This window comes from Pseudomonas sp. TWR2-1-1, assembly GCF_049897045.1.
Taxonomy (GTDB): domain Bacteria; phylum Pseudomonadota; class Gammaproteobacteria; order Pseudomonadales; family Pseudomonadaceae; genus Aquipseudomonas; species Aquipseudomonas versuta.
Map to the genome: position 1 here is coordinate 230,687 of NZ_JAFCVM010000004.1, position 113,080 is coordinate 343,766.

Annotated in this window: 104 protein-coding genes, 5 tRNA genes, 1 other RNA gene and 3 pseudogenes (2 of these 113 cut by a window edge); 63 read left to right on the forward strand and 50 right to left on the reverse strand. The window is 58.2% G+C overall.

The genetic code is table 11. From position 1 onward, the window contains the following. From bcsQ to ACP7BO_RS12210, 4 genes are all read right to left on the reverse strand, one after another. On the reverse strand, positions 1 to 900 hold the 5' portion of the coding sequence (bcsQ, locus tag ACP7BO_RS12195) for a cellulose biosynthesis protein BcsQ (protein ID WP_426210635.1). It extends 189 nt beyond the left edge of the window; 900 of the gene's 1,089 nt are visible here — the first part of the coding sequence; it begins with the start codon at positions 898 to 900; its stop codon lies off the left edge, out of view. 501 nt (positions 901 to 1,401) lie between these two features. Further along, positions 1,402 to 1,647, reverse strand: a complete 246-nt coding sequence (locus ACP7BO_RS12200; protein WP_073514974.1) for a hypothetical protein — start codon at positions 1,645 to 1,647, stop codon at positions 1,402 to 1,404. Positions 1,648 to 2,219: 572 nt separating this feature from the next. Continuing rightward, positions 2,220 to 3,494 carry a hypothetical protein gene (locus tag ACP7BO_RS12205; protein ID WP_426210637.1) on the reverse strand — a complete coding sequence of 425 codons (1,275 nt, stop codon included), beginning with the start codon at positions 3,492 to 3,494 and terminating at the stop codon, positions 2,220 to 2,222. A gap of 610 nt (positions 3,495 to 4,104) precedes the next feature. Then, positions 4,105 to 4,401: an ogr/Delta-like zinc finger family protein gene (locus ACP7BO_RS12210; protein WP_073510607.1), complete on the reverse strand. Its 297-nt coding sequence runs from the start codon at positions 4,399 to 4,401 to the stop codon at positions 4,105 to 4,107. 572 nt (positions 4,402 to 4,973) lie between these two features. On the opposite strand from ACP7BO_RS12210, the gene ACP7BO_RS12215 reads away from it, so the two are divergent. After that, entirely contained in the window at positions 4,974 to 5,384 is a 411-nt protein-coding gene (locus ACP7BO_RS12215) for a helix-turn-helix domain-containing protein (protein ID WP_426210640.1), read from the forward strand. A 121-nt stretch (positions 5,385 to 5,505) separates the two neighbouring features. On the opposite strand, the gene ACP7BO_RS12220 is transcribed toward ACP7BO_RS12215, so the two are convergent. From ACP7BO_RS12220 to ACP7BO_RS12230, 3 genes are all read right to left on the reverse strand, one after another. Then, on the reverse strand, positions 5,506 to 5,856 hold the full coding sequence (locus tag ACP7BO_RS12220; protein WP_397456306.1) for a putative holin: 351 nt from the start codon (positions 5,854 to 5,856) through the stop codon (positions 5,506 to 5,508). Positions 5,857 to 6,420: 564 nt separating this feature from the next. After that, positions 6,421 to 6,672: a helix-hairpin-helix domain-containing protein gene (locus ACP7BO_RS12225; RefSeq protein WP_397456305.1), complete on the reverse strand. Its 252-nt coding sequence runs from the start codon at positions 6,670 to 6,672 to the stop codon at positions 6,421 to 6,423. Between the two features lie 9 nt (positions 6,673 to 6,681). Continuing rightward, positions 6,682 to 7,308, reverse strand: a complete 627-nt coding sequence (locus ACP7BO_RS12230; protein ID WP_426210642.1) for a LysE family translocator — start codon at positions 7,306 to 7,308, stop codon at positions 6,682 to 6,684. Positions 7,309 to 7,736: 428 nt separating this feature from the next. Between ACP7BO_RS12230 and ACP7BO_RS12235 the strand changes: the two genes are divergently transcribed. After that, positions 7,737 to 8,174 carry a DUF3757 domain-containing protein gene (locus ACP7BO_RS12235; RefSeq protein ID WP_426210644.1) on the forward strand — a complete coding sequence of 146 codons (438 nt, stop codon included), beginning with the start codon at positions 7,737 to 7,739 and terminating at the stop codon, positions 8,172 to 8,174. Between the two features lie 212 nt (positions 8,175 to 8,386). On the opposite strand, the gene ACP7BO_RS12240 is transcribed toward ACP7BO_RS12235, so the two are convergent. From ACP7BO_RS12240 to ACP7BO_RS12250, 3 genes are all read right to left on the reverse strand, one after another. Then, the gene (locus ACP7BO_RS12240; protein WP_426210646.1) at positions 8,387 to 8,815 is read right to left on the reverse strand and encodes a MarR family winged helix-turn-helix transcriptional regulator; all 429 of its coding nucleotides are present in this window, start codon (positions 8,813 to 8,815) and stop codon (positions 8,387 to 8,389) included. After that, positions 8,812 to 9,237, reverse strand: a complete 426-nt coding sequence (locus tag ACP7BO_RS12245; protein ID WP_426210648.1) for an SRPBCC family protein — start codon at positions 9,235 to 9,237, stop codon at positions 8,812 to 8,814. Before ACP7BO_RS12245 ends, ACP7BO_RS12240 begins: the two co-directional genes overlap by 4 nt. Before the next feature lie 148 nt (positions 9,238 to 9,385). Continuing rightward, on the reverse strand, positions 9,386 to 10,783 hold the full coding sequence (locus tag ACP7BO_RS12250; RefSeq protein WP_426210650.1) for an MFS transporter: 1,398 nt from the start codon (positions 10,781 to 10,783) through the stop codon (positions 9,386 to 9,388). A 130-nt stretch (positions 10,784 to 10,913) separates the two neighbouring features. Between ACP7BO_RS12250 and ACP7BO_RS12255 the strand changes: the two genes are divergently transcribed. Further along, positions 10,914 to 11,768, forward strand: coding sequence for a LysR family transcriptional regulator (locus tag ACP7BO_RS12255; RefSeq protein ID WP_426210937.1), 855 nt, complete (start codon positions 10,914 to 10,916; stop codon positions 11,766 to 11,768). Positions 11,769 to 11,891: 123 nt separating this feature from the next. Then, positions 11,892 to 13,105 (forward strand): annotated as a pseudogene (locus ACP7BO_RS12260) (aldose 1-epimerase family protein). 195 nt (positions 13,106 to 13,300) lie between these two features. On the opposite strand, the gene ACP7BO_RS12265 reads toward ACP7BO_RS12260, so the two are convergent. Continuing rightward, entirely contained in the window at positions 13,301 to 13,744 is a 444-nt protein-coding gene (locus ACP7BO_RS12265) for a GNAT family N-acetyltransferase (protein WP_426210652.1), read from the reverse strand. A gap of 239 nt (positions 13,745 to 13,983) precedes the next feature. Between ACP7BO_RS12265 and ACP7BO_RS12270 the strand changes: the two genes are divergently transcribed. Then, entirely contained in the window at positions 13,984 to 14,601 is a 618-nt protein-coding gene (locus ACP7BO_RS12270; RefSeq protein ID WP_426210654.1) for a hypothetical protein, read from the forward strand. Positions 14,602 to 14,719: 118 nt separating this feature from the next. Here the strand turns inward: ACP7BO_RS12270 and ACP7BO_RS12275 are convergent, their stop codons facing one another. Then, positions 14,720 to 15,601 (reverse strand): EamA family transporter, encoded by an 882-nt coding sequence (locus ACP7BO_RS12275; RefSeq protein WP_426210656.1) that lies wholly within the window; start codon positions 15,599 to 15,601, stop codon positions 14,720 to 14,722. A gap of 116 nt (positions 15,602 to 15,717) precedes the next feature. Between ACP7BO_RS12275 and ACP7BO_RS12280 the strand changes: the two genes are divergently transcribed. The 4 genes from ACP7BO_RS12280 to ACP7BO_RS12295 all read left to right on the forward strand — a co-directional run bounded on the left by ACP7BO_RS12280 (position 15,718) and on the right by ACP7BO_RS12295 (position 20,304). Continuing rightward, a complete protein-coding gene (locus ACP7BO_RS12280) occupies positions 15,718 to 16,521 on the forward strand; it encodes a helix-turn-helix domain-containing protein (protein WP_426210658.1) in 804 nt (267 codons plus the stop codon). A 76-nt stretch (positions 16,522 to 16,597) separates the two neighbouring features. Continuing rightward, positions 16,598 to 17,194 (forward strand): NADPH-dependent FMN reductase, encoded by a 597-nt coding sequence (locus ACP7BO_RS12285; protein ID WP_426210660.1) that lies wholly within the window; start codon positions 16,598 to 16,600, stop codon positions 17,192 to 17,194. An 818-nt stretch (positions 17,195 to 18,012) separates the two neighbouring features. After that, positions 18,013 to 18,798, forward strand: coding sequence for a class I SAM-dependent methyltransferase (locus ACP7BO_RS12290; protein WP_426210662.1), 786 nt, complete (start codon positions 18,013 to 18,015; stop codon positions 18,796 to 18,798). A 435-nt stretch (positions 18,799 to 19,233) separates the two neighbouring features. After that, positions 19,234 to 20,304, forward strand: coding sequence for a 2OG-Fe(II) oxygenase family protein (locus ACP7BO_RS12295; RefSeq protein ID WP_426210664.1), 1,071 nt, complete (start codon positions 19,234 to 19,236; stop codon positions 20,302 to 20,304). A gap of 781 nt (positions 20,305 to 21,085) precedes the next feature. On the opposite strand, the gene ACP7BO_RS12300 is transcribed toward ACP7BO_RS12295, so the two are convergent. Beyond that, positions 21,086 to 21,162: transfer RNA gene (locus ACP7BO_RS12300), tRNA-Val, on the reverse strand. A 183-nt stretch (positions 21,163 to 21,345) separates the two neighbouring features. Between ACP7BO_RS12300 and ACP7BO_RS12305 the strand changes: the two genes are divergently transcribed. Continuing rightward, positions 21,346 to 22,629, forward strand: a complete 1,284-nt coding sequence (locus tag ACP7BO_RS12305) for an NAD(P)/FAD-dependent oxidoreductase (RefSeq protein ID WP_426210666.1) — start codon at positions 21,346 to 21,348, stop codon at positions 22,627 to 22,629. An 85-nt stretch (positions 22,630 to 22,714) separates the two neighbouring features. Here ACP7BO_RS12305 and ACP7BO_RS12310 read toward each other — a convergent pair whose 3' ends face one another. Beyond that, positions 22,715 to 23,395: a peptidase C39 family protein gene (locus tag ACP7BO_RS12310; RefSeq protein ID WP_060691496.1), complete on the reverse strand. Its 681-nt coding sequence runs from the start codon at positions 23,393 to 23,395 to the stop codon at positions 22,715 to 22,717. 224 nt (positions 23,396 to 23,619) lie between these two features. On the opposite strand from ACP7BO_RS12310, the gene ACP7BO_RS12315 reads away from it, so the two are divergent. After that, positions 23,620 to 23,787 (forward strand): hypothetical protein, encoded by a 168-nt coding sequence (locus tag ACP7BO_RS12315; protein WP_397456294.1) that lies wholly within the window; start codon positions 23,620 to 23,622, stop codon positions 23,785 to 23,787. A gap of 64 nt (positions 23,788 to 23,851) precedes the next feature. Here ACP7BO_RS12315 and ACP7BO_RS12320 read toward each other — a convergent pair whose 3' ends face one another. Continuing rightward, complete coding sequence (locus ACP7BO_RS12320) at positions 23,852 to 24,607, reverse strand: TerC family protein (protein WP_073510514.1); 756 nt, start codon at positions 24,605 to 24,607, stop codon at positions 23,852 to 23,854. 30 nt (positions 24,608 to 24,637) lie between these two features. Continuing rightward, positions 24,638 to 24,877, reverse strand: a complete 240-nt coding sequence (locus ACP7BO_RS12325) for a hypothetical protein (protein WP_426210669.1) — start codon at positions 24,875 to 24,877, stop codon at positions 24,638 to 24,640. 131 nt (positions 24,878 to 25,008) lie between these two features. On the opposite strand from ACP7BO_RS12325, the gene nhaR reads away from it, so the two are divergent. Further along, a complete protein-coding gene (gene nhaR / locus ACP7BO_RS12330) occupies positions 25,009 to 25,914 on the forward strand; it encodes a transcriptional activator NhaR (protein ID WP_397456290.1) in 906 nt (301 codons plus the stop codon). Here nhaR and ACP7BO_RS12335 read toward each other — a convergent pair. After that, the gene (locus ACP7BO_RS12335; protein WP_426210672.1) at positions 25,911 to 27,068 is read right to left on the reverse strand and encodes an MFS transporter; all 1,158 of its coding nucleotides are present in this window, start codon (positions 27,066 to 27,068) and stop codon (positions 25,911 to 25,913) included. The genes nhaR and ACP7BO_RS12335 overlap by 4 nt on opposite strands. 366 nt (positions 27,069 to 27,434) lie before the next feature. On the opposite strand from ACP7BO_RS12335, the gene sstT reads away from it, so the two are divergent. Beyond that, the gene (gene sstT / locus ACP7BO_RS12340) at positions 27,435 to 28,658 is read left to right on the forward strand and encodes a serine/threonine transporter SstT (RefSeq protein WP_426210674.1); all 1,224 of its coding nucleotides are present in this window, start codon (positions 27,435 to 27,437) and stop codon (positions 28,656 to 28,658) included. Positions 28,659 to 28,695: 37 nt separating this feature from the next. On the opposite strand, the gene ACP7BO_RS12345 is transcribed toward sstT, so the two are convergent. Next, a complete protein-coding gene (locus ACP7BO_RS12345; RefSeq protein ID WP_073510642.1) occupies positions 28,696 to 29,205 on the reverse strand; it encodes a DUF1993 domain-containing protein in 510 nt (169 codons plus the stop codon). Between the two features lie 135 nt (positions 29,206 to 29,340). After that, positions 29,341 to 29,850 (reverse strand): annotated as a pseudogene (locus tag ACP7BO_RS12350) (nucleotidyltransferase family protein); the annotation flags it as partial. A 412-nt stretch (positions 29,851 to 30,262) separates the two neighbouring features. On the opposite strand from ACP7BO_RS12350, the gene ACP7BO_RS12355 reads away from it, so the two are divergent. Both ACP7BO_RS12355 and ACP7BO_RS12360 read left to right on the forward strand, forming a co-directional pair. Further along, complete coding sequence (locus ACP7BO_RS12355; RefSeq protein WP_426210676.1) at positions 30,263 to 31,579, forward strand: MFS transporter; 1,317 nt, start codon at positions 30,263 to 30,265, stop codon at positions 31,577 to 31,579. 113 nt (positions 31,580 to 31,692) lie between these two features. Then, positions 31,693 to 32,364: a YceH family protein gene (locus tag ACP7BO_RS12360; RefSeq protein WP_426210678.1), complete on the forward strand. Its 672-nt coding sequence runs from the start codon at positions 31,693 to 31,695 to the stop codon at positions 32,362 to 32,364. Positions 32,365 to 32,403: 39 nt separating this feature from the next. Here the strand turns inward: ACP7BO_RS12360 and ACP7BO_RS12365 are convergent, their stop codons facing one another. Beyond that, positions 32,404 to 33,222: a shikimate 5-dehydrogenase gene (locus ACP7BO_RS12365; protein WP_426210680.1), complete on the reverse strand. Its 819-nt coding sequence runs from the start codon at positions 33,220 to 33,222 to the stop codon at positions 32,404 to 32,406. Positions 33,223 to 33,452: 230 nt separating this feature from the next. On the opposite strand from ACP7BO_RS12365, the gene ACP7BO_RS12370 reads away from it, so the two are divergent. The 3 genes from ACP7BO_RS12370 to ACP7BO_RS12380 all read left to right on the forward strand — a co-directional run bounded on the left by ACP7BO_RS12370 (position 33,453) and on the right by ACP7BO_RS12380 (position 34,460). Beyond that, complete coding sequence (locus ACP7BO_RS12370; protein WP_060691487.1) at positions 33,453 to 33,803, forward strand: hypothetical protein; 351 nt, start codon at positions 33,453 to 33,455, stop codon at positions 33,801 to 33,803. A gap of 166 nt (positions 33,804 to 33,969) precedes the next feature. Then, positions 33,970 to 34,164 (forward strand): hypothetical protein, encoded by a 195-nt coding sequence (locus ACP7BO_RS12375; RefSeq protein ID WP_060691486.1) that lies wholly within the window; start codon positions 33,970 to 33,972, stop codon positions 34,162 to 34,164. A gap of 101 nt (positions 34,165 to 34,265) precedes the next feature. Beyond that, positions 34,266 to 34,460, forward strand: coding sequence for a hypothetical protein (locus tag ACP7BO_RS12380; protein ID WP_426210682.1), 195 nt, complete (start codon positions 34,266 to 34,268; stop codon positions 34,458 to 34,460). Here the strand turns inward: ACP7BO_RS12380 and ACP7BO_RS12385 are convergent. After that, entirely contained in the window at positions 34,408 to 34,719 is a 312-nt protein-coding gene (locus ACP7BO_RS12385; protein ID WP_397456283.1) for an AzlD domain-containing protein, read from the reverse strand. The genes ACP7BO_RS12380 and ACP7BO_RS12385 overlap by 53 nt on opposite strands. Continuing rightward, a complete protein-coding gene (locus ACP7BO_RS12390; RefSeq protein ID WP_397456282.1) occupies positions 34,716 to 35,411 on the reverse strand; it encodes an AzlC family ABC transporter permease in 696 nt (231 codons plus the stop codon). The genes ACP7BO_RS12385 and ACP7BO_RS12390 overlap by 4 nt, the downstream gene beginning before the upstream one ends. Before the next feature lie 238 nt (positions 35,412 to 35,649). Here ACP7BO_RS12390 and ACP7BO_RS12395 point away from each other — a divergent pair, with 238 nt between their 5' ends. Next, positions 35,650 to 36,168 (forward strand): Dps family protein, encoded by a 519-nt coding sequence (locus ACP7BO_RS12395; protein WP_060691483.1) that lies wholly within the window; start codon positions 35,650 to 35,652, stop codon positions 36,166 to 36,168. Between the two features lie 126 nt (positions 36,169 to 36,294). On the opposite strand, the gene ACP7BO_RS12400 is transcribed toward ACP7BO_RS12395, so the two are convergent. After that, positions 36,295 to 37,236 carry a class I SAM-dependent methyltransferase gene (locus ACP7BO_RS12400; protein WP_426210685.1) on the reverse strand — a complete coding sequence of 314 codons (942 nt, stop codon included), beginning with the start codon at positions 37,234 to 37,236 and terminating at the stop codon, positions 36,295 to 36,297. Positions 37,237 to 37,564: 328 nt separating this feature from the next. Between ACP7BO_RS12400 and pbpG the strand changes: the two genes are divergently transcribed. Then, on the forward strand, positions 37,565 to 38,503 hold the full coding sequence (pbpG, locus tag ACP7BO_RS12405; protein ID WP_060691481.1) for a D-alanyl-D-alanine endopeptidase: 939 nt from the start codon (positions 37,565 to 37,567) through the stop codon (positions 38,501 to 38,503). Positions 38,504 to 38,799: 296 nt separating this feature from the next. Here the strand turns inward: pbpG and ACP7BO_RS12410 are convergent, their stop codons facing one another. The 8 genes from ACP7BO_RS12410 to gltX form a co-directional block, all read right to left on the reverse strand. Continuing rightward, on the reverse strand, positions 38,800 to 39,252 hold the full coding sequence (locus ACP7BO_RS12410) for an Hsp20 family protein (protein ID WP_397456280.1): 453 nt from the start codon (positions 39,250 to 39,252) through the stop codon (positions 38,800 to 38,802). A 122-nt stretch (positions 39,253 to 39,374) separates the two neighbouring features. Next, a complete protein-coding gene (locus tag ACP7BO_RS12415) occupies positions 39,375 to 40,334 on the reverse strand; it encodes a tRNA dihydrouridine synthase (protein WP_397456279.1) in 960 nt (319 codons plus the stop codon). A 73-nt stretch (positions 40,335 to 40,407) separates the two neighbouring features. Then, positions 40,408 to 40,842, reverse strand: coding sequence for an acyl-CoA thioesterase (locus tag ACP7BO_RS12420; RefSeq protein WP_060691478.1), 435 nt, complete (start codon positions 40,840 to 40,842; stop codon positions 40,408 to 40,410). 173 nt (positions 40,843 to 41,015) lie between these two features. Then, positions 41,016 to 41,091 (reverse strand) — tRNA-Glu (locus ACP7BO_RS12425). A 77-nt stretch (positions 41,092 to 41,168) separates the two neighbouring features. Then, a tRNA-Ala gene (locus ACP7BO_RS12430) sits at positions 41,169 to 41,244 on the reverse strand. A 50-nt stretch (positions 41,245 to 41,294) separates the two neighbouring features. Then, positions 41,295 to 41,370, reverse strand: a tRNA-Glu gene (locus ACP7BO_RS12435). A 77-nt stretch (positions 41,371 to 41,447) separates the two neighbouring features. Continuing rightward, a tRNA-Ala gene (locus ACP7BO_RS12440) sits at positions 41,448 to 41,523 on the reverse strand. 310 nt (positions 41,524 to 41,833) lie between these two features. Further along, positions 41,834 to 43,315: a glutamate--tRNA ligase gene (gene gltX / locus ACP7BO_RS12445; RefSeq protein ID WP_060691477.1), complete on the reverse strand. Its 1,482-nt coding sequence runs from the start codon at positions 43,313 to 43,315 to the stop codon at positions 41,834 to 41,836. A gap of 202 nt (positions 43,316 to 43,517) precedes the next feature. Here gltX and ACP7BO_RS12450 point away from each other — a divergent pair, with 202 nt between their 5' ends. The 11 genes from ACP7BO_RS12450 (at position 43,518) to ACP7BO_RS12500 (ending at position 53,234) form a co-directional block, all read left to right on the forward strand. After that, positions 43,518 to 44,468: a 2-hydroxyacid dehydrogenase gene (locus ACP7BO_RS12450; RefSeq protein WP_426210689.1), complete on the forward strand. Its 951-nt coding sequence runs from the start codon at positions 43,518 to 43,520 to the stop codon at positions 44,466 to 44,468. A 21-nt stretch (positions 44,469 to 44,489) separates the two neighbouring features. After that, complete coding sequence (locus ACP7BO_RS12455) at positions 44,490 to 45,815, forward strand: Nramp family divalent metal transporter (protein ID WP_397456275.1); 1,326 nt, start codon at positions 44,490 to 44,492, stop codon at positions 45,813 to 45,815. Positions 45,816 to 45,921: 106 nt separating this feature from the next. After that, on the forward strand, positions 45,922 to 46,866 hold the full coding sequence (locus ACP7BO_RS12460; protein ID WP_426210691.1) for a siderophore-interacting protein: 945 nt from the start codon (positions 45,922 to 45,924) through the stop codon (positions 46,864 to 46,866). Positions 46,867 to 47,084: 218 nt separating this feature from the next. After that, positions 47,085 to 48,293, forward strand: coding sequence for a PepSY-associated TM helix domain-containing protein (locus ACP7BO_RS12465; RefSeq protein WP_397456273.1), 1,209 nt, complete (start codon positions 47,085 to 47,087; stop codon positions 48,291 to 48,293). After that, the gene (locus ACP7BO_RS12470; RefSeq protein ID WP_397456271.1) at positions 48,290 to 48,832 is read left to right on the forward strand and encodes a thiamine pyrophosphate-binding protein; all 543 of its coding nucleotides are present in this window, start codon (positions 48,290 to 48,292) and stop codon (positions 48,830 to 48,832) included. The genes ACP7BO_RS12465 and ACP7BO_RS12470 overlap by 4 nt, the downstream gene beginning before the upstream one ends. A 26-nt stretch (positions 48,833 to 48,858) precedes the next feature. Next, a complete protein-coding gene (locus tag ACP7BO_RS12475) occupies positions 48,859 to 49,164 on the forward strand; it encodes a hypothetical protein (protein ID WP_397457209.1) in 306 nt (101 codons plus the stop codon). Continuing rightward, positions 49,161 to 49,715: a DUF6162 family protein gene (locus ACP7BO_RS12480; RefSeq protein ID WP_426210694.1), complete on the forward strand. Its 555-nt coding sequence runs from the start codon at positions 49,161 to 49,163 to the stop codon at positions 49,713 to 49,715. The genes ACP7BO_RS12475 and ACP7BO_RS12480 overlap by 4 nt, the downstream gene beginning before the upstream one ends. 26 nt (positions 49,716 to 49,741) lie before the next feature. Next, positions 49,742 to 50,674: a metal ABC transporter substrate-binding protein gene (locus ACP7BO_RS12485; protein WP_426210696.1), complete on the forward strand. Its 933-nt coding sequence runs from the start codon at positions 49,742 to 49,744 to the stop codon at positions 50,672 to 50,674. Beyond that, entirely contained in the window at positions 50,671 to 51,423 is a 753-nt protein-coding gene (locus ACP7BO_RS12490; protein ID WP_397456265.1) for a metal ABC transporter ATP-binding protein, read from the forward strand. Before ACP7BO_RS12485 ends, ACP7BO_RS12490 begins: the two co-directional genes overlap by 4 nt. Continuing rightward, positions 51,423 to 52,322, forward strand: a complete 900-nt coding sequence (locus tag ACP7BO_RS12495; protein WP_397456263.1) for a metal ABC transporter permease — start codon at positions 51,423 to 51,425, stop codon at positions 52,320 to 52,322. The genes ACP7BO_RS12490 and ACP7BO_RS12495 overlap by 1 nt, the downstream gene beginning before the upstream one ends. Then, positions 52,323 to 53,234 carry a metal ABC transporter solute-binding protein, Zn/Mn family gene (locus tag ACP7BO_RS12500; protein WP_426210698.1) on the forward strand — a complete coding sequence of 304 codons (912 nt, stop codon included), beginning with the start codon at positions 52,323 to 52,325 and terminating at the stop codon, positions 53,232 to 53,234. 121 nt (positions 53,235 to 53,355) lie between these two features. Here ACP7BO_RS12500 and cycA read toward each other — a convergent pair whose 3' ends face one another. The 3 genes from cycA to ACP7BO_RS12515 form a co-directional block, all read right to left on the reverse strand. Continuing rightward, positions 53,356 to 54,762 carry a D-serine/D-alanine/glycine transporter gene (gene cycA / locus ACP7BO_RS12505; protein ID WP_426210700.1) on the reverse strand — a complete coding sequence of 469 codons (1,407 nt, stop codon included), beginning with the start codon at positions 54,760 to 54,762 and terminating at the stop codon, positions 53,356 to 53,358. 329 nt (positions 54,763 to 55,091) lie between these two features. Then, complete coding sequence (locus tag ACP7BO_RS12510) at positions 55,092 to 56,417, reverse strand: ATP-binding protein (RefSeq protein ID WP_397456258.1); 1,326 nt, start codon at positions 56,415 to 56,417, stop codon at positions 55,092 to 55,094. Next, entirely contained in the window at positions 56,414 to 57,091 is a 678-nt protein-coding gene (locus ACP7BO_RS12515) for a response regulator (protein WP_003447260.1), read from the reverse strand. The genes ACP7BO_RS12510 and ACP7BO_RS12515 overlap by 4 nt, the downstream gene beginning before the upstream one ends. 163 nt (positions 57,092 to 57,254) lie before the next feature. Here ACP7BO_RS12515 and dsbD point away from each other — a divergent pair, with 163 nt between their 5' ends. From dsbD to ACP7BO_RS12535, 4 genes are all read left to right on the forward strand, one after another. After that, positions 57,255 to 58,994, forward strand: a complete 1,740-nt coding sequence (gene dsbD, locus ACP7BO_RS12520) for a protein-disulfide reductase DsbD (protein WP_426210703.1) — start codon at positions 57,255 to 57,257, stop codon at positions 58,992 to 58,994. Continuing rightward, complete coding sequence (locus ACP7BO_RS12525; protein ID WP_426210705.1) at positions 58,995 to 59,867, forward strand: prolipoprotein diacylglyceryl transferase family protein; 873 nt, start codon at positions 58,995 to 58,997, stop codon at positions 59,865 to 59,867. After that, on the forward strand, positions 59,846 to 60,622 hold the full coding sequence (gene dsbG / locus ACP7BO_RS12530; RefSeq protein WP_397456255.1) for a thiol:disulfide interchange protein DsbG: 777 nt from the start codon (positions 59,846 to 59,848) through the stop codon (positions 60,620 to 60,622). Before ACP7BO_RS12525 ends, dsbG begins: the two co-directional genes overlap by 22 nt. A gap of 282 nt (positions 60,623 to 60,904) precedes the next feature. Next, positions 60,905 to 61,453 carry an RNA polymerase factor sigma-70 gene (locus ACP7BO_RS12535; protein WP_060691460.1) on the forward strand — a complete coding sequence of 183 codons (549 nt, stop codon included), beginning with the start codon at positions 60,905 to 60,907 and terminating at the stop codon, positions 61,451 to 61,453. A gap of 143 nt (positions 61,454 to 61,596) precedes the next feature. Here ACP7BO_RS12535 and ACP7BO_RS12540 read toward each other — a convergent pair whose 3' ends face one another. Further along, entirely contained in the window at positions 61,597 to 62,316 is a 720-nt protein-coding gene (locus tag ACP7BO_RS12540; RefSeq protein WP_397456254.1) for a substrate-binding periplasmic protein, read from the reverse strand. Between the two features lie 279 nt (positions 62,317 to 62,595). Between ACP7BO_RS12540 and ACP7BO_RS12545 the strand changes: the two genes are divergently transcribed. Then, positions 62,596 to 63,138: an exonuclease domain-containing protein gene (locus ACP7BO_RS12545; protein WP_426210708.1), complete on the forward strand. Its 543-nt coding sequence runs from the start codon at positions 62,596 to 62,598 to the stop codon at positions 63,136 to 63,138. 79 nt (positions 63,139 to 63,217) lie between these two features. Next, positions 63,218 to 63,499 (forward strand): pyrimidine/purine nucleoside phosphorylase, encoded by a 282-nt coding sequence (locus ACP7BO_RS12550; RefSeq protein WP_060691457.1) that lies wholly within the window; start codon positions 63,218 to 63,220, stop codon positions 63,497 to 63,499. Positions 63,500 to 63,566: 67 nt separating this feature from the next. Here ACP7BO_RS12550 and ACP7BO_RS12555 read toward each other — a convergent pair whose 3' ends face one another. Continuing rightward, on the reverse strand, positions 63,567 to 65,342 hold the full coding sequence (locus ACP7BO_RS12555) for an ABC transporter transmembrane domain-containing protein (protein ID WP_426210710.1): 1,776 nt from the start codon (positions 65,340 to 65,342) through the stop codon (positions 63,567 to 63,569). Positions 65,343 to 65,571: 229 nt separating this feature from the next. On the opposite strand from ACP7BO_RS12555, the gene ACP7BO_RS12560 reads away from it, so the two are divergent. After that, positions 65,572 to 65,748: a PA1571 family protein gene (locus tag ACP7BO_RS12560; protein ID WP_060691456.1), complete on the forward strand. Its 177-nt coding sequence runs from the start codon at positions 65,572 to 65,574 to the stop codon at positions 65,746 to 65,748. A 146-nt stretch (positions 65,749 to 65,894) separates the two neighbouring features. On the opposite strand, the gene pdxB is transcribed toward ACP7BO_RS12560, so the two are convergent. Beyond that, the gene (gene pdxB / locus ACP7BO_RS12565) at positions 65,895 to 67,037 is read right to left on the reverse strand and encodes a 4-phosphoerythronate dehydrogenase PdxB (RefSeq protein ID WP_397456253.1); all 1,143 of its coding nucleotides are present in this window, start codon (positions 67,035 to 67,037) and stop codon (positions 65,895 to 65,897) included. Between the two features lie 164 nt (positions 67,038 to 67,201). Here pdxB and ACP7BO_RS12570 point away from each other — a divergent pair, with 164 nt between their 5' ends. After that, the gene (locus tag ACP7BO_RS12570; protein ID WP_426210712.1) at positions 67,202 to 68,596 is read left to right on the forward strand and encodes an MATE family efflux transporter; all 1,395 of its coding nucleotides are present in this window, start codon (positions 67,202 to 67,204) and stop codon (positions 68,594 to 68,596) included. Between the two features lie 396 nt (positions 68,597 to 68,992). On the opposite strand, the gene tusA is transcribed toward ACP7BO_RS12570, so the two are convergent. Together tusA and rlmM are read right to left on the reverse strand one after the other, a co-directional pair. Next, positions 68,993 to 69,241 carry a sulfurtransferase TusA gene (gene tusA / locus ACP7BO_RS12575; RefSeq protein ID WP_060691453.1) on the reverse strand — a complete coding sequence of 83 codons (249 nt, stop codon included), beginning with the start codon at positions 69,239 to 69,241 and terminating at the stop codon, positions 68,993 to 68,995. A gap of 14 nt (positions 69,242 to 69,255) precedes the next feature. Continuing rightward, positions 69,256 to 70,332: a 23S rRNA (cytidine(2498)-2'-O)-methyltransferase RlmM gene (gene rlmM, locus ACP7BO_RS12580; protein ID WP_426210715.1), complete on the reverse strand. Its 1,077-nt coding sequence runs from the start codon at positions 70,330 to 70,332 to the stop codon at positions 69,256 to 69,258. Between the two features lie 215 nt (positions 70,333 to 70,547). On the opposite strand from rlmM, the gene acnA reads away from it, so the two are divergent. The 3 genes from acnA (at position 70,548) to ACP7BO_RS12595 (ending at position 75,987) form a co-directional block, all read left to right on the forward strand. After that, positions 70,548 to 73,289, forward strand: coding sequence for an aconitate hydratase AcnA (gene acnA, locus ACP7BO_RS12585; RefSeq protein WP_426210717.1), 2,742 nt, complete (start codon positions 70,548 to 70,550; stop codon positions 73,287 to 73,289). 232 nt (positions 73,290 to 73,521) lie between these two features. After that, a complete protein-coding gene (locus tag ACP7BO_RS12590; RefSeq protein ID WP_426210719.1) occupies positions 73,522 to 74,313 on the forward strand; it encodes a CPBP family intramembrane glutamic endopeptidase in 792 nt (263 codons plus the stop codon). Positions 74,314 to 74,421: 108 nt separating this feature from the next. Beyond that, complete coding sequence (locus ACP7BO_RS12595; protein ID WP_426210721.1) at positions 74,422 to 75,987, forward strand: methyl-accepting chemotaxis protein; 1,566 nt, start codon at positions 74,422 to 74,424, stop codon at positions 75,985 to 75,987. 77 nt (positions 75,988 to 76,064) lie between these two features. Here the strand turns inward: ACP7BO_RS12595 and ACP7BO_RS12600 are convergent, their stop codons facing one another. Next, positions 76,065 to 76,757: an alpha/beta family hydrolase gene (locus tag ACP7BO_RS12600; RefSeq protein WP_426210723.1), complete on the reverse strand. Its 693-nt coding sequence runs from the start codon at positions 76,755 to 76,757 to the stop codon at positions 76,065 to 76,067. A gap of 73 nt (positions 76,758 to 76,830) precedes the next feature. On the opposite strand from ACP7BO_RS12600, the gene ccoN (ACP7BO_RS12605) reads away from it, so the two are divergent. From ccoN (ACP7BO_RS12605) to hemN, 14 genes are all read left to right on the forward strand, one after another. Next, positions 76,831 to 78,255: a cytochrome-c oxidase, cbb3-type subunit I gene (gene ccoN, locus ACP7BO_RS12605; protein ID WP_060691447.1), complete on the forward strand. Its 1,425-nt coding sequence runs from the start codon at positions 76,831 to 76,833 to the stop codon at positions 78,253 to 78,255. Positions 78,256 to 78,265: 10 nt separating this feature from the next. Continuing rightward, a complete protein-coding gene (ccoO, locus tag ACP7BO_RS12610) occupies positions 78,266 to 78,874 on the forward strand; it encodes a cytochrome-c oxidase, cbb3-type subunit II (protein ID WP_397456246.1) in 609 nt (202 codons plus the stop codon). 12 nt (positions 78,875 to 78,886) lie between these two features. After that, positions 78,887 to 79,078 carry a cbb3-type cytochrome oxidase subunit 3 gene (locus ACP7BO_RS12615; RefSeq protein WP_003447218.1) on the forward strand — a complete coding sequence of 64 codons (192 nt, stop codon included), beginning with the start codon at positions 78,887 to 78,889 and terminating at the stop codon, positions 79,076 to 79,078. Then, on the forward strand, positions 79,075 to 80,013 hold the full coding sequence (gene ccoP, locus ACP7BO_RS12620) for a cytochrome-c oxidase, cbb3-type subunit III (protein WP_397456244.1): 939 nt from the start codon (positions 79,075 to 79,077) through the stop codon (positions 80,011 to 80,013). The genes ACP7BO_RS12615 and ccoP (ACP7BO_RS12620) overlap by 4 nt, the downstream gene beginning before the upstream one ends. Positions 80,014 to 80,493: 480 nt before the next feature. After that, the gene (gene ccoN, locus ACP7BO_RS12625; RefSeq protein WP_060691444.1) at positions 80,494 to 81,936 is read left to right on the forward strand and encodes a cytochrome-c oxidase, cbb3-type subunit I; all 1,443 of its coding nucleotides are present in this window, start codon (positions 80,494 to 80,496) and stop codon (positions 81,934 to 81,936) included. Then, positions 81,936 to 82,544 (forward strand): cytochrome-c oxidase, cbb3-type subunit II, encoded by a 609-nt coding sequence (gene ccoO / locus ACP7BO_RS12630; protein WP_426210726.1) that lies wholly within the window; start codon positions 81,936 to 81,938, stop codon positions 82,542 to 82,544. The genes ccoN (ACP7BO_RS12625) and ccoO (ACP7BO_RS12630) overlap by 1 nt, the downstream gene beginning before the upstream one ends. Before the next feature lie 5 nt (positions 82,545 to 82,549). After that, positions 82,550 to 82,741 (forward strand): CcoQ/FixQ family Cbb3-type cytochrome c oxidase assembly chaperone, encoded by a 192-nt coding sequence (locus ACP7BO_RS12635; protein WP_003447209.1) that lies wholly within the window; start codon positions 82,550 to 82,552, stop codon positions 82,739 to 82,741. After that, positions 82,738 to 83,715: a cytochrome-c oxidase, cbb3-type subunit III gene (gene ccoP / locus ACP7BO_RS12640; protein ID WP_060691442.1), complete on the forward strand. Its 978-nt coding sequence runs from the start codon at positions 82,738 to 82,740 to the stop codon at positions 83,713 to 83,715. The genes ACP7BO_RS12635 and ccoP (ACP7BO_RS12640) overlap by 4 nt, the downstream gene beginning before the upstream one ends. 316 nt (positions 83,716 to 84,031) lie before the next feature. Then, the gene (ccoG, locus tag ACP7BO_RS12645; RefSeq protein WP_397456242.1) at positions 84,032 to 85,447 is read left to right on the forward strand and encodes a cytochrome c oxidase accessory protein CcoG; all 1,416 of its coding nucleotides are present in this window, start codon (positions 84,032 to 84,034) and stop codon (positions 85,445 to 85,447) included. Between the two features lie 16 nt (positions 85,448 to 85,463). Continuing rightward, entirely contained in the window at positions 85,464 to 86,006 is a 543-nt protein-coding gene (locus ACP7BO_RS12650; protein WP_060691440.1) for a FixH family protein, read from the forward strand. A gap of 82 nt (positions 86,007 to 86,088) precedes the next feature. Next, positions 86,089 to 88,539 carry a heavy metal translocating P-type ATPase gene (locus tag ACP7BO_RS12655; RefSeq protein ID WP_426210729.1) on the forward strand — a complete coding sequence of 817 codons (2,451 nt, stop codon included), beginning with the start codon at positions 86,089 to 86,091 and terminating at the stop codon, positions 88,537 to 88,539. Positions 88,540 to 88,559: 20 nt separating this feature from the next. After that, a complete protein-coding gene (gene ccoS / locus ACP7BO_RS12660) occupies positions 88,560 to 88,790 on the forward strand; it encodes a cbb3-type cytochrome oxidase assembly protein CcoS (RefSeq protein ID WP_397456239.1) in 231 nt (76 codons plus the stop codon). After that, positions 88,783 to 89,466, forward strand: a complete 684-nt coding sequence (locus tag ACP7BO_RS12665) for a sulfite exporter TauE/SafE family protein (protein ID WP_397456238.1) — start codon at positions 88,783 to 88,785, stop codon at positions 89,464 to 89,466. The genes ccoS and ACP7BO_RS12665 overlap by 8 nt, the downstream gene beginning before the upstream one ends. Before the next feature lie 268 nt (positions 89,467 to 89,734). Beyond that, on the forward strand, positions 89,735 to 91,117 hold the full coding sequence (gene hemN / locus ACP7BO_RS12670; protein ID WP_073509006.1) for an oxygen-independent coproporphyrinogen III oxidase: 1,383 nt from the start codon (positions 89,735 to 89,737) through the stop codon (positions 91,115 to 91,117). On the opposite strand, the gene ACP7BO_RS12675 is transcribed toward hemN, so the two are convergent. Then, positions 91,114 to 91,428, reverse strand: coding sequence for a hypothetical protein (locus tag ACP7BO_RS12675; RefSeq protein ID WP_397456235.1), 315 nt, complete (start codon positions 91,426 to 91,428; stop codon positions 91,114 to 91,116). The two genes, hemN and ACP7BO_RS12675, sit on opposite strands and share 4 nt — an antisense overlap. Positions 91,429 to 91,741: 313 nt before the next feature. Here ACP7BO_RS12675 and fnr point away from each other — a divergent pair, with 313 nt between their 5' ends. Together fnr and ACP7BO_RS12685 are read left to right on the forward strand one after the other, a co-directional pair. After that, positions 91,742 to 92,476 (forward strand): fumarate/nitrate reduction transcriptional regulator Fnr, encoded by a 735-nt coding sequence (gene fnr / locus ACP7BO_RS12680; RefSeq protein ID WP_060691435.1) that lies wholly within the window; start codon positions 91,742 to 91,744, stop codon positions 92,474 to 92,476. 50 nt (positions 92,477 to 92,526) lie between these two features. Continuing rightward, complete coding sequence (locus ACP7BO_RS12685; RefSeq protein WP_073509005.1) at positions 92,527 to 93,072, forward strand: adenine phosphoribosyltransferase; 546 nt, start codon at positions 92,527 to 92,529, stop codon at positions 93,070 to 93,072. Between the two features lie 33 nt (positions 93,073 to 93,105). Here ACP7BO_RS12685 and recR read toward each other — a convergent pair whose 3' ends face one another. The 8 genes from recR to ACP7BO_RS12725 all read right to left on the reverse strand — a co-directional run bounded on the left by recR (position 93,106) and on the right by ACP7BO_RS12725 (position 104,668). Continuing rightward, a complete protein-coding gene (gene recR, locus ACP7BO_RS12690; RefSeq protein WP_060691433.1) occupies positions 93,106 to 93,708 on the reverse strand; it encodes a recombination mediator RecR in 603 nt (200 codons plus the stop codon). Positions 93,709 to 93,867: 159 nt separating this feature from the next. Continuing rightward, entirely contained in the window at positions 93,868 to 94,206 is a 339-nt protein-coding gene (locus ACP7BO_RS12695; protein WP_060691432.1) for a YbaB/EbfC family nucleoid-associated protein, read from the reverse strand. 74 nt (positions 94,207 to 94,280) lie between these two features. Next, the gene (dnaX, locus tag ACP7BO_RS12700; protein ID WP_397456234.1) at positions 94,281 to 96,341 is read right to left on the reverse strand and encodes a DNA polymerase III subunit gamma/tau; all 2,061 of its coding nucleotides are present in this window, start codon (positions 96,339 to 96,341) and stop codon (positions 94,281 to 94,283) included. Between the two features lie 236 nt (positions 96,342 to 96,577). After that, positions 96,578 to 96,674, reverse strand: an RNA gene (gene ffs, locus ACP7BO_RS12705) — signal recognition particle sRNA small type. A 253-nt stretch (positions 96,675 to 96,927) separates the two neighbouring features. After that, a complete protein-coding gene (gene ligA / locus ACP7BO_RS12710; RefSeq protein ID WP_426210734.1) occupies positions 96,928 to 99,285 on the reverse strand; it encodes an NAD-dependent DNA ligase LigA in 2,358 nt (785 codons plus the stop codon). Between the two features lie 96 nt (positions 99,286 to 99,381). Further along, positions 99,382 to 100,260, reverse strand: coding sequence for a cell division protein ZipA (zipA, locus tag ACP7BO_RS12715; RefSeq protein ID WP_397456232.1), 879 nt, complete (start codon positions 100,258 to 100,260; stop codon positions 99,382 to 99,384). A gap of 257 nt (positions 100,261 to 100,517) precedes the next feature. Next, entirely contained in the window at positions 100,518 to 104,006 is a 3,489-nt protein-coding gene (smc, locus tag ACP7BO_RS12720; protein ID WP_426210736.1) for a chromosome segregation protein SMC, read from the reverse strand. 2 nt (positions 104,007 to 104,008) lie between these two features. Continuing rightward, positions 104,009 to 104,668: a GntR family transcriptional regulator gene (locus ACP7BO_RS12725; RefSeq protein WP_060691427.1), complete on the reverse strand. Its 660-nt coding sequence runs from the start codon at positions 104,666 to 104,668 to the stop codon at positions 104,009 to 104,011. A 224-nt stretch (positions 104,669 to 104,892) separates the two neighbouring features. Here ACP7BO_RS12725 and xdhA point away from each other — a divergent pair, with 224 nt between their 5' ends. The 4 genes from xdhA to guaD are packed head-to-tail and all read left to right on the forward strand — an operon-like array spanning position 104,893 to position 110,875. After that, positions 104,893 to 106,350: a xanthine dehydrogenase small subunit gene (gene xdhA, locus ACP7BO_RS12730; protein WP_426210739.1), complete on the forward strand. Its 1,458-nt coding sequence runs from the start codon at positions 104,893 to 104,895 to the stop codon at positions 106,348 to 106,350. Then, positions 106,343 to 108,718, forward strand: a complete 2,376-nt coding sequence (xdhB, locus tag ACP7BO_RS12735) for a xanthine dehydrogenase molybdopterin binding subunit (RefSeq protein ID WP_426210741.1) — start codon at positions 106,343 to 106,345, stop codon at positions 108,716 to 108,718. Before xdhA ends, xdhB begins: the two co-directional genes overlap by 8 nt. After that, entirely contained in the window at positions 108,711 to 109,568 is an 858-nt protein-coding gene (gene xdhC, locus ACP7BO_RS12740) for a xanthine dehydrogenase accessory protein XdhC (RefSeq protein ID WP_426210743.1), read from the forward strand. Before xdhB ends, xdhC begins: the two co-directional genes overlap by 8 nt. 8 nt (positions 109,569 to 109,576) lie before the next feature. Further along, complete coding sequence (guaD, locus tag ACP7BO_RS12745) at positions 109,577 to 110,875, forward strand: guanine deaminase (RefSeq protein WP_397456226.1); 1,299 nt, start codon at positions 109,577 to 109,579, stop codon at positions 110,873 to 110,875. 88 nt (positions 110,876 to 110,963) lie between these two features. On the opposite strand, the gene ACP7BO_RS12750 is transcribed toward guaD, so the two are convergent. After that, positions 110,964 to 111,731, reverse strand: coding sequence for a GntR family transcriptional regulator (locus ACP7BO_RS12750; protein WP_426210746.1), 768 nt, complete (start codon positions 111,729 to 111,731; stop codon positions 110,964 to 110,966). Between the two features lie 230 nt (positions 111,732 to 111,961). On the opposite strand from ACP7BO_RS12750, the pseudogene ACP7BO_RS12755 reads away from it, so the two are divergent. Next, a pseudogene (locus ACP7BO_RS12755) lies at positions 111,962 to 113,080 on the forward strand (benzoate/H(+) symporter BenE family transporter) (it continues 71 nt past the right edge of the window).

The following is a 113,080-nucleotide window of genomic DNA, read 5'->3' on the forward strand; positions in this document are numbered from 1 at the left end:
CACTTCGAGCATGTCCCGTGAAAACTCACGGTTGGCGTCGAACTGATTGACCACATAGTTGATGTGCGAATACGCCGGGCGAGCATTGGCGGCATCGAGCGCCCGGTCCATTTGATCAAGGGTTATAAAGCTGGCAGCGTCGGCGGTAGTGACCACAAGCACCTGATCGGCGACATCCAGAGCCTGCTCCAGATAAACCGAGCGCCCGCCGGGTGTGTCGAGAATCACCACATCCTGCTCATCCAGCGCCATGCGTGCCAATTGCCGGGCCAGCCAATGACGGTCGTCACGCAGGTTGCGTTCCAGTGCGCAGCGTTCATCCTCGCCGGGGACGCCGTAAGGCAACAACCGGACCTCGGCCAGCCCCTGCTGCCAGCCGTCGTTCCAGACTTTTTCCTGTAACCCTGCACTGCCGATTTGCGTGACACCGGCCTCCACCTTGAGGTGATGGTGCAAGGCATTTTGCGGATCCAGATCGATAGCCAGAGTGCGACCGCCACCCTGGTTCAGGCGGCTGGCCAGGGCTGCACAGAGTGTGGTCCTGCCAACGCCGCCTCTGGATGACACCAGCGCCACAATCCGGGCCCGGCATACGGGCGCCGGGGCAAGCGTCCCCTCTTCACTCGCTGGCCCTTGCTCTACCCCCGCAACCCTGGCCTGACGGGCCAAGGCTACTTCGGCGAGCAAGCTGCTCAACGCAGTAGCTGACGGTTGCTCTGGCGCTAGGGGTTCGCTTGCGGGTATAGGCCCGGCCACAAGAACTGGGGCAAGCGGTGCTTCAGGCTTGTCCAGGGTCAAGGGCGGGTCTTTGTAATTGAGCTCCGTTTCAAACTCGAGATAGCTGTCGGTACTGGCACCGAAGCGGCTGAAGAGCTTCGCTATGTCGTTTGTCTGATCCATGACTGATTTCTCGCAACCGTGATGAGTGGCTTCTGACTTGATCCCGCAGGTCAAAAAAATGCCGCTTAAAATGATAGCGTCAAAAATTTGTATAAATCTAGTGCCACCGATTATTTAATATTGTTCCGCGCCAAAAACGACAAAACTTTGACACCTCGAGCTTATTTTCTTTGGCGCCAAGGGTCGTTTACATTCAGCTAAAGCAGCCATTGCACCCTTATAAAACGGGCCTTGCGGACTCTTTTTCTGGGGCACGAGAAATAATGCCGGCAGCCGCCGGCAAGCCGGGACCGTCAGACACAGGCATCAGTTTTTTATGGGTTGTTCCGCAAGTACGGACGGTTTCGGCCTGTGGTTGGCTGCACGACTCAAACTGATTCCGGGCTGGAGAACAAACTCAGTCGCCAGTCATTTACTTGAGTGCGGCGTGGGCTCACAACGTGCGGGGCTTGAAATAAACCGGGCCCCGCAGCCGCTGTAAACTTGCAGCCATCAATGCCGCTACCCGCCAGGGGTGTCTATGTCAGCGTCATGATGAGGTTTGGGTTCAGGTTCTGATTTGAAATCCGGGCTGTATGGATTCTCTTCAGCTGCCGGGTTCGGCTTTGGTTTATTGGGCACTTTTTCCGGACCTGCCGGATCGAGCGCCGGACCCGAAGGATCCGGCGAACCGGAGTCGGGTTCCAGATTTTTCTTCGCGCTACCGGGAACTGTTGATCGCGGTTCTTCTGGTACGTCAGTACGCATGTTCACCTCCACATCTTTGGCTAGAACGGTATTACTCAAAAATTGGAGTTCTGCTGTATCTGATCGTGCAGCCGGATCGACGAGTGGGTCCCTACGCCGACAGGTCCTCTACCGCCATGCTGCGTGCGGTGGCCTGTACCGCCCGCTACTCTGCAGAGGCGGCGCACCGGGCAATCTTGCCGTCGGGGGTGGGTAATTGAACTAATGCAAACGAGTGAGTCCAATACCGTTCATGTCGATCGTTTTGCAACGTCCGGGAAATAGTGATGAGTAAGCAGGGGGAAGGATGAACAACAGCACAAAGCATGGCTGGACATGGGCCTACAGCAAGATTCGCGGCTTACAATGCTCGCCGCTGGCTTCGGTTTACAGGGCAACCCTGTATGTGATGCGAGGCGACACGGGGACCTTTCACAGCGATGTCAGCTGGCAAAAAATCCGTATCCGGCGCTAACCCTGACGAACATGCCTCAGTGGCGAGCCGCCGGCATAAAGACGCAGGGCGCAATGACGACCATTCGCTCATGACGGCAAATGATCGTCAACTCTTCGTCTTTACAGCAAAGCGCCCATCAAGCCTTATTCAGGTACAAATAGTTGTAATCGGGATTAAAGCTAAGCCGCAAGTTATGCTGCGTACCATAGATATCAATCACTTTAATGAGCATGCTGGTTTTATTCGGCGTTTCACGTGCGCCTGAACGGGTATCATAAAAATACGAGTTCTGACTCATCAGAAAATGCCCGATCACCACTTCACCTTCCCGCGCGTGGACGATGCGTGGCGCATAGGCTTCAAAGGCCATCGTCAATAGATCCGTTGCGTAATAATAGTAACCCTGCCACCCATAAAAGTTAGGCGGCTGACCCATTCGAATATGTGTTTCTCCGGGATAACACATATAAGTGTGGGCCGTTCGGGTGGCCGAGACATTACCTCGACATGCCCATATCACGTCCGCGCCTTTAACGGGATCAGGCCCGATGGGGTGAATGACGCTTTTGATCGGGACCTTGCGCCCAGTGGGCATCCGAATATTAAGGTGCTGTTCATAGGCACGATATTTCATGCCGTTGCGGGTCATTTCTGAAACCAGCGTATCTCTAAGATAGCCGGAACCATCGGACTTGCGGTCACCATAATTATCGTTTTGCAAGTTCGGGAAAGTGAGAGGATCTATTTCGAACGACGAGTTGAATTTCCCCAGTTTATCGCCCTCCCCCAGGTCTTCACCTATTTCACCGTAATTGCTTCGAAATACAGTGCCATCAGCATTACTGACACGCGCAGCAAATCGGCGCAACAACGATGCACCGGTTGAAATATAAAAATTCACGCACTGATAACCGTTGGGGCAAACCTCCATGGTCTCTGCCGCCGACAAAGATACAAAACCCGCATTTTCAAGTTCGTGTTTGATCTGTTCAGGCAATTTAACTTCCAGCTCTTCGGCGACATGAGCGCGCTGCTCAACCGCTTCAAACAACGCAGGTTGTTCCAGACGCAGTACTCTGATTGAATCAAGAAATCCTCGATCCCACGTATAGCCTTGATGGAGATGTGAGCTGGTCCACTCCCCGGTAAAACTATTATTAAAGTCGATAAGTTCTGCCGTGTTGTAGTCAATCAGGCGAATGTTATCCAGATCACTCTGCGGGATCTGAACATGATTGCCGTTGGCGTCCTTCGCAGCCAGGCGCACAGTAACCAGCAGTTGCTGGCGCTGGTTATTGAGCAGAGGATAACGATTATTTTGATAACTGGCATCGTTCCCGACATATACTCGGAAGTAGGAAAGCTGTTTCCAGTTGGAAGCCTGTGCAGGCGAGGCATTAACGATAGACATGATTCATCCTTTATTTAAATTTATCGTAATCGAGTTAAGTAAAGTGCTGGTGAGTCACAGCGGGCACTGTTCCGGGGCCCCGCAAAAGCAGGCATATCAAAAGCCCAGGGTATCCAACTGTGAAACTTGATCTATGTGCACATTACAAAACAAAGCGTATAGCGCCATGCCCGTCGCCAACAACATGCAAGGTCTGTAAACGGCGCTGCGACAAAAGTTATGCCCGTTTGATCAATTTCTCATTCAGCGCCAAGGGTTGCTGACGATACAATCCGGTGTACATAGCCCTGGCGCTACTGCTCTTCGTCCAGTAAGACATAACGTGCAACCACCACAGTACAAGGGGCACAATGTGTGGTGCCCTTTCGGACTTCGTTGCAGATCAGACTGGAACGAGCGCGTTGCAGCCTGTGAGGCCTGCGCACCTAAAATACTTATTGGAAACTAAGAAGAAGTGGTCGGGCAGGTGTGCCACCTCCAGCCCGGCCTGTGAATAGAGGATTAAGCCTTATACGTTCAGAACCCTCCCAAAGAAGCGCCATGAACCGTAGTGATTTAACTGAGCACGGAAAACTGCGTCTGATGCCGCAGCTTCCCATTTGCTGACAGGCTAAGATTTATTAGATGCATCCAGTTCGTTTTTTTTACTTGCTCTTTGGGTTGGGGCTTCGGTTTTCATTGCTGTGCGACGTAGTGCGCAGTCAGCGATGGGAAGCTGGACAGAAGGATTGGCCATGCCGCTGGGGCTCATTTCGTGGGTCATTTCAAACTCGGCCCTGACCGACCACCCGCACCCCTCAAACACACACTGTAGATAAGCGATTCGTAAAAAAATATGTCGACCTTCACTGGTCCGGATGCGCATCTTGTTAGAGCAATGGGGGCAAACCAATTTATAGGCGCTCATATTCAAAAATCCATATTGAAAAATAATTATTGATTGAGGGTGAAACTGTAGTCAAACAGTAAACTTTATAATAACCGACGTGTCGCGCACGACCTTCCGATTGACGAAGAGGGCCCTGAACTGAACTTCCAGAGCGGGCTTTCAATCTACAGGAAAGACTCGTCAATACCGCTAAATAGCTATTTAATGCCAGGTATCATCACTGGCTTATGACACAGCGCAAGAAACCCGAAAATAACAGTTACCCATCCGCACCCATCCATTCAACGCCTGCAGATATCATTGCCTTACACTCAGTATTTTTTAAGAATATTCTTATTGTAATTCCGACCGATTCAAATTCGCACATAGCAAAGGTTACTTTATTTCGCCCAGTGCAACTCGTCAGATTAATGCTCATAGACTATTAAACCTCTGCTTATAGCGTCCCTGCTATCCTTGTTATCTAAGCACTGATCAACCGTCTCAGCGATAGTGCTTATACAGCGCTTATGCTTGCTAAATGCCGTGTAGTCCTTAATGGTATCAAAGCTACATGCCCAATTGAGATTATGTCAAGGAAGGAGGCCCAAATGGGTATTGAAAATAGAATTAGATTAGCTATCGAGTTGAGTAACCTGTCGCTAAAGGATGCGGCGACGCTTTGTGAAATCCCCTATAGCTCACTACAAAACTGGGTCAATGGCGCACGTGATCCACGCTCCGATGCGTTGATATCCTTAGCGTCTCATTTGGGAGTATCGATTGACTGGTTACTCACCGGGCAAGGACCAGTACGACGTAATCACCCGCAAGAGAACACGGTGGTTGTACCGCGCTTAAGTCCTGCAGAGGACTCGCTAATTACGCTGTTCCGTTCTGTAAACGATGATGATCGGCTACATATAAAGAACACTCTCCTGGAACGTAAACGCCTGCGCGAAATGGAACAACGCATTAAAGATATAACCCTTCTACTGTCTAACTGCATCCACAATGATTAATACAGATGTCTACCTGCCATCGCGGCATCCCCGGTGCAGACCTGTCGACGCCTGGTAGTTGAATCGTTAAGTTTTGCCAGCAAAAAGAGCAACGGGCCTCGCGACTGATAAACAACATGTTTTACCGCCCCCCCCGCAGCCGCTTGATTAACTCAGGGAGGTCCGCTTGCTTGATCCATACATGCACTTTGATACTGATAGGAACCACAATCAGGGCGCAACCAAATGCCGCGCCTCCTGCCGTAAACACAGGTGCTATCTGCATGGCCATGGGCGCAAACAGATAACCGGCGCCGGCGGACAAAAAAAACGTTGTGACACGCTGCGAAATACTAGCGTTCCTTTTACTGCTCATAATCAGCCACGCCCCTAGAGAAGCGCCAATCATGACTTCGATATCGATCGCTGACATCGCACACCCTCCAAGTTCAGGACTTAGCTCTACCAGCTCCTTTAGCAACGACTCATTCATTATGAATTACTCCTGAGACAAGGTGCCTATGAGGCCACCTGAATCTCGTTATTCACGCACAGTCGCTGGATGGCCAAGTTCGAAACACTTAATCGTGGCGGGTTAAGTTTGCACTTGGGTTGGCGATGTAACTTATCATTCTGGTCCATTTGGGTACCTGCCCGTAACGCCATAACATCAATACTAAAAGGATGCTTTAAAGGCCGGACCGGAGCAATGCGGCGAAACTGTCAGAGCATCCACTACAAACCTGTGGCCGACATTGGGTAAACCCCATGCACGCACAAGGGGCTAAACAATCGTCTGTACGACTAAAGCCCCCACTCATGCGTAAAGCCGCCAGCTGCGGGCGGTACAAGCAAATCGATTCGAGGCTCAGCCTTCAGCAGATTTTAAAAAGATCACGCGCAGGGGTTAACAGGGCAGGACCAGATTTTGGCAACGCCATTCCTTTACAGATAAAGAGAAAACCTAAGACGGTAGAGGTGGAAACCGGGGAACACTTGCCTTCAATTCCCCGGCCGGCCTGTTAGTTCAACATGCCACTGACAAAACCCTTGCCTGTTACGCCGGGTTGCTTTCTGTTGAGGTCCTTGCAAGCTCTACAGCCGCAGTAATAGCCGCTCGCGCTTGAGGGCTATTTTTCCAGCAGGTCGACCCCAGTGCCGCCGATGCCTGGGCCAGGATGTCAGAAACACTCGCCTGGCCAAGTTCGGCCAGTGAATCGATGCCCATCTGCTCAAGCCGGGTAATAACAGTTGGCCCTACGCCCTTGAGTGCTAACAGAGCGGTTCTTTCTTCCAGTGAAAATGACATCGCACGTCCTTATTTCTGACTCAGCGCCGCTATGGATACACCTGAAGCAACGAATGTAAGCCCTGCCCCCACATTCAGGCCGTTAACAAGCCGGGGACGAGGACGTAACCATTGGGTCAGCGCAGTGGAAAATACGCCCATCAAGGAGAACCCGAGCGCGGTCAGTAAAGCGAACCAGGCGCCGTAGACGAACATTTGAGTGGTCACTGATCCGCGTAGCGGGTCAACGAATTGCGGGATGAATGCCAGCACAAAAAAACCCGGTTTGGGGTTCAGGGCAGCCGAGAGCAAACCCGTCACGAAAATACTGCTCAAGGGTTGCCGAGTTGCCGGCCGCAAACTGATGAGGCTACGCGAGCGCAGTACCTTGACACCAAGCCAGAGCAGATATCCTGCGCCAATAATCTTGACGATCCAGAACGCCACGGCCGACGTTTGCATGAGCAGAGTCAGGCCCAACGAAGCAGTAGCCACGTGGAAAAGAATTCCGGTGCCGGATGCCAATCCTGAAACGATTGCTGCTGTTCTGCCCTGACTGAGTCCCCGGCCGACGGCCAGCAGATTGTCGGGCCCGGGGGCGATCACCAGAAGCAGGCACGCCGCCGAATAAGCAAGCCAGATATCGATTGGAAACACGCTGTTTCTCCCTGAATCTCAATGAACCATCCTTGTCGGCCCAATATAAAACGCCCCCTTCGCGCTCTACAAGGTCAAGGCGGGCCAATGCCCGGAGCAGTCAAGAAACCTCTACTGCGTGCTTGAGGGCACCTTGACCCGCTAGCTGAGCCGTTACTGAAAACGGCCCGCAGGAGCTTAGAACCCCTGCCTCGTCAACTGAAGTGCTCCCCTGCAAGCCGGATTTCCAGGACCGCAATTGTACAGCCACGTTTCACACATACCGCAACTTACAAAGGCCCGGTACTGACTGTACTTTTATTTACGAGTACGGGTCATTGAAGTCTCAATACTCGCCCTCTCATTACTCACTTGTTCACGCGCTGCGGCACTGGCCCTATCCGCTAACAATACCAAAATAATGCTATCTACCTTCCAAGGAAAACACGATGAAAGTTCCCTTCATGTACATTATTACTGCCTCACTAATGGCAGTTTCTGCCACTTCCCAAGCCATCGAGAACTGCCCGAAAGTTTCAAATATTGAACAGGTTGGCCCTGGCATTTATCGCGCAACCGGGGAGCAAGGCGAGTGGTCCGGTGTCATTCAAGGTGTGGTGGCAAAAACAGCACCTGTACAATTTTTTGAAATGGCACTTGCCATACAGGACAGTGAACTGGCGCCTCAAGAATTCCAGTATTGCTCCTATAACGTTGGCGATCACGAGCGGCTCGACATGCGATTCCTGGCCAATAACGAAAAAGACTTCACCCTTAAAACCGAAGGCGACGCCTGGGTAAAAGAAGACGGTCCTTTCGGCCTTATCTACAGTGTGTGCGAGAAAACCATGGCCGAAAATTGCACACTCTCACTCATTCAAAAATGAGTTCCAGACAATTCATATTCCTGGAATGTGAAGCGCAGCTAGACAGTGGGGCCTCCTGATTTGGCCCCACTAACAGTCAGAGAAACACCGTCGAAGTAACAGAAACAGCCCCTCACTTGGCCGCATGGCTCGTGCCATCGAATGCAGGCTCAGCCTGTTTGCCTGGCTTTACCGACACCACCCTCACCTCCTCCAGCGTCACACCTCCCTTCTCAAGCGTTGCGTTTTAGAAAGAACTGTCTGTCGAATGCTTCAACAATCGGCATGGCAATACGCAACTGATGGTGGCCATTTTTGCTGAGGGTTATCAGGTTCGCACGCTGGTCTTGAGGATTAGTCCGCTTTTCCAGAAGACCATCTTTTTCCAGGCGGGCAACGATTTGCGATATGTGCATGCGATCCATACCGGTAAAGCTCGCGACCTCATGCTGAGTGACCTGCTGACTGTCTCGGGTTAGCCAACCACATGCCGCCAGAATGGCAAACTGCGGCTGGGTGAGCCCCAAAGGCTTAAGGCGTGCATTGAGTTGACGCTGCCAGTCCAGAAAATCGCGCCACAGTCGAAATCCTGGACTATCGCTTGGCCCCTCGTAGGCCGAACCACTCCAACCCGCCTCTACCGGCGTTTTACCAGCACTCACGCGGCGTTTACCTGTTTTTCACTTGATTGTTTTAGACCCTGCATCGTATCGGGCAACGATGCCTGAATGGACCGACCGACCAAGTATCGAAACAGAAAACTCAATGGGCCAGAGAACTCCACCCAGTGGGTTGCCACAGTGCCATCCTCTTTTGCCGCAAGGCGGTGCCCGAACACCATGCGACATAACGGCAAACGACTTTGCACTGAGAACGACGCGCCTTCGGTCACTTCGACAATCTGGATGCTGGCCTTAGGGCCGCCACTTGGCTTCAACCAGCCCTTGGCTCCCACTCTGAGCCCTTCAGGCAGGCTTGCACTAAGGACGTGCGGGTCCCAGTCGGCCCAGGTTGCGGCGTCCTGATAGAGCCGGAATACCTGCTCGGGCGTGGATCTGATCTCAATGGACTGTTTGATTTCCATGGCATGCGCCTTATGTCGTTGATTCGAGCATAATAGTAAATACATTTACAAAATAAGACTATACCTCCCATTCCATTGAGAGCAGCTTTCAAGTCTGTTTCACACGCGTTGCCATTGACCCGCAATCGCGCACCCGAGAACGCCAGCCTTATCTTTGCGGGGTCAAAATCTTCGGCCGGGCCTCAACAGGCCCGGGGCGAGGTGCCCGGATTCCGTACAGGCACACCACGCTGCCCAGCAGCAGGAGCGCCGCAGCGGTCATGATGCAAAGATGCATGCCTTGCATGAAGGCTTCAGGGTGAGTATCGCGTACCAAAAAACCGAACACCGCCACGCCCAACATCCCGCCGATCTGCCTCGCAGAGTTCAGGATTCCCGATGCGATACCGGAGCGGGTGGCATCCACGGATGACAGAGTGATGCTTGTCATGGTGGGCACCATAACGGCAATACCACTGGCAGCAATCAGCATTGGCACGACCAGCATCCAGTACGAGCCGTTTATGCTGACCGGCAACAGAAGCAGGTAGCCGGACGCGGCGATTAACATGCCGGCAATCATCAGTTTCTTTGCGCCGACACGGTTAAGCATGCGGCCTGCCAGGATATTCACGCCCATCAGAACAACAGTCATGGGCAAAAAAGCGAGGCCGGCCCATTGAGCCGACAAGTGCTGCTCTATTTGAAAGAAGAGACTAAAAACAAAGATCAAACCGTAGTAGGCAAAATTCACGACGACGCCGGCGGCTGATGCCGCAGAGAACGTAGCCGTTCGAAAAAGGGCCAATGGGAGCATTGGCTCCAGGCTCCGTGACTCCAGCCAGAGAAAGGCCAGCGTGGCAACAACGCAAAGCAGCGCCGCACCATATACCAGAGGGTGATGCCATCCTGACCGGGCCGCTTCGGTGAGGCTCACAGTCAAAGCCATCAACGCCACAATAGCCACCAGCTGGCCAGGCAGATCAATACTTCGACCATGAGTCGATAAGGTTGCCACCCCATGACGAAGAGTGAGCGCCAGGCCCACGATGCCGATCGGCAGGTTAATCAGGAAAATACTGCGCCAGCCTACATGTGTTACCAGCAGGCCGCCCAACACTGGCCCCGCGGCAAGCGCAATTCCTCCCGCCGCACCCCACCAGCCCACAGCGCGGTTTCTCTGCTCCGTATCCGCAAAAGCCTGACGCAGCATCGCCAGCGAATTGGGCACCAGCAATGCGGCGCCAACGCCCTGTACGACGCGTGCGGTCACGAGAAGCGGCAGCGAGCTGGCGATCCCACACCCGATTGATGCCAGCGTGAAGACTATCAACCCTGCAGTGAAGACTGGTTTTGCGCCGAAGCGGTCGCCCAATGCTCCCGTAGTGAGAAGCAGCGACGCGAACGCGAGCGTGTACGCATTGACCACCCATTGCAGGCCCGCCACATCAGTATCAAAGCGGCTTCGCAATGCATCCAGCGCGACGTTGACGACGCTGACATCGAGCAATACGACGACAAAGCCCAGCCCTGCGGCAGCGAGGGTGCCGCACTGATCGCGGCTCATGGACAAGCTCATAGGGAATAAACCTTAGCGGTTGAAGAAGTACCGATATTAGGCCCCCAGCCTTTGTGCGAATATTCCATATAACTGCAAGCCATCCTGGAGAAAATGCACAGATGTTTGCTGGGAAAATATTCGCCATTTCCTGGCTGTCGCCCGCAGCGGTACGTTGTCAGGGGCTGCTCGCATGCTGAAGGTCGATCACGCGACTGTGAGTCGACGCTTGAGTGCGCTGGAGGACCAGATGAAGACCCGCCTGGTCGAACGCCTCCCCAGGGCCTGCAAGCTCACCCCCGTTGGCCTGCGGGTGTTTGAACTGGCGCAGGCAATGGAAGAAGACGCGTACGCGATCGAGCGATTTCTGGATGCCAGCCGTTCACCGCTAAACGGTAAGGTCACGCTGAGCGCACCGCCTGTGCTGGTGGCCAATTTTCTGGTGAAGCATCTGGCAGACTTCCGGCTTGAACACCCCGGCATAAAGCTGTCTATTTCGGCCCAGGCGCGGCAGGTTTCTCTGAGTCGCAGGGAGGCTGATATTGCCCTGAGGCTGGTTCGGCCCGAGGAAGTCACCAGCGTGGTACGCAAGCTGGGGTGCATGCCATTCGAGCTTTACGCGAGCAGCGACTATCCGCAGCTGCACAATCCCTCTGCCTGGGAGTTCATTGCCTATGAAGCCGGATTAGCGGATTTGCCACAGCAGAAGTGGTTGATGAGCATTGCGAGGGGCAGACCCATTGCTTGCGAAATCAGCGATATCAATGGTCATCTGGCAGCAACGCAAGCAGGCGCCGGCGTGTCCGGTTTGCCGTGCTTCCTGGCAGATAACGATGCCACGCTGCAACGCGTCGCATACGAGGGTGAACAGTTCTCGCGAGAGATCTGGATGGCTGTTCATCGAGACCTGCGCCATTCGCCGCAAGTACGGGCAGTCATGGACTTTCTGCTGAAAATTGTGACGCAAAACGCCGCCTTCACCCTAAACGGTTAGAAAGCGGATACCCGGGTTGTCAGAAATGCTGCGGGTATATTCCGGATTTGCCTCGCTTTTTTAGCTTGCTGAAACGTTTCTTCAAGTTTATAAAAAGGCACAACTCCAATAAAGGCTGCTGCCATGACCCCGCTTAAACTCTTTGTTGCCCTCAGCGCCCTGTCCGCTGCCTCCCACGCCATGGCCTGGGATTACGTCCTGCTCGACACCGACAATCCCGCCCGGAACTGGCAGATCACCAGCCAGCAACTCGGCGTAAAAACCGACAAGCCCTTCAGCGTCACCCAGCGCACCCTGCACGGCGGTCGGCAGGAGGGTGTCAGCATCGTCGAAATCGATAACGGTACGATGAAACTCTCGGTGGTGCCGACTCGCGGAATGAACGTCTTGCAGGCCTCGGTCGGTGATGTGCGCCTGGGCTGGGACTCGCCGGTCAAGGAAGTGGTCAATCCGTCCTTCATCGAACTTAATGGCCGCGGTGGTCTGGGCTGGCTGGAAGGTTTCAATGAGCTGGTCGCCCGCTGCGGGTACGAATGGGTCGGGCACCCCGGCATCGACAACGGCGAACTGCTGACCCTGCATGGTCGGGCCGCCAACATTCCTGCGAACAAAGTCACCCTGCACATCGATGAAAAACCACCCTACGCCATCACCCTGCGCGGCGAACTGAAAGAGCAGGCGTTCAAGAAGGTCGACTTCTCCGTCGCGACCGAACTGGTTACCGAACCCGGCAGTGTAGTGTTCGCCCTCAACGACACCCTGACTAACAACGGCGACTATCCGAAGGAATACCAGGCGCTGTATCACAGTAACTTCAGCACCCCGTTCCTGGAGCAGGGCGCCCGTTTTGCCGCGCCGGTCAAACAGGTGTCGCCGTTCAACGACAAGGCCAAGGACGAACTGGCCGACTGGCAAACCTACCGCGCACCGACCAAGGACTACGACGAAACGGTTTACAACGTGGTGCCGTATGCCGATGCCAAGGGCGATACGTTGACCGTGTTGCACAACAAGGCCGGCAGCCTGGGGGTTTCGGTTGGTTTCAACACCCAGACACTGCCGGTGTTTTCCCTGTGGAAAAACACCGATACCCAAGGCCAGGGCTATGTCACGGGGCTGGAGCCGGGGACCAGTTTTCCTACAACCGTCGTTATCAGCGGCCACTGAATCTAGTACCGACAATAGGTCCGAAAGAACACAAGCAGTTCCGCATCCGCTACAGCTTGTTGGCGGATAAGGCGGCCGTGGATAAGGCCTTGAAGCAGGTGAGCGAGATTCAGGGCGGGCGGGAGACTGAGGTGCGGCAAACGCCGCTGGTTGATCTGACAAAGGGGTAACACCGGACTGATCCCGTCGGCTTGTTCAAGGCCCGCCAGCGTGCGCGCGACCTTGAGCAGTCGATGGGTTGCTCACAACGACAGCGTCAAACCCTCGCCGACGGAATCCAGCCTGGTCTTCGAACCGAGGATCTGCATTCCGGGCCCGGAAAGTCCGACGGTTTTACGTGAACGCCAACAACAGCGCGGGCAGAATCAAAGCCGCTTCTCCATCGGCTGAAAGACCAGCCCGGCGAACTCTCCCACCTCCCCTGTCAAAACGAATCCGTAGCTTTCGTAGGCTGCCACCGAAGACAGCGACGTCCTGACCGTCACCAGCTGACCCCTGGCCTGCTTCAGTGCCGCGTTCACCAGCCCCATGCCGATACCCCGCCGCTGCCAGCCCGGGGCGACGAACAGCATCGCCACGTGACACCCTTGCTTGAGCTCAATCAGCCCCACAATCACCCCGTCCGAAACGCAAACCAGCATCAGGTTATCGCCTTCCATACGTTCGGCAAACGCCTGCGCCGCTACCACCTTGGCGAAGGTATCTATGCCTTGCGCCGAAAGTGAGGGGGCAACTGCCAGCATGAATGCGTCCAGGCACATGGCGCTTGCGCGGGGCAGGTCGTCATGGGTGAGTTTGCGTATCTGCATATTTAGAAGCTCTCCTTGAGCGACGAATAACCGGGCCAACAAAGTATTCCATTTCTGCCACGCCATGGTGAATCAGTGGCTGCATCCAGTCTTGCGTTAGTCGGTGAGAACGATGCCCGGCCGTTACCTGTCGCTGGCAAGTTGCGCCATGACCCACAATTGGCGCATTACCCTGATGCACGGACCTAAGGTACTCTGCGCCTGATTATCGGCGACCCAAACACTCAATGGATGAAGTCATGGACAGGACGCTCTGTGTCGCGTTAAGCCTTTCGATTATTGCTTCGTCACTGACGGCGTGCACCACACCTTCAACAAAGGCGCCCGTCGGCGGACCGCAGGTGTATGGCTATACCCTGAATAAACCGCTCAGCGGCAATCAACTCAGCGCACTCAGCAATACCGGTTTCGAGACACTCACGGGGGCCAGGGAGTTTCAACGCGATGATGGGCACGGCGGTGAAATCAGCGTGTTACTGGATCGCCAGAATCGCCCTGGCGTGATCAACAAGAAGAGCCGCGTATTCACCCATGAAGGCGACTGCGAGTCCGAACTCAAGACGCAGATGAACGACCTGCAGCAGCGTATCGACAGCCACAACAGCACAACCGGTCAGTTGCAGGGAGGACGCTCTATCAGCCTCAGTCACGAAGCATGCCGCATCCGCCAAGGAGACCAGCCCGGACATTATCGTTATGCCCTGAGCGTGTCCAAAAGCAAGGAGCCCGCTACCTCCACATCAGGATTGGGAAACAAGGTCGACGATGCCTACACGGGAGCCTGGATGACAGTGCTCATGGTGGTGCTGGCGCCGTTCGTACTGATTGGCGCAGCCGTTAGCAAGGCGATCGATTGAACTGAGGCTGAATATTGAAAAGCTGCAGCAAAGCACGAGTGACACTGTCACTCGTGCCTTCCCCTGCCACCGGTTTGCTGCGGTCGTACCCTGTCAACTTCGTCGCACGTATTGCGTGTCAGAGGCCACGATGGCGTACCAGCATTGCAGGTCCCGGCCTTGAGCCCACGGCAAGCGCAAACAGAATCAATGCAATGGAGACCCAACCTGAGGCGCTGGGGCGTTGGCCGAGGATGAGAATGGAGCTGACGATGCCAAACACGGGAATCAGCAACGACAGCGGCGCTACCCGCGAGGCAGGGTACTCACGCAATAGCAGGTTCCACCCCCAGTAGCAGAAAAGTGTGGCGCCGTAGACCTGGAAGGCGAGTGACAATGTCGTAACCGCATTCAAATGCGCAGGCAACGCTATAAAGGGAGCCGGGCCATGCCACAGCCAAGTCATCAAAAATAGCGGAATCGGTGGAAACAGGCTGGCCCACACCACGAAGGCGAAAATCTGCTGCACCTTCGACACCTTGATCACGACATTACCAATGCTCCAGGCCACAGCGCTAAAGAGCACTAAGGCAAAACCGGTCATGGTGGCCTCACCCGGACTGTCCAACAGAATGCCAATCAGCCCTGCTGCAGCCAGCACAATGCCGAAAAACTGAGGCATTGACAGGCTTTCACGGAACAACAGTACACCCCAGCCTAGGGTGAAGAATGCGCTGAACTGGATCAGCAGCGAGGCACTGCCGGGCGGCACACCCAATGCGATACCCATGTTGATCAAGGCCCACATCGCTACGCCGAAGATCAATCCATAGGCTGCAACCCAGCGCAAGGCAACTTGCGGACGCTTCACGAAAAACACCCAGGGCAAGGCGGCCAGCGTGAAGCGAATCGCAGTCAACAGCAGGGGGTCCGTATCGGCAAGACCGAGCTTTGTAATGGGGAAGTTCAATCCCCAAACGGCCGTCACCAAGACGGCAAGCAACACGTGTTTTTTCTGCATGGTTGGGGTGTTTGTCCCTTAATGGTGTGTTTTGAATGCTCTGCACCAGGGGGAATATGCAAGAAACTGCAATGGCCCGCTTTCAGGCGCAGGCCAAATATCATTAAAATCAGGCCATGCACACAACAACGCTGGATCCCTACCAAAACATACCGCGCGATGCTGTCGTGAGCGCAACCGACTATGCAGACGGTGAGCTGTTCCCGTCGCACAGCCATCAGCGAGGACAATTCGCCTATGCCGCACGCGGTGTCATCACGATATTCACCGACGAAGGCAACTGGGTCGTTCCGCCTCTGCGCGGCATTTGGGTGCCGCCCGGGCGACCGCACGCCATGCACATGCGCGGCCCGGTCACGATGCTCAATACCTACATCCGCAAACAGGCTGCACAGCGCCTGGGGCTGCCGGCTCATTGCCAGGTATTCGATGTATCGCCGCTGCTGCGGCAATTGCTGGAGACGGCCATCGATATACCCGCGCGCTATGACAAAAATGGACGCGATGGCTACCTGATGGGTTTGTTGCTGCACGAAATTGCCGGGATGCCTGCGCTATCGCTCAATGCGCCGTTGCCGACTGACCCGCGTCTTGCTCGAGTGTGCCGCGATTTCCTGGCCAACCCTTCACTGGAGATCGGCATCGACGACATGGCGCATCGCACCGCAATGAGCCGCCGCACCTTTACCCGCCACTTTCGACTGCAAGCCGGCATCAGCTATATCGAATGGAGGCAACAAGCCTGCCTCCTCGCCGCTGTTGTTCGACTTGGAAACGGCCAGTCAGTTACGCAGGTCGCAATAGAGTTGGGGTATAGCAGCTCGAGTGCATTCGCAACTGTATTCAAGCGTGTACTGGGTGAAGTGCCCAGTCGCTATGTCGTAGAACAAAAGGTGTCTGCGTCCAGACTCGACCAGTAATACAGCGCATCATCATTACCTTTGCGAGTGCCGGTGCCTGGAAGATGTTGGCCGACTGCGTACCTGACCTTTTGCAATGGAGCATGCAGCTCAGCTCGTGCGAAAATTCATCCACTTACGAATCGCCAAGGGTGTGGAAATGGTGCGTTTACTTGCGGTCTCGGGAAGTCTGCGTGAGGCCTCCTCCAACTCGATTTTGCTGCGTGCGGCTGAACGTCTATGCCCCGCAGACGTAGTGGTCATGCATTATGACGGGATTGATGGGTTGCCTCACTTCAACCCGGATCTGCTCGAGAATCCCCCCGAGGCAGTGGCACAGTTATGCTCAATTATCGGGCAGGCGGACGGGCTATTGTTTTCATGCCCCGAGTACGCTCGAGGTATTCCTGGTTCATTCAAAAACATGCTCGACTGGCTCGTGAGCAGTGAAGAGTTCCCTGGCAAACCCGTCGCGCTGTTCAACGCATCGCCCAGGGCGAGTCACGCGCAAGCCGCTTTGCGGCTGGTCCTGGACACGATGTCCGCTCGCATCATCGAACAAGCGTCAATCACAGTGAACCTCTTGTCCAGCCGCTTGAGCGCCGAGAGCATTGCCACCGACCCGATGACGGGGCCATTAATTTTTAATGCGCTCGCAGCCTTTAAACGGCAAATCGAGGTTCAACACCTTTGACGCTCCTGCACAGGGCTCACCCGCTGGCTCGATAAAGCAAAGCAATAGGACAAGCGCATCTGCCTGCTAGCGAGCCTCAGTCCCGCCTGCTCTTGCATGAACCCACCCGGATATCGTTTCAAGGACGCCTGGGCGTAGGCATGCCGCCCTTCCATCAGGAATCTCAGCGTGGTCAGCCAGGGCCATTGGCTGGTGAGTTGCGTGTTGTAGGGCGTCGACCTCAGGAGTCCATGGGTTGCAGATCAAGACGGGCAAGGCGCTACGAGAGGCTGTGGCAGCAGAAATTCCCGCAGGAATATATATCCAGGCGCTGATTTGGCGTTCTGGGGTGGGGGTTTTGCAAAAGTTTTGCAAATCGCAGACAACAAAAAAGGGCCCACCTTTCGGTGAGCCCTTCTAGACCGCCCAAGAGAGCCCCGACGAGGAATGGGGCCCATCAAATAAATCCATATAAATCATGTAAATGAATCCTGGAATACTGTTGCTGCCGTAAATTTCAAGCAGCAGATTCAATACAACCTCAGTCAATGTGAAAGCACTTACCCCGTCCGCCCTATCAAAGCCTGCACAACGTCTTCTCCTTGCAAAAACATGATTTATCGATCACAAGAACAGTTCTTCACTTAGACCCAATGTCTAAAAAGTTATAGAAAATCCTCCACTCATGCACTTCAGCGGTATATCCAAGCTCCGCAGAAATATAACATTGCAAGTCTTCGACCGTGATCTACAGTGAGCCTCACCCTGCCTCTATGGAAGCCAACTACAGCTGCTCCAAAGTTCCAGGGTAATAACGCACCACAACGGAGAAACATGATATGGAAGTTTATGGCGAGTTTATATTCAATCAAAATCAACACGCTGAGCTTGATCGACTGAACCATATAACCATGGCATTTGACCCTATTACAAAAGAACATATAACCAACCTCAACCTTCCTTTAAACTCAAGATGCCTGGATATTGGCTCAGGCACAGGAAGCATCGCCTCATGGCTCTCAGCCGGTTCCCGGCAAAAAAACTTCGAGGTGCTTGCATTAGACCGAGACGGACAATTCTTACCCAAGCAAACATCTGCCGATAAAAATCTTACGATTCTAAAATCGGACATATGCACGACCCCATCTTTAGGTGAGTTTGATTTAATTCACGCACGCCTCGTGCTCATGCACCTTCGCGACCGATCAGAAGTATTGGAAAAACTTGTATCATGGTTGAAACCTGGTGGGTGGATCATTCTTTCTGAGCTTATTGACACCCACACGACAGACCCCCTCCCTTCAGCCTATAGCAAAACAATGAAAACCATGTGGGAAGTTTTACACAAAACCATTGGCACCGACTGTCATTGGGGCAACAGACTATCGGACGACTTAAAGACTCTTAACCTAAAGGAACTGGGCAGCTCATTACATTACCCACCCCTCAGTAATGGATCACCCATGCCTGCCTTTTGGCGCCTTACCTGGATGGAAATGAAACACCACTTATTAACTACAGGTGGTCTAAACATTGACACCTATACGCAAGCTATGGACACCCTCAACGCAGACGAGGTTACGGATTTACCTCCAGGTTTAATCACATGCTGGGGTCAGCGATAAATACCGACTGGGGGCTCTGTGCGCTTCAGGAATTTACGCCCGGACGTTTCATTTGAACAAGCAACTACCCTTTGGCTCTGCTAATCGCTTTGAGAAAGAATGCAGTGCCTGCATGAATTAAGTGAAGTACAAAAAACGCTTTTTTGTTACAACACGCTATAAAGCAGTGATCGAAGCCAGAGTTAAACATAGTTTGGTGCCTTCGCAGATAAAACCTGAGCAGGGGCAATACAACTGGAATTTTAACTACGAAAGACGTTTACCTAAACCGATAATGCACGATAGAAACCTACTCCCTAACGGGAATATGACGATGTACATGATCCAACAGTGCCAGGCCACTGTTCTGGTGAAGTTCCGTTGAGCGCAGTACCGCAGTCCAACGTCTCATTAATTGAGAGTACGTCCCTTCAAATGGATTAAGAGGGAATGATAATGACTGACTTACAAACTTTCGTTTTACCCGAATGCGTCACCGGTAACGCTGCCGATAAAGCGCTCGGACACGCATTGATCAAAGCATGGCAAACCGATGGAATCTTCCAGATTGCAAGTACACCTGATCAAGAGCTCGCTTTGCAAAGTGCTCTGCAAGCTAGCAAGCGTTTTTTCAAAATGCCTCATGCAGTCAAAGCAAGTTGCTTGAGCGATCTGAGTTATAGCGGGTATGTTTTTTCAGGCGAAGAAGTTACCGCCGGCGAACGGGACAACCCGGAAATATTCACAGTTTGTAAAGACCTGCCACACACCAGCGAACAGGTACAACAAGGCTGGCCTTGTCACGGTCCCGCACCATGGCCCGACGCTGACTACAAATCCAGTATGAAAAACTATATGAACGAGCTAGGCCTTGTGGGAGAAAAACTGCTGGAACTAGTTGCCTTGGGGCTTGAATTGCCGGACAGAAACTCCCTGACATCACTGACTAAAAACGGATGGCACCACATGCGTGTGCTTCGTTTCCCTGCCGAGTCCTCCAGTACATCCCGAGGGATTGGCGCCCATACAGACTATGGTCTGTTGGTCATCGCCAGCCAGGATGATGTAGGTGGTTTGTATATTCGCCCGCCGGTTGCAGGAGAAAAACGCAACCGAAACTGGTTGCAGACAGAAAGTTCTGCTGGTCAATTCGAGCATCAGGAGCCCTGGACATTTGTCAAACCAGTCCCCCGCGTGTTTACAGTCTTCCCCGGGGATATTCTGCAATTTCTAACTGATGGCCTGCTGCTTTCTACGCCCCATAAAGTCAAGCTGAACACCCGTGAGCGCTTTGCCTTCGCCTACTTCCACGAACCCCACTTCGAAGCTGTTGCCCGCCCGGTGCTAGGGAACGAAAGAGACACATCGATTCATTATGGTGAACACTTCACCAACATGTTCATGCGCTGCTACCCGGAACGGACTACTACAAAACGCATTCACCGCGAGAATCGGTTGGCCCATATCGAACGGCTAAAAGAGAACGTCTTGTCACCGCAACAACAATACCCTGACTCATCTGTCTAGGTATTACTTAGGACCCGATGCTGGGAGGTAACCCTGCGACATCGAAATAATGGACACCTCAATGTTTTAGGTGTCCACAAGAAGCCCTCTCACCAGATCCAGGTGAGAGGGCTTCTACAACGTTTGCTACATACCTACGCCTGGAGAAGCTAGAACTGAATTTCTCCCATGCGATCCACATGACCGTGGCAGCGCGATCAATCCTTGATCGCCATCGCCAGTGATCCCGATAATTCATTGAGCATGCGTTGGAGCAAACATGGCTCTATGGGCGCCATAAACCAAGCCGCTGGAGCTGGTGGCGTCGAGTTGGACATCTACCGCAGGTCAGCAGTCGCAGGGCGATCACGCAGGTGTGCTTATTTGGTTTTCTCATGGCAAGTCCTGGGTAATGGGCCTGGTCGCTGGCGGCCAGTCGCCGCTCATAACCGTTGGCCCGCCACACCCATGCGGTCCATGCGCTGCCAGCCATCAGGACAAGGCTGACCAGCAGCACCCCGCCCACTTCACCGCATCGAACCTCACACCAGCACCTTGAGCGCCTGGGCATACAGTGCCGCTCTGGCCACCATTGATACGCAGGGTAATCTTGTTGAACTGGCCTAGCCCCCTGGATGATCAGTCATGCCGCCGTGCTGCGACTTCTCCAGTACCTGGAGGCGAGGGCTGATTTGGCGTTCTGAGGTGGGGGTTTTGCAAAAGTTTTGCAAATCGAAGCCAACAAAAAAGGGCCCACCTTTCGGTGAGCCCTTCTAGACCGCCCAGCAGAGCGGATTTTGTTTGGTAGGCGCGATTGGACTCGAACCAACGACCCCCACCATGTCAAGGTGGTGCTCTAACCAACTGAGCTACGTGCCTGCTGTGGGGTCGCATTCTATAGATTTGCGGAGGGGTGTCAACACCTTTTTTGCAGCTAACTCTATGAATAGTCGAATTATTTGTATGAGCTGCAAAAAACCTGTTCGGCAGGTGGCTAGCCGGTGGATTTCAACTCAGGTAGCATCGCCCTACTCGTCAAATATATTAAACAGAGGCTGCAGAATGTCGAACACCCCCTACCCCCAGTCTTACTATGCAGCTTCTGCCAACCCGGCTCCCGAACGCCCCGCCCTGCAGGATGACATTGAGACAGACGTCTGCGTGATCGGCGCCGGCTATACCGGGCTGTCGAGCGCGCTGTTTTTGCTGGAGAGCGGGTTCAAGGTCACGGTACTGGAGGCCGCAAAGGTGGGTTTCGGCGCGTCAGGTCGCAATGGCGGGCAGATTGTTAATAGTTATAGCCGCGACATTGATGTCATCGAGCGCACGGTGGGGGCCAAGCAAGCGCAGCTGTTAGGGCAAATGGCATTTGAAGGCAGCAAGATCATCCGCGACCGGGTGGCCAGGTACCAAATACAGTGCGACCTGAAAGACGGCGGTGTGTTTGCAGCCATCACCGCCAAGCAGATGGGTCACCTGCAAGCCCAGAAGAAACTCTGGGAACGCTATGGCAATACGCAACTGGAGCTGCTGGATCAGCGCCGGATTCGTGAAGTGGTTGCCTGCGATCAGTATCTGGGCGGATTACTGGACATGAGTGGCGGTCATATTCACCCCCTCAACCTGGCGCTCGGCGAAGCCGCAGCTGTTGAGTCATTGGGCGGTACGATCTACGAGCAGTCTCCCGCCATCCGCATTGAACGCGGCGCCAACCCGGTGGTGCACACGCCACAAGGCAAGGTCCGCGCCAAATTCATCATCGTCGCAGGCAACGCATATTTAGGTAATTTGGTACCCGAGCTGGCAGCCAAGTCCATGCCATGCGGCACCCAGGTGATCACTACCGAGCCCTTGAGTGAGGAGCTGGCCAAGACCCTTCTGCCACAAGACTATTGCGTCGAAGACTGTAACTACCTGCTCGATTACTATCGACTGTCGGGCGACAAGCGCCTGATCTTCGGCGGTGGCGTGGTATATGGCGCCCGCGACCCGGCCAATATCGAGGCGATCATCCGCCCGAAAATGCTGAAAGCCTTCCCGCAACTCAAAGATGTGAAGATTGATTACGCATGGACCGGCAACTTCCTGCTGACACTGTCCCGCCTGCCTCAGGTCGGCCGTATCGGTGACAACATCTATTACTCGCAAGGTTGCAGCGGTCACGGGGTGACGTACACCCATCTGGCCGGCAAGGTACTGGCCGAGGCTCTGCGCGGTCAGGCTGAACGCTTTGATGCCTTCGCCGACCTGCCCCACTACCCTTTCCCGGGCGGGCAACTGCTGCGCACGCCGCTGACTGCCCTGGGTGCGTGGTATTACAGCCTGCGTGATAAATACGGCTTTTAATTGACCGTTTGCTACCGGGGATCTGGCTGGCCTGCATGCATGCTATTTGCCTGGTGCAGTGCAGGCCGGCCTGTCTCCCTGCCGGTTATTTGCCCGGGTTCTGCAGGGCCTTGATGGCCCTCGCTCCAGCCTGCTCCTGACCCGAGCGGGACAGGTCGTTGGCCGCTTTCAACCAGCGCGCCTTGTCGACGTTGGCCGGCAGTTGCTCGGGTGACAAAATCAACACCGCCCAGCCCCCGGCATCTTTCCAGGCCGACTCAAACTTGTTGAAGTCCATCAGCCGCCGGCGCTCCATACCCGCACGCAACAGCACGGTGCGCTTGGTGCGGTTATACCCCACGAGCATGGCATAGCGTGGTTCAGACCAGACGGTACCGTCGCTGAAACGCAGCATCACCGGATACCCCGCCGCCACCTGAGTCAATAACGCCGCAAGGGATGTGTCCAACGGGTACACCATCAACCCGTACTGCGCCGCCAGTTGCTCCATATTGTCTTGCAGCGATGCTTCGGCACCCGGCAGTTTCAACGGTTTGACCAACAGCCCCGGGGTGATTCTGATGCGTTGCTGGCCAAGCATGCTGGCCAGCACCTGCGGACCGCTCTGATTGGCGTTGCCGCGAAAAAAGGGTACGCCATTGAGCTCGACCCTTTCCGGCAGGTGACGAAGCTCGGGCGGCTCGACACTGGCACACCCCACCATTGCCAGCGCAAACACCGACAGCAGCCACAGCCGTACTGATTTCAATCCCGTCACTCCCTGCATATTCCCTCGCTTTGAATGGGCGCCAGACCTTGAGGCCCGACGTGGCCATCGATCATAGGGCGCGATTGGGCGAAGGTATAGCCTTAAGCCACAGCCTGGCTGTGCGGATAGAACAAATGAGTTGGTCCAGCACGACCTTTGGTCAATAGACTGCAACACTACCCGCGCTAGACTGTCAGTTGCTTAGTGTGTGTTTGTGCCCATTGTGGGCAAAGGAGGCACTGATGAGCCCTACATGGACCATTTTTCTGCTGATTACCGGCTGGCTGGCCGTTGCCGCCGCGATGCTTTGGGGACTGATGCGCATCAGCCGCCATCACCACCCGCAAGTACAGCCCAAGCTGCAAACCCCGCCTGAAAAACCAGTGGCTGGCGCTGTCAACGCCCACTAATCCCGGCACCAAAAAGGCCGTCCCCCCAAAACAGGGTGGACGGCCTTTACGTTGCAGCTTGTGATTACTTCAGCAAAGCAGCCTGGCGCTTCTCCCGGACCCGGCGCGCCACAATGTTAAGGGTTTCCACCGTGGCGGAGAACGCCATCGCGGCATAGACATAGCCCTTGGGTACATGAGCCCCAAAGCCTTCTGCGATCAGGGTCATACCGATCATGATCAGGAAGGCCAGCGCCAGCATCACCACGGTCGGGTTTTCATTGATGAACTTGGCCAGTGGCTCCGAAGCCAGCAACATCACCAGCACCGCCACTACGACTGCCACCACCATGATCGGCAAGTGCTCGGTCATGCCCACCGCGGTGATAATGCTGTCGATGGAAAACACCAGGTCCAGCATCAAGATCTGCCCGATGGCAGCCGCAAAGCCCAGCGCCACCCTGGACGACACGCCCGCGGTTTTATCTTCGACCTCAGGGCTCATGCTGTGGTGGATTTCACTGGTCGCCTTCCACACCAGGAACAGGCCACCGGCAATCAGGATCATGTCTTTCCACGAAAAGGCCTGGCCCAGCACCTCAAATACCGGCGTGGTCAGTTGCACGATATAAGCGATAGTGCCGAGCAGGCCCAGACGCAGAATCAATGCCATGCCGATTCCGATACGGCGCGCCTTGGTGCGATAAGCCTCAGGCAACTTGTTGGTCAAAATCGAGATAAAGATCAGGTTATCGATGCCCAGCACGATTTCCATCACGATCAACGTGGCCAGCGCGACCCAGGCTGCGGGGCTGGCAGCCAGTTGTAAAAGATATTCCATAGGTGTGTTCTGACTCTGGTTTAGGACGGGTTAAATCGCTTGGGACGACTCTTTGCGTTGTTGCTCGGGCTGCTCTTTTTCAACCTGACCGCCGGTGGCTTCGCTCAGCGCCTGTTCCGCCGCCTTGTGGGTGTCATCAATCGCCTGCTTGGCTGTTTCAGCGGTTTTACTCAGCATTTGCTGCGCCGCTTTTTCGGCCTGATCACAACCGCCCAGCAGCAACAGGCCAGCGGCTAGCAGTGCCAGCGCACCTGCTTTCTTAATGTTCATCTCGCGTTCCTCTCGATAACGGCGGCCACGTGCATGGCTCGCGAATAACGCGGGATTCTAGACAGACAAACACTTCAGGAAAATTCGTATTTTTAAGCGCTATACTTCGGTTTTTACGAAGTATTCGGCTCATGCTCAACTACCGCCAACTGCATTACTTCTGGGTCGTCGCCAAAACCGGCAGCATTGTTCGCGCCTGCGAGCAACTGAACCTCACCCCACAAACCATCAGCGGGCAAATCAGCCTGCTGGAAGATACCTACGGCTTGCCGCTATTTCGCCGGGTCGGCCGTCAGCTGGAGCTGACAGAGACCGGGCGCCAGGTCCTGCCCTATGCCGAGCAAATTTTCCAGCTCGGCAACGAACTGGAAAGCATGCTGCGCATGGCTCCCAAAGAGCAGCAGATCCTGTTCAGGGTGGGTGTGGCGGATGTGGTGCCCAAGTCGATTGTTTATCGCCTGATCGCTCCCACCATGGAGCTGGACCAGCCGATCCGTATTACTTGCCGTGAAGACAAGCTCGACCGGCTACTGGCGGATCTGGCGATTCAACGTCTGGACCTGGTGATTTCCGACAGCCCAATGCCCTCCCACCTCGACATCAAAGGCCTGAGCCAAAAACTGGGGGAATGCGGCATCAGTTTTTTTGCCACCTCAAGCCTGGCCAGGGACTATGCCGAAAACTTCCCGCACTGCCTGCACGGCGCCCCGCTGCTAATCCCCGGCCCTGAAACCGTGATCCGCAGTCGTTTGCTGCGCTGGCTGGCAGAACAGAAAATCCAGCCGCGAATCGTTGGTGAGTTCGATGACAGCGCCTTGATGCAAGCGTTTGGCCAGTCCGGCATCGGCGTATTTATCGCCCCCAGCGTGATCGCCCAGGAAGTCATGCGTCAGTTCGACGTTGAGCTGATCGGCCAGACCGAGGCGGTCACCGAATCGTTTTACGCCATCACCGTTGAACGCAAGAGCCAACACCCCGGCATCGTTGCAATTACCGAGGGTGCCCGACGCGAGTTGTTCACCCCTGCCAACGACTAAGCGCTGGCCGCGGCGCGCGGTTTTGCCGTCATCAACATCAGCGCCAGCAAAATCGAGAGCAGGATAAAACCGGCAGCAGCAAAGCCCAGGCTGCCCAGGCCGTAGGTGTCGATTATCTGGCCGCCGACCATCGCGCCCAGACCGATCCCCAGGTTGCCCCCGGCAATATTCAATGACGCGGCAAAAGCCGGAGCATGGGGCGCCGCTTTCATCAGCCGGACATGACTGACCAGAAACAGCGCCGACTGGGTAATGCCCCAAATGGCCATCGCTGCCGCCAGCGCCAGCGAGGTATGAATACTCGGTATCAACGCCACCATGGCGCCGATCATAAAGGCGCTGAACACAATCGACGCGATCAGCGGATGGCGATCCACCATGCGCCCGCCCAGTGAGTTACCGATCAGGCCGACTGCGCCAAAGCCCATCAGGCACCAGCCAACCAGGGTGCCATCAAAGCCCGCCAGTCGCTCCAGGATGTCGGCCAGATAGGTGTAGGCCGTGAACATGCCACTGAATACCAGCACTGACAGCACGATATGGCCAATCATCAGCGGGCTGCGCAACAGGCTCAATTGCGAGCGCAGGGTGACGCTGGCCCTGGCCACGTGCGTCGCCGGCAAATAAACCCACAGCAACAAGGCCTTGGCCAGTGCAACCACCGCGAGAATGGCGAATGCACTGCGCCAGCCCCAGGCATCGGAGATCAAGGTTCCGACCGGAATCCCGAATACGGTCGCACAGACAATCCCGAAACCGATTTTGGCAATCGCCCGCCCGGCGTACTCCGGCCCTACGATGTCTACCGCCGTTTCGCTGGCCAAGGCCCAAAACACCGGCAAGCCCAATGCCGGCAACAAACGGGCAAAGCCCATCACCCAAATATTGGGCGCCAGCGCCGCGAGGGTATTGGCGAAGGCAAACATCAACAGGATCGTAATAAACAGGGGCTTGCGCTTGAAGCGCGCAAAGTAAGCAGTCAAAAACGGCCCCAGGGCCGCCACTGTAAAAGCGAACAATGTCACCAGCAAACCGGCCTGGGGCACGCTGACCTCTAGATCACGGGCAATCGAGGGCAGCAGGCCGACAATGATGAACTCGGTGGTAAGCACGGTAAAGCCGGCCGCAGACAGCAGCAGGATGGGCAACAACATGAAATGACTCCAGAAACAGCAACGCCAGCGATAACCGAAACAGGTCCGCTGATTTGAACAAGGATGAGGATGGGCGATAGTAGCAGAACGACCGCCCCCGGGGGCACGCCACCCCAGAGAAGATCCCCCACGGGTGTGGCAGATTGCCCCTGAACCGCGAAGCGCCCCCGGCACTATGCTAAAGTCCGCCCCCGCCATGAATCTGGCCGGACAGACCCACTCGGCACGCTTGACTGACCTCGGCTGCCGACTCTGCTTTACTCAACACGTTTTAACCCGCCGACCGTCATCGATCTGCCTGCCCGCTCGTTGCAGATCGTCCCGCTGTTGCTCAGTGCACGGTCCAAAACAACTAGAGAAACCCTTATGACTGACGCTCCACCTTCCCTGCTGCAAAAGCTCAAACGCACCAGCCTGGTCACCCAGATTGTGATTGGCCTGATTGCCGGTATTTTGCTGGCCTGGCTTGCGCCTGCTGCTGCACTTTCGGTGGCCTTTATCGGCAAGGTGTTCGTCAGCGCCTTGAAAGCCGTGGCCCCGATCCTGGTGTTTGCTCTGGTCATGGCTTCCATTGCCAACCACAAGCACGGGCAAGAAACCCATATCCGTCCGATCCTGGTGCTCTACCTGTTCGGCACCTTTGCCGCCGCCGTCGTGGCCGTCATTGCCAGCATGATGTTCCCCTCGAGCCTGGTGCTGGTAACGGAAAATATCGCCATTGCAGCCCCGGGCGGGATCAGCGAAGTCATGCAAAGCCTGCTGTTGAGCGTGGTCGACAACCCGGTCAGCGCACTGATGAACGCCAATTTTATCGGCATTCTGGCGTGGGCCATCGGCATGGGCGTCGCCATTCGCCACGCCGGCGATACCACCCGCACCGTGCTCAGCGACCTGTCCAACGGCGTCACTGTCATCGTGCGCGTAGTCATCCGCTTTGCGCCGCTGGGGATTTTCGGCCTGGTGGCTTCGACCCTCGCTACCTCGGGTTTCGGTGCCCTGCTGGGCTACCTGCACCTGCTCGCCGTACTGATTGGCAGCATGCTGTTTGTGGCACTGGTCATGAACCCGTTGATCGTGTTCTGGAAACTGCGCCGCAATCCGTACCCGCTGGTGTTTCTGTGCTTGCGTGAAAGCGGGATTACCGCGTTTTTCACCCGCAGCTCGGCGGCCAACATCCCCGTGAACATGGCACTGAGCGAACGTCTGGGGCTGCATGAAGACACCTACTCGGTGTCGATCCCGCTGGGCGCGACCATCAATATGGCGGGCGCCGCAATCACCATTACGGTATTGAGCCTGGCCGCCGTGCATACCCTGGGCATTGAAGTCGACATTCCGACCGCGATTTTGCTGAGTGTGGTGGCAGCCATTTGTGCCTGTGGGGCATCGGGGGTAGCGGGAGGTTCGCTGTTGCTGATCCCGCTGGCGTGCAGCCTGTTCGGCATCCCGAGCGAGATTGCGATGCAAGTGGTGGCCGTGGGCTTCATTATCGGCATCCTGCAGGACTCCGCCGAAACCGCGCTGAACTCGTCCACCGACGTACTGTTTACTGCTGCGGCCTGCATGGCCAAGGAAGAACCGGCGTCTTGACGGCGCCGGTGTTGTAAGCGCTGGCGAGGTATCGCGATCAGAACGCGCCCATGTAATCGCGCTTGCCCACTTCAACGCCATTGTGACGCAGGATCGCGTAAGCAGTGGTCACGTGGAAGAAGAACTGAGGCAGGCCGTAGGTCAGCAGGTAAGCCTGGCCGGTGAAGCGCTTTTCTTTCGGGGTGCCCTGACGGGTGATGATTTCGATGCCTTCCTTGCCGTCGATTTGCTCAGGCTTGATGCCGTCGACAAACGCCAGCACTTTACTGATCAGCGCTTGCAGGTCAGCAAAGGTCACTTCGCTGTCGTCGTACTTCGGCAGTTCGATTTCAGCCAGACGGCCCGAAACACCCTTGGCAAAATCAACCGCGATTTGCACCTGACGCACCAGCGGGAACATGTCCGGCGCCAGACGCGCTTGCAGGAAAACACTTGGATCGATGTTCTTGGCCGTCGCGTGAGCCTCAGCCTTGGTCAGAACACCGCTCAGGGCGTTGAGCATTTGTTTGAACACGGGAACGGAAGCGGCGTACAGAGAGATAGTCATGAAAGTCTCGACAGTCTGTGGGCGGGAATTGGATGTGCGGCGATTATAGACACGCCAGTAGTCTTCGGGTGTATCAAGATCAACCCTCACCCATTGACTGGCGGTTTCTACTGCCATGACGCGCTCGCGATACTGGCGCAAAAGCGGGCGCGCACCTTCATCACCGGCACAGGCTCTAAGCCCGGGCAAACACTCGGGTGTCCACAGCACCGGGTTGCCGCGCTTGCCCTTGTAACTGGCCTGAAACCCCACGACACCGGGGTTCGCCTGCATGGCATCAATCAACTGATCAATGACCCCGGACGTGACGCCGGGCATGTCCCCCAGACAAAAAATCACCGCCTGCCGGTCACTGAGGGCTCTGGCGCCGACACGCACCGACGAGCCAATGCCTTCCGTAAAATCCTGGTTAAGCACATATTCGACCGCCAGCCCGGACAGGGCCCGGCGAACATCAGCGGCCTCATGCCCAATGACCACCAGCACTTTGGCGCAGCGCGAGGCGAGCGCGGCCTGTACCACATGCCTGACCATCGGCTGCTCGGCCACCGGCAGCAGCAACTTGTTGTCGGGCCCCATGCGCCGGCTCAGCCCTGCGGCAAGTACCACCGCCACGACCTCAGTCTGTTCCATATCGACGGGCATCTCTTGCCTCCGGTGTGCGCGCTGACAGCGCCGAATGCTGCGGTGATTTCACTGACGATGGCAAAAGCGACACTTTGCGGCGTATCGCCGCCCAGATCCAGCCCCGCGCGATAGTGCAGTTCGCCGCGTGATGCAGCGGCCCCGCCATCGCTTTCCTCAAGCAGCCGCTCCGTGCGCTCTGTAGGGCCCAGTTGCCCGACTTAGGCCGGGGCAGGAAGAACCGGGGGCATGCGCCATTGAGCTGTCAGACGCCAAAGTCGATATGCTGGTGTCCGCCCGCCTTGGCGCACTCATTCATCGAGCAGGGCCGGCCCAGTCTTCTGACACTGCCTGTGGAAACCGCTTTTGGAGCCTGGCAAAGCACTGATCGCGATCACACAAAAACAAACACTCGTCACCGCCAGGAGACCACATGCCCTCTGCAAATGCTGGAACAAGCCTTGCGACTCCTGTCGCAGATCGCATCAAGGCGCTCTATCACAAAATCACCTGGAAGCTGATCCCCTTCCTTTGCTTCTGTTATCTGGCGTCCTATCTGGACCGCATTAACATCGGCTTCGCCAAGCTGCAAATGCTCCAGGACCTGCACTTCAGCGAGACTGCATTCGGCCTGGGGGCGGGCCTGTTTTTCGTCGGTTATATCCTGTTCGAGGTGCCGAGCAACCTGGTCCTGGAGAAAGTCGGGGCCAAGGTCTGGATTGCCCGGATCATGATCACCTGGGGCCTGCTGTCGGCCTGCACCATGCTGGTCACTACCCCGACCCAGTTCTACTTTGTACGCTTGCTGCTGGGCGCCGCCGAAGCCGGCTTTCTGCCGGGAGTCCTGTACTACCTGACCACCTGGTTTCCGACCTACCGGCGCGGGCGCATCATTGCCCTGTTCATGATCGGCATGCCGCTTTCCAGTGTTATCGGCGGTCCGCTGTCGGGCTGGATCATGGGCGCGTTCGACAACGCCGCCGGCCTGCGCGGCTGGCAATGGCTGTTTATCGTTGAGGCGGTACCTAGCGTGCTGCTTGGCATCCTGACGTTCTGGGTACTGCCTGATAACCCTCACAAAGCCAAATGGCTGAACCCTGAAGAAAAAGCCTTGCTCGAAGGTCAGCTGCGCCTGGATGAGGTCGAGGGTAAACACAGCAAGCACAGCTTTCGTGACGGTTTCTTCAACCTCAAGGTCTGGATGCTCGGCGGGATCGACTTCTCCATCCTGCTCAGTGCCTATGCCATGGCGTTCTGGATGCCGACTTTCATTCGTAACGCCGGGGTAGCCGACAACTTCCATATCGGCGTGCTGACCGCCCTGCCCAGTGCCGCCGCGCTGGTTGGCATGCTGCTGATTGGCGCAAGTTCGGACCGTCGCCGCGAACGGCGCTGGCATATCATCGTGCCTTTTCTGATGGGTGCGGCAGCCATGGCCGCCGCCACTTTCTTTAGCCACAACGTGTTTGCCACGGTTTTGCTGTTTGCCATTGCTTCGGCCACCATCATCGGGGCCGTGCCGGTATTTTTCAGTTTACCGGCGACCTTTCTCAAGGGCCGGGCGGCCGCAACCGGGTTCGCCCTGGCCTGTTCGCTGGCCAATATCGCCGGGCTGGTGAGCAATTCGTTGATGGGCATTGCCATCGACGTCACCGGCAGCGGTGCCGGAGCGCTGTGGTTCTTCGCCGGCTGCCTGCTGTTGAGCAGCCTGCTGGTGATTGCACTGCCGGCCAAACTGGTCAACCGCTAGCCGGTCACCCCCGCAGGTACCGCCCAAGGCGGGGCCAGCGGGGCCAATCAAGACAGTCGCTCTAAGGCGCAAAAAACTCCACAATGGCCGCTGGCTAAAAATGGAGAACAGAAATGGAAGCCCCAGCGAGTCAGTCCCCAGAAAACCCGCAGATCGAATCTGATACCGGGCCTCGTCTCAACAGCATCGAGATCCGCATTCTCGGCTCCCTGATCGAGAAACAGGCAACCCATCCTGAAACCTATCCATTGACCCTTAATGCGCTGGTGCTGGCCTGCAATCAGAAAACCAGTCGCGAGCCGGTCATGAACCTGACCCAGGGTCAGGTTGGCCAAAGCCTGCGCGCACTCGAAGGTCGCGGCTTTACCCGCCTGGTGATGGGCAGCCGTGCCGATCGCTGGGAACACAAGGTCGACAAGGAACTGGAACTGGTTCCGGCCCAGGTGATTCTGCTGGGGTTACTGTTTTTGCGCGGCCCGCAGACCCTCAATGAGCTGCTGACCCGTAGCGGGCGCATGCATGATTTTGAAGACACCGAGCAAGTGCAGCACCAGCTGGAGCGTCTGATCGCCCGTGATCTGGCGCTGCTGGTGCCGCGCCAGTCCGGCCAGCGCGAAGACCGCTACATGCATGCATTGGGTGACCCGGCCGATATCGAAACAATCATCTCGGCCCGTCAGCAACCGGCCGAACGCAGCAGCGGCTCCGGCGTATCACTGGAGCGCTTTGAAGCCCTCGAGGCGCGAATCGCGGCGCTCGAAGCTCGTCTGGCGGAGCTGGAATAACCAGGTCATTCGGGCGAGGTGACTCGCCCGACTTCTCACTCAGCTGCGCGCAAAGGCTACGGCGGCCTTGAATTGCTCAGGTGTCGGCCGCACGCCGGTGTACAGCACAAACTGCTCCAGCGCCTGAATCGCAATGACTTCAAGGCCTGTGATGACGCGCTTGCCCTGAGCGCGACCGCTTACGATCAATGGCGTTTCAGCCGGAATGGCCACCACATCGAAGACGATTTCTGCCTGCGCAATCGCATCCTCTTCAAATGCCAGATCATTCGCCTCGGCGCCACCGGTCATGCCCACGGGCGTGGTGTTGATCAACATCTGCGGCCTGCTCGCCCCCAGCTCCGGCTGCCAGGCATAACCCAGGTTTTTGGCCAGCCCTGCGCCCGTGGCTTTATTGCGGGCCACGATCAGGCCATTGCGATAACCGCCATCACGCAAGGCCGAGGCCACCGCTTTGGCCATACCGCCGCTGCCGCGCAGGGCGAACGTGGTTTCCTGCGCCACCTTATGGTCGCGCAGCAACTGCGCGATGGCGATGTAGTCGGTGTTGTAGGCCTTCAGGTGGCCATCGGTGTTGACGATGGTATTGATCGAGGCAATGGCTTGCGCCGAAGCATCGAGCTCATCGACCAGTGCAATGCAGGCCTCCTTGAAGGGCATGGACACGCCACAACCGCGAATGCCCAGGGCCCGGATACCGGTCACCGCCCCTGCAAGATCCTTGCTGCTGAATGCCTTGTAGTAAAAGTTCAGGCCCAGCTGTTCGTACAGATGATTATGAAAACGCAGTCCGAAGTTCCCCGGTCGGCCCGACAGCGATATGCACAGTCGGGTGTCTTTATCCGGATTCATTTGCATGCTCATCTCCTTGCAGATTGCTTTCAGATCAACGGCGCAAGCCGCGTGGGTAATTATGTTGGATCATATTGCTGCTGCCCGGGCTGAAACGTCTCAGCGCCGGGCAAACCTTACACAAAATTTACCGAAGCGCTCCGCAGTTTTTTCAAAAAAAGCTGTCTTAGTGTTATCCCCGCAGTATTGATGTGGCCCGTTGGCCAAAAGTCGGGACTGAAATCAGAGGAATCGTCATGATGCGTACCATCCCCAAAGTTGCTTTGCTGATCGGCGCTTTGGCCGTCGCAGGCCAAGCCAGCGCCCATGGCGGTTGGGATGCCGGTTCAGCCGTTGTCGGTGCAGTGGTCGGTGCGACTGTCGTAGGCTCGGTCATGGCTGCCCAGCAATCGCGCCCGGTGTATGTACAACAACCGGTCTACGCTCAGCCGCAGCCGGTGTATGTCCAGGCCCCACCGGTCTATTACCAGCCACAGCCGGTCTACGTCCCGGCGCCACAACCGGTCTACTACCAGGGCTACTATGGTCGCCCGCATCCGGTGTATTACGGCCCGCCCCGCGGCTACTACGGCCCGCCGCGCTGGTAAGCAGCGCATTCACCGGCAGGCTTGTAGAGCTGCCGGCAGGTCTGGTTAGATGTCATGAGTGTCGCGGGTGAGACACCCTCAAGCTGCGAACTGCAGCATGATGGAGCCCAGCCCGCTGCACCCGGGCAGCAACCAAGAACAGTTTATAAAAACAAGGACGACCTGAATGCCAACACAAAACCCGCACCGCACCGCAGGCCTGTGCACCTCTAGCAAGGTCTACAACACGCTGACCGAGCTCAAGCAGCTCGAAGGCCACCGCACCGCGAAGCTCATGTCGCTGCTGGCCCAGCACCTTGTAAGCGAAGGGCTCATGAGCGACCAGCAAGTCATGCAGATGCTTGACCAGGTGGTTGATTGACCCCTGACCTCACTGGCATCAATGGCGACTATCAAGCGCAATGATTATTTGCGCGCCAGCATAGACCTTAAGCTAGCGACATTGTTTGCGCAGAGGTCTTTATGTCCAGAATTCAAGTCATGTCTGTTATTGGTAGCGCGGTGCCTGCCCCGCTTCGGGCCGACGGCTTCTTGGCCTGCTGGTACGTGGTCAATGACGGTGTTGCCGTCAGCGGCCCCTTCACCTCGCGAGCGGCAGCCCAGATCAAAGCCACCAGCGAAACAGATAAAACAACCCCACACTTGACGCGACACTGATCAAAACGTTGCGGCTCCAGAGCATCAGCCCTATCGCACACAGGCCAGCCAGCAGGTAGGGATTATCCGCACTCAAATCGAGGCGGTGATCTTTGACAAAAATGATCGGCCCACAAATTGCGGTCAGCATCCCCGGCACCGCAAACCCCAAAAACTCCTTTACCCTTCGATTCAGGCGAATCGGCAAGCGCGGCTCCAGAAACAGGTAACGGTTGAAAAACAGGATCAGCGTCATCCCCCCGATAATCAGCCAAATCATGCGAAGTACTCCCCCAGCCGCTTGCACAGATAGCCTGCAGTCATGCCCGCCAGTCCCGCCAATACAATCGCCGACTCCCACTGCCAGTGGCTGAACAGCATCACGCTCAGCAGTGAGACCGCCACGCAAACAACCGTAGGCACATTGCGCACTACCGGTGTGATCAGCGCAATAAAAGTAGCCGCAATCGAGAACTCAAGCCCTAGCTGATCCAGCCCGGGAATGCTTTTGCCCAGGACTATGCCCAGCAGGGTAAACAGGTTCCAGCCCAGGTACATGCACAGCCCGACACCTAACGCATACCAGCGGCTAAACGTCTTTTGATCATAAGGACTGACCAGCGCAAAGAACTCGTCAGTCAACAGAAAGCCGAGCCCCAACCGCCACCTGACCGGCAGTGGCGAGACCATCGGACGCAAGTGCATCGCGTACAACAAATGTTGTGAGGTCAGGAGCAAGGTCGTCAGCAGGATTGAAAGCACGCTGGCGCCCCCCTTGATCATGCCAATGGCTACTAGCTGGGCTGCGCCGGCGAAAACAAACACCGACAGGCCCTGACTTTGCAGCGGGGTCAGTTGAGCATCAATTGCCGTCGAACCCGCCAGCAACCCCCAGGGCGCGCACGCCAGTGTCAATGGAAGACAAGCAATCGCACCGCGTGTAAATGCGATGCGCGGAAGGGTCGTAGACATCAAAAAGATCCTGGCAGTGGGCAGCGTCAAAGGGTCGCAGCATGGGCTTTGAATGTATTGAACAATCTTGCTCTTTCGCCGGTCGCAACCTGTAGACATCTGTACGGCGCGGTCCGCCGGGTTTGACGAAAGACCGATCCTGGTCTTAAGTCAGCCGGCATAAGCAAGAGCCAGGCGGCTTAGGCAGCGCCCCTCGGCATGCGTCAGATCCTATTCACAGCCACCACGAGGAACCATCATGAAAGACCTGAAATCCGCCAAGGAAAGCAGAAAGGCCGATCTACGGACACCTTCGGCGCTGAGCGAAGAAGCCTGCATCAACATTGCAGCAGAAGTGAATGCCCTGCTGGCTGACACCTTTGCCATTTACATGAAGACCAAAAACTTTCATTGGCACATGTCAGGCCCGCATTTCCGTGATTTCCACCTGCTGCTGGACGAGCAATCCGACCAGATTTTTGCCACCACCGACGCCATTGCCGAACGCGTACGCAAGCTGGGGCGCACCACAATTCGTTCGGTAGGCCACATCAAAAAACTCCAGCGCCTGCTGGATAACGACGCCGACTTCGTAACCCCGAGCGACATGCTGGCCGAGTTGCGCGAAGACAACATCCAACTGGCGGCCTACATGCGTGAAACCCACGATATGTGCTCGGAACTCGGGGATGTGGCGACCACCAGCCTGCTGGAAAACTGGATCGACGAAGCCGAGCGCCGCGTGTGGTTCCTGTTTGAATCGTCGCGCACCAAGTAAGCCTGCATCCGCCCCATACGATGAAATATGTTTCACATTCTTTGCTGGCAGCGAGCTGTATATTCGCCCTGCTCATTCAATGAACCCTTCGCCCGCACCCTCCCCCCGCGGGCTTTTTTTTGCCGGTCAAACGCCTTGTTTGAACACCAGCGCTTTCAAACCGCATTCAGCATCGGCATCAGGAAATTCGGGCGGGTTGTCCAGTCGCTGCACGAAACGCAAACCCGGTGCATCAAGGGTTACGCCGTCAATCAGGAAATCAGAGCCCAATGCCGGATCGTTCATGCACGCCAGCACCATGGCGTTTTCACTGAGCAACTCGGGCAGGCGCCGAACCACACGCTGGTAATCCTTGGTCAGCAAAAAACTGCCTTTCTGAAAGGAAGGCGGATCGATGATCACCAGATCATACGGCCCCATGCTTTTTACCTTGCCCCAGGACTTGAACAGCTCGTGCCCAAGGAAGCTCACCTTGCTCATGTCGTGTTGATTGAGGCGGTGATTGTCGCGGCCACGACTCAATGCCGCACGGGACATATCGAGGTTGACCACATGCTGTGCGCCGCCTTCGATGGCGGCGACCGAGAAGCCGCAGGTGTAGGCAAACAGATTCAGGACCCGCTTGCCCTGCGCGTTGGCCCGCACCCAGTCGCGGCCGTAGCGCATATCCAGGAACAGGCCGTTGTTCTGCTTGCGGCCCAGATCAACGCGGTAGCGCAGGCCACCTTCGGTCAGCGTCCACTCGTCAATCGCCTCACCTGCCAGCCACTCAGTGTCGCTGTTGAGCGTGTAGCGGTGCTGCAGAACCAGCGTGTGCGCCCCGCTGGCTTGCCACACCGGCGATTGCGAGAGGCTCAGCAGCAATTGCTTCAAAGCTTCAAGCTGCGCCGGCTCAGGCTCTTTGAACAACGAAACCAGCACTACGCCCTGCAGCCAGTCGACCGTCAACTGCTCAAGCCCCGGCCAGCACCGCCCGCGCCCATGGAACAAGCGCCGGGTTTCCGCGGGCGCAGTCTCCAGGGCAGTCAGTAAGTGCAGGTGCAGGGTGCTTAACGCTTCAGGAGTCATCGGGCCGGCCGGTCAATTTCAAGGGCCGGCATTTTACACAATTGCCGGCCTCTTAAGTGCCTCAAGCGTGCCAAGGGCCGCCCGGACCAATTCACGTTCAGCCAGCGCACAGCTTGGGGCTGCTACCCTCGCCCGCGGCAACCGACGCGATCGGCAGCCAACAGCGCGGGGCAAAGTCCGCAAATAACGATTTACCTGAAATACATGCGCCAAGTCCCTGCGAAATCAGGCATTTCAACGATTATTGATCCATACTCACGAAATGTAACGATACGTGTATAACAGCGTTACAGATCAGCACTCCCCAACCATCCTTGAGTCATTCTGCGTGAAAATTCATCTTTCGATTCTGAGCCTATTTTTAGTTCTTACAGGCACCGCCGCCCCTTCGATCGCCGCAGCGACCGAGGGCACTTCGGCTCCACGGGATACTTCACAACTGCACATCGCGTCAGGCAGCGCGATGCTCGTCGACTTGCAGACCAACAAGGTCATTTATTCCAGCAACCCCGATGTCATCGTCCCCATCGCGTCGGTCAGCAAGCTGATGACGGCCATGGTCGTACTCGATGCCAAGCAGTCGATGGATGAGTACATCTCGGTCAATATCAGCGACACCCCGGAAATGAAGGGCGTGTTCTCCCGGGTCAAGCTCGGTAGCGAGCTGTCGCGTCATGAAATGATGCTGATCACCCTGATGTCTTCGGAAAACCGTGCCGCCGCCAGCCTGGCGCACCACTATCCGGGCGGTTATGTGGCGTTTATCGCAGCGATGAATGCCAAGGCCAAAAGCCTGGGCATGATGAGCACCCATTACGTCGAGCCGACCGGCCTGTCGGTTCGTAACGTGTCCACTGCACGCGACTTGAGCAAGTTGCTGGCCGCGGCACGGCACTACCCGATGCTGACCCAGCTGAGCACCACCAAAGAAAAGACCGTGGCGTTCCGCAAACCCAACTACACCCTGGGTTTTCACAACACTGATCACCTGGTCAATAAAGACAAATGGAATATCAAGCTGACCAAAACCGGCTTCACCAATCAGGCCGGACACTGTCTGGTACTGGTCACAGAAATGGGTAATCGCCCGGTTTCGCTGGTGATTCTGGACGCCTTCGGCAAATACACTCACTTTGCCGATGCCGGCCGTATTCGCAACTGGGTAGAAACCGGTAAAAGCGGCAGCGTTCCTGATGTAGCCCTGCGTTACAAAGCCGAGAAAAACCTCAAGCACTACCAGGGCAACGCGAATCAGGCCGCAAAGTAATCCGTGACAACCAGGCCCGCAACCCCGGGCCTGGCTCCGGATTTATTCAATGCTTACTGATGCAAGTAAAGGGCCCGATTGGCATCGAGCCCTTTACTTGCGATACCGCCGCATTGTTCAGACCTGTATTGATCCCGCTCGCCCGGTAAAAAAGCAGGCACCTGCCCCGGGGAGAGAGTCGGAACAAGTGCCTGCGTACTGCTCTTCAAGGCTGCCTGCCTGGCACGCCATGTGCGTCTATCCAAAACAAAGAACCCCGCCTTAAAGACGGGGTTCTTTGCTGGCGCATGCTCGGATCAGTTGTTCAGAGCTGCCTGCTGATCCCCATTGATAGGGATGCGTTTGGCTTTCGCCTCTTCGGGCACGACCCGCTGCAGGTCGATGCTGAGCAAACCGTTTTTCAGGTTTGCGCCCTTGATCTCGATATGGTCATCGAGACGGAAGGACAACTTGAACGCCCTTTGTGCGATGCCCTGATGCAAGAAGGTAACGCCTTCTTCGCTGGTGCTTTCACGTTTGCTGCCGCTCACGGTCAGCACACCTTTCTCTACTTGCAGGTCCAGATCATCTTGCTGGAACCCCGCCGTGGCCACCACGATGCGATAGCTGTCTTCACCACGTTTTTCAACGTTGTAAGGTGGGTACCCGCCACTGGAATCATTGCGTAGTGCGGTTTCAAACAAATCACTAAAACGGTCAAAGCCGACAGAATTACGGAACAGTGGCGCCATGGAAAGTGCAGTGCTCATAATTTCATCCTCCTGATTTCAGCGAGATTTTTAACGCGACCCGGTTTCGGCATCGCGTACCCCATAGATAGGGACCGTCAAACGCATTTCAAGAGTTTTTTTTGAATTTTTTTTTGCCCGTTTCAGGCGGCGTCCGAAGGCGGGTTATTGACCAGATGCCTGACCTTTTCACAATCGGTTTCGCGGCGCATGGCATTGAACAGCACCATGGCTTCAGGGTAGTTGCGGGTCAGCATGGCCAGCCATTGCTTGAGCCGTCCCGGGGCCGAACGCGGGGTCAGTTGAGCTTCTGCCTGGGCCCAAAAGTCGCGGATCATGGGCTGCAGGTCGGACCAGGTCATTTCGACCACTTCTTCACCGGCTTTTGCAGCGGCAATCTGCCGGGCCAGGTCAGGACGCGACACCAGCCCGCGACCGAGCATGATGTCTTCAGCCCCACTGATTTCGCGGCAACGGCGCCAGTCTTCAACCGACCAGATATCGCCATTGGCAAACACCGGCACCTTGACCGCGTCTTGCACCTGGGCGATGTATTCCCAGTGCGCAGGCGGCTTGTAGCCGTCCATCTTGGTCCGGGCATGCACCACGATCTGGCTGGCGCCCCCTTCGGCAAGGGCAATCGCACACTCATTGGCACTGTCGGGCGTGTCAAAACCCAGCCGCATCTTGGCCGTAACCGGGATATGCGCCGGCACGGTGCGCCGCACCTGCAACAAGATCGCATGCAGCAATTCGGGCTCTTTGAGCAACACAGCCCCGCCCCGGGACTTGTTCACGGTTTTGGCCGGGCAACCAAAATTGAGGTCAATCACCCCTGAGCCCAGCTCACAGGCCAATGCCGCGTTATCCGCCAGGCAAGCCGGATCAGAGCCCAGCAACTGCACGCGCAACGGCACACCGGCACGGGTTTTGGCGCCATGCTGGAGTTCAGGGGCGAACTTGTGGAAGTACGCCTCTGGCAATACACGTTCGGTGACCCGAATAAATTCGGTCACGCACCAATCAATACCGCCGGTGCGGGTCAGAACATCACGCAGGATGTTGTCGACCAACCCCTCCATCGGCGCCAAAGCAATTTGCATGGGTGACTCTCATAAAAAACGTGCGGCAGTTTACGGGGTTCCAGGGCCAACCGATATCAGGCAGGCCCCCTTGTCAGGCCGTTACGACAGCCGGGCCATAACCTTCCAGGAACTCGGGCGGCAGGCGCTTGGCCTTGCCAGTAGACAATTCGATGCAGACAAAGGTGGTTTGCGCACGCAGCAACGTCACGCCATCACAGGGGCGTACCAGCTGAAAGTGCCGGGTCATGCGCAGGCGCTTGTCACAATCGACAATCCAGGTCGCCAGTTGCAGTTCATCGCCTTCATAGGCACTGGCCAGATAATCGATTTCATGGCGAGCCACAGCCATGGCCCGATCGAGGCGGCGATAGGCCGTCAGGTCCAGCCCGAGGCGCTGCGAATGCCGCCAGGCACAACGCTCAAGCCACACCACATAAGCTGCGTTATTGGCATGACCAAACCCGTCAATGTCTTCGGCCTGCACCTGCAGATCAATGATGAATGGCGTTGCCAAATCCCAACTCATGCCTTGCCTCCCCGAACTCGAATGAAGGCCGCAGTGTAACGCACCCGGTCTTCGCAAAGGCGCGAGCAGATATAGGCAAAGGGAAAAGATCGGAGGATTGCCAAATCGCAGACAAACAAAAGGGCCATTCAATAACCGAATGACCCTTATAAATCCCGCAGAGCGGGTAATCGTGGCGTCCCCTAGGGGACTCGAACCCCTGTTACCGCCGTGAAAGGGCGGTGTCCTAGGCCACTAGACGAAGGGGACACAAACCCTTCTAACAGTGATCACTGCTGAGCAATGATCGATTCAAGGACCGTGTGGCCAGACCTTGAACTGTAAATTGGTGGAGCTAAACGGGATCGAACCGTTGACCTCCTGCATGCCATGCAGGCGCTCTCCCAGCTGAGCTATAGCCCCGATTTATCGCCTGGCGGCGGAGCAACACTTGCGTGATGCTTCTGTAAAACTGGCGTCCCCTAGGGGACTCGAACCCCTGTTACCGCCGTGAAAGGGCGGTGTCCTAGGCCACTAGACGAAGGGGACACAAACCTTCTAACACTGACCAGCGCTGAGTGCTGATCGATTCAATGCCGGTGTGGCCAGGCATTGAACTGTAAATTTGGTGGAGCTAAACGGGATCGAACCGTTGACCTCCTGCATGCCATGCAGGCGCTCTCCCAGCTGAGCTATAGCCCCAGACAGTCACTGTTACGTGTTGCTGTGTGGACGGGGCGCATATTAAGACTGGATGGGTAGGCTGTCAAACTTATTTTCAAACTTTTTTAAAAAAATTTGCCGTGAGAACAACCACTTACCCTTCTGCCCCCGAAAACACGGGATCTTGTTGGCGCAACCCCCGTAGCAGCTGCCACAGGCTGCGTCCGATTGCGAAGCGATCGTAATTGCTGAACATACGGTTTCATACAAAAACCGATGGTTCTGACATTACGACGACCATGTCGCCGGACACAGCCTTCGGCAGCTGCTACGGGAGTATCAGTCTGGATCAGCCAATCGCGTTAAACAGCTTTTCCCACTCTTTGTTTTCTTTCTTCGACACACCACCCAGCAGGTCCAGCGCCTGACGCAGACGGAAGCGAGTCAGGTCCGGGCCCAGAATTTCCATGGCATCGAGCACCGACACAGAGCTGGCCTGGCCCGTGATCGAAGCAAACATCAGCGGCATGGCATCGCGCAGTTTCAGCCCCAGGGACTCAACCACCGTCTGGATACAGGCAGTGATCGGGTCCTTCTCCCACTGACGCAGGCTTTCGAGCTTCCACAGAATCAGCTGCATCAATTGGCGCACCTGTTCGTTGGACAGCTTCTTGTGCTCAAACAGCTTGGCATCCAGCTGCAAACCACCGGCGAAGAAGAAGCCGGCCAATGGGGCGATCTGGCTAAAGGTTTCGACACGGCCCTGAACCAGCGGCGCGATCTTCATCATGTATTCAGGATTCAACGCCCACTGCTGAACGCGGCTGGCGAACTCTTCCAGCGGCAGATCACGCAACCACTGACCGTTGAGCCAGGACAGCTTCTCGACATCAAAGATCGGCCCGCCCAGTGAAACGCGGGACAGATCGAAGTTATCAACCATTTCCTGCAACGAGAACTTCTCGCGCTCGTCCGGCATCGACCAGCCCATACGGCCCAGGTAGTTGAGCATTGCTTCAGGCATGAAGCCCATGCGCTCGTAGAACGTCACCGAAGTCGGGTTCTTGCGCTTGGACAGCTTGCTCTTGTCCGGGTTGCGCAGCAGCGGCATGTAGCACAGCTGCGGTTGCTCCCAGCCAAAGTACTCGTACAGCAGGATCAGCTTGGGAGCCGATGGCAGCCATTCCTCACCGCGCAACACGTGGGTGATGCCCATCAGGTGATCGTCGACCACGTTCGCCAGGAAGTACGTCGGCAAACCGTCGGTCTTCATCAGTACCTGCATGTCCATGCGATCCCACGGGATCTCGACGTCACCGCGCAGCAGATCCGGAACAACGCACACACCTTCAGTAGGCACTTTCATGCGGATAACGTGCGGCTCGCCGGCAGCCAGGCGACGGGCAACTTCTTCTTTGGACAACAGCAACGCACGACCGTCGTAGCGCGGGGTTTCACCCTTGGCCATTTGCTCGGCGCGCATCTGGTCCAGTTCTTCGCTGGTGCAGAAGCATGGAAAAGCATGGCCCATATCGACCAGTTGCTGGGTGTACTTCTGGTAAATCTCGCTGCGCTCGCTCTGCCGGTAAGGACCGTGCGGGCCACCCACATCCGGGCCTTCGCTCCAGGTGATACCCAGCCAGCGCAAGGCGTCGTAGATCTGTTGCTCGGACTCGCGGGTCGAACGCAACTGGTCGGTATCTTCGATCCGCAGGATGAACTCGCCGCCATGCTGCTTGGCAAAGCAGTAGTTGAACAAAGCGATGTAAGCGGTGCCGACGTGGGGGTCGCCGGTAGGCGATGGCGCGATGCGCGTGCGAACGGTGGTCATGGGCGGTCTCGAAGTGGAGATAAAACAAAGGGCGAATGGTAACAGGCCGACCGTGCTTGGCTCCAGCACAGGACCGACCCGTGATCCCGCAGGGCTGAAAAAAGCGTCAATAGAGCCTTTGTATCGAATTGATACAGGGAAAAACATCCAGCAGGGGTGCTAATCTCGGCCCATTCCCGATCCCCCTGGACTGGAGACGTCTATGTCCCGCGTTGTGCTGGTGCTGGTTGAAACGGTTAACGATTACCTGCCATTGCTTGAGCGCGAAGGTTTTGTGCTGATCCTGGCACCCACGGCCGCCAGTCGTGCCGAAGCGATTGCCAGCCACGGCCAGCGAATCGATGCGGTATTAACCCGCGGCCCCCTGGGTTTGACTGGCGAAGAGATGGCCGCCCTGCCCTTGCTCAAGATCATCTGCGTGATCGGCGCAGGCTATGAGCAAGTGGACTTGCAGGCCGCCAGCAACCGCGGGATCACCGTAACCAACGGCGCCGGGGCCAATGCCTCGTCGGTGGCCGACCACGCCATGGCGCTCCTGCTGTCACTGGTGCGTGGCATTCCCCAGGCCGATGCCGGTATCCGTCGCGGCGAATGGAACAAACTGCGCCTGCCGTCCCTGGCCGGCAAGCGCATGGGGATCCTGGGCCTGGGCGCCGTAGGGCAAGCCATCGCCAAACGCGCGGCCAACGGCTTTGACATGAGCATCAGCTACCACAAACGCCAGCCCCTGCCCGACACACCCCATACCTGGTGCGCCAGCGTCGTCGAACTGGCCGGCGCCGTGGACTTCCTGATCGTGGCCACCCCGGGCGGCAGCGACACCCGGCATCTGGTCAACGGCCCGGTGCTCGATGCCCTGGGGCCACATGGCTACGTGATCAATATCTCGCGCGGCAGCGTCATAGACACCGACGCCCTGATCGCAGCACTCGCCAGCGGCCGGATCGCCGGCGCCGGTCTCGATGTATTCGATCACGAACCCCAGGTCCCTGACGCTCTTAAAACCCTCGGCAACGTGGTGATGACCCCGCACATGGGCGGCCAATCGCCAGAGGCCGCCCAAGGAACCGTGCAGATGGTGGTGAACAACCTGGTGGCATATTTTTCCGGGCAACCGGTCCTGACACCCGTGAGCTTGCCCGCGCCTCTTTAACCCTGACAACGGATCCCGCGCTTGAAATTCAGCCTGCCGAAAATCGCCACTGCGCCCTTCTGCCCTCCCGAGGTCAGCGGCAGTGTTGCCGTCGATGCCAGGGCGCCGTTCTGGAAACGCGTATTGCGCTTTGCCGGCCCCGGGCTGCTGATCAGCATCGGCTACATGGACCCGGGCAACTGGGCCACCGCCATCGAAGCCGGCTCGCGTTACGGCTACAACTTGCTGTTCGTGGTGCTGCTGGCCAGCCTTGCAGGCATGGCGGTGCAATGCCTGTGTTCACGGCTGGGCATCGCCACCGGCCGCGACCTCGCGCAACTGTGCCGCGAACGCTACAGCAAGCGCTCGGCACGGGCCCAGTGGGTACTGGCAGAAATTTCAATCATCGCCACCGATCTGGCGGAAGTGCTTGGCTGTGCACTGGCCTTCCATTTGCTGCTGGGCTGTTCGATGACCTTCGGCATCGCCCTCACCGCCTTCGACACCCTGTTGATCCTGGCCCTGCAAGGCAAAGGCTTCCGCCGCCTGGAGGCAATCATGCTGGTCCTGGTGATGACCATCGGCGTGTGCTTTTTTGTCGAACTGGTGCTGATCAAACCTTACTGGCCGGACGTTTTCGAAGGCTTCAAACCGTCGCTGTCGGCGATCAGTGAGGCAGCACCGCTGTACATAGCGATAGGCATCATTGGCGCCACCGTCATGCCACACAACCTGTACCTGCACAGCTCCATCGTCCAAACCCGTCTGACGGGCACCGACTACGCCAGCAAACTGGACGCCGTGCGCCTGTCGCGCATCGACACCATCGGTTCACTGGCGCTGGCGCTGCTGGTCAACGCCGCGATTCTGATCCTGGCCGCAGCGGCCTTTCACCAAACCGGCCACAGCGACGTGGTCGAGATCCAGGACGCCTACCGCATGCTCGACCCGCTGGTGGGCGGCGCCATGGCCAGCATCCTGTTCGGCGTGGCGTTGCTGGCCTCCGGGCAAAGCTCGACCTTCACCGGCACCATCGCCGGCCAGGTGATCATGGAAGGGTATCTGGACTTGCGGATTCCCTGCTGGCAGCGCCGTTTGATCACCCGTGGCCTGGCGCTGATCCCGGCGTTTCTCGGCGTCTGGCTGATGGGTGACGATGCGGTGGGCAAACTGCTGATCCTCAGCCAGGTGGTACTCAGCCTGCAGTTGCCCTTTGCCCTATACCCGCTGATCCGCATGACCGGCGACCGCAAACTCATGGGCCCGTTCGCCAACCGCCTGCCGACACGACTGCTGGCCTGGTTCCTGTTTGCCGTGATCAGTTGCGCCAACATCTGGCTGATCGCACAACTCGCCTTCGGGGCTTGAACAGCCCTCCTCATCGCTGGCTTGCCCGCGATGCAGGCAACAGCCTGTAAATTAAGCGCAGCACGCGTCGTTCTATCTAATGACTCCTGCTTATTTAGGTGCTGCCATGTCCGTCGCCACCACGCTGGTGCAAGCCCTGGGCAAACAACCCAGTAAACCGGCCGGTTACCAGCTGTTCAATATCCGGCTCAAGCACAGCATTGCCTTGAGCCCGTCACTGATGCGCTTTGTGTTCAGCGGCAGTGACGTGGGGTTGATGCGCACACTGGGGCCGGATCAGCGAGTCAAACTGTTCTTCCCCGCAGCCAATGGCACTGCCCCCAATCTGCCCAAGCAAGGCGACTGGCAAGCAGCACGGCGCAACTTGAGTCCCGACCTCTCAGTACCCATGCGCACCTACACCATTCGCAATCTGCGCCCACAAACCTGCGAGCTGGACATCGACTTTGTGCTGCACGGTGAAACCGGCCCCGCGTCTCGCTGGGCCGCCCACGCCAAACCGGGCGACCGCCTGCAAATCGTGGCCCCCGATGCTGCGTTTGATGCCGACCCTGGCGGCTATGAGTGGCTGCCACCAGACGGCGTGCGCCAGGTGCTGTTGATCGGCGACGAAACCGCCCTGCCGGCCATTGCCGCAATTCTCGAACAACTCGCCCGGCACCCGGACCCGCACAGGGTGCAAGCCTTTATCGAAGTCCCCCAGGAATCGGACTGCCTGCCCCTGGTCTGTGGTCATAGCGCCAAAGTTCACTGGCTGCCCCGCGCCAGCCTGGGCAAGCAGCACGGCGACGGCATGACCCTGGCCGCCCGCGAGCTCGCGAGCCTGCCGCTGATCAGAATAAAACCCGGAGACGAACTCGAAGAGCCCGATCTGACCCGCCAGCTCCTGTGGGAACGGGCCAGCGCCAAACAGAGCGAGTTTTATGCCTGGGTCGCCGGTGAATCGGCAGCAGTGATGACGATCCGGCGGTTTTTCATTAATGAATGCGGGCTGGATCGCAAGGCCCTGACCTTGATGGGTTACTGGAAACTCGGACGCTCCCTGGATTAACCCCCCAAACACCTGTAGGAGCGAGCTTGCTCGCGAGCTCTTTGTTGGCATTTGGAAAGCTCGCGAGAAAGCTCGCTCCTACGGAGGGGACAGACCACAGAAATACTTTATTACAACTCCGGCTTCGGGTTTTGCGCGTCTCATCCGTCCTACATGGATAAGCAATCGCTTCTCAATGGCGATTACACACCCGCTCAGCCGCGAGTTTGCCGTTCCCCATGTCCAAAAAGTCCCGTTCAAAGCTCTGGTTCCTGGTCCACAGTTGGCTAACGCTGCCCATCTGGTTTTTTGTGCTGATTGTCTGTGTCACCGGAACCCTGGCCGTGGTCAGCCAGGAGATTGTGTGGCTGGCCACCCCTCAAGCCCGCGCCACCCAACCGTCGGATGACGCGCCGCTGCTCACTTATGAGCAGGTGCTCAGCGCGATTCACACAGCCGAACCCAAACTGGCGGTGCAGTCGATCAGCCGCCCCGACGAGTCGCATTTTGCGCTGGTCGCCGATGTGGTTTACCCCGACGGGCGCTCGCCTTCGCTCTATATCAACCCGTACACCGGGGCCATACAGGGTGAAAGCCCGAGCTTTAACTTCAAGCAATTCACCCGCGCCCTGCACGGCTGGTGGCTGGTGCCGTTTACCAATGGCTACAGCTGGGGCTGGTATCTGGTGTCGTTCCTGGGCTTGCCACTGCTGGCGTCGCTGGTGACCGGGCTGGTGGTCTACAAGAAATTCTGGAAAGGCTTTTTCAAACCCAACCTGCGCCTCAAGCACGGGGCGCGGATTTTCTGGGGCGACTTCCATCGCCTGTGCGGCATCTGGTCGATCTGGTTTATTGCGGTTATTTCCATCACCGGCCTGTGGTTTCTGATTCAGGCCTTTATGTTTGATAACCAGATTTCAATCTCCACAGAAGGCATCCCGCCGGTAGTGGCGCGCCAGGATGTGCCGATCATGGCCAACGGTCAGCCCGCGCCGCAGATCAGCCTCGACCAGGCAGTGAAGATTGCCGCCGAGAAGATTCCCGGCCTCGAAGCCAGCTTCGTCAGCCTGCCCGGCAATGCCTACGGCCACATCGAAGTGGGCGGCCCGGGCTGGTACCCGCTGCTGTTCCAGACCGCCGAAATCAACCCGTACAACGGCGCGATTGAAGGCTCGCGGATGATCGCCGACCGCTCCGGCCTGGAGCTGGTGACCGAGTCGATGCGCCCGCTGCACACCGGCGACTTCGGCGGCTTGTGGGTCAAGCTGATCTGGTTCTTCTTCGGCCTGGTCCTGAGCATGATGGTATTGAGCGGCCTGCTGATCTGGACCAAACGTACCGCACTGGCCACCGCCAACGCCCTTAAACGCAGCCATAAATCCGCGCGCCCGGCAGCAAGCCTGGCCACCAGCCCCCGTAAAAAACAACCTGCAGAGGCCAATGCATGAGCAAGGCAGTGACTGCACAGCCCCCTTCCACCCTGAGCCGGCTGTGGCACAAATGGCGCTTTCACATAAACATCCTGCTGCTGTTGGTGCCGCTGGGGTTTATGCCCAAGTACTTTGCCGATGCGTCGCTGTTCCGCGGTGACAGCGGGCTGGGCGAGCGCGACGTGGGCACGGTGCAGGTCGGGCCGTGGAGCCTGCAACTGGCTGAACTGCGCAACGAAGGCCCGCGACCGGATGGCCCGGCAGGCTACATGAAGAGCTTTAACGCGGCGCTGAGCGACAGCTCCATCGATCAGGTCAAGGCCGCTTACCTGCGCATTGGCAAGCCACGCAGCCTGCGGGCCGCCGGGGTGATTTTTTTCGGTACGCCGTATCGCATGGGCGCCACGCTGCCGATCCCGGAGCGCACCAAAGCCGACGCCGAACTGTGGATCACCCTTGAAGGGTGGGACGGCTCGATGCATCAGGCGTCCATTCCCCTGAGTCAGGCTTCACCGGCCACCGTGGCCTGGCTGGCCCAACGAGGTGCTAAACAATGAATTCGCGACTGTTCAAACATCCGGTCATGGCCGCAGGGTTGATGGCGTTACTGGGCCTGAGCGGTCAGGCCCTGGCCCACAACCCGATGTGCGAGTGCAAGAGCGTCGAAGACGGGCAAATCCGCTGTACCGGCGGGTTTTCCGATGGCAGCGGCGCCCCGGGGGTCACCCTGGACGTGATCGGCTACGACGAAACCATCCTGGTACCGGGCAAGCTGGGGGCGGACTCAAGCATGACGTTCAAGCGCCCTGATGCCGAATTTTACGTGCTGTTCGACGCCGGCCCCGGTCACATCGTTGAAATCGATCAAGCCGACATCGAGGCCCCATGACCACTCAAGTCGTACGCCCCGCCGGTGCCGGGCATGAAACGCTGTACGTGTTGCTGTTGTGCCTGCTGATTCTGGCCGTCGCCGGATCCGTGGTGGCCTGGCGTCATGAGTCACAGGAAGTGACTTCAGTGGCCGCCCACCAGCTGGATGCACGGCGCGATCTGAACGCCGCCGAACAAGGCCTCTACGCCGACCTGCGAGTGACGCTGGACGAGATCCTGCTGCTCAAGGAAGAGTCCGGCGCCTTGCCCCTGCCAGCGCACCTGGCCGACGAAGGCTTTGCACCTTTTGCCATCGATGCCAGCTCCGTCAGCCGTGGCAGCCACGCCTGGCAATTGCTGGAGGGCCAGGCCTATCTGGGCATCAGCGCGGCCCCTGAGGTGGCGGGCTCGTTCCTGATGCGTATCGGCGCGCAGCCGGATGTGTGGCTCAACCGCAATCCGGGCGCCAGCGCCCCGGCCGACTTCAGCGATAGCGCCCTGAACAGCGATGGCTGGCAGCAAGTGATCGCGCAATTCGATGCCGGCGTCACACGCCAGCATCGGCATTGAACCCACCGTTTTACCTGAGGCTCGTCATGTCCATTTCATCTGTATTGCGCCGCCGCAGCCTGCTGCTGGCCGGCCTGTTGGCGTTTTGCCTGGCCCCTCTGGCATTTGCCGACGCCCCGCTGGCCAAGCCGCTGCGCATCGGCATCACCCTGCACCCTTACTACAGCTACGTGGCCAATATCGTCGGCGACAAGGCCGAAGTGGTGCCGCTGATTCCCTCCGGTTTTAACCCCCATGCCTACGAGCCCCGCGCCGAAGACATCAAGCGCATCGGCACGCTGGACGTGATCGTGCTCAATGGCGTGGGGCATGACGACTTTGCCGACCGCATGATTGAAGCCAGCGAAAAACCGCAGATCGCGGTCATCGAGGCCAACCAGAACGTGCCGCTGCTGGCTGCAACCGGCAACGCCGCCCGGGGTGCGGGCAAAGTGGTCAACCCCCATACCTTCCTCTCGATCAGCGCCTCGATTGCCCAGGTCAATAACATCGCCCGCGAACTGGGCAAGCTCGACCCGGCCAACGCCAAAACCTACACCGCCAATGCCCGCGCCTACGGCAAACGCCTGCGCCAGATGCGCGCCGACGCACTGGCCAAACTCACCCAAGCACCCAACGCGGACTTGCGGGTGGCCACGGTCCACGCCGCATATGACTACCTGCTGCGCGAGTTCGGTCTCGAAGTCACCGCCGTGGTCGAGCCGGCGCACGGCATCGAGCCAAGCCCCAGCCAGTTGAAGAAAACCATCGATCAACTGCGGGAACTGGACGTGAAAGTGATCTTCTCCGAGATGGATTTCCCGTCCAGTTATGTCGACACCATTGAGCGCGAGTCCGGAGTCAAGCTGTACCCGCTGTCGCACATTTCATATGGCGACTACAGCGCCGACAAGTATGAAAAGGAAATGACCGGCAACCTCGACACCGTGGTCAGGGCCATTCAGGAGGCCGGAGCATGAGCGCCGCTGAACACCTGAGCGTTTCGGCCACAGGGCCCGGAGTCGAGTTTGATCAAGTGTCCCTGACACTGGGCCGCACCCTGATTCTCGACCACGTCAGTTTCAGCATTCGCCCCGGTAGCGTGCATGCACTGGTCGGCCCCAACGGCGGCGGCAAAAGCTCGCTGATCAAAACCCTGCTGGGGCAAATGCCGCATCAGGGTCGTCTGTGCCTGAACTGGCCCGCAGAGCCGGGGGTGATCGGCTACGTGCCCCAGGCCCTGGAGTTTGATCGCGGCCTGCCGATGACCGTCGACGACTTTATGGCTGCCATGTGCCAACGCCGCCCGGCCTTTATGGGGCTGTCGCGCAAGGTCGCCCCGGCCATTGGCGAGGCGCTGGAACGGGTGGGCATGCAGGACAAGCGCAAGCGGCGCATGGGCGCGTTGTCGGGCGGTGAGCGCCAGCGCGTGTTGCTGGCCCAGGGCTTGATTCCGGCTGCGCAATTGCTGGTTCTGGATGAGCCAATGTCGGCGCTGGATGAAGCCGGGGCCCAGGTATTTGAACGCTTGCTGGCGCACTGGCACGCGAGCGCAGTGACGGTGGTCTGGATCGAACACGACCTGGCCGCCGTCAAGCGTCTGGCCGAACGCGTCACCGGGCTCAATCGCCAGGTGTTGTTCGACGGCCCGCCAGAGCAAACCCTCAGCCCGGAGCGGTTGCTGAATCTGTTTTCGACCCATCCCAAGACTCGCGGGAGTGTTGCCTGATGAGCTATGAAGCGTTCCGTCTGATGGTCCAGGGCTGGGCCTCGGCCGGCTACCTGCCGGAAATCCTGGCTTATGGCTTTGTGGTCAACGCGGTGCTTGCCGGGTTACTGATCGGCCCGGTGCTGGGCGGCCTGGGCACCCTGGTGGTGGTCAAGCGTTTTGCCTTTTTCTCCGAAGCCGTCGGGCATGCCGCGTTGACGGGCGTGGCCATCGGCATTTTGCTCGGCGAACCCTACACCGGCCCTTATGGCAGCCTGTTCGGCTATTGCCTGTTGTTCGGCATTTCACTCAATTACCTGCGCAACCGAACGGGCCTGGCCCCGGACACCCTGATCGGCGTGTTCCTCTCGGTGTCGTTGGCACTGGGCGCCAGCCTGCTGCTGATTCTGGCGGGCAAGATCAACGTGCACATCCTCGAAAACGTACTGTTCGGCTCAGTATTGACGGTCAACGGAAACGACCTGCTGGTACTGGCGATTGTCGGCGCACTGGTGCTTGGCCTGAGTCTGCCGCTGTACAACCGCATCATGCTCGCCAGCTTCAACCCGCAACTGGCTGCCGTGCGCGGGGTCGCGGTCAAGACCCTGGACTACCTGTTCGTGATTCTGGTGACCCTGATTACCGTAGCGGCGGTCAAGGTGATCGGAGCCATTCTGGTGGGCGCCCTGCTGGTGATTCCGGCGGCGGCGGCACGCTTGCTCAGCCAGTCGCTCAAAGGCTTTTTCTGGATTTCGGTATTGATCGCAACGGTCAGCACGTTGTGCGGAATCTTGCTGCCTATCGTGTTCGACCTGCCCATTCCGTCCGGCGCGGCAATCATTCTGGTGGCCGGTATCGCTTTCGCCCTCGCAGCCATCGCCCGTGGCGTGGTACCCAGCCTGAAAGGGAATATTGGATAAATGTTTACTCTACGCAAACTGACTCTGGCACTGGCCATCACCGGCCTGCTCAGCACCCCGCTGCAGGCGGCCGACACGGCTGGCGGCGCACCGCTGCGAATCCTCGCCAGCCTGCCGATTACTTACGGCCTGGGCCAGTTGCTGGTTAAAGACAGCAACATCACTCTGGAGCGGGCCGTCGCAGCCAATCTGCCCGGCAGTCGGCAAAGTGCTTACTTCAGTGGTCGCGGCGCACCGGCCCTGCACCAGCTGGCGGTCAATGCCGATGCGGTGATCGGTCTGCGCTCGGTGTGGCGCGGCGACCCGCTCTACCCGATGGCGCGGCGCAGCAATATCCGTATCGTCGAAGTCGACGCCGCGCGCCCGGTGGACGGCAGCTTGCCGGGCATCGCGCTACAGCCGGGCAATCACCCCGACGGGCTGAACAGCCAGCCCTGGCTGGCCAGTAACAATATGGGGCGCATGGCTGACGTGATTGCGGCGGACCTGGTGCGCCTGGCTCCGTCCGCCAAAACGCAGATTGAAGCCAACCTGGCCAACCTCAAGCAGCGCCTGCTCAAACTCAGTGCTGACAGCGAGGCCAGGCTAGCCGGGGCTGACAACCTGACGGTGGTGAGCTTGTCGGACCGACTGGATTACTTGACCGGCGGCCTGAACCTGGAGCGGGTCGAGGTACAGCACCAAGGCGATGAACCATGGACGCCCCAGGCACTAAAGGCCTTGAGCCAGACCCTGAAGGACAATGACGTAGCCTTGGTGCTGGATCATCGCCCACCGTGCGCAGCGTTGCAGGCAGCGGTGACTGAAGGCGGCAGCGAACTGGTGGTAGTCAGCGCCGATGGCGCCGACCCGGTGACGGCACTGCAAAGCACTGTCGACGCGATTGTGAAAGTGCTGACCACGGCTACGTAACCCTTGTAGTCGCTGCCAAGGAGCGAGGCTGCGATCGGGCAAAGCCCGTAAAACCTGAGCACTCATTTTTACGACTGCTGCGCAGCCGATCGCAGCCTCGTTCCTCGTCAGCGACTACACGTTAGCGGTCGTGGGCCAACATCTTGTTGCGGCGTACTGAACGATAGGCCAGGCCCAGCACCACGAACCAGACCGGCACCAGGTACAGCGCCTGACGGGTATCGTCCTCCAGGGCAAGCAATACCAGGATGAAGACAAAGAAGGTCAAGCAAACCCAGACCATGACCTTGCCACCCGGCATTTTGTAGTGCGATGCCTGGTGCAGGTGATCACTTTTTTTGCGATACGCCAGGTAGGACAGCAGGATCATCGTCCACACAAACATGAACAGGGTCGCCGAGACAGTGGTGATCAGGGTGAATGCATCCATCAGGTTCGGCACCAGATAGATCACCAGCGCACCCGCCAACAGACAGATGCAAGAAAAGATCAGGCCGTTGGAGGGCACTGCGCGCCGGGAAAGTATCTTGAACTTGCGCGGCGCTTCGCCCTCCAGTGCCAGGCCGAACAGCATCCGGCTGGTGGAGAACACGCCGCTGTTGGCCGACGAGGCCGCAGAGGTCAGTACCACAAAGTTGATGATGCCTGCGGCAGCCGGCAGACCGGCAAGCATGAAGAGTTCGACGAAGGGGCTTTTGTTGGCGACTACATCGCGCCATGGAGTAACGGCCAGGATCGCAATCAACGCGAACACATAAAACATGATGATGCGCAGCGGGATTGAATTGATCGCCCGTGGCAAATTGCGTTCCGGGTTCTTGGTTTCGGCAGCGGTTGTGCCTACCAGCTCAATGCCGACAAAGGCAAAGACAGCAATTTGAAAGCCGGCGAAGAAGCCCATCAAGCCATGGGGGAACATGCCGCCGTCATTCCACAGGTTGGCCACCGAAGCCGTGTTGCCGTTCGGCGACTGAAAAGCGGTAACCACCATGTAGAGGCCGGTACAGACCAGCGCGCAAATGGCCACGATTTTGATCATGGCGAACCAGAACTCCAGCTCACCGAACATTTTCACCGTGATCAGATTCAGCGACAGCAGCAAGGCCACACAAGCAATTGCAGGCAACCACAAGGGGATGTCGGGGAACCAGAACTGGGTGTAGCCGGAGATGGCGATGACATCGGCAATGCCTGTCACGATCCAGCAAAACCAGTATGTCCAGCCGGTAAAGTAGCCGGCCCTGGGGCCCAGCAGGTCAGCTGAAAAATCTATGAAAGACTTGTAATTGAGGTTGGATAAAAGCAATTCGCCCATGGCGCGCATGACGAAAAACAGCATGAAACCGATGATCATGTAGACAAAGATGATCGAGGGACCCGCTAGGCTGATAGTTTTGCCCGAGCCCATGAACAGGCCCGTACCGATGGCTCCGCCAATGGCGATCAGTTGAATGTGACGATTGGACAGACTGCGTTTGAGCTCTGGTTCTTCCCCGTCAGGTCGGTGATCAAGCGTTGAATCCTTCATTTTTTTCTACCTTGAGTTCTTGGTCTTTTACGGGGTCCGCAAACCGGATAAACGCGGCGTTTATCGGCCAGGAAAAAGGGAAAACAGCACGCTTTGGCAGCGCCGAAAATACTGCGCAAGCGCCTGTTAAAGCGCTGTTGCGGGTGTTTATTGGAGGGGGGGATCGTTCCAGAAAAATCGCTGAGCGACAAGATTCAGATCAATAAAACCGTTGAAAAAAAGCCAGCCCCTTACCGTGTGGGAGCTGGCTTGCCAGCGATGGGGTTAACTGGCACGTTCAGATAGTCCGAGGCGCCAGTATCGCTGGGAAGCCAGCGCCCATAGACACTTCACGCGGTTTGCAATGGCATCCGCAGTTCAACCCGCAAACCGTCGGCCCGACTATCAAAACTCAGGTCGCCGCCACAACGCTCGACTATCGCTTGCACGATGGCCAGGCCCAGGCCACAGCCATTACTGTTGCCATTGCGCCAGAAGCGCTGGGTCATGTGCTGCAGGGTTTCTGGCGGGATGCCCGGGCCGTGGTCGCGCACCACAAAATGCACGTAAGGGCCTTCAACCCGCAGCGACAATTCAACCTGGGTATCAGCCGGGGTATGGCGCAGGGCGTTATCCAGCAAATTGCGCAGTGCGGCAATCGCCAGTACCGAAGGCACTTGCAGTGCAGTGCCCGGCAGCCCTTCAGGCAGTTGCAGGTCAATGCGCTCAGCCGCGCCACTCGCCGCATCATGGATCGCCAGCCGTGCCACTTGCTCGGCCGAACACTGCACGCCGTCATCGAAGGACAGGCTGCCCTCCACCCGCGCCAGCAACAGCAACTGTTCGAGAGTGCGATGCAAGCGGTCAGCCGCGGTTTCAGCGTGGGCCAGGGACTGCTCACGCGCGGCGCCATCGGTCATGCGCGCCACCTGCAGGTGGGTTTTGATCGCCGTCAGGGGGCTGCGCAGTTCATGGGCGGCATCACCTGTGAGGCGCCGCTCACGCTCAATGGCTTTGGCGATGCGTTCAAATAACTGGTTCTGGGAGTCGAGCAGCGGTTTCAGTTCGCTGGGCAGCGGTTCTATCTGCAAGGGTTGCAGCGAATCGGCATCGCGCCGCATCAGGGCGGCACGCATGCGCTGCAGTGGCGCCAGCCCCTGGCCGATGCCCAGCCACAACAGCAGCAGGCACACCATCAACGCCATGCCCACCGGCACCGAAGCCGCGAGCAATACCGAGAGGTTCAGCGCTTCGCGTTCAACCTGGCGGTCCGCGGTGGTGATCCGCACATCGCCGCGATCCAGGGTGAAGGTGCGCCAGGTGGCGCCATCAATGGTCTGATCATGAAAACCGGCCGCCGCGGACTGCATCGGCTGGTCCGGATTGTTGTGACTGCGGGCCAGAATCTCCCCGCGCAAAGAACTGACCTGGCAGGCCATGCCGCCTGGGATGGTCAGCTGTTCGGCACTGAAATGGGTCCCCTCGCCCTTGACCGGCAATTGCGGCAACTGCTCCAGCAGACCGGCCACCATCCGCGCCGAAGCCACCAGCCGTTGATCAAGGGAGAACATCATTTGCTGGCGCAGATCGCTGAGCATCCAGGCTGCGGCCAAGGCCCAGACCAGCACAAACGCCGAGCCGATGGTCAGGCTCAAACGCAGTCGCATGCTCATCATGGCTGCCCGACACCATCGGCCGGGCCCAGGCGATAGCCCAGACCACGAACGGTTTCAACGATGCCATTGCCCAGCTTTCGGCGCAGGTGATGGATATGCACGTTCAAGGCATTGCTCTCCAGTTCGTCGCCAAAGCCATAGATGCTGTCCTTGAGTTGCTCGCTGGACAGGACCCGGCCGCGGTTGTGCAGCAAGGCTTGCAACAGCGCCTGCTCGCGACGCGACAGGTCCACCGGCTGACCGGCAAGCAGGGTCACGCGGCTGCTGGGGTCATAGCTCAGCTGACCATGCTCGATCAGATTGACGCTGCGCCCGGCCACCCGGCGTAACAGGGTGTGCAAACGGGCTGCGAGCTCGCGCAGATCAAAGGGTTTAAGCAGGTAATCATCGGCTCCGGCTTGCAGGCCATCGACCCGGTCCGTCACCGAGTCGCGCGCGGTTAGCACCAGTACCGGCAGTTCGAAGCCTTGCTGACGCAACTGTTGCAACAGCTTGAGGCCGTCTTCATCCGGCAGGCCAAGATCGAGCACCATCACATCGAACTCCGCCACTTTGAGCATGGCCCTGGCCGCTGCGGCCGTGCCGACGTGTTCCACCGTCAGGCCTTGAGCCGTGAGCCCGGCCACAATGCCGCTGGCAATCAGTTCGTCGTCTTCGCAAACCAGTACATGCATGCTGATACCCGCGTAAATGTGGCCGATTAAAAAGCGCCGGGATTAAGGGCCGATTATGCCGCCAAAGAGCCGATGGTGTGTCAACTGGCTGTACGGCGTTTAATGATCAGTTAATGGGTTGCCAGCACTGTAGCGCCACTTGTGATTGCTTAAGGTTTTAAAGATGCGTTTGTTGATGACTTTGTTGCTGGTGTGTTTCGCCGGCCTGGCTCAAGCCAAGGGCACGGGTGATCCTTTTGCACAGCCCGACTTCCTGCCTGCCAATAAAGCCTTCGAGTTCAGCTCTGAAGCCCTGCAATCCGGCGAAACCCGCCTGCACTGGAAGATTGCCGATACCTATTACCTGTACCAGAAACGCTTCAAGTTTGACGGCCTGGACGAGGCACACAAGCCTGCGTTGCCTCAAGGGCTGGAGCACAGTGACGAGTTTTTTGGCGAAACCCAGGTGTATCGGGACAGCGTTGAATTACTGATTCCGGCAGGTGCCAGCGGCCAGGTCAAAGTCAGCTGGCAAGGCTGTGCCGATGCCGGCCTGTGCTACCCGCCGCAAAGCCAGACCCTGGATCTGGGCGGCACTGCGCCGGTCGCAGCGCAAGGCCAGGCTCAGGACCAGTCCCTGGCCGCCAGCTTGCAACAGCGTTCGCTGGGCTGGAGTTTATTGCTGTTTTTCGGCCTGGGCCTGCTACTGGCATTTACCCCGTGCTCGTTGCCGATGCTGCCGATTCTGGCCGGACTGGTAGTGGGCAGCGGTGCCAGCGCCGGACGCGGTTTGGCGGTGGCGGGCAGTTATGTCATCAGCATGGCGCTGGTGTATGCCGGGCTCGGCGTACTCGCCGCATTACTGGGCGCCAACTTGCAGGCACTGCTGCAACAGCCCTGGTTGCTGGGCAGTTTTGCCGCACTGTTTGTCGTGTTGTCGCTGCCCATGTTTGGCTTCTTCGAATTGCAGCTGCCCGCATCGCTGCGTGACCGGCTGGAAAACGCCGGGCGCGGACGCAAAGGTGGCAGCCTGCTGGGCGCGGGCATTCTTGGCGCGCTCTCCGGTTTGCTGGTCGGCCCGTGCATGACCGCCCCGCTGGCAGGCGCTCTGCTGTACATCGCGCAAAGCGGCAATGCCGTGCAAGGCGGCCTGGTGCTGTTTGTCATGGGGCTCGGCATCGGGGTGCCGCTATTGCTGCTGGTTACCGTGGGCAGTCGCTTCCTGCCCAAGCCCGGGGCCTGGATGAACCTGATGAAAGGCCTGTTCGGCTTCCTGTTCCTGGGCACTGCCCTGCTGCTGGTCCGTCCGGTGCTCGACGAGTCCCTGTGGCTCGGACTGTGGGGCGTGCTGCTGATTCTGGTGGCATGCAGCCTGTGGCAACAGGCGCAGACGTTCCTGCGCGCCAGGACCCTGTTCAACCCGTTGAGCCTGCTGGCGGGTCTGTGGGGCGGCCTGTTGCTGGTGGGAGCCGCCGGGGGCGGCTCCGATCTGTGGCAACCGTTACAGGTGTATACCGCCAAAACAGTCGCCAGCAGCAGCGCAAACACGGCCCATGATGCCTTTATCACCCTCAAGGACCCCGCCAGCCTGGAGCGCGAACTGGCCAGTGCCAAAGAGCAGGGGCAATGGGTGTTGCTGGATTACTACGCCGACTGGTGTGTGTCATGCAAAGTCATGGAGAAACAGGTGTTTGCCAAACCGCAGGTGATGCAGGCCCTGCAAGGTGTGCGCCTGTTGCGTCTGGACGTGACCGCCGATAATGTCGCCAGCCGCGAATTGCTCGGCCGCTATCAAGTGCCGGGGCCACCCAGTTTCATCTGGATCGGTCCCGACGCAGTTGAGCGCCGCGCACAACGCATCACCGGCGAAGTCAACGCCGAGACCTTTTTGAATAACTGGAACGCCACCCGGGAACTCCTTTAAATGCTCACCCTGACCATTGGTTCGTTTGCCCTGGCCATCAACCACCTGCTGCTGATACTGGCGCTCGCCCTGGCGACGCTGGTGGGGTGGCGGGTGGCCAAACGCGGCGGCGAAAACCCGGAGTCAGCGTTGTTCAGCCTGTTTTTGCTGGGTTTGCTGGTAGCCCGAATCGGCTTTGTAATCAGCTACTGGCGCTACTTCCAGAAAGACCTGCTGCAGATTCTCGACCTGCGCGACGGTGGTTTTGTGTTGTGGCCGGGGTTACTGGCAGTCGTGGTCGGCGCGCTGATCTGGGGCTGGCGTCGCCCGGGTCTGCGGCGCCCGCTGGGCTGGGGGCTGGGCACTGGCCTGGCGTTCTGGCTGCTGGCCACGTTCTCGTCCAGCCTCTACGAGCAAGGCACACGCATGCCGGAAATCGTGCTGCGCAATGCCAGTGGCGAGTCGGTGCAATTGAGCAGCTACCAGGGCGGCCCTCTGGTGATCAACCTGTGGGCCACCTGGTGCCCGCCGTGCCGGCGGGAAATGCCGGTGCTGCAAAACGCACAGCATCACCATCAGGACATCACCTTCCTGTTCGTCAATCAGGGCGAAAGCATGCAGAGCGTCAGCACCTTCCTGGAGACCCAGGGTCTGAACCTGAGCAACGTGCTGTTCGACAGCGGCGGCCAACTGGCACAAAAAGTCGGCTCGATGGCCCTGCCGACTACCCTGTTCTACAGCCCTGAAGGTCGCCTGCTGGGCAGTCACCTGGGCGAGCTGTCCGAAGCCAGCCTGGCCCGCGCGCTGGAAAGCTTTGATCAGAACAATTCAATGTCGGCCCACCAGGCCGACCCTGCTAGGAATCTGCAAAAATGTTTAACCGCAAACTGCTAAACCTGAGCGTAACCACCCTGCTGGGCGCCGCCCTGCTGCAATCGCCCCTGCTGCACGCTGAAGAATGGCCGGCTCCGATCAAGAAGATTGAAGCCAAGGGCGCAAAAATCATTGGCAGTTTCGATGCACCCAGCGGCATGCGTGGCTATGCCGCCCAGTATCAGAACCGTGGCATGGCCCTGTATCTGACCCCCGACGGCAAAAACGTACTGGTGGGTAATTTGTATGACGCCAACGGCAACGACCTGAGCCTGGCACCGCTGCAAAAGCTGGTGTACGAGCCGATGGCCAAGCAGGTCTGGGCCAATATGGAAAAGAGCAACTGGATTGCCGACGGCAAAAAAGATGCACCGCGCATTGTTTACCTGTTCAGCGACCCGAACTGCCCGTACTGCAACATGTTCTGGGAACAGGCCCGGCCATGGGTTGATTCGGGCAAGGTGCAACTGCGCCACATCATGGTCGGTATCATCCGCGAAGACAGCCCGGCAAAATCTGCCGCATTGCTGGCTGCCAAAGACCCTCAGCAAGCCCTGCACGAACATGAGCAGGCCGGCAAAGCCAGCAAGCTCAAGCCGCTGACCAAGATCCCGGCTGACGTCCAGGCTAAGCTGGACGCCAATGCACAGTTGATGACCGACCTCGATGTGTCAGCGACCCCGGCGATTTTCTACCTCGACGAACAAGGCAACCTGCAACAGCAGCAAGGTGCACCTTCGCCGGACAAACTGGTAAAAATCCTCGGTCCCAAATAACCCCGGAACGCCTGTAGGAGCGAGCTTTGCGAAATAGCAAACAGCTCGCGAGCAAGCTCGCTCCTACAGGCCTGGACGGTGCTGATTCTGACCAGTAATCCGGCCAATAGTGGCGTTTTAGAGGCATTTACGGGCGATGTGAGCGATGTCTCAATCCGCTGCCAACCGCGCCATTAATTCTCTTTCTCAATTGACAATAATTATCATTCAGCCTAGTTTGTTGCGAACTGTGTCGCGGCCTCCCGAGCCGCTGCACTCATTCATTTGCAGCAGGTGATCTCCATGACGGAACAAGTGTCCACAAGCAGGTGCGACTCACCCTTACTTCAAGCCTTTGTAGATAATCGGCTGACGCTGGTCAAAATCGCAGCCCGTATCACCGGCTGCCGATCCAGGGCTGAAGACGTGGTTCAGGATGCTTTCTTCCGCTTGCAGTCAGCGCCGCAGATCACTTCTTCATTCAAGGCGCAACTGAGTTACTTGTTTCAGATCGTCCGCAACCTGGCGATTGACCATTACCGCAAACAGGCCCTCGAACAGAAGTATTCGGGCACAGAAGAGGAAGGCTTGAATGTGGTCATTCACGGCGCATCACCGGAAACCTCGCATATCAACTTTTCGACCCTGGAGCGCATCGCTGTAGCGTTGACCGAACTGCCGAATCGCACGCGCTATGCATTCGAGATGTACCGTCTGCACGGGGTGCAGCAAAAGGACATCGCCAAGCAATTGGGTGTATCGCCGACACTGGTGAACTTCATGATTCGTGATGCGCTGGTTCATTGCCGCAGAGTGTCGGGAACCCAGCCCGACACCTTTGCAAGACGCTGACAGCCCCCCACCACCCCCCTGTAGGAGCGAGCTTGCTCGCGAGCTTTTTAATTCCGCATCCGGGATGACGGCAAGCTCGCTCCTGCAGTGCAGATGCCCAATACACTCCATCAGACAATATGACGTGAGCCACCGGCCAGAATTTAAGGCACCGGTTGAGCGCCGGGTACCTGCGCGGGTACAGCGGCAATCTTGTAAGGGGCAAAAATCGAGGCGAACTGGCCATTGTCACGAAGCGCCTGCAACATCTTCGCAAGCTGCTGGCCCTTGATAGGCGCTTGCGGACTCAGCAAGGCGTAGTGATGGTAGATGTAGTCGACACGATCGGACACCAGGACCATCGGCTCGATCTGCGGGTTTTTATTCAGCAGGTCGATGAGATGGGAGCGGGTAATCAGCGCGATATCTGCCCGCCCGCGCAGAACCATCTGTAAATTGGCGGCGTGGGAGTAAGTCAGGCTGGCGTTGAATGTGGCACTCAAGAACTGGGGCGAGGTCTTGAAACCGGCAAAGGCGTAGTGATAGCCGTTAAAGAGCGCCAGCCGTTTATTGGCAAGGTCGTCAAAATACGCTTGGCCGCGACCGGACTGGCGCTTGGCGACAAATACCTCGACATCTTCAAGCCCCATGTCTACCGGGTTATGGGCAATGGTATTCCAGCCCCAGGTGGGGTTTTCGAAGAGCACCATGTCCATGCGCCCCTGCTCGAACTCACGATAGCGCCGTGCGTTGGAGGTCGGAACAATGACGAAGTGATAGTCGGCTTGCAGCTGGTTCAGGGCATCGAGCAACTGCGGCAACAGGCCGGTATCGACACCGATCTCCGGGCGCACGGTATAGGGCGGAAAATGGGCCGCCCCCACTCTGACTTCCTGGACAGCCCAGACTGGCGTCTGAAAAAGCGCACTAAAGGATAACAATGCGCAATGGACCATCCACACTGGCAAACACTTCAAAGCCATACACCTCTGGAGTAGCCCATCACTGGAACTTATTGATCTGCGCATGACCTGAGATCATGCGTGCCCGTAATTTAAGGGTGCTGAGGTTATCAAGCAAGGGCTTGACTGGCCCACTACAAATTTGCGCTGCTTTAGCTACGCTCCACTCTCAACGCCGATGCTGTTTTAAGGAAGCTGCACATGCCTCACTGGCTGGTAATTGACCTGGAAGCGACGACAGATGATGGCGGCTGGCCTATTGAGGAAATGGAAGTCATCGAAATCGGCGCCAGTGTGGTCACTCGCGCCGGACGCGAGGTGGATCATTTCCAGCGCTTCATCCGCCCGCAACGACGCCCGCTGCTGACCCCTTTTTGCCGGCAACTGACCCGTATTACCCAAGCCAATATTGATGCAGGGGCTCCGATGGTACAGGTTTGGCAACAGTTCGAGCGCTGGCTCGGCCAGCACCTGCCCCAACTTGAAGGCTGGGCCAGTTGGGGCGACTACGACCGCCAGCAACTGGAGCAGGAATGGCAGCAGAAAAAACTCGACAGCGCGCTGGCTCGTTTGCCGCACATGAACCTCAAGCAACAGTTTGCCCAGGCCCGCCAGCTAAGGCGTGCGCCGGGCCTTAACAGTGCCCTGCAACTGGCGGGCATGCAGTTCAACGGGCAACAGCATCGCGCCCTCGAAGATGCCCGTAATACGGCACGCCTGTTACCGCTGATTCTCAAGGTTTAGCCGCCATAAAAGGGCGTGACGGGATAAAACGGCTTCTGCATACTGGCCAGCCATTTTTAGCCCATTCCGAGGAATCGCCATGTTTAAAGTCAACGAATACTTCGACGGTACCGTCAAGTCGATTGCCTTCGCACAAGCCGAAGGCAAAGCCACTATTGGCGTCATGGCCCCGGGTGAATACGAGTTCGGTACTGCCGAGCGCGAAATCATGCACGTGGTATCGGGTGAGTTGAGCGTCAAGCTGCCGGGCAGCGAGCAGTGGCAGACTTTCGTCACCGGCAGCCAGTTCAACGTACCGGCCAACAGCAAGTTCCAGCTCAAGGTTGTGGTCGAGACCGCTTACCTGTGTGAATACCGCTAAAAATCTGTAGGAGCGAGCTTGCTCGCGAGCTGTTTTAAAAGCTCGCGAGCAAGCTCGCTCCTACACGTCATTGCGTGCCCATATCCACATTGAACTGCAGCGCCGCCAGCCGCGCATACAGCGGGTTGCTGGCGATCAGCTGCGCGTGGGTACCAATCGCAACCAGCTTGCCCTGATCCATCACCGCTATCCGGTCGGCATTCTGCACGGTGGCCAAGCGGTGGGCGATAACCAGAGTGGTGCGCCCTTGCATCAGGCTGGGCAGGGCTTGCTGGATCAAGTGCTCACTTTGGGCATCAAGGGCGCTGGTGGCCTCATCCAGCAGCAGAATCGGCGCATCCACCAGCAGCGCCCGGGCAATGGCCAGCCGTTGCCGCTGCCCGCCTGACAGGCCCAGACCGCCATCCCCCAGATGGGTTTTATAGCCCTCTGGCATTTGCTGAATGAAGTCGTGGGCATGGGCAATCCGTGCTGCGGCTTCGACTTGCGCGTCACTGGCCAGTGCATTGCCATAGCGGATGTTGTCTTCAATCGTGCCGAAAAACAGTGCCGGGGTTTGCGCCACCAGTGCAAAGCAACGGCGCAGATCGTGCGGATCCAGCCGGGTAATGGGCAGGCCTTCGAGCAGGATCTGGCCCGCCTGGGGATCGTAAAAACGCAACAGCAAATCGAACAGCGTCGACTTGCCTGCACCCGACGGACCGACCAGGGCCAGGGTTTCGCCCGCATGGATCGTAAGGCTCAGCCCTTCGATCGCATAGCTTTCAGGCCGTGACGGATAGGAAAAGTACAGGTTCTCAAGCTGCAAGTTACCGGCCACCCGCAGGGGCAATACCAGCAAGTCGCTGCTCGGCGCCATGATCAGGCTTTTGGATTGCAGCAGTTCGGCAATTCGCTCAGCCGCTCCCGCAGCCTGTTGCAGCTCACCGATAACTTCACTCAGCGTGCCAAAGGCACTGCCGACGATGAGGCTGTAAAACACGAATGCCGCCAGCTCGCCGCCGGTAATGCGCCCCGCGATCACGTCCATGCCGCCGACCCACAGCATCACACCCACAGCCCCCAGCACCAGCAGGATCACCAGAGTAATCAGCCACGAGCGCTGCAGGATACGTTTACGTGCGGTGGCAAACGCATTTTCGACGGTGCCGGCAAAGCGTTGTTGATCCTGCTGCTGGTGGTTGTAAGCCTGGACCGTTTTGATCTGGCCCAGGGCTTCGGCGACGTAGCTGCCGACATCGGCGATGCGATCCTGGCTCTGACGCGACAAGGTGCGCACGCGTCGGCCAAAAAACAGGATCGGCACCAGTACCAGGGGCAAGGCGACCACCACGATGCTGGTGAGTTTGGGGTTGGTGACAAACAACAGTACTACCCCGCCGATCACCATCAGGCAGTTGCGCAAGAACAGGGATAACGAAGAACCGATCACCGATTGCAGCAACGTGGTGTCGGTGGTCAGCCGCGACTGGATTTCCGAACTGCGATTGTTCTCATAAAAGCCCGGATGCAGACCGATCAGGTGGTTGAACACCTGACGCCGGATGTCGGCAACCACCCGCTCACCAATCCAGGACACCAGATAGAAACGCACGAAGGTGCCCACCGACAAAGCCAGCACCAGCAACAGGAAATAACCGATGGACTGATTGAGCAGGTGCGGGGACTGGGTCATGAACCCTTTGTCGACCAGCAGACGAATGCCCTGCCCCATCGACAGGGTGACACCCGCGGTAACGATCAGGGCCAACAAGGCGCCAACCGCCTGCCAGCGATACGGTGCTACAAAATGGGCAGCCAGACGAATGGCCCGGCGTTGACGCGAAGAAAGCATGGTAGGCATCCAGAGGAAAGCGTGGAACAGCCTACAACGAAGTCCGGCTTACAGAGGTAAACCTTTCTCAATCGTTTTGAATATGACCTGAGACAACAAGCCATAGACATTATCGTTCTAAAATCAGGGTGGAAGTTTCAGGATATTTCTGTTGGACTGGGTACGTCGCCAAGCCATGTCACAGCTTGGTCATTAAACGGACCTAAAGTAGCGATACACCCTGATGAGGAGACAGGCCATGGATTTGCAACACAATGCCCAAGCGGTTCCAGTAATTCGTACGCAACCCAAACAATCATTGGGCTGCGCAATTATTGATGAAAATGGCCAGGAAATTTCGATCACAGAAGAGATGATCCAGGACGCCTGCCACGAACTGGAGCAGCGTCTGGTCAAGCCCGTGATCAAGGACTGACGCTGAGGGAGCGAGGCTGGCCCGCGGTGCAGACGACAGGGTTTAGCTTGAAAAACCGGATAGCGGGCGAGCCCGCTCCCACATGCCAGCACTCAGAACACTGACCGGTCTTACGCAGTAAGGCCGGTTTTTTTGTGCCCGCCCGCTTAAACCAATACCGCTCCCAGGGCCTTGACCAATTGCTTCAAGGCCACTGAATCGCCATCGACATGCACCGCCAGGCCTTCTATTTCACGGCGTACGGGGTAGTTCTTGCGTAACCCGTCGAACGCCAGCTTCTGTTCCTGGACGCTGCCGGTCAGGCTGCGGCGAAAGTCTGCATCGTCCCGGCGCGGGTCATATACGCCACGGCATAGCATGGCCAAAGCCCAGCCCGGGTCGCTACTGGCACTCAGTTCGACCTTCGCCAGCCAGGGTGGCGGCAGCAAATCGGCCAGGCGCACTACCGCCGGTTGCCCGAGGAAGTCGCACAGGGCCTGATAGATCTGCGCCGTACCCCGCTGTTTACCCTCAAGGCTATAACCGGCGATGTGAGGCGTCGCCAGCACGCACAAGTCAGCCAGTTCCCGGTCCACCTCGGGCTCGTGCTCCCAGACATCGAGCACGGCTTGCAGGTCGTCGCGCCGGTTCAGCACCTCTCGCAGTGCAACGTTATCGACCACCGGACCGCGGCTGGCGTTAATCAGCCAGGTACCCGGCCTGAGCTGCTCCAGGCGCTGCTGATCCAGTAAATGCCAGGTCGGGAAACTGCCGGTTTTGCCTAACGGGGTATGCAGGCTGAGCACATCGCAGTGCTCGATGATGTGTTCAAGGGTGACGTAGTCGCCCCCCTCGGCGGCCTGACGCGGCGGATCGCAGACCAGCACTTTGAGGCCCAATGCGCGCAGGACCGTAACCAGACGCCCGCCCACTTCACCCGCCCCGATCACCCCATAGGTGCGCTGAACAAGGTCGACACCTTCGATTTCGGCCAGTGTCAGCAAGCTGCCGAGCACGTAGTCCACCACACCACGGGCGTTGCAGCCCGGGGCACTGGACCACTCAATACCCGCCTGTTCAAAGTAGTCGAGAGCCAAATGATCGGTGCCGATGGTGCAGGTCCCGACAAAGCGTACCGCGCTGCCTTCAAGCAACTCGCGATCGACTTTGGTCACCGAACGCACCAGCAGCACATCGGCAGCATGCACATCGGCACGCGTGATCTGGCGCCCCGGCAAACGGCGTATTTCACCGAACCCGGCAAAGAACTCTTCGATCAGCGGGATATTTTCGTCAGCAACAATCAACATGGCAGGCTCCTTTGGCGGAGTGGCAGTGTAGGCGTTGTAACAATGAATGAGCCAGCGGACCATGGCATACGCTTACAAAGCCCGTACAACTCAAGGTTTTGCGCCCACAGGGGGCAAGCGTACAATCGCCGGCTTTGCGCGTTAAACACTGTGGATGCACGCTTGTGAACTCTGTCATTGATACCCCCCCTACCCCTGTCAGCCGCCCGGCACGGGTCCGCACCGAAGTGCGTGCTCTGTTGGGGCTGGCATTTCCAATCATCATCTCCCAGGTCGCCACCACGGCCATGGGCTTTGTCGATGCGGTCATGGCGGGACGTGTCGGGCCCCGTGACCTGGCGGCCGTGGCACTGGGCAACTCCATCTGGATACCAGTGTTTTTGTTGATGTCAGGAATCCTGCTGGCGACCACACCCAAAGTCGCCCAGCGCTTTGGCGCCAACAGTCACCAGGAAATCGGCCCGATCGTGCGCCAGGCCCTGTGGCTCGCGCTGATCACCGGGCTGTGCGCGGCATTTATCCTGCTGGCGGCAGAACCGCTGCTGCACCTGATGAACGTCGCCGCGGACCTGATTGAGCCGTGCATGGGCTACTTGCACGGGATCGCCAGCGGCATGCCGGCGGTGGGGCTGTATTGCGTGTTGCGCAATTTCAGCGATGGCCTGGGCCGGACGCGCCCAAGCATGGTGCTGGGGTTGTGTGCGCTGGCGCTCAATATCCCGATCAACTACGTATTCATTTATGGGCACTTGGGTGTCCCGGCCATGGGCGGCGTGGGCTGTGGCTGGGCGACAGCCATTGTGATGTGGTTCATGGCGCTGGGCATGGTGGCCTGGACCTGGCGCGGTGCGATCTACCAGTCGAGCCGGGTGTACAGCCATTTTGAATGGCCGCAGTGGGCAATCATCAAGCGCTTGCTGAGTGTGGGGCTACCGATCGGCATTGCGGTATTTGCCGAGTCGAGCATTTTTGCGGTGATCGCGCTGTTGATTGGCAGCCTCGGGGCAACGGTGGTCGCAGGCCATCAAATCGCCCTGAACTTCAGCTCGCTGGTGTTTATGATCCCGTACTCCCTGGGCATGGCAATTACCGTACGCGTGGGGCAGGCCCTGGGCCGCCAGCAACCGCGCGAAGCACGCTTTGTGGCGGGTGTGGGTATGGGCACGGCACTGGTGTGGGCGTGCATGTCAGCCAGTTTGATACTGTTGCTGCGTCAGCAGATTGCCACTGTTTACACCGCCGACCCGGTGGTGATCGAAGTGGCGACCATGCTGCTGATGTTTGCGGCCCTGTACCAGTTCTCGGATGTAATCCAGGTAACTGCCGCAGGCGCGTTGCGCGGCTACCAGGACACGCGGGTGACGATGATCCTGACTCTATTTGCGTATTGGGGAATTGGCTTGCCGGTGGGTTACGCGCTGGGGCTGACGGACTGGTTAGGCCCGGCCAATGGTCCGAGCGGGCTGTGGCAAGGCTTGATCGTGGGGCTTACCTGCGCAGCGCTGATGCTTAGCGTACGCCTGACCCGCAGCGCCAAAAAACGGATTCGCATGGCATAAACACACACCGTAGGAGCGAGCTTGCTCGCGAGCTCTTCGCATTGAACGGCTCGCGAGCAAGCTCGCTCCTACAGGGATCCAGTCATGCTCAGCCTGCGGTGTGCTTAACGTAAGTCTGACTCGCAGCGCCAAAAAACGGATTCGCATGGCATAAACACACACCGTAGGAGCGAGCTTGCTCGCGAGCTTTTCGCATTGAACGGCTCGCGAGCAAGCTCGCTCCTACAGGGATCCAGTCATGTTCAAGCCTGCGGTGTGCTCAGCGTAAGTCTGACCCCCAGCGCCAAAAAACGGATTCGCATGGCATAAACACACACCGTAGGAGCGAGCTTGCTCGCGAGCTCTTCGCATTGAACGGCTCGCGAGCAAGCTCGCTCCTACAGGGGTTAGGCTTGTTTAATCCTGCTTCTTGCGAATCCAGTACAGGTAGGTGCCCGCTTCTTCCTGCTGCCCCACCAGTTCATGGTCCAGAAACACGCAGAACTTGGGGATGTCACGCCGGGTCGAGGGGTCCGTGGCGATGACCTTCAGCAAGCCGCCCGGTGCCAGGTCGCGAATGTGCTGGTGCAGCATCATCACCGGCTCAGGGCAGTTGAGCCCGGTGGCGTCCAGCGTGCCGTCAACCGGCAAATCAGCAAAACTCATCAGTAACTCCTGAATCAACGGGATTTGGTTTTTTTCACGTCCAGTCGACGCAAATGGCAGGTCACTTCTTCGCGGTCGTGGTACAGCTGCTTGCAGCCAATTTCGACCTGGATACCGCGCTCCTTGAAACCGTCAGCAATGCGATCAAGCAAGCGCCGCACTTCGGCATAACGCTGTTTCATCGGCAATTTCAAGTTGACCACCGCTTCGCGGCAGTGACCTTCGCCGATCCACTCTTCAAGCATCGCCGCATTGCGGGCAGGCTTTTCCACGATGTCGCAGACCATCCAGTCCACTGGCTGCTTGGGCTTGAAGGTAAAACCATCCGCCATCAAGTGCTGCACCAAACCGGTGTCCATCAGGCTTTCGGCCATCGGGCCGTTGTCGATGGCGGTAACGATCATGCCGCGATTGACCAGCTGCCAGGTCCAGCCACCGGGCGCAGCGCCAAGGTCAACTCCGGTCATGTCACTGTGCAGGCGCTCATCCCACTGGTCGCGGGGGATAAAATGGTGCCACGCCTCTTCCAGCTTGAGGGTCGAACGGCTCGGCGCCTCACGGGGGAATTTCAACCGCGGGATGCCCATCGGCCACATGGCGCAGTTGTTCGACTCGGCCAGGCCGAGGAACAGTTCGCGACCACTTTTAACGGTCAGCAGCAACCGTGGCTTGTGCTCATCATCCTCTACCAGCTTGCCGGCCTTGATCAGGGCCTTGCGCAAATGGGCATCGAACTTCTTGCAAAAGTTGGACAGCTCTTTGCCGTCATTGGTGTCGACCATTTCCAGCCACAGGCTGCCACAGACCGGAAAGTCGGCCATGTGCTGAAGAATGACGCTGATCCGGTCGGTTTCCGGCAGTTCGATAAAACCGCCCCGGGCCCACTGACGCGGGAAAATCAGTTCGGCAAAACGCAAGCCGCGCATCAGGCGTTCGGCGCCGCCTTCTTCAGTACAGACAAATTCGGCACAGGCACTGCTTGGCTTGGCCTTGGCATAACCAGAGACATTGAGGCGGGCAGCATGCTCGGCGATTTCGGAGCAGACTTCGCCTTCAAAACCGGGCCGGCAATGCATAAAAACGGTGTTCATTGAATTACTCCTGGGCAGCAGGCGGGAATTGGCCGGCTGCGCATCCTTGATTTGGAGCAAGGACTGTCACGAAAAGGCCAGCATGATAACTGAGTTCGGAACCTTGAACCCTTATAGACAGTCCAGTTATTAGCCAGATCAATGATTCAGGGCTACGTTAGAAGCTCTGTTCGTTCCACACGATCCGTACCGTGCGGGTCAAAAGGAGTCATTTCATGTCCTCCCTTGATAGCCTGAACACCCTCGCCACACTAAAAGTCGACGACAAGACTTATCACTATTTCAGCTTGCCGCTTGCCGCCAGATCACTGGGCGATTTAAGCCGGCTGCCCATGTCGCTCAAAGTATTGCTGGAAAACCTGCTGCGCTGGGAAGACGGCAAGACCGTCACCGGGCCGGACCTCAAGGCGCTGGCCGCCTGGCTCAAGGAACGGCGCAGCGACCGGGAAATCCAGTACCGCCCGGCCCGGGTATTGATGCAGGACTTTACCGGCGTACCGGCCGTGGTCGATCTGGCCGCCATGCGTGCGGCGATGGCCAAGGCCGGCGGCGATCCGCAACGAATCAATCCGCTGTCCCCAGTAGACCTGGTGATCGACCACTCAGTAATGGTCGACAAATTCGCCAGCCCGGACGCCTTTGAACAAAACGTTGATATTGAGATGGAACGCAACGGTGAACGTTATGCGTTCCTGCGCTGGGGCCAGGATGCCTTTGACAACTTCAGCGTCGTGCCGCCCGGCACCGGAATCTGCCATCAGGTAAACCTGGAATACCTGGGACGGACAGTCTGGACCAAGGACGAAGACGGCCGGACTTACGCGTTCCCCGACACACTGGTCGGTACCGACTCCCACACCACCATGATTAATGGCCTGGGTGTCTTGGGCTGGGGCGTGGGCGGCATTGAAGCCGAAGCCGCGATGCTCGGCCAGCCAGTGTCGATGCTGATCCCGGAAGTGGTGGGTTTTAAACTCAGCGGCAAACTGAAAGAAGGCATCACCGCCACCGACCTGGTGCTGACGGTGACGCAAATGCTGCGCAGCAAGGGGGTTGTCGGCAAGTTCGTCGAGTTTTTCGGCGACGGCCTGGCGGATCTGCCACTGGCTGACCGCGCCACCATTGCCAACATGGCACCGGAGTATGGCGCCACCTGCGGGTTTTTCCCGGTCGATCAGATCACCCTGGATTATCTGCGTTTGTCCGGGCGGCCCGAGGCTGCGGTCAAATTGGTCGAGGCCTACTGCAAAGAGCAGGGACTGTGGCGTATGCCTGGCCAGGAGCCGGTCTTCAGCGAAACCCTGGAACTCGACATGGGCAGCGTCGAAGCCAGCCTTGCCGGGCCGAAGCGCCCGCAAGACCGGGTGTCACTGCCCAATGTAGGGCAGGCATTTAACGATTTCATGAGCCTGCAATTCAAACCGACCAACAAAGAAGAAGGCCGCCTTGAAAGTGAAGGCGGCGGTGGCGTGGCCGTGGGCAATGCCGACTTGATCGGTGAGGTGGACTACAGCGTTGAAGGTCAAACCTATCGCCTGAAAAACGGCGCCGTGGTGATCGCGGCCATTACCTCGTGCACCAACACCTCCAACCCGAGTGTGATGATGGCTGCAGGGCTGGTGGCCAAAAAAGCGGTCGAAAAGGGCCTGAAAAGCCAGCCGTGGGTGAAAACGTCGCTGGCCCCGGGCTCCAAGGTGGTGACTGACTACTACAAGGCCGCAGGTCTGACCCAGTACCTCGACCAACTGGGCTTTGCGCTGGTCGGCTACGGCTGCACCACGTGCATCGGCAACTCCGGGCCGTTGCCCGAGCCAATTGAAAAGGCCATCACCCAGTCTGATCTGACCGTGGCTTCGGTACTCTCGGGCAACCGCAACTTTGAAGGGCGCGTTCACCCACTGGTGAAAACCAACTGGCTGGCTTCGCCGCCGCTGGTTGTGGCCTATGCCCTGGCCGGCAGCGTGCGCATTGATATCAGCACTGAACCGCTGGGCATCGGCAAAGACGGCAAACCGGTGTACCTGCGCGATATCTGGCCCAGCCAGAAAGAAATCGCCGATGCCGTAGCACAGGTGACGACCGCCATGTTCCACAAGGAGTACGCCGAGGTATTTGCCGGTGACGAACAATGGCAGGCCATCGAGGTGCCACAGGCGGCGACTTATGTCTGGCAGAAAGATTCGACCTACATCCAGCATCCACCCTTCTTCGATGACATTGGCGGCCCGCTACCGGTGATCAAGGACGTCAAGGGCGCGCGCGTGCTGGCGTTGCTCGGCGACTCGGTGACCACCGACCACATTTCCCCTGCCGGCAATATCAAGGTCGACAGCCCGGCCGGGCGCTATCTGCGCGAGAAAGGCGTCGAACCTCGGGACTTCAACTCTTATGGTTCGCGGCGCGGTAACCACGAAGTGATGATGCGCGGCACGTTTGCCAACATCCGGATTCGCAACGAGATGCTCGGCGGCGAAGAAGGTGGCAACACGATCTACATTCCGAGTGGCGAAAAACTGCCGATCTATGATGCAGCGATGCGCTATCAGGCATCGGGCACTCCCCTGGTGGTGATTGCCGGCCAAGAGTACGGCACCGGCTCCAGCCGTGACTGGGCCGCCAAAGGCACGAACCTGCTGGGGGTCAAAGCGGTGATTGCCGAGAGTTTTGAGCGCATCCATCGCTCGAACCTGGTGGGCATGGGCGTGCTGCCGCTGCAATTCAAACTGGATCAGAACCGCAAGAACCTGAAGCTCACCGGCAAGGAGACTCTGGATATCCTGGGGCTGACCGGTGCCGAACTGCAGCCAAGGATGAACCTGACGCTGGTTATCACCCGTGAGGATGGTCAACAGGAGAAAGTCGAGGTGCTGTGCCGGATCGATACCCTGAATGAGGTCGAGTACTTCAAGGCGGGCGGGATTCTGCACTATGTATTGCGGCAGTTGATTGCCTCCTGAAACTGGCTGGATACCTGTAGGAACGAGCTGTTGCGGGGCGCGCTGAAAGGCTCGCGAGGCAAGCTCGCTGCTACAGGTGGTGGGGTGTCAGTGAGATCGTATCCACCCGGTGTGTTCCAGGCCGGGCTCGGATCACGGAACTTGCGTTGAGAATCTTTTGCATCTGTATTGTTATACTGACGCGCCCCGACATGCATTCGGGGCGTTTTTTTTAACGATTCCAAGGATTTTCATGATTGCTCTGCCATGGCCTTATCTGGCATTTCTTACCCTCGGCTACTGCCTTGCCCTGAGCTACGGCCAATTGGGCGCCCAGGCTCTTATCGCGTTGTTTGCCCTGATTCTGTCCGGGCTCGCAGCCCGTCAGCACCGCCAGCAATGGCTGCGTTATGCCGGTCACGCGCTGTTTGTATTACTGGCCCTGGCCCTGGCACTGCACTGGCTACCCGGTTTCCATAATGGCCGCGCCATCAACCCCGAACGGCTGACGCCGGACGCCGTGCCCTTCTCGTTGTACCTCAATCTGGACAAGCCGCTGATTGGCTTCTGGCTATTACTGGTATGCCCCTGGATAGCGCCACGCTTTTCCTGGCGAGTCTCGTTTGGCGCCACGTTGATGGCCCTGGTACTGGTGGCAATTGCCGCGCTTGGCGGCGCGATGCTGCTGGGCATGATCACCTGGGCCCCTAAATGGCCAGCACACGGCTGGATCTGGGTGCTGAACAATTTACTGCTGGTAACACTGGTCGAAGAAGCCCTGTTTCGCGGCTACATCCAGGGCAGTTTGAGTCGCTGGTTTAAACAGCTGCCCTACGGCCAGACACTGGCACTGGTCATTGCTGCGCTATTGTTCGGCCTGGCGCATATGGCCGCAGGCTGGCATTGGGTACTGCTGTCGGGTATTGCCGGTCTTGGTTATGGCCTGGCCTGGCGTTTTGGCGGCCTGAGTTCGGCGATCGCCACTCACTTCGGGCTTAACCTGTTGCACTTCGTATTCTTCACTTATCCGATGCTGGCGCCCTGATACACAAAGGCTGCCGGGGTGTCTGGTCACCTGCGGCAGCCGAATTAATAATTAAACAAATCCCTGTGCGTGCCGACAGCCTGTCAAAGTCTTACGGATAGATACGACATGCGTAATAACCAGCCCGTCACCCAACGCGAACGCACTTTCCCCGCTCAACAACGGTTGATTTCCACCACCGATGCCAAAGGTGTAATTACCTATTGCAACGATGCCTTTGTCGAGATCAGCGGGTTCTCGCGTGAAGAGCTGATACGCGCACCGCACAACCTCGTGCGTCATCCGGATGTTCCTTCTCCCGTCTTTGAACACATGTGGAGCACCTTGAAAAAAGGCGCGCCATGGATGGGCATTGTGAAAAACCGTTGCCGCAACGGTGACCATTACTGGGTCAACGCTTACGTGACCCCGGTATTCGAGAATGAGCGTGTGGTGGGCTATGAGTCGGTCCGGGTCAAGCCCACCGGCGAACAGATCCGTCGTGCCGAAGCTCTGTATTCGCGCCTTAATCGCGGCAAGTCGGCGGTGCCACAGCGCGACAAATGGCTCCCCGTGCTGCAGGACTGGCTGCCCTTCATTCTGGTCAGCCAACTGAGTTTCATGATTGGCGCCCTGCTCAACTCCAGCTGGGGCTTTGCCCTGGCGGCCGCGCTGTCGATCCCGCTGGGGTTGCTTGGCCTGAGCTGGCAACAACGCGGGATCAAGCGCTTGCTGCGCCTGGCCGAACAAACCACCTCTGACCCGTTGATTGCCCAGATGTACACCGACAGCCGTGGCCCGCAAGCGCGTCTGGAAATGTCGATTCTGAGCCAGGAAGCGCGCCTGAAGACCTGTTTGACCCGACTGCAGGACACTGCCGAACATTTGAGCGAGCAGGCCCGTCAAGCCGATGTATTGGCACACAACAGCTCCACGGGGCTTGAGCGCCAGCGAGTCGAAACCGAACAAGTCGCCACCGCCGTTAACCAGATGGCTGCCACCACGCAAGAAGTGGCCAGCCACGTACAGCGCACGGCTGACGCGACTCAAGAGGCCAATCGCCTGACGGGTCGCGGGCGTGACATCGCCGGTGAAACCCGCGAGGCGATTGAACGCTTGTCCATCGTGGTCGGTGAAACCGGGGCGACGGTCACTCAGCTGGCCAAAGACAGCGATGAAATCGGCGGCGTGGTTGACGTGATCAAGGGCATTGCCGACCAGACCAACCTGCTGGCCCTGAACGCAGCCATCGAAGCCGCGCGTGCCGGCGAGATGGGCCGGGGCTTTGCCGTGGTGGCTGACGAAGTGCGCCAACTGGCACAACGCACCAGCCTGTCGACCGGACAGATTCATGGCCTGATCGCCAAGTTGCAGCAGACTGCGGCCACTGCCGTACAGACCATGAATGCCGGGCATCGCCAGGCTGAAGAAGGCGTGGCCCGGGTACTGGAAGCCGACAAGGCGCTGGTGGGCATCAGTGAAGCGGTGGCCAATATCACCGACATGACCACCCAGATCGCGGCCGCCACCGAAGAGCAAAGCGCAGTGGCTGAAGAAATCAGCCGCAACATCAGCACCATTGCCGACCTGGCGGACCAGACTTCAGAGCAGGCCCAGCATTCGGCGCTATTGAGCGAAGAACTGACCCGCACCGTAAACACCCAGTATTCGCTGGTGGAGCGGTTCAACCGTTAAGCACTGCCCCCCTTTACCTGTAGGAGCGAGCTTGCTCGCGAGCGCTTCGCTTGAACAGCTCGCGAGCAAGCTCGCTCCTACAGGGGGAGCCATTGCGCGATTTTGTCGGCAGCGGCGTCCAGATGCTGTTCATGGGTAAACCCCGATACCTTGAGCGGCTTCAAGTCGTGATCCCCCGCCACTAACCAGTGCAGTTCAATGCCCGGCGCCAGCGTGTAAGCCTCGACGGCTTGCCGGTTGCCCAGGGCATCGCGTTCGCCCTGCACGATCAGGGTGGCTGTCTGCAGCTCCGCCAAGTGCGCCACCCGCGGTTTTTCCGGTTTGCCGGAGGCGTAAAACGGGTAGCCCAGACAGACCAGAGCATCAACTCCCAGTTCATCAGCCACCAGACTGGCCATGCGCCCGCCCATGGACTTGCCGCCAATCGCAATTTGCCCGGCGACATGCTGTCGCACCCCGGCATACACCTGGCGCCAGCATTCGAGCAATTTGGCCTGCTGGTTTGGCGGCCTTTTGCCACCATCGAGCCGGCGTTGCGCCATGTACGGGAACTCGAAGCGCAATACGTTCACCCCTCGTGCCGCAAGGCGTTCAGCCATACCGGTCATCCAGGCACTGTCCATCGGAGCACCTGCACCATGGGCCAGGATCAAGGTCTGCGGTTGCGCGCTTTTCACCTCGTCCGAGGCCGGATTCCATAACCAGCCCTGCTCCTGTACGCATTGCGCCCATTGATCCCTGTCAATACCGGCCTTGCCTGCTACGCCCATGCTTGCCTCGCTTTTAGTCTGCCTATAACTCCAGGCGTGCCTTTGTATTCGCCTGAACCGTGGATGGGGAACCATGAACACTTCTACAAGTACTGCCTACAACTACAAGGTGGTCCGCCAATTTGCCATTATGACGGTGGTTTGGGGCATCGTCGGTATGGGGCTCGGCGTATTTCTCGCCGCGCAGCTGGTCTGGCCAGAACTTAACTTCAATTTGCCATGGACCAGTTTCGGGCGCCTGCGCCCTTTGCACACCAACGCGGTGATCTTCGCCTTTGGCGGTTGTGCATTGTTTGCATCCTCCTTTTACTCGGTACAACGTACCTGCCAGGCAACGCTGTTCGCGCCGAAGATCGCCATGTTTACCTTTTGGGGTTGGCAACTGGTGATTTTGCTGGCTGCCATCAGCCTGCCGCTGGGCTACACCAGCTCCAAGGAATACGCCGAGCTTGAGTGGCCGATCGATATCCTGATCACCATTGTCTGGGTCGCTTATGCCATCGTGTTTTTCGGCACGATCATGAAGCGCAAGACCAAACACATTTACGTGGGCAACTGGTTCTTCGGCGCGTTCATCGTGACCGTGGCCATCTTGCACATCGTCAACAACCTGGAAATCCCGGTCAGTTTCACCAAGTCCTACTCGCTGTATGGCGGCGCGACTGACGCCATGGTGCAGTGGTGGTACGGCCATAACGCCGTGGGCTTTTTCCTGACGGCAGGTTTTTTGGGGATGATGTACTACTTCGTGCCCAAACAGGCCGAACGCCCTATCTATTCCTATCGCCTGTCGATCGTGCACTTCTGGGCCCTGATCACCCTTTACATCTGGGCCGGCCCGCACCACTTGCACTACACCGCGTTGCCGGACTGGGCCCAGTCGCTGGGCATGGTGATGTCACTGATCCTGCTGGCGCCAAGCTGGGGCGGCATGATCAACGGCATGATGACGCTCTCCGGGGCCTGGCATAAGTTGCGCAGCGACCCGATCCTGCGCTTCCTCGTGGTGTCGCTGGCGTTCTACGGGATGTCGACCTTCGAAGGCCCGATGATGGCGATCAAGACCGTCAACGCCCTCTCCCACTACACCGACTGGACCATCGGCCACGTACACGCAGGTGCGCTGGGCTGGGTAGCGATGATTTCGATCGGTGCGCTGTATCACATGATCCCGAAAATTTTCGGTCGCCCGCAGATGTACAGCATGGGCCTGATCAACGCGCATTTCTGGCTTGCCACTATCGGTACCGTGCTTTACATCGCCTCGATGTGGGTCAACGGCATCGCCCAGGGCCTGATGTGGCGCGCAGTCAACGAAGACGGCACGCTGACCTACTCCTTCGTCGAAACCCTGGTGGCCAGCCACCCGGGCTATGTCGTGCGACTGATCGGCGGGGCGATCTTCTTCAGTGGCATGTTGCTGATGGCTTACAACACTTGGCGCACCGTGCGTAACGCCGAGCCCGCTGAAGTCGTAGCCGCCGCGCAGACGGCCTGAGGAGTTCGCCATGAAACACGAAATCATTGAAAAAAATATCGGCCTGATGCTGTTGCTGATGATCCTCTGTGTGAGCGTCGGCGGCCTGACGCAAATCGTGCCGCTGTTCTTTGAGGATGTGACCAATACCCCGGTCGAAGGCATGAAGCCTTACACCGCGCTGCAACTGGAAGGGCGTGACATCTACATTCGCGAAGGCTGCGTGCAATGCCACTCGCAGATGATCCGTCCGTTCCGGGCCGAGACCGAGCGCTATGGCCATTACTCGGTCGCCGGTGAAAGCGTCTGGGACCACCCGTTCCTGTGGGGCTCCAAACGTACCGGACCGGACCTGGCGCGGGTCGGCGCACGCTACTCGGACGACTGGCACCGCGCGCATTTGTACAACCCGCGCAACGTTGTGCCGGAGTCGAAAATGCCCGCCTACCCGTGGCTGGTGTCGGAACCTGTGGATGACAGCCATACCCAAAAGAAACTCGAAGTGATGCGCACCCTGGGCGTGCCATACACCGACGAAGACATCGCCAACGCCAGACAGTCGGTGCAGGGCAAGACCGAAATGGACGCGCTGGTGGCCTACCTGCAAGTGCTCGGCACTGCCATCAAGAGCAAGAGGTGAGCCATGTTTGACATGAGTAGCGGAATGATCCGCGGCCTCGGCACAGTCGTGGTGGCGGTGGCCTTTATCGGCCTGGCGCTGTGGGTATTCAGCCCGCGGCGCAAGTCGGAGTTTGAAGACGCGACCCTACTGCCATTCAAAGACGATCCAGAGGCGATTAAACACGTCGAGCAAGAACAAGCGTCTAGGAGCAATAAACAATGACCACCTTCTGGAGTATCTATATCTGCGTGCTGACCATTGGCACGCTGGTCGGCCTGACCTGGCTGTTGATCAGTACCCGCAAGGGGGAAAGAAAAAGCGAAACCGTCGAGACCATGGGCCACAGCTTTGATGGCATCGAAGAGTACGACAACCCGCTGCCCCAATGGTGGTTCATGTTGTTCGTCGGCACGCTGGTGTTTGGTGTGGGCTATTTGATTCTCTATCCGGGCCTGGGCAACTGGAAAGGCCTGCTGCCGGGTTACGAGGATGGCTGGACCGGGGTCAATGAATGGCAAAAGGAGATGGACAAGGCAGACGCCAGGTTTGGCCCCATTTTCGCCAAATACGCCGCCATGCCCGTTGAGCAAGTGGCCCAGGACCCCCAGGCACTGAAAATGGGCGGTCGCCTGTTTGCGTCCAATTGCTCGGTGTGCCACGGCTCGGATGCCAAGGGCGCCTTCGGCTTCCCCAACCTGGCCGACAGCACCTGGCGCTGGGGCGGCGATGCCGACACCATTAAAACCACGATCATGGGCGGGCGCATCGCGGCGATGCCGGCCTGGGGTGCAGTGCTGGGTGACGACGGCGTCAAGAACGTCGCCGCCTATGTGCGCCACGATCTGGCCGGGCTGCCTTTGCCACAGGACACGACAGTGGATCTGGTCGCGGGCAAGCAGGCTTTCGAAACCACCTGTGTAGCCTGCCATGGCGCCAACGGCAAAGGCACGCAACTGATGGGGGCGCCTGATCTGACTGCGCCTGCGGGCTTTATTTACGGCACCAGCCTGGCGCAATTGCAGCAAACCATTCGCCATGGTCGCCAGGGGCATATGCCGGCGCAAAACGATCTGCTGGGTAACGACAAGGTGCAATTGCTGGCTGCGTACGTGTTCAGCTTGTCTCATGGTAATCAAGAGGAAAAATCAGCCGAATAATTACCGGACATTTCCTGCCGCATCATTTTGGTGCGGCAGTTCCCGCCTCAAAGCGCGACCAAGTGTCGCACCTCTTTTTAGTCCCTCGTTGCTCTCGCGCCATTCAGGACTAAGCTCATAGCTTCGGTGATCCCGGGTCCGCCGGTTTCACGTCAAGTGAAATTAATCGGTAAGTTGAAGGGCTCCGTTACGGGCCACACTGGTGGGTTTACACCGGCTATCGTCGATTGCGATCTTCGCCATGATGTCGCGATGCCTGCACCCCACCCGGTTTTGATCCGCCCGCACCCTTCATTTTTACCTTCCATGGGTTGTTTTGTTGACGGTCTATTTGACCCTACACCACGCATGGAAAGGCCGCAGAATAAGCGTTGGAACGCATTGACCGAGGTCAAGCCGCGTTGCAATACCCCTACGCTTTATACATACTTGCGACCGATTTTTACTCCTAATAAAACACCAAAACCGTGGAACCTTAGAATGAGCACAGCAATCAGTCCGACTGCTTATAACTATAAGGTAGTCCGCCAGTTCGCCATCATGACGGTGGTCTGGGGGATCCTTGGCATGGGGCTCGGGGTTTTTATCGCGTCACAGCTTGTGTGGCCTGAATTAAACCTTGGCCTTGAGTGGACGACCTTTGGCCGCCTGCGCCCCCTGCATACCAACCTTGTGATTTTTGCCTTTGGTGGCTGTGCATTGTTTGGTACCTCGTACTACGTCGTGCAGCGTACCTGCCAGACCCGCCTGATCTCCGACGCCCTCGCCGCATTTACCTTCTGGGGTTGGCAGGCCGTCATTATCGGCGCGATCATCACCTTGCCGCTTGGCTACACCACTACCAAGGAATACGCAGAGCTGGAATGGCCACTGGCTATCCTGCTGGCCATCGTCTGGGTGGTCTACGGCATTGTGTTCTTCGGCACCATTACCAAGCGTAAAACCAAGCACATTTATGTCGGTAACTGGTTCTACGGGGCGTTCATTATCGTTACGGCGATGCTGCACATCGTCAACCACGCATCCCTGCCGGTAAGTTTCTTCAAGTCCTACTCGGCTTACGCCGGTGCCACCGACGCCATGATCCAGTGGTGGTACGGCCACAACGCTGTAGGTTTCTTCCTGACTACCGGCTTCCTGGGCATGATGTACTACTTCGTGCCGAAGCAGGCCGAACGTCCGATCTACTCGTATCGCCTGTCGATCGTGCACTTCTGGGCCCTGATCACCCTTTACATCTGGGCCGGCCCGCACCACCTGCACTACACCGCTCTGCCGGACTGGGCCCAGTCGCTGGGCATGGCCATGTCGATCATCCTGCTGGCGCCAAGCTGGGGCGGCATGATCAACGGCATGATGACCCTCTCGGGCGCCTGGCATAAGCTGCGCACCGACCCGATCCTGCGCTTCCTCGTGGTGTCCCTGGCCTTCTACGGCATGTCGACCTTCGAAGGCCCGATGATGGCAATCAAGACCGTCAACTCGCTGTCGCACTACACCGACTGGACCATCGGCCACGTACACGCCGGGGCACTGGGCTGGGTAGCGATGATTTCGATCGGCGCCATGTACCACATGATTCCGCGCATCTACGGCCAGAAGCAGATGTACAGCACCAGCCTGATCAACACGCACTTCTGGCTGGCGACTATCGGCACCGTGCTTTATATCGCCTCGATGTGGGTCAACGGCATCACCCAGGGCCTGATGTGGCGCGCAATCAACGACGACGGCACGCTGACCTACTCGTTCGTGGAAGCACTGCAAGCCAGCCACCCTGGCTTTATCGTTCGCGCCATCGGCGGGGCTATCTTCGCCAGCGGCATGCTGTTCATGGCCTATAACGTGTTCCGCACCGTACGCGCCTCGAACCCGGTAGAAGCTGAAGCAGCGAGCAAAATCGCTGTAGTTGGAGCCCACTGATGAAGCACGAAACAATCGAGAAGAATATTGGCCTGATGGCCTTCTTCATGGTCATCGCCGTGAGCATCGGTGGCCTGACCCAAATCGTTCCGCTGTTCTTCGAGGATGTCACCAATACTCCGGTTGAAGGCATGAAGCCGCGTACCGCCCTGGAACTGGAAGGTCGTGACATCTACATCGCCAACGGCTGTGTGCAATGCCACTCGCAGATGATTCGCCCGTTCCGTGCAGAAACCGAACGTTACGGCCACTACTCGGTAACCGGCGAAAGCGTCTGGGACCACCCGTTCCTGTGGGGTTCCAAGCGTACCGGGCCTGACTTGGCCCGGGTTGGCGGTCGCTACTCCGATGACTGGCACCGTGCGCACCTGTACAACCCGCGCAACGTGGTACCCGAGTCGATCATGCCGGCTTATCCGTTCCTCGTAGAACGCAAGCTGGACGGCAAGGACACGGCGAAAAAAATGGAAGTCTTGCGCGTGCTCGGCGTCCCTTACACCGACGAAGATATCGCCGGTGCCAAGGATGCCGTGAAAGGCAAAACCGAAATGGACGCGCTGGTGGCCTATCTCCAGGGCCTGGGCACCATCATCAAAAGCAAACGGTGATTTAGATGGATATCGGGATGATTCGTGGCCTGGGCACTGTCGTCGTGATGGTGGCTTTTATCGGTTTGGCATTGTGGGTTTTCAGTCCGCGACGCAAGTCGGAGTTTGATGACGCAACCTTATTGCCCTTCAAGGATGATCCCGAAGCCATCAAGCACGTCGAGCAAGAGCAAGCTTCTAGGAGTAACAAAGAATGACTACGTTCTGGAGTCTGTACGTCACAGTCCTCAGTCTGGGTACCATCTTCGCCTTGACCTGGTTGTTGCTGGCTACCCGCAAGGGCCAACGCAGCGAGCAGACTGACGAGACAGTTGGGCACTCTTACGACGGGATTGAGGAGTACGACAACCCGATGCCTAAATGGTGGTTCATGCTGTTCATCGGCACCATCATTTTCGCCCTTGGCTACCTGGTGCTCTACCCGGGTCTGGGTAACTGGAAAGGCCTGTTGCCGGGCTACGATTACCTGGACACCAAAGAGAAAACCGCGTTTGCCAATGGCCAGACAGGCTGGACCGGTGTTCACGAGTGGGAAAAGGAGATGGCTAAATCGGACGCCAAGTTCGGACCGATCTTCGCCAAATACGCTGCCATGCCTATTGAAGAAGTGGCCAAAGACCCGCAAGCACTGAAAATGGGTGGCCGTCTGTTCGCCTCCAACTGCTCGGTGTGCCACGGTTCTGACGCCAAAGGCGCCTATGGCTTCCCTAACCTGACCGACGCCGACTGGCGCTGGGGCGGTACGCCAACGGACATCAAGACCACCATCATGGGGGGTCGCCACGCGATCATGCCGGGCTGGTCTGAAGTGATCGGCGAACAAGGCGTGAGCGACGTTGCCGCCTATGTCCTGACCGGCCTGGACGGTCGCAAACTGCCCGAAGGTGCGAAAGCAGACCCTGCCAAAGGCAAGGAACTGTTCGCCACCAACTGTGCGGTGTGCCACGGTCCGGAAGGCAAAGGCAACCCGCTGATGGGCGCACCGAACCTGACCCACCCGGGTGCATTCATCTACGGTTCGAGCTTCGCCCAACTGCAGCAGACCATCCGTTACGGCCGTCAGGGCCAGATGCCTGCACAGGCTGACTTGCAAGGGAACGACAAGGTTCACCTGCTGGCCGCCTATGTTTACAGCCTGTCCCATGGCGATGAGGCCAAGGCAGCCGAGTAAACCAGGGTTGTAATTGCTTCACAAAAGGCCCCGCCAACGAAAGCTGGCGGGGCCTTTTTATTACCGCCAGCGCTTTCGATTGACGCCGCAACGGCCCGTTGCGTGACGCCCTTGGACTGCAACCGCAGCCTCAAGTCAATTGATCCACGTCACGACTTGTTACAACTCCTATACCAACTTCAGGTTTTCCGGAACGCGACCAAAGGTCGCACCCTTGAGCTAGAGTCACAGGCGTATCATTACGCCACTGCTACACCTTCTGACCGCGGTCGGCATGTACTGACCGAGGCATTTTCCACTGCCGTGGGACGCACTAATGAGCAATCAGATTCCTGTTAAAAACGTCACTGCGCCTGAGCAAAAAACCGGCGAAAGCGTCGATTTGTATGCTGCCCGGGAAAAGATCTACACCCGGGCCTTTACCGGTCTTTTCCGCAACTTGCGCATCGCCGGCGGGGCGGTGCTTTTCTTGCTGTATTTCGGCACGGTATGGCTCAACTGGGGCGGCCACCAGGCGGTCTGGTGGAACCTTCCCGAACGCAAATTCTTTATTTTTGGTGCCACCTTCTGGCCACAGGATTTCATCCTGCTGTCCGGGCTGCTGATCGTTGCAGCCTTTGGCCTGTTCTTTATTACCGTATATGCCGGACGCGTGTGGTGTGGCTACACCTGCCCGCAAAGTGTCTGGACCTGGGTATTCATGTGGTGCGAGAAGGTCACTGAAGGTGACCGCAACCAGCGCATTAAGCTCGACAAGGCGCCGATGAGCGCCAACAAGTTCCTGCGAAAATTCAGCAAACACAGCCTGTGGCTGCTAATCGGCTTTGTCACCGGCATGACCTTCGTCGGTTACTTCTCGCCGATACGCGAACTGGTTTTCGACTTCTTTACCGGCCAGGCTGATGGCTGGGCGTATTTCTGGGTCGGCTTTTTCACCCTGGCCACCTACGGCAACGCTGGCTGGTTGCGCGAGCAGGTGTGCATTTACATGTGTCCGTATGCCCGCTTCCAGAGCGTGATGTTCGACAAGGACACGCTGATCGTTTCCTACGACCCGCGGCGCGGCGAAGTCCGTGGCCCGCGCAAAAAAGACACTGACTACAAGGCCCAGGGCTTGGGCGATTGCATCGACTGCACCATGTGCGTACAGGTGTGCCCGACCGGGATCGACATTCGTGACGGTCTGCAGATCGAGTGCATCGGCTGCGCCGCCTGTATCGATGCCTGCGACAGCATCATGGACAAAATGAACTACCCGCGCGGCCTGATCAGCTACACCACCGAACATAACCTCTCGGGCCAGAAAACCCGCAAGTTGCGCCCGCGCCTGATTGGCTATGCGCTGGTCCTGCTGACCATGATGGGCCTGCTGGCAGCAGCGTTTTATACCCGCACCCTGGTGGGGTTCGATGTCAGTAAAGACCGCGTGCTCTACCGCGAAAACGCTGAAGGCCGGATCGAGAACGTCTACAGCCTGAAGATCATGAACAAGGACCAGCAAGACCATACCTACGTGCTGGAGGCCACCGGCCTGCCTGACCTGAAACTGCAGGGCAAACGCGAAATCAAGGTCGCGGCGGGCGACATCGTCAGCCTGCCGGTCGAGCTCTCGATTGCGCCGGAGCAGCTACCCTCCAGCACCAACGAAGTGTTCTTCATCCTCAAGGATGCCGACCACAACGACGTGACCGTTAAAGCCAAGAGCCGTTTCATCGGCCCACAAATCAGATAAGAGAAGAGAACCTGCCATGCCCGCAGCAAACGCCTCCAGCCCTTGGTACAAGCATCTTTGGCCGTGGATCATCATTGCCATTCTCGCCTGCTCGGTGACGCTGACCCTGTCGATGGTGACCATTGCCGTGAATAACCCGGACAACCTGGTCAACGACAACTACTACGAGGCCGGCAAAGGCATCAACCGCTCTCTTGACCGCGAATTGCTGGGCCAGACCCTGCAACTCAAGGCCAAGCTGCGCATGGACGAAATGACCGGCGAAGTGGTGCTGTTGCTTGAGGGCAACAGCAAACCGCAGGTGCTGGAGCTGAACCTGATTTCTCCGACTCAACCCGAGAAAGACCGCAAGATCAGTCTGAGCCAGAGCGCATCAGAACCGGGCCGTTACATCGGCCAACTGGATGACAAGGTCGCAGGCCGTCGCTTTGTAGAGCTGCTGGGCGTGGAAGACGGCAAAACCTGGCGCCTGTTTGAAGAAGAGCTGGTAGGACCTGACAAGGACCTGCTGCTGGGCGACGAGCCCCTGCAGGGCGCAGAAGACCGCAAAGCGAAATAACCCATCGCGGGGCCACCGGCTCCCACAACTCTGTGGGAGCCTTAGGGCCTGCAATGTCGCACTTCCATCGCGAAAGACCGTCATGACCTCTCCCGTTCCCTGCTATCACTGCGCCCTGCCCGTCCCTCCTGGCAGCCGGTATACCGCCGTTGTTCTGGGCCAGCTGCGCGAGTTCTGCTGCCCCGGGTGCCAGGCGGTGGCTGAAGCGATCGTGGCCGGCGGCCTGGAAAGCTATTACCAGCATCGCAGCGAAGCCTCGGCCAACCCTCAAGCGCTCCCCGTACAACTGGTTGAAGAGCTGGCCCTGTATGACCGCGCCGACGTGCAAAAACCCTTTGTCCGGCATGAGGGCGAACAGGCCGAAACCACCCTGCTGATCGAAGGCATCAGTTGCGCCGCCTGTGGCTGGCTGATTGAAAAACACCTGCGCCACCTGCCTGCCGTGAGCGAAGCACGGCTCAACCTGTCCAACCACCGCTTGCATGTACGCTGGGCCGACAGCCAGTTACCACTGAGTGAAATACTCAGCGAACTGCGCCACATCGGCTATGCCGCGCACCCGTATCAGGCTGACAGGGCGACGGAACAACTGGCCACTGAAAACCGCCTGGCTTTGCGTCAGCTGGGTGTCGCCGGACTGCTGTGGTTCCAGGCGATGATGGCAACCATGGCCACCTGGCCCGAATTCAACATTGATCTCAGCCCCGAGATGCACACCATCCTGCGCTGGGTTGCACTGTTTCTGACAACGCCCATCGTGTTTTACAGCTGTACACCCTTTTTCAAAGGCGCCATGCGCGACTTGCGCACCCGCCATCTGACCATGGATGTATCGGTTTCGCTGGCGATCGGCGGCGCCTATGTCGCGGGTATCTGGACGGCCATCACCGGGGTCGGCGAGCTGTATTTCGATGCGGTCGGCATGTTCGCCCTGTTCTTGCTGGCCGGGCGCTATCTGGAGCGCCGTGCCCGTGAGCGCACTGCCGCCGCGACCGCACAACTGGTCAACCTGCTGCCTGCGTCCTGCTTGCGATTGAGTGATGACGGGCAGAGCGAGCGCATTCTGCTGACCGAACTGAAAGTCGGCGACAAGGTACTGGTCCACCCCGGCGCGGTTCTTCCGGCCGACGGCAAGATTCTGGACGGCCAGTCAAGCATCGATGAGTCTTTGCTGACCGGCGAGTACTTGCCCCAGGCACGCCGGGCTGGCGATGCGGTCACCGCCGGGACCCTGAATGTCGAAGGAGCGCTGACCGTCGAGGTATTGGCCCTGGGCCAGGACACACGCCTGTCTGCCATCGTGCGCCTGCTGGACCGGGCCCAGAGCGAGAAACCGCGGCTGGCCGAGATCGCCGATAAAGCCGCGCAATGGTTCTTGCTGTTTTCATTGATTGCCGCTGCCGGGATCGGCCTGCTGTGGTGGCAACTCGATCCATCGCGGGCTTTCTGGATCGTCCTGGCAATGCTGGTGGCCACCTGCCCTTGCGCCCTGTCACTGGCAACACCGACCGCGCTCACGGCCGCTACAGGAACGTTGCACAAGCTGGGGCTGCTGCTGACGCGCGGCCATGTGATCGAGGGGCTGAACCAGATCGACACGGTGATCTTCGACAAGACCGGCACCCTGACCGAAGGCCGGCTGACCTTGCGCGCCATACGGCCACTGGGCGAACTGGACAGCGATCAGTGCCTGGGCCTGGCGGCAGCCCTTGAGAACCGTTCGGAACACCCGATCGCCCGGGCGTTCGGCCGCGCAGCACAAGCCGCCGAACAGGTGCAAAGCACGCCGGGCCGCGGCCTTGAAGGCCTGGTGGGCGATCGGCGGTTGCGCATCGGCCAGCCGGGTTTTGTCTGCGAGCTAAGCCACTGCCCGGTCCCGCACATGCCCGACGAACCCGGTCAATGGCTGTTACTGGGCGATACCCGGGGCCCGCTGGCCTGGCTGGTACTCGATGACCGTCTGCGCGACGATGCCCCCGCGCTACTGGCCGCCTGCAGGGTGCGCGGCTGGCGCACGCTGCTGCTCTCGGGAGACAGTTCGCCGATGGTCGCCAGCGTAGCCGCCGAGCTGGGTATCGATGAAGCCCGGGGCGGCTTGCGCCCGGATGACAAACTGCAGGTATTGCAACAACTGCATGCCCAGGGCCGCAAAGTGTTGATGCTCGGTGACGGCGTCAATGATGTGCCGGTGCTGGCTGCCGCCGATATCAGCGTGGCGATGGGCTCGGCCACTGACCTGGCCAAAACCAGTGCCGATGCGGTATTGCTGTCCAATCGCCTGGATGCACTGGTGCAAGCCTTCAGCCTGGCCCGCCGCACGCGCCGGGTGATCATCGAGAACCTGCTCTGGGCCGGCTTGTATAACGGCCTTATGCTGCCTTTTGCGGCGCTGGGCTGGATCACCCCGATCTGGGCCGCCATCGGCATGTCGATCAGCTCGTTGACGGTGGTGCTTAACGCTTTGCGCCTGACCCGCATGCCCCGTCAGGCGCATACTCAGCTTGCATCACAAACCCGCCCGCTACCGATCTGAACCGGTGGCCTGGAGCCTTTATGCCAGCGCTATACATCATGATTCCCGCGGCCTTGCTGATTGTCGCAATCGCTATCTATGTCTTCTTCTGGGCAGTGGACAGCGGCCAGTACGACGACCTCGACAGCCCTGCCCACAGCATCCTGTTTGACGACCAGGACCCGCAGCACACAGCGGCTGTCGAAGAAGCCAGGCTTCATCACCCGGAATCGGACCAAGACACCGACAGCAAGGCGCCACCCCATGCTTGAGCTGGCGCCACTGCTGGTTTCGGCCGTGATTCTGGGCCTGCTCGGGGGCGGCCATTGCCTGGGCATGTGCGGCGGCCTGATGGGGGCGTTGACCCTGGCCATTCCCAAAGAGCAACGCAGTCGACGCTTTCGGTTGCTGCTGGCCTATAACCTGGGGCGAATCCTTAGCTACGCCGCCGCAGGCTTATTGCTGGGGCTCGCCGGATGGGCAGTGGCCAATAGTGCGGCGGCGATGTATATGCGCATCCTCGCCGGGCTGCTGCTGATTTGCATGGGGCTGTATCTGGCCGGCTGGTGGAGCGGCCTGACCCGTATCGAAGGCCTGGGACGCGGCCTGTGGCGGCATATCCAGCCCGTTGCCAACCGGTTGCTGCCAGTGTCGAGCCTGCCTCGCGCATTGCTGCTGGGCGCGCTCTGGGGCTGGCTGCCATGCGGCCTGGTCTACAGCACGCTGATCTGGTCGGCCAGCCAGGGCAGCGCGATCGACAGTGCACTCCTGATGCTGGCTTTCGGTCTGGGGACCTGGCCCGTGCTGCTGGCAACCGGGCTTGCGGCCGAGCGCGTCACGGCGTTGCTGCGCAAACGCAGCGTGCGTATGGCGGGCGGGTTACTGGTAATCCTGTTCGGCATCTGGACCTTGCCCGGCCCGCACCAGCACTGGTTGATGGGGCATTAGTCCAGTCACTTGTGCGGGAACTGTGCAACTGGTCGAACTGTGGGAGCTGGCTTGCCAGCGATGCAGGTAGCGCAATTCAACTGGATGACCGCACCGGTACCATCGCCAGCAAGCAGGCTCCCACAGTAGCAGTGCACCCCGGGGGCGCACTGTGGGAGCGGGCTTGCCCGCGATGCAGCACACGCAGCCATTGATACAAATCAAGGTGATACGAATCCCGAGCCCCTAGACTCCAGCGCATTGCCAGTCATCCCAGGGGAATGCCCGCATGCTCGACGCCATTCGTTGGGACTCAGATTTAATTCGCCGCTACGACCTGGCCGGACCGCGCTATACCTCGTATCCGACGGCCATGCAGTTCACTGACCAGGTCAGCACATTCGATCTGCTGCACGCCCTGCGCGAAAGCCGCAAGGCGCTGAGGCCCCTGTCGCTGTATGTGCACGTGCCGTTCTGCGCCAATATTTGCTACTACTGCGCCTGCAACAAGGTCATCACCAAGGACCGCGGCCGTGCGCAGCCTTACTTGCAGCGCCTGGAACAAGAAATCCGCCAGGTCGCCTGCCACCTCGACCCCAAACAAAAAGTCGAGCAACTGCACTTTGGCGGTGGCACGCCAACCTTTCTCAGCCACGATGAATTGCGCCAATTGATGGCCAGCCTGCGTGAGCATTTCAATTTGCTGGACGACGATTCCGGCGATTACGGCATCGAAATCGACCCGCGTGAAGCCGACTGGTCGACCATGGGCCTATTGCGCGAGCTGGGGTTCAATCGCGTCAGCATTGGCCTGCAAGACCTCGACCCCCAAGTCCAGCGGGCAGTCAACCGCCTGCAAAGCCTGGAAGAAACCCGTGCCGTGATCGATGCTGCGCGCACCTTGCAGTTTCGCTCGATCAATATCGACCTGATCTACGGCCTGCCCAAGCAAACCCCCGAAGCCTTCGCGCAAACCATCAAAGAAGTGATCAACCTGCAACCGGATCGCTTGTCGGTATTCAATTACGCGCACTTGCCTGAGCGTTTCATGCCGCAACGCCGGATCAACACCAGTGACCTGCCCTCGCCGGCCGATAAACTGAAAATGCTGGAGTGCACCATCGCGCAACTGACAGCCGCTGGTTATCGCTACATCGGCATGGATCATTTCGCGCTGCCGGACGATGAACTGGCCATCGCCCAGGAAGAAGCCACCCTGCAACGCAATTTCCAGGGCTATACCACCCACGGCCATTGCGACCTGATCGGGCTCGGTGTCTCGGCCATCAGCCAGATTGGCGAGTTGTACTGCCAGAATGACAGCGACATCGCCCAGTATCAGCGCACTCTGGCCAGCGGCCAGCTCGCAACCGCTCGAGGCCTGTTGTGCAATCAGGATGACCGGATCCGGCGCGAAGTCATTCAACAAATCATCTGCAATTTGCACTTGCCGTTCGCCCACATCGAGCAGGCGTTCAATATCGATTTTCGAGGGTATTTTGCGCCGCAGTGGCCCGCGCTGCAGAAAATGGCCGCAGACGGCCTGATTGCGCTTGGGCCTGAGCAACTGACCGTGCTGCCCGCCGGGCGACTGTTGGTGCGTTCGGTGTGCATGGTGTTTGATGCGTACCTGGAGCAGGCCAGTCGGCAGCGATTTTCCCGGGTGATTTAGCTGGCCATCAATGAAGTAGCCTTGAGCGCGTCCTCACCGCTCAAGTCTTTCATGGCCTTGACCAGGCTGGCATTGGCATTGAGCAATGCAGCACTCAAACCGGCAATTGCCGCCTGTAACCCGGCGGCCTGAGCCTTGGCCTGCTCGGGATTCAAACTGCTGTTGGCCATGACTTGCTGCAGTTGAGCCTGCTTTTCAGCGATCTGCTTTTTGATCTCGCGAATCATCTTCAGAATTTTCTGCACCTGATCCGGCAAGCCGCTGCCTTCAATGTCGTCATTCTGATCTTTCTGCGCTTTTGCCAACTTCATGGCCGCACCTGAAATGACCACTTTAACGCCCTCAGCAGGAGCTGCCGCCTGGCCAGGCTCCGTGTCCTGATCAGCCACTGCGGCATTCTGGCTGTTTATCGCAGGCGTATTTATGGTCAACATGCCACTTTGACTGAGGCCAACACCACCCATCGACGACATCTGCCCTGCTCCCTGTGCTTTAGCGTTAACAGACTATCGGTCAGGCTGCAGATTTCTTGAGCGAGGTGCACTGAATTGGCGCGCTGGTCTCGGCCCCCCTCTCTGGGGTAACCTTGCGTCTTATGTGTGTTTTCCTACAAGGATTTAAGAAATGTCCGAGCCAGTAAAAGTGCGCGCTCATAGCCAGGCTCACTGCAAGGATTGCAGTCTGGCGCCTCTGTGTTTGCCACTTTCGTTGAATCTGGAAGACATGGATGCGTTAGAGGAAATCGTCAAGCGCGGTCGTCCATTGAAGAAAGGCGAGTTCCTGTTCCGTCAGGGCGACCCATTTGTCTCGGTTTATGCCGTCCGTTCCGGGGCGCTCAAAACATTCAGTCTCAGTGACAGTGGCGAAGAGCAACTCACCGGCTTCCACTTGCCGAGCGAGCTGGTCGGCTTGTCAGGCATGGACACCGAATCCTATCCGGTGTCTGCCCAGGCACTGGAGACCACGCCTGTTTGCGAAATCCCTTTCGAGCGTCTGGACGAACTTTCGGTACAACTGCCACAACTGCGTCGCCAGTTAATGCGCATCATGAGCCGGGAAATTCGTGACGATCAGCAAATGATGCTGTTGTTGTCGAAAAAGACCGCCGATGAGCGTATCGCGACCTTTCTGGTCAACCTGTCCGCGCGTTTCCGCGCCCGTGGTTTCTCGGCCAACCAGTTCCGCCTGAGCATGTCGCGCAATGAAATTGGCAACTACCTGGGCCTGGCAGTCGAAACGGTATCCCGGGTATTTACCCGCCTGCAAGAAAACCAGCTGATCACCGCCGAAGGCAAAGAAGTGCACATTCTTGATCCGATCAAGCTGTGCGCCCTGGCCGGTGGCTCTCTGGAAATCTGACGACCTCACTTACCGGGCTATACTGGCGCCTTAAACGCCAGGAGCCCGATATGACTCGCGACGATTTTTGCCTCAAATCCTTGATTCGCCCCGTGATTGACTTCCCCAAGGCGGGCGTCATTTTTCGTGACATCACACCGCTGTATCAATCCCCACGCGCCATGCGCGTCATTGCCGATACCTTTATCGAACGCTATGTCGAGGCCGACTTCAGCCACATCGGCGCAATGGATGCCCGTGGTTTTTTGATCGGCTCAGTGCTCGCGCATCAACTCAACAAGCCGCTGATCCTGTTTCGCAAACAAGGCAAGTTGCCCGCCGATGTTTTGGCCGAGGGCTATCAGACGGAATATGGCGAAGCGTTTCTGGAGGTTCACGCCGACAGCCTGTGTGAGGGCGACTCGCTGCTGATCGTCGATGACTTGATCGCCACTGGCGGAACCCTGATCGCTGCTGCCAGCCTGGTGCGCCGCATGGGCGCGAAGGTATTTGAAGCGGCTGCGATTATTGATCTGCCTGAGCTGGGCGGGTCGAAACGCCTGCAGGATATGGGCGTTCCGACGTTTTGCCTGACTGAGTTCTCACTGACGGAGTAAGGCCGCATAGCCTGCTCGCGAGCAGGCTCGTTGCTACAGTGCGATGGGTCTGCGCCCGGAGAACGAGTGGGCCAGTGTTCCGCCGTCAACCAGTTCCAGCTCGCCCCCCAGCGGTACGCCGTGCGCGATGCGCGAAGCAATAAGGCCTTTGTTGCTCAGCAATTGCGCAATGTAATGCGCGGTAGCCTCACCTTCGACCGTAGGATTGGTCGCCAGGATTACCTCGGCGAAGGTGCCCTGCTCTGCAATACGCGTCATCAGCTGTGGAATGCCAATCGCCTCCGGGCCCAGGCCATCCAGCGGTGACAAATGCCCTTTGAGCACAAAGTAGCGACCGCGGTAACCGGTCTGCTCGACGGCATACACATCCATGGGCCCCTCAACCACACAGAGCAGGGTGTCGTCGCGGCGCACATCGGCACACTGCGGGCACAGATCATCCTCGGTCAGGGTTCTGCACAGGCGGCAATGACCCACGCCCTCCATAGCCTGCGTCAAGGCTAGCGCCAGACGCGAACCGCCACTGCGATCACGCTCAAGCAATTGCAAAGCCATGCGCTGTGCAGTCTTTTGACCTACCCCCGGCAAGGTGCGCAAGGCGTCGATCAGTTGGCGAATCAGGGGGCTAAAGCTCATAGGGAAAGGTCCGACAAAACAACGAGAGGCGGTTTATACCCGCGGTCCGCGCCAGCGTCAAATACCAGCAGACGCATGCACCGGGGCAAGCCGGCATTAGTCAAAAGCAGACAGGCAAAAAAATGCCAGGCCCCGGGCCTGGCATTTTTTAGCAGCGCCTTAGAACGGCAGCTTCATACCCGGCGGCAGTTGCATGCCGGAGGTCACGCCGGACATTTTGTCCTGGCTGTTGGCTTCGATCTTGCGTACGGCGTCGTTGACAGCAGCCGCAAACAGATCTTCCAGCACTTCGCGGTCGTCTTCGCTGACGCCTTCAAGCAGAGCCGGATCAATGCTCACACGCTTGATGTCGTGACGACCGGTCATGACCACAGTCACCATATCGCCACCGGCCTTACCGGTAACTTCAGCATTGGCCAGTTCTTCCTGCATCTTGGCCATTTTTTCCTGCATCTGCTGTGCCTGCTTCATCAGGCCGGCCATGCCACCTTTCATCATGGGAATCACCTCAAACGTTATTTGGACAATGCACCCGCGGTCAAAACGACCTCGGGCTGTAAGTTTTTCAGACGTTACGAAGCCTTGGCCTCAATAACGTCTATCGGTTGAATCGTATCGTCACGGACGGCCGCGCCGAACTGTTCAATCATTTGCTGGACCAGCGGATCGGCATAGATCGACTCCTCGGCCAGGTGCTGGCGCTCGGCCCGAAAGCGTGAAGCTGCCTGAGCCGGGGTTTCCTGCTGCGGCTTTACCAGCTCGATAGTCACTTTGAGTGTGCGCTGATGGTACTGGTTCAGTGCATCGTTGAGCCGACGCTGCTGAGTGGCGTTAAACAGTGCGCTGTGCGCCGGGTCCAGATGCAGCAACCAGTCATCGCCATCAACCGCCATCAATGTGCAGTTGGCGCCGATGCTCGCCGTCATGCCCGATACCGGTAACTTGGGGAACAGGTTCAGCCATTCAAGGGCCAGCCCGGTGGCAGGCTCGGCAGCAGGCAACGGCTCGGGCTCAGGAGCAGGCTCGCCGGCGTGCTCACTGGCCAGTTCGTCCAGGTAGCTGTAAGCCGCGGAATCCATGTCCGGCTCGATGTAGTCTTCGTCCAGCGGCGGCTCGTCATCGCGATCCGGGCCCGACAGAGCCGAGTCCACCTGCTCGGGCGTTGGCTCAGGTATCGGCGCTGCTTCCCACTGCGGCGCATCCGGCACCACGCTGTCAGGCGTGGGCATCGGCATCGGAGGCAAATCGGGTTGCTCACCGACCGTATCGAGCATCGCTTGTGGCACGATCGGTGCCTCGATCACTGGAGCCGCCGGCTCGTTCCATGGCAAGTCCACTACAGGCGCTGCTGGCGCCTTGAGGACCGCTACAGGCGCGGGCGCTGGCTCAACAACCGGTTCTGGCTTGACGGCCACAACGGGTGCAACAGCGGCAGGTGCAGCCATTACTGGCGCAACAGAGGGCGCGCCAGCCACGATTGGAGCGGAATCAACTGTGGCCTGGCTGATCCCCACTGGCTTTAGCGGCTGACTCGGTGAGTCTGTCGCGTCCGCCGGGCGGAAGGCCAGCATCCTTAGCAGGACCATTTCAAAGCCACCGCGCGGGTCTGGCGCCAGCGGCAAATCACGCCGGCCGATCAGGCCCATCTGGTAATAAAACTGTACGTCTTCGGCGGGCAATACCCGGGCCAGGGCCAGCACGCGATCGCGGTCGCCATGGCCGTTGTCGACCCCTTCGGGCAACGCCTGGGCAATGGCAACACGATGGAAAACATTGAGGATTTCGGACAGCACGCCGTTCCAGTCCGGGCCCTGTTCGGCCAGATGGCGCACAGCCTCAAGCAGTGCCCGGGCATCGCCTTCGATCAAGGCGTGCAGCAGGTCAAACACCTGACCATGGTCGAGGGTACCGAGCATGGCGCGCACATCAGCCGCCAGCACCTTGCCTTCTCCGAATGCAATGGCCTGATCGGTCAGGCTCATGGCGTCGCGCATCGAACCGTCAGCGGCGCGCCCCAACAACCACAACGCGTCATCTTCGAACGGTACGTTTTCGACACTCAGCACGTGGCTCAAGTGTTCGACTACACGCTCGGGGGTCATGTTTTTCAGGGAGAACTGCAGGCAGCGGGAAAGGATAGTCGCCGGCAATTTCTGCGGATCGGTGGTCGCCAGAATGAATTTGACGTAGGGCGGCGGCTCTTCAAGGGTTTTGAGCAACGCATTGAAGGAGTGGCTGGAGAGCATGTGCACTTCGTCGATCAGGTAGACCTTGAAGCGCCCGCGGCTTGGCGCGTACTGCACGTTATCGAGCAGTTCGCGCGTGTCCTCGACCTTGGTCCGGCTCGCGGCATCGATTTCGATAAGATCGACAAAGCGCCCTTCGTCGATTTCGCGGCATACCGAACACGTCCCGCACGGGGTCGAGGTGATACCTGTCTCACAGTTCAGGCATTTGGCGATGATCCGCGCAATGGTGGTCTTGCCGACACCACGGGTACCGGTAAACAGGTAGGCGTGATGCAGGCGCTGACTGTCCAGGGCATTGATCAGAGCCTTGAGCACATGGGTCTGGCCGACCATTTCGCGGAACGAGCGCGGACGCCATTTACGTGCAAGAACCTGATAACTCATTGATAACCGTCGCGTCTGAAAAGCGGAAGGGGCTAATGCTAGCGGAGCAAGGGCAAAATTGCATCCGGTGCGCACTTTAAACTGCTCAGGCCATACCGGCACACGATTAATGCGCGCACGGAAATACGCCGACAGCAAATAGAGCGTCGAGACAAGGCGTGGATAACAGAGAGAAAGGAAGGCTTTGCTTGGACTAAAAACCCTGCGCAATGGAGGATTTTTTAAAATGGAGGCAACCCCACCAGCCACACCCCGGCACACAATGTTCCCGCTGTGGCTGCTTCCTTCCGGATCTGACCAGGTTAACGGGTAATCGTTGCGGAGGGACCGATAGGGTCACCATAACAACATCCGCTTAGCAGCGAACGGCGCCATTGTACCTGTCTGAGAAAAACTTACAACCGCTGGGGCAAGAATAAAAAAATGAGCGGGCTCAAGCACTTGGATTGGGCTTTATACCTTGGCCGAGGCCATGGATGTTGGGAGCCCGACAATGGACTGTGCAGGAGCGAGCTTGCTCGCGGGCTTTTTAACGAAACCGCTAAGCGCTCGCGAGAAAGCTCGCTCCTACAGGGAGGTTACCGTTCTAGATCGAGATGCCCTGCTCACCCAGGAATGCCACAAAGGCTTCTTCATCCAGCACCTTGAGCCCCAGTTCGTTGGCCTTGACCAGTTTCGAGCCCGCACCGGGTCCCGCCACGACGCAATGGGTCTTGCCGGAGACCGAACCCGACACCTTGGCCCCCAGACTTTCGAGCTTGTCTTTGGCAATGTCGCGACTCATTAACTCCAGCGAACCGGTCAGCACCCAGGTCTGCCCTGCCAGCGGCAAACCTTCCACCGCCTTTTTCTCGCTCTGCCAGTGCATCCCGAAGTCGCGCAACTGCGCTTCGACTTCCAGGGCCACCCGGGCATGTTCAGGGTTATCGAAAAATTCGCGCACGGCTTTGGCTTGTTTCTCAGGCAGTGCCTGGCGCATATCGAGCCAGTCCGCGTTGATTACGCCCTCAAGCGTTAGGAACTTATCGGCCAGTTTTTGCGCACCACCCGGCCCGACCGAGGGGATATGCAACTTGTCGATCAGTCCACCCAAAGTGGCACTGGCTGCGAACTCCGCCCCCAGATCCCCTTGGTCCTGCAGCTCAAGGCCACGCTCAAGCAGTTGCGTAATCACCTGCTGGTTATGCTCATCACTGAAGAAGCTATGAATCTCATGGGCCACTTCAAGCCCAACATCCGGCAAGTAGGTGAGGACTTGCGGCAAAGCACGCTGAACACGCTCAAGAGAGGCCAGAGAGCGCGCCAGCACCTTGGCTGTCTCCTCTCCTACATCCGGAATACCCAGCGCGTATATAAAACGCGCCAATGTCGGACGCTTGCTGTCGGCTATAGCCTGCAGCAGGTTCTTGCTCGACAGCTCGGCAAAGCCTTCAAGATCGACAATTTTCTCGAAGGTCAGGGTGTACAAATCGGCAGGCGAACTCACCAGCCCCTCGTCCACCAACTGCTCAACGCTCTTTTCGCCCAGGCCTTCAATGTCCATCGCACGGCGAGAAACAAAGTGAATGATCGCCTGCTTGAGCTGAGCACCGCAGGCCAGCCGCCCGACACAGCGGTACACCGCCCCCTCACTGATGGTTTCGCGACCCTTGCTGCGCTTGATCAATTGCGTGCGTTCAACGTGCGACCCACACACCGGGCAGCTCTCAGGGATCTGCACCGGGCGCGCGGTTTCAGGTCGCCGCTCAAGCACCACTTGCACGACCTGCGGAATCACATCACCGGCGCGGCGGATAATCACCGTGTCGCCAATCATCAGCCCCAGACGCGCCACTTCATCCATGTTGTGCAGCGTGGCATTGGAGACAGTGACACCTGCCACCTTGACCGGTTTGAGACGCGCTACCGGCGTGACAGCCCCAGTACGTCCAACCTGAAACTCCACATCCAGCAGCTCGGTCAGCTCTTCCATCGCCGGGAATTTGTGAGCAATCGCCCAGCGTGGCTCGCGAGCACGAAAGCCCAGTTCACGTTGCGATGCCAGGCTGTTGACCTTGAACACCACACCATCGATTTCATAAGGCAGGGCCGCACGGCGTTCGCCAATATCGCGGTAGTAGTCCAGACACTCGGCAATGCCTTTGGCCAGTTTCAACTCATGACTGATTGGCATGCCCCACTGCTGCAACTGCTTGAGGTTGCCGATATGGGTATCTGAAAACTCTTCAGACACCTGGCCAAGGCCGTAACAGCAAAACTCCAAGGGGCGGCTGGCGGTAATTTTCGAGTCCAGTTGACGCAAGCTACCTGCAGCCGCGTTACGCGGGTTGGCAAAGGTTTTACCGCCCGCGGCGAGCTGAGTCTCGTTAAGACGGTCAAAGCCGGCCTTGGACATAAAGACCTCGCCTCGTACCTCCAGGACCGCAGGCCAACCGCTGCCATGCAGCTTGAGCGGGATATTGCGCACGGTGCGCACATTGACACTGATGTCTTCGCCCGTGGTGCCATCACCCCGGGTAGCACCACGCACCAGATTGCCGTCCTGATAAAGCAGGCTGACCGCCAGACCGTCCAGCTTGGGCTCACAGCTGTATTCGACTTCAGCGCCGCCGCCAAACAGATCGCCCGCCGGCAAATCCAGACCCTCGCTGACACGACGATCGAATTCACGCATATCGGTTTCATCAAAAGCGTTGCCCAGGCTCAGCATCGGCACTTCGTGGCGCACTTGCGTAAAAGCCGACAGCGCCGCGCTACCGACACGCTGAGTCGGCGAGTCCGCAGTGATCAGCTCCGGATGCTCGGCTTCCAGCGCCTTGAGCTCGCGAAACAGACGATCGTACTCGGCATCAGGAATGCTGGGCTCGTCGAGCACGTGATAGCGATAGTTGTGCTGATCCAGTTCAGCGCGCAGCTCTAGAATTCGGGTTTTGGCGGCGGTCATGGGGTGTTCTCTCACAAAGCAAAAGAGCAGCCGAGGCTGCTCTTGCGTTAATCATTTTGCGTTTCTGCGGGAGCAAGCATGCTGGCCCCCACTTGTTCAGCGTTTTTGAGTCAGGGCGCGACGCTCGAATTCAACGATGCGCTGACGGTAGTGTTCGATGGTCTGGGCAGTCAACACGCTGCGCTGGTCATCTTTAAGCTCACCATTGAGCTCCTGAGACAGCTTGCGTGCAGCGGCAACCATCACATCAAAGGCCTGTTTGGGATGACGCGGCCCCGGCAAGCCGAGGAAGAAGCTCACGGCCGGGGTGCTGAACAAGTCGATATCATCAAGATCGAACACGCCCGGTTTCACGGCATTGGCCATGGAGAACAGCACTTCACCGTTACCCGCCATGCTTTCATGACGGTGGAAAATATCCATTTCACCAAAGCGCAAACCGCTTTCAAGGATGTTCTGCAGCAGTGCAGGCCCTTTGAAGCCGGCAGGATCGCGACTGATAACACTGATCACCAGCACTTCTTCAGCAGCCTGTTGCGGCTGTTGTTCCTTCGCCTCAACCGCCGGCACACTTGGCGCTGAACGTCCACGCGGCTTGGCTTCCTGTGCGAAGTCATCATCGCGGGCGCTGATGCTCGGACCGTCTTCCAGATCAAGATTGAGGTTCAGGTCACCCTGGCTTGGCTCGCCGCCACGCTTGTTACGCTTGGAGCTTTTATCCCGTGGCGACATGCTTACCGATGGCAGGTCGTGCTCATCAAGCTGAGGCTCTTTGTGGGCGGGTGTATCCAGGACACGCGAAGGACCGAGCAATTCAGCACTGGTCTCCTCATCCGGGACGTTGGAAAAACTGCGGTCAAGGCGAAACTTGAGCTTGCCCTTGCCGCCGCGCATACGGCGCCAGCCATCAAAAAGAATACCGGCGATGACCACTATGCCGATGACTATCAGCCACTCGCGCAGACCGATTTCCATGTAATCCCGTGCCCCTAAAAAATGATTCTATGAAGAAGAGCCTAAAGCCCTTTAAAACGTGGCGCCAACTCTATGTTCTGAATGGCGTTTTACCCACGTACAAAAAATTAGACGCTAAATTAACACGACCAAAGATAACTTTACACCGTCTGTCGCATTGAGCTAATGCCCATATAGCCCACGACCCATCAGTCATGCCAGACAAATATTTAGGAATCCTCTTACAAGAAGAAAAAATCCCCCTACATGCTTATAGCTCACGCATCGACCATTGCCATTGCCTCCTCGACATCAACCGCCACCAGACGAGAGCAGCCGGGCTCATGCATTGTCACCCCCATCAACTGATCAGCCATTTCCATGGCGATTTTGTTGTGTGTGATGTAAATGAATTGCACGGTCTGTGACATCTCTTTTACCAGGCGGGCATAGCGGCCCACGTTAGCGTCATCAAGCGGTGCATCAACTTCATCGAGCATGCAAAACGGCGCCGGATTGAGTTTGAAAATAGCAAAAACCAATGCCAGGGCAGTCAATGCTTTCTCGCCACCGGACAGCAAATGAATGGTGCTGTTCTTCTTGCCCGGTGGACGCGCCATGATTGTTACCCCTGTATCGAGTAAATCTTCGCCCGTCAGTTCCAAATAAGCGCTGCCACCACCGAAAACTTTTGGGAAAAGTGCCTGTAATCCACCATTTATCTGATCAAAGGTGTCTTTAAAGCGACTGCGCGTCTCTTTATCGATCTTGCGAATAACGTTTTCCAGCGTATCCAGTGCTTCAACCAGATCGGCATCCTGGGCATCCAGATAACGTTTGCGTTCGGACTGCTGCTGATATTCATCGATGGCGGCCAGGTTGATCGCGCCCAGACGCTGAATACGTGCAGCAATACGTTCCAATTCTTCTTCGGCCTGCTGCTCATTGACCTCGGCACTCAAGGTGGCAAGCACCCCGTGCAAGTCATAGCCGTCTGCCAGCAACTGATCCTGCAATGTGGTACGACGCACCGTCAGCGCCTGCCACTCCATGCGCTGCTGTTCAAGTTGCCCGCGAATCAGCTGAGATTGTTGCTCGGCCTGATTGCGGCGCTTTTCGGCGTCACGCAATTCACGGTCAGCATCCTCAAGGGCGGTCTGGGCGATCTTGAGTTCTTGATCCACGGTCAGGCGCTTGTCGAGCAACTCTTCAAGCTTGAGGCGCAACTCTTCGAGGGGGGCTTCACCCTCCTCCAGATTAAGACTGAGCTGCTCACGCTTTTCAGCCAGACGCTCGGCTTGCAGCTCGAGCCGTTCAAGGGCCTGACGGGTCGAGTCGTGCTGCGCTTTTAGCGAGCCCAGGCGAACCGCCAACTGATGAGCGTGATCCTTATGCTGGCGTGCTTCCTGACGCACCCCGTCCAGGCGCTCGCGCAGACTGTCGCGCTGGGCCAGTAGCAGTTCGCGCTGCTCCGTGTCGGTGGCCATGGCATCCAGCGCATCCTGAAGCTGCAGGCGCGACTCGCCAACCTGCTCATGCTCCACTGCACGCTGCTCTGTCAGCTCGGCGAGCTCTTCATCCAGGCGACGACGACGCAACGTCAATTGCTCGACCTTGGCTTTACTGGCGGAAAGCCTGGCTTTGATCTCACCTTGCTGACGGGCTTCGTCCTGCAGACGGCGGCGAACCTGCTCTCGCGAGTCTTCTTGCGCCAGCTGTTGCTCGCGCAAGTGCTGCAGTTGCTCTTCAAGGGTGGCCAGGGTGGCTTCGCGCTCTTCGCGCTCAACGCCTAAACGCTGAATTTCCTGACCACGGGCCAACACACCGCTTTCGGCTTCGCTGGCACGCCGTACGCGCAAGAAATTGCGCCCGACCCAATACCCGTCGCGGCTGATCAGGCTGTGGCCATCTGCCAATTGCGCACGCAGGGCCAAGGCCTGCTCAAGGGTTTCAACCGCTTTGACCTGACCCAGCCATGGCGACAGATCAAAGTCGGCCTCAACCTTGTCGAGCAAACTGCCCGACAAACGACTCCCCTGAGAACCGCCACTGAACAGACGCAGGTCGCCTTGGGCGAACCCGGCCAGATCCAGTTGCGCAAAGTCATCCACCAGCACGGCCTGCAGGTCGGCTCCCAGCACGGTTTCGACCGCCAGTTCCCAACCGGCTTCGACACGCAGGCCTTCGGCCAAACGGGGTCGATCGGCGAGCTGCTGCTCACGCAGCCACTCCCCCGCACCGATGCCTGGGTCCAGAGCTGCCTGCTGCAAGGCCTCAAGGGAGGCCAGGCGACCATTTAGCCGCTGCAGCTCACCCTGAGCCTGTTGCTGATTTTGTGTCGCCTGCTGCAAGTCATGGCGCACCTGCTCCAGCCGCTCGACAAGCAGTTCTTCGCTGGCCTGTAATTCTTCCTGGGTCAACTCGCTGGTAGCCAGTTGCTCGCTCAGTTCAAGAATTGCCGCATCTTCAGGGTCCGCCGCCAGCAAGGCGCGCTCTTGCGCCAGACGCCGCTGACGCTCGGCCACGCGCTCCATGCTGGTTTCCAGCTGCTGAATACGCGCTTGCAAGACTTCGGACTGACGCTGGGGCTCTGCCGAACGCTGGTTGAACTCATCCCACTGCTCTTGCCAGCCGTGCATGGTGTGCTCGGACTCTTCCAGCGCTGCAGCGGCTTCTTCAGCCGCAGCGCTGGTCAGCTCCTGCTCGGGTGCAAGCATTTCGAGCTCTTCACCCAGCGTCGCCAGCATCGTGCGGTCATGGCCCAGATGGGACTCGGTTTCCAGGCGTGAACGCTCGGCTTCGCGCAGATCATCCTGCAACTGACGCAAACGCTGCTGACCGTGCTGGATGCTTTGTTCGACCCGGGCAATATCACCGCCGACCGAATAGAAGCGTCCTTGCACCAAATTAAAGCGCTCTGACAGATCATGGTGCCCGTCACGCAAGCGTTCGATGCTGGCATCGGCATTGCGCTGCTCGGCCACCAGGGCTTCGAAACTGACTTCCTGGTTGCCAATAATCGCTTCGCGCTGACCCACCTGCTCGTTCAGTGCCTGCCAGCGCAAGGCTGACAGCTGAGCCTTGAGCTGACGCTCTTCGGCCTTGTACTCCTGATACTTCTCGGCAGCCTGCGCCTGGCGATGCAAGCGCTCAAGCTGACGACCCAACTCTTCGCGCAGGTCAGTCAGGCGGGCGAGGTTTTCGTGGGTACGGCGAATACGGTTTTCAGTCTCGCGGCGACGCTCCTTGTACTTGGAGATGCCCGCCGCCTCTTCGATAAAATTGCGCAGGTCTTCGGGCTTGGACTCGATCAATTTCGAGATCATGCCCTGCTCGATAATCGAATAGCTGCGAGGCCCGAGGCCGGTACCCAGGAAAATATCGGTGATGTCACGCCGACGGCACTTGGTACCGTTCAGGTAATAGGTGGTCTGGCTGTCGCGGGTCACTTTACGGCGGATGGATATCTCGGCGTAGGCCGCGTATTCGCCCAGCAACGTGCCGTCGGAGTTATCGAATACCAGCTCGATGCTGGCCTGGCTCACCGGCTTACGCGTGGTGGAGCCATTGAAGATGACGTCCGTCATCGACTCGCCGCGCAGGTTTTTGGCCGAGCTTTCACCCATCACCCAGCGTACGGCGTCGATGATATTGGACTTGCCGCAGCCGTTAGGGCCCACAACGGCCGCCATATTGCTCGGGAAGTTAACGGTGGTCGGATCGACGAAGGACTTGAAGCCCGCGAGCTTGATGCAAGTGAGGCGCACGCTCAGGCAACCGTCAAGGCAGACAGCACCAGGTCACAACTGCGCTGGGCGTAACGGCTCAGGACCTCCCGGATCTGCGGCAAATCACGCGCCAGCACGGCTTCGAGCAACTGCGCGAACAGCTCCAGGTATTCACTCATTTCTGCCTTGCGCTGATCCAGTGCCAGGTAATAAGCACGGCTCATGGCCGGATGCAGGTTCTCAACGGTTTCCTGCAAATACGGGTTGTCGGCAAACGGGTACGCCGCGCGCATCACATTGAAGCTGTCTTCGACAAATGCACTGATGTCCTGACGCTCGTAACTGGCGATCAAGCGCTGCTGAATTTGCAGGAAGGGGCCCAGATCGGCCGGAACCGCCCAGCGCCGGGCAACGGCGTTGCCCAGCAGGATGTACATCTCGCTCATCAGCGTACACAGGCTCTGCACCTTGTGTGCGGTGAGCTCGGTAACGTGGGCGCCACGCCGCGGAAGGATCGCGATCAGGTGCCGGCGCTCAAGGATCAACAATGCTTCGCGCACAGATCCGCGACTGACATTGAGTGCCAGTGTCACTTTCTGCTCTTGAATGCGCTCCCCTGGCTTGAGCTCGCCACGAATGATGCGTTCGGCAAGGTGGTGAGCGATTTGCTCGGCGAGGCTATCCGGCGCCTTGAACGTCATGTTTTACCTTCAAAATCTTCGATCAGTACAAGCGGCGCAGTGTAACGCACTTGTTCGGTGCTAGCGGAGTGCCTCAATCGCTGAATTTGGCACGAAATAAGCAAATAAATACCCGTTATTTAATTCACCGGGACAGGCGAGCCTATTTTCTTGACCTGAGAGTCAGCTTTGGCTAGATTCAGCCCATCCCGCTCTATAACAATAATGATTTTGCGAGGCCTTCCGTGATCCAGTTCCTACTCAACCAGACGCTCCGCTCCGAGCATGTGCTGGACCCGAATATGACCGTGCTTGCTTACTTGCGCGAACACCTGCACAAACCCGGCACCAAGGAAGGTTGCGCCAGCGGCGACTGCGGTGCCTGCACGGTAGTGGTGGGTGAATTGCATACCGATGATAAAGGCGCCGAGCGCCTGCGCTATCGCAGTATCAACTCGTGCCTGACCTTTGTTTCGACCCTGCACGGCAAGCAACTGATCAGCGTTGAAGACCTCAAGCACCAGGGCCAACTGCACAGCGTGCAACGGGCAATGGTCGACTGCCACGGTTCACAGTGCGGTTTCTGCACCCCGGGCTTTGTGATGTCGCTGTTCGCCCTGCAAAAGAACAACACTGGCCACAATGATGCGCATCAGGCGCACGAAGCACTCGCGGGCAACCTGTGTCGCTGTACCGGTTACCGCCCCATCCTGGCTGCCGCCGAGCAGGCCTGCAGCGCAGATCGACCCGATCAGTTCGATGCACAACAAAGCCAGACCATCGCTCAACTCAAGGCCATTGCCCCGACCCAGACCGCAGAACTGAACAGCGGCGACAAACGCTGCCTGCTGCCCTTGACCATCAGCGATCTGGCCCAATTGTATGAGTCGCACCCTCAAGCGCGCCTGCTGGCTGGAGGGACCGATCTGGCGCTGGAAGTCACGCAGTTCCATCGCCCGCTACCGGTCATGATTTATGTCGGCAATGTGGCCGAGATGAAGCGAATCGAGCGCTTTGATGACCGCCTGGAAATCGGTGCCGCCGTTTCACTGACGGACGCCTACAGCACGCTCAAGGCTGAATACCCGGACTTCGGCGAGCTGCTGCAACGCTTCGCGTCCTTGCAAATCCGCAATCAAGGCACCCTTGGCGGCAATATTGGCAACGCCTCACCCATTGGCGACACGCCCCCTCTGTTGATCGCTCTCGGAGCACAGCTGGTGCTGTGCAAAGGGGAAGTACGCCGCACCCTGGCGATTGAGGACTACTTCATCGACTACCGGGTGACTGCACGCCAGGAAGGCGAATTCATCGAGAAAGTTGTCATCCCACGCGCCAGCGCAAGTCATACCTTTCGCGCCTATAAAGTCTCCAAGCGCCTGGATGACGACATCAGTGCCGTGTGCGCAGCCTTCAACCTGCATATCGACAAAGGGCTGGTGCTGGAAGCACGGGTGGCCTATGGCGGCATGGCGGCCACCTCCAAGCGGGCCAAGGCCTGCGAAGATGCCCTGCTCGGCTCCCCCTGGAGCGCGTCGACCCTAGAACGTGCCTGCGCAGCACTGGCTGAAGATTTCACCCCGCTGTCCGACTTTCGCGCCAGCAAGGAATACCGCCTGCTGAGCGCGCAAAACCTGCTGCGCAAATTTTTCATCGAGCAGCAAACGCCACACCTTGAGACGCGGGTGACTGCATATGTCTAACCAACACAAGATTGGGCCAACCCAGGCCGAGTTGACCGCCCTCTTCCAGCAAGACCTGAAGACCGGCGTTGGTCGCAGTGTCAAACATGACAGTGCCGAAAAGCACGTATCGGGTGAAGCACAGTACATTGATGACCGGCTTGAATTCCCCAATCAGCTACATCTATACGCACGTTTGTCCGACCGGGCTCACGCCAGAATCATTCGCGTCGATACATCACCTTGCTATGGCTTTGACGGGGTGCGCCTGGCAATCACCCATGAGGATATTCCCGGCCTCAAGGACATTGGTCCGCTACTGCCCGGCGACCCGCTACTGGCCATCGACAAGGTTGAATTTGTTGGCCAACCGGTACTGGTCGTGGCCGCACGGGACCTGGATACCGCCCGCAAGGCCGCAATGGCGGCGATTATTGAATATGAAGACCTGGAGCCCGTGCTCGATGTGGTTCAGGCGCTGCGCAACAAGCACTTCGTGCTCGAAAGCCACACCCATCAACGCGGCGATTCGACCGGGGCACTGGCCAGGGCGACTCACCGACTGCAAGGCAGCCTGCATATCGGCGGGCAAGAACACTTCTATCTCGAAACCCAGATCTCCTCGGTAATGCCTACCGAAGATGGCGGCATGATCGTTTACTGCTCGACGCAAAATCCGACCGAAGTGCAAAAACTGGTCGCCGAAGTCCTCGACGTATCGATGAACAAAATCGTCGTCGACATGCGCCGCATGGGTGGCGGATTTGGCGGCAAAGAGACCCAGGCTGCCAGCCCCGCCTGCCTGTGTGCGGTGGTCGCGCGCCTGACCGGCCAGCCCTGCAAAATGCGTCTGCCACGGGTCGAAGACATGCTGATGACCGGCAAGCGCCATCCGTTTTATATCGAGTACGACGTCGGCTTCGATGCCAAAGGTCAACTGCAAGGCATCCAGCTAGATCTGGCCGGCAACTGCGGGTGCTCGCCGGACCTGTCCAACTCCATCGTCGACCGCGCCATGTTCCATGCCGACAACGCCTATTACCTGGGCGACGCAACGATCAATGGCCATCGCTGCAAAACCAACACCGCCTCAAACACCGCCTATCGCGGTTTTGGCGGGCCCCAAGGGATGGTCGCCATCGAGGAGGTCATGGACCGTATCGCCCGCCACCTGGCCCTCGATCCGCTGGCCGTGCGCAAAGCCAACTACTACGGCAAGACTGAACGCAACGTGACCCACTATTACCAGACCGTGGAGCACAACCTGCTGGAGGAAATGACCGCGGATCTTGAGGCAAGCAGCCACTACTGCGAGCGACGCGAAGCGATCAAGGCGTTTAACGCCAACAGCCCGATCCTGAAAAAAGGTCTGGCACTGACCCCGGTTAAATTCGGCATTTCCTTTACCGCCAGCTTCCTCAACCAGGCCGGGGCGCTGATCCATATCTACACTGACGGCAGCATCCACCTCAACCACGGTGGCACCGAGATGGGCCAGGGCTTGAACACCAAGGTGGCGCAAGTGGTAGCAGAGGTATTTCAAGTAGAGATCGGCCGCGTGCAGATCACCGCAACCAACACTGACAAAGTGCCAAACACCTCGCCGACTGCCGCCTCCAGCGGTGCCGACCTGAATGGCAAGGCCGCGCAAAATGCCGCGCAAACCATCAAGCAACGGCTGATCGAGTTTGCGGCAGGCAAGTATCAGGTCGGGCAGCAGGATGTGATATTTCACAACGGTCAGGTCCGCGTTGGCGAGCAGATCATCAGTTTTGAAACCCTGATCCAGCAGGCGTATTTCGGCCAGGTGTCACTGTCGAGCACCGGCTACTACAAAACGCCAAAGATCTTTTATGACCGCACCCAGGCCCGCGGAAGACCGTTTTACTACTTTGCCTTTGGCGCCGCCTGCGCCGAAGTCATCGTCGACACCCTGACCGGCGAATACAAAATGTTGCGCACAGACATCCTCCACGATGTGGGCGCCTCCCTAAACCCGGCCATTGATATCGGCCAGGTCGAAGGCGGCTACATACAAGGGGCCGGGTGGCTGACCATGGAAGAGCTGGTATGGAATGCCAAAGGCAAACTCATGACCAACGGCCCGGCCAGCTACAAGATCCCGGCTGTGGCGGACATGCCTCTGGACCTGCGTGTAACCCTGGTCGAAAACCGCAAAAACCCGGAAGACACGGTGTTTCACTCCAAGGCCGTGGGCGAGCCACCGTTTATGCTCGGCATCGCCGCCTGGTGCGCGATCAAGGATGCTGTGGCCAGCCTTGCCGATTATCGCGTGCAACCCGACATCGATGCGCCAGCAACGCCGGAAAGGGTGTTGTGGGGCTGTGAGCAGATGCGTCAGGCAGCGCAGGAAAAACAGCATGAATAACTGGATCAGCGCCCTGGCCGACCTGCAGCAGCAAGGCGAACCTTGCGTCCTGGTGACCATTATCGAGGAGCAAGGCTCGACCCCGCGCAATGCTGGCTCAAAGATGGTCATCAGTGCCACGCAGACCTTCGACACCATTGGCGGCGGGCATCTGGAATACAAGGCGATGGAGATCGCCCGCCAGATGCTCGACAGCGGCAGGCACGACACCCATTTGCAGCGTTTCAGCCTCGGCGCCAGCCTGGGCCAGTGTTGTGGTGGCGTAACCGTGTTGCTGTTCGAGCCCATGGGCCAGGTGCAGGCGCATATCGCCGTATTTGGCGCCGGCCATGTGGCACGTGCACTGGTGCCGCTGCTTGCCGGCCTGCCGTGCCGGGTGCGCTGGATCGACTCGCGGGAACAGGAGTTCCCTGTGCATATACCCGCGGGTGTTCGAAAAATAGTCACCGAAGAACCCGTCGACGAGGTAGATGCGCTGCCAACAGGTTGCTACTGCATCGTCATGACGCATAATCACGCCCTGGACCTGGAACTCAGCGCCGCATTGCTCAAACGTAACGACTTCACCTACTTCGGCTTGATTGGCTCAAAAACCAAACGCGTGAAGTTCGAGCATCGCCTGCGCGACCGCGGTTTCAGCCCGCAACATTTGCAGCGCTTGCGCTGCCCGATGGGCTTGAGCGAAGTCAAAGGCAAACTGCCTGTCGAAATCGCGATTTCCATCGCCGGCGAAATCATCGCCACCTATAACGCTCACTTTGGCCAGCACACGGCCAGTGCCAACACCGCGACATCTGACCCCATTAAACAATTGCTGCCGTCTTCACGACGCAGCCATGCCACGCACTGAGAATTGTCATGACCTGTAAAGCCTATCGCGCCGCCATCCTGCACAGCATTGACGACCCCGCTGAAGTCGGAATCGAAGCCTCCTATGAGTATTTCGAGGATGGCTTGCTGGTGGTCGACAACGGCCTGATCAAAGCCGTCGGCCCCGCCAGCGAACTGCTCGCGACACTGACCGCCGACACCGAAATCACTGAATACACCGATGCACTGATTACTCCCGGTTTTATCGACACCCACATCCACTTTCCGCAAACCGGGATGATTGGTGCCTACGGCGAGCAGTTACTCGACTGGCTCAACACCTACACCTTCCCGTGCGAAAACCAGTTCGCCGATAAAGCCCATGCCGACGAAGTAGCCGGAATTTTCCTCAAGGAACTGCTGCGCAACGGCACCACCACGGCTCTGGTATTTGGCAGCGTGCATCCGCAGTCAGTGGACGCCCTGTTCGAAGCGGCCCAGGGTCTGGACCTGCGCCTGATTGCCGGCAAAGTGATGATGGATCGCAACGCGCCGGAGTATCTGACTGACACCGCCGAAACCGGCTACAGCGAAAGCAAGGCGCTGATCGAGCGCTGGCACGGCAAAGGCCGTCTGCATTACGCGGTTACCCCACGCTTCGCACCGACCAGCACTCCAGAGCAATTAACCCTGGCAGGCAAGTTGCTGGGCGAATACCCGGATCTGTACCTGCACACCCATATCAGCGAGAACCTTCAAGAAATTGAGTGGGTAAAATCGCTGTTCCCGGAGCGTAAAGGCTATCTGGATGTGTACGACCACTACCAACTGCTGGGAGAGCGCTCGGTATTTGCCCACGGCGTACATTTGTGTGACGAGGAATGTGCCCGACTGGCCGAAACAGGCTCGGCTGTGGCTTTCTGCCCGACGTCCAACCTGTTCCTTGGCAGCGGCCTGTTCAACTTGCCGATGGCAGAGAAGCACAAACTCAATGTCGGGCTGGGAACGGATGTCGGTGCAGGCACCAGCTTCTCGCTGCTCAACACCCTGAACGAAGCCTACAAGGTCATGCAGTTGCAGGGCGCACGCCTCGATCCGTTCAAGTCGCTGTATCTGGCCACATTGGGCGGCGCGCGGGCCCTGCGCCTGGAGGACCGTATCGGCAACTTGCAAGCGGGCAGCGACGCGGACTTCGTAGTCCTCGACTACAACGCCACGCCGTTGCTGAGCTATCGCCTCAAACAGTCGAAAAACATTGCCGAAACATTGTTTGTATTGATGACCCTGGGTGACGACCGCACCGTGCAACAGACCTATGCGGCGGGCAATCTGGTGCATCAGCGCTAAATCCTGATACTCCGCCACTTTGTGGGAGCCAGCTTGCCGGCGATAACATCGCGAGCAAGCTCGCTCCTGCAAGGGATCAATGGCGGGTTTACAGCTTGGCTGAAGGCCGTGGACTTTTACCCTTGGTTTGCAGCAAGTGCGAGAACACGGCATGCAGATCGTCCGAGGCGCTCTCTTCGTCAAGGTTGAGTTTGCTGTCGATGTGATCCATGTGGTGCATCATCAGGTCCACCGCCAGCGCGACATCACGCGCTTCAATCGCATCGATCAATTGCATGTGCTCGTCGTAGGAGCAGTGCGAGCGGTTGCCGCTCTCGTATTGGGCAATAATCAGTGACGTTTGCGAGACCAGGCTGCGCTGGAAACTGATCAGGGGCGCATTTTTGGCAGCCTCTGCCAGTTTCAGGTGAAACTCGCCTGACAAGCGGATCCCGGCGCCGCGATCGCCCCGCGAAAAGCTGTCGCGCTCGTCCTGCACCATTTTGCGCAACTGCGCCAGGTCTTCAGCGCAGGCATGCACCACAGCCAGTTCGGTGATGGCCTTTTCTACCAGCCGCCGGGCAAAAAACACCTGACGCGCTTCTTCAATACTGGGGCTTGCCACCACCGCGCCACGGTTTGGCCGCAGCAGTACGACCCCTTCGTGGGCCAGACGCGACAAGGCACGACGAATGATCATACGGCTCACACCAAAGATTTCACCCAGTGCTTCTTCACTCAGCTTGGTGCCAGGCGCCAGGCGCTGTTCGAGAATCGCCTCGAATATATGCGCATAGACGATATCGTCCTGGGTTCCACTGCGGCCGGCCTTGCCTGCGCGGGGTTGTTTCTTGAGAGGCTGCAACTGTTCGTTCATGGGCACTCGAGTGGGAAAGCGGCGGCGGAAATAGACGTTACGTCAGTACGGTAACGGGCGTCGCTGGCAAAGAATTAATGCAGAAAATAAGGGCGCATTGTACACAAGCCAGAGTGCCAGTACGACTGTACGGTCATTTGTGATCCCGGCTGTATCGCAATAACAGGCGAGGTTTACGTTTAGGCTTGCGTGCTGTTTGAACTCTCTTCAAGAACAAGGAATTGCGCACCATGTCCGACGCCCCTTTGCCGCGGTTACATCCGCTGTCCGACACATCGCCTTCAGCCGTGGTCGCCGGGTTTATCGCAATGATGACCGGCTACACCAGCTCCCTGGTGCTGATGTTCCAGGCCGGACAGGCAGCAGGACTGACCAGCGGACAAATTTCCTCGTGGATATGGGCTTTGTCAATCGGCATGGCAGTTTGCAGCATCGGACTGTCCTTGCGTTACCGCACCCCCATTACCATCGCCTGGTCAACGCCCGGAGCCGCATTGCTGATCACAAGCCTGGGCGGAGTCAGTTATGGCGAGGCGATCGGTGCTTATATCACCTGTGCGGTGCTGGTCATTATCTGCGGCATGACTGGCAGCTTCGAGCGCCTGGTCAAACGGATCCCCGGATCCCTGGCAGCGGCTTTGCTGGCGGGCATTCTGTTCAAGATCGGCAGCGAAATCTTTGTCGCAGCGCAGCATCGCACCGGGCTTGTGGTCGGAATGCTCGTCACCTACTTGATCGTCAAGCGTCTGATGCCGCGCTATGCCGTGCTGGCGGCCTTGCTGATAGGGACCTTGATCTCGGGTTTGCTCGGGCTCCTGGATTTCAGCGGTTTCGCCCTCGAGGTCGCCGTTCCGGTATGGACTACGCCCTCATTCTCGATGGCCGCAACCATCAGTATCGGCATTCCCCTGTTTGTGGTCGCCATGACCTCACAAAACATGCCGTCATCGCCGTACTACGTGCCGACGGGTACAACGTCCCCGCTTCACCGCTGATCACCACAACCGGTGTCGCCTCGTTGCTGCTGGCTCCTTTTGGCTCCCACGGGGTTAACCTGGCCGCAATCAGTGCTGCCATTTGCACTGGCCCGCACGCTCACGAAGACCCTAAAAAGCGTTACACGGCGGCAATGTGGTGTGGCATTTTTTATGGCATCGCCGGGACATTTGGAGCAACGCTGGCTGCATTGTTCGCAGCCTTTCCCAAAGAATTGGTACTGTCGATTGCGGCACTGGCACTGTTCGGTTCGATCAGCAATGGCCTGACTGTCGCCATGAGTGAATCGAAAGAACGTGAGGCCGCCCTCATCACCTTCATGGTCACAGCATCCGGTATGACCCTGTACTCGG

Bases quoted from the DNA above. Each gene is read 5' to 3' on its own strand.
- ACP7BO_RS12490 (WP_397456265.1), top strand. From the start codon at position 50,671: ATGAGCGCCGCTGAACACCTGAGCGTTTCGGCCACAGGGCCCGGAGTC.
- xdhB (WP_426210741.1), top strand. From the start codon at position 106,343: ATGTCTAACCAACACAAGATTGGGCCAACCCAGGCCGAGTTGACCGCC.
- ACP7BO_RS12480 (WP_426210694.1), top strand. From the start codon at position 49,161: ATGACCACTCAAGTCGTACGCCCCGCCGGTGCCGGGCATGAAACGCTG.
- ACP7BO_RS12290 (WP_426210662.1), top strand. From the start codon at position 18,013: ATGGAAGTTTATGGCGAGTTTATATTCAATCAAAATCAACACGCTGAG.
- ACP7BO_RS12375 (WP_060691486.1), top strand. From the start codon at position 33,970: ATGCCAACACAAAACCCGCACCGCACCGCAGGCCTGTGCACCTCTAGC.
- recR (WP_060691433.1), bottom strand. From the start codon at position 93,708: ATGAGCTTTAGCCCCCTGATTCGCCAACTGATCGACGCCTTGCGCACC.
- ACP7BO_RS12675 (WP_397456235.1), bottom strand. From the start codon at position 91,428: ATGAAGTTGGCAAAAGCGCAGAAAGATCAGAATGACGACATTGAAGGC.
- dsbG (WP_397456255.1), top strand. From the start codon at position 59,846: ATGTTTAACCGCAAACTGCTAAACCTGAGCGTAACCACCCTGCTGGGC.
- tusA (WP_060691453.1), bottom strand. From the start codon at position 69,241: ATGAGTTTTGCTGATTTGCCGGTTGACGGCACGCTGGACGCCACCGGG.
- ACP7BO_RS12360 (WP_426210678.1), top strand. From the start codon at position 31,693: ATGGAAGCCCCAGCGAGTCAGTCCCCAGAAAACCCGCAGATCGAATCT.
- ACP7BO_RS12380 (WP_426210682.1), top strand. From the start codon at position 34,266: ATGTCCAGAATTCAAGTCATGTCTGTTATTGGTAGCGCGGTGCCTGCC.
- ccoN (WP_060691447.1), top strand. From the start codon at position 76,831: ATGAACACTTCTACAAGTACTGCCTACAACTACAAGGTGGTCCGCCAA.
- ccoO (WP_426210726.1), top strand. From the start codon at position 81,936: ATGAAGCACGAAACAATCGAGAAGAATATTGGCCTGATGGCCTTCTTC.
- ACP7BO_RS12635 (WP_003447209.1), top strand. From the start codon at position 82,550: ATGGATATCGGGATGATTCGTGGCCTGGGCACTGTCGTCGTGATGGTG.
- sstT (WP_426210674.1), top strand. From the start codon at position 27,435: ATGACTGACGCTCCACCTTCCCTGCTGCAAAAGCTCAAACGCACCAGC.
- ACP7BO_RS12600 (WP_426210723.1), bottom strand. From the start codon at position 76,757: ATGGGCGTAGCAGGCAAGGCCGGTATTGACAGGGATCAATGGGCGCAA.
- ACP7BO_RS12650 (WP_060691440.1), top strand. From the start codon at position 85,464: ATGCCCGCAGCAAACGCCTCCAGCCCTTGGTACAAGCATCTTTGGCCG.
- ACP7BO_RS12225 (WP_397456305.1), bottom strand. From the start codon at position 6,672: ATGTCATTTTCACTGGAAGAAAGAACCGCTCTGTTAGCACTCAAGGGC.
- ACP7BO_RS12220 (WP_397456306.1), bottom strand. From the start codon at position 5,856: ATGAATGAGTCGTTGCTAAAGGAGCTGGTAGAGCTAAGTCCTGAACTT.
- ACP7BO_RS12235 (WP_426210644.1), top strand. From the start codon at position 7,737: ATGAAAGTTCCCTTCATGTACATTATTACTGCCTCACTAATGGCAGTT.
- ACP7BO_RS12460 (WP_426210691.1), top strand. From the start codon at position 45,922: ATGTCCGTCGCCACCACGCTGGTGCAAGCCCTGGGCAAACAACCCAGT.
- ACP7BO_RS12750 (WP_426210746.1), bottom strand. From the start codon at position 111,731: ATGAACGAACAGTTGCAGCCTCTCAAGAAACAACCCCGCGCAGGCAAG.
- ACP7BO_RS12320 (WP_073510514.1), bottom strand. From the start codon at position 24,607: ATGGAATATCTTTTACAACTGGCTGCCAGCCCCGCAGCCTGGGTCGCG.
- ACP7BO_RS12295 (WP_426210664.1), top strand. From the start codon at position 19,234: ATGACTGACTTACAAACTTTCGTTTTACCCGAATGCGTCACCGGTAAC.
- ACP7BO_RS12550 (WP_060691457.1), top strand. From the start codon at position 63,218: ATGTTTAAAGTCAACGAATACTTCGACGGTACCGTCAAGTCGATTGCC.
- ACP7BO_RS12485 (WP_426210696.1), top strand. From the start codon at position 49,742: ATGTCCATTTCATCTGTATTGCGCCGCCGCAGCCTGCTGCTGGCCGGC.
- ACP7BO_RS12525 (WP_426210705.1), top strand. From the start codon at position 58,995: ATGCTCACCCTGACCATTGGTTCGTTTGCCCTGGCCATCAACCACCTG.
- ACP7BO_RS12250 (WP_426210650.1), bottom strand. From the start codon at position 10,783: ATGAGCCGCGATCAGTGCGGCACCCTCGCTGCCGCAGGGCTGGGCTTT.
- dnaX (WP_397456234.1), bottom strand. From the start codon at position 96,341: ATGAGTTATCAGGTTCTTGCACGTAAATGGCGTCCGCGCTCGTTCCGC.
- ACP7BO_RS12285 (WP_426210660.1), top strand. From the start codon at position 16,598: ATGGAGCATGCAGCTCAGCTCGTGCGAAAATTCATCCACTTACGAATC.
- ACP7BO_RS12390 (WP_397456282.1), bottom strand. From the start codon at position 35,411: ATGTCTACGACCCTTCCGCGCATCGCATTTACACGCGGTGCGATTGCT.
- ACP7BO_RS12270 (WP_426210654.1), top strand. From the start codon at position 13,984: ATGGACAGGACGCTCTGTGTCGCGTTAAGCCTTTCGATTATTGCTTCG.
- ACP7BO_RS12365 (WP_426210680.1), bottom strand. From the start codon at position 33,222: ATGCAAATGAATCCGGATAAAGACACCCGACTGTGCATATCGCTGTCG.
- ACP7BO_RS12200 (WP_073514974.1), bottom strand. From the start codon at position 1,647: ATGCGTACTGACGTACCAGAAGAACCGCGATCAACAGTTCCCGGTAGC.
- ACP7BO_RS12665 (WP_397456238.1), top strand. From the start codon at position 88,783: ATGCTTGAGCTGGCGCCACTGCTGGTTTCGGCCGTGATTCTGGGCCTG.
- ACP7BO_RS12595 (WP_426210721.1), top strand. From the start codon at position 74,422: ATGCGTAATAACCAGCCCGTCACCCAACGCGAACGCACTTTCCCCGCT.
- ACP7BO_RS12515 (WP_003447260.1), bottom strand. From the start codon at position 57,091: ATGCATGTACTGGTTTGCGAAGACGACGAACTGATTGCCAGCGGCATT.
- ACP7BO_RS12465 (WP_397456273.1), top strand. From the start codon at position 47,085: ATGTCCAAAAAGTCCCGTTCAAAGCTCTGGTTCCTGGTCCACAGTTGG.
- cycA (WP_426210700.1), bottom strand. From the start codon at position 54,762: ATGAAGGATTCAACGCTTGATCACCGACCTGACGGGGAAGAACCAGAG.
- ccoG (WP_397456242.1), top strand. From the start codon at position 84,032: ATGAGCAATCAGATTCCTGTTAAAAACGTCACTGCGCCTGAGCAAAAA.
- ACP7BO_RS12410 (WP_397456280.1), bottom strand. From the start codon at position 39,252: ATGAGCACTGCACTTTCCATGGCGCCACTGTTCCGTAATTCTGTCGGC.
- ccoO (WP_397456246.1), top strand. From the start codon at position 78,266: ATGAAACACGAAATCATTGAAAAAAATATCGGCCTGATGCTGTTGCTG.
- ACP7BO_RS12535 (WP_060691460.1), top strand. From the start codon at position 60,905: ATGACGGAACAAGTGTCCACAAGCAGGTGCGACTCACCCTTACTTCAA.
- ACP7BO_RS12590 (WP_426210719.1), top strand. From the start codon at position 73,522: ATGATTGCTCTGCCATGGCCTTATCTGGCATTTCTTACCCTCGGCTAC.
- pdxB (WP_397456253.1), bottom strand. From the start codon at position 67,037: ATGTTGATTGTTGCTGACGAAAATATCCCGCTGATCGAAGAGTTCTTT.
- guaD (WP_397456226.1), top strand. From the start codon at position 109,577: ATGACCTGTAAAGCCTATCGCGCCGCCATCCTGCACAGCATTGACGAC.
- ACP7BO_RS12475 (WP_397457209.1), top strand. From the start codon at position 48,859: ATGGCCGCAGGGTTGATGGCGTTACTGGGCCTGAGCGGTCAGGCCCTG.
- ACP7BO_RS12420 (WP_060691478.1), bottom strand. From the start codon at position 40,842: ATGAGTTGGGATTTGGCAACGCCATTCATCATTGATCTGCAGGTGCAG.
- ACP7BO_RS12495 (WP_397456263.1), top strand. From the start codon at position 51,423: ATGAGCTATGAAGCGTTCCGTCTGATGGTCCAGGGCTGGGCCTCGGCC.
- ACP7BO_RS12280 (WP_426210658.1), top strand. From the start codon at position 15,718: ATGCACACAACAACGCTGGATCCCTACCAAAACATACCGCGCGATGCT.
- acnA (WP_426210717.1), top strand. From the start codon at position 70,548: ATGTCCTCCCTTGATAGCCTGAACACCCTCGCCACACTAAAAGTCGAC.
- nhaR (WP_397456290.1), top strand. From the start codon at position 25,009: ATGCTCAACTACCGCCAACTGCATTACTTCTGGGTCGTCGCCAAAACC.
- ACP7BO_RS12370 (WP_060691487.1), top strand. From the start codon at position 33,453: ATGATGCGTACCATCCCCAAAGTTGCTTTGCTGATCGGCGCTTTGGCC.
- ACP7BO_RS12560 (WP_060691456.1), top strand. From the start codon at position 65,572: ATGGATTTGCAACACAATGCCCAAGCGGTTCCAGTAATTCGTACGCAA.
- ccoP (WP_060691442.1), top strand. From the start codon at position 82,738: ATGACTACGTTCTGGAGTCTGTACGTCACAGTCCTCAGTCTGGGTACC.
- ACP7BO_RS12385 (WP_397456283.1), bottom strand. From the start codon at position 34,719: ATGATTTGGCTGATTATCGGGGGGATGACGCTGATCCTGTTTTTCAAC.
- ccoP (WP_397456244.1), top strand. From the start codon at position 79,075: ATGACCACCTTCTGGAGTATCTATATCTGCGTGCTGACCATTGGCACG.
- ACP7BO_RS12400 (WP_426210685.1), bottom strand. From the start codon at position 37,236: ATGACTCCTGAAGCGTTAAGCACCCTGCACCTGCACTTACTGACTGCC.
- hemN (WP_073509006.1), top strand. From the start codon at position 89,735: ATGCTCGACGCCATTCGTTGGGACTCAGATTTAATTCGCCGCTACGAC.
- ACP7BO_RS12335 (WP_426210672.1), bottom strand. From the start codon at position 27,068: ATGTTGTTGCCCATCCTGCTGCTGTCTGCGGCCGGCTTTACCGTGCTT.
- ACP7BO_RS12245 (WP_426210648.1), bottom strand. From the start codon at position 9,237: ATGGAAATCAAACAGTCCATTGAGATCAGATCCACGCCCGAGCAGGTA.
- ccoN (WP_060691444.1), top strand. From the start codon at position 80,494: ATGAGCACAGCAATCAGTCCGACTGCTTATAACTATAAGGTAGTCCGC.
- ACP7BO_RS12470 (WP_397456271.1), top strand. From the start codon at position 48,290: ATGAGCAAGGCAGTGACTGCACAGCCCCCTTCCACCCTGAGCCGGCTG.
- ACP7BO_RS12545 (WP_426210708.1), top strand. From the start codon at position 62,596: ATGCCTCACTGGCTGGTAATTGACCTGGAAGCGACGACAGATGATGGC.
- ACP7BO_RS12275 (WP_426210656.1), bottom strand. From the start codon at position 15,601: ATGCAGAAAAAACACGTGTTGCTTGCCGTCTTGGTGACGGCCGTTTGG.
- ccoS (WP_397456239.1), top strand. From the start codon at position 88,560: ATGCCAGCGCTATACATCATGATTCCCGCGGCCTTGCTGATTGTCGCA.
- ACP7BO_RS12265 (WP_426210652.1), bottom strand. From the start codon at position 13,744: ATGCAGATACGCAAACTCACCCATGACGACCTGCCCCGCGCAAGCGCC.
- ACP7BO_RS12355 (WP_426210676.1), top strand. From the start codon at position 30,263: ATGCCCTCTGCAAATGCTGGAACAAGCCTTGCGACTCCTGTCGCAGAT.
- ACP7BO_RS12500 (WP_426210698.1), top strand. From the start codon at position 52,323: ATGTTTACTCTACGCAAACTGACTCTGGCACTGGCCATCACCGGCCTG.
- ACP7BO_RS12345 (WP_073510642.1), bottom strand. From the start codon at position 29,205: ATGACTATCTCTCTGTACGCCGCTTCCGTTCCCGTGTTCAAACAAATG.
- ACP7BO_RS12555 (WP_426210710.1), bottom strand. From the start codon at position 65,342: ATGCCTACCATGCTTTCTTCGCGTCAACGCCGGGCCATTCGTCTGGCT.
- ACP7BO_RS12310 (WP_060691496.1), bottom strand. From the start codon at position 23,395: ATGCAGGGAGTGACGGGATTGAAATCAGTACGGCTGTGGCTGCTGTCG.
- ACP7BO_RS12685 (WP_073509005.1), top strand. From the start codon at position 92,527: ATGACTCGCGACGATTTTTGCCTCAAATCCTTGATTCGCCCCGTGATT.
- dsbD (WP_426210703.1), top strand. From the start codon at position 57,255: ATGCGTTTGTTGATGACTTTGTTGCTGGTGTGTTTCGCCGGCCTGGCT.
- ACP7BO_RS12415 (WP_397456279.1), bottom strand. From the start codon at position 40,334: ATGCAAATTGCTTTGGCGCCGATGGAGGGGTTGGTCGACAACATCCTG.
- ligA (WP_426210734.1), bottom strand. From the start codon at position 99,285: ATGACCGCCGCCAAAACCCGAATTCTAGAGCTGCGCGCTGAACTGGAT.
- ACP7BO_RS12450 (WP_426210689.1), top strand. From the start codon at position 43,518: ATGTCCCGCGTTGTGCTGGTGCTGGTTGAAACGGTTAACGATTACCTG.
- ACP7BO_RS12305 (WP_426210666.1), top strand. From the start codon at position 21,346: ATGTCGAACACCCCCTACCCCCAGTCTTACTATGCAGCTTCTGCCAAC.
- ACP7BO_RS12395 (WP_060691483.1), top strand. From the start codon at position 35,650: ATGAAAGACCTGAAATCCGCCAAGGAAAGCAGAAAGGCCGATCTACGG.
- ACP7BO_RS12510 (WP_397456258.1), bottom strand. From the start codon at position 56,417: ATGATGAGCATGCGACTGCGTTTGAGCCTGACCATCGGCTCGGCGTTT.
- ACP7BO_RS12215 (WP_426210640.1), top strand. From the start codon at position 4,974: ATGGGTATTGAAAATAGAATTAGATTAGCTATCGAGTTGAGTAACCTG.
- ACP7BO_RS12205 (WP_426210637.1), bottom strand. From the start codon at position 3,494: ATGTCTATCGTTAATGCCTCGCCTGCACAGGCTTCCAACTGGAAACAG.
- xdhC (WP_426210743.1), top strand. From the start codon at position 108,711: ATGAATAACTGGATCAGCGCCCTGGCCGACCTGCAGCAGCAAGGCGAA.
- ACP7BO_RS12725 (WP_060691427.1), bottom strand. From the start codon at position 104,668: ATGACGTTCAAGGCGCCGGATAGCCTCGCCGAGCAAATCGCTCACCAC.
- ACP7BO_RS12325 (WP_426210669.1), bottom strand. From the start codon at position 24,877: ATGAACATTAAGAAAGCAGGTGCGCTGGCACTGCTAGCCGCTGGCCTG.
- ACP7BO_RS12695 (WP_060691432.1), bottom strand. From the start codon at position 94,206: ATGATGAAAGGTGGCATGGCCGGCCTGATGAAGCAGGCACAGCAGATG.
- zipA (WP_397456232.1), bottom strand. From the start codon at position 100,260: ATGGAAATCGGTCTGCGCGAGTGGCTGATAGTCATCGGCATAGTGGTC.
- gltX (WP_060691477.1), bottom strand. From the start codon at position 43,315: ATGACCACCGTTCGCACGCGCATCGCGCCATCGCCTACCGGCGACCCC.
- fnr (WP_060691435.1), top strand. From the start codon at position 91,742: ATGTCCGAGCCAGTAAAAGTGCGCGCTCATAGCCAGGCTCACTGCAAG.
- rlmM (WP_426210715.1), bottom strand. From the start codon at position 70,332: ATGAACACCGTTTTTATGCATTGCCGGCCCGGTTTTGAAGGCGAAGTC.
- ACP7BO_RS12615 (WP_003447218.1), top strand. From the start codon at position 78,887: ATGAGTAGCGGAATGATCCGCGGCCTCGGCACAGTCGTGGTGGCGGTG.
- ACP7BO_RS12315 (WP_397456294.1), top strand. From the start codon at position 23,620: ATGAGCCCTACATGGACCATTTTTCTGCTGATTACCGGCTGGCTGGCC.
- ACP7BO_RS12655 (WP_426210729.1), top strand. From the start codon at position 86,089: ATGACCTCTCCCGTTCCCTGCTATCACTGCGCCCTGCCCGTCCCTCCT.
- ACP7BO_RS12210 (WP_073510607.1), bottom strand. From the start codon at position 4,401: ATGAGCGCCTATAAATTGGTTTGCCCCCATTGCTCTAACAAGATGCGC.